Here is a 115,343-nt window from a genome sequence, read left to right on the forward strand (position 1 = left end):
ACCATGGATCAGATGATCGCCGACGCCTGGCGCTGGCATCAGGTGGGCCATTTCGACAAGTGACCCCGTGAGCTGCGGCCCGGCAAACCCCGCCGGGCCGCAGGCACCCTTTGCCACAGACAGTGCCTGTGCCTGTGGATAGACCCGAGGACCCGCAGGCGATAACAAGCGGTCAGGATTCCGCGTCGGGGTCCTTTGCGGGGGATGACATGCCGACACAGGTTCAGCACAGATCTGCCGGATGGCTGGTGCCGCGCGTGTACGGACATTTCGGCGAATGGCTGCAGGGGCGATTGGGCCCAGAGGGTCCGGTCGTTCTGGTTACACTCGCCTGCACGGCCTTTCAGGCCGAGGCGTCGTTTGAACCGGCACACACCCTGCATCTGCGGCAATCACAGCCAGAGATCGTGACACCCGATCAGCTGCGGCTGTTGCTGCGCGGCGCAGCTTTGCCCGAAAGCGGCCTGTTCTGGTTGTCCGGCACGGTGCCACCCGGTGCCGGGGCGGGCGCGTCAACCGCAGCGCTGGTGGCGCTGGCCCGTGCGGCGGGATGTCCCCCAGAGCGGCTGGCCGCGGCTTGCCTTTCGGCAGAGGGGGCGTGCGATCCGCTGATGCTGGGACACCCCGATGGCGTGCTCTGGGCGTCGCGCGCGGCGCAGGTGATGGCGCAGTTGCAGGTGCCGCCGCGCTGCGAGGTGATCGGCGCCTGTCTGGGCGGGCCGGTGCGCACCGATGCCACGGACCATGATTTCCCCGATATTTCCGACCTTGTGCTGCGCTGGCGGGCGGCGCTGAGGGCTGGCGACCTGCCAGAGCTCGCAGCACTGGCCGCAGTATCGGCGCAGCGCACAACCCGCCATCGCGGGCCAGTGCAGGACCCGTCGGCCCGGATCGCCCACGAGATCGGCGCGCTTGGCTATGCCCGTGCCCATACCGGATCGGCGCGCGCCTTTCTCTTTGCCCCCGGCACCGCACCGCAGGGAGCCGAGGCCGCGCTGCTGCGCGCGGGCCTGCACAGCCCCTTGCGGTTTTGCACCGGAGGGGCGCGATGATCTTTGCCGCATCGCTGCTTCTGGGGCTGTTGATCGAGGCGGCGCTGGCCTGGCCTGCACCCCTGTTCCGCCGGATCGGCCATCCGGTGACCTGGATCGGGCGGCTGATCTCTGCCCTCGAAAGGGGGCTCAATCGCCCGGGGGACGGGGTTCTGGTGCAGAACCTGCGCGGCGCGCTGGCGGTGGGTCTGGTGCTGGGTGCGGTGGTTGTGCCGGCCTTGATGATCGCGGCGCTGCTGCCCGGTGGCTGGGTCGGGGTCGTTCTGGGCGGCGTGCTTGCCTGGCCGCTTGTCGCCGCCCGCTCGCTTTATGATCATGTGGCGGCGGTGGCCCGGCCCTTGTCAGAGGGGCGGACAAACGACGCACGGCATGCCGTGTCGATGATCGTCGGGCGTGACCCGGCACGGCTGGACGAGGGTGGCATCGCCCGCGCAGCGCTGGAAAGCCTGGCGGAAAATGCGTCGGACGGGGTGGTGGCGCCGGTGTTCTGGGGGCTGCTGCTGGGCCTGCCGGGGCTGGCCGCCTACAAGGCGATCAACACGCTGGATTCGATGATCGGGCACCGCTCGCCGCGCCATGAAAGCTTTGGCATGGTCGCAGCACGGCTGGACGATCTGGTCAACCTGCTGCCCGCCCGGCTGAGCGGGCTGCTGTTCGCGCTGGTGTCGGGGCGGCTGCGCCTGTCACTGGTCACCCTGTGGCGGGATGCGGGCCACCACCGCTCGCCCAATGCCGGCTGGCCGGAGGCGGCGATGGCCGGCGCGCTTGGCATCCGCCTGTCCGGCCCGCGCATCTATGGCGATCACGTGGCTGAGGAGCCCTGGCTGAACGGCGGCGCGCGTGATCCGGTGGCGCGCGATCTGCAGCGCGGTCTGGCGCTTTACCGGCGGGCGATGATCCTGACGGGCTGCGCCGTCGCGCTCTGCACGCTGATATAGAGCGTTTCGGATTTAACCCAAAACACTCTGGCGCTGCACCATCCTGCAACGACGGCGCAGCACAGGCTTGATCCGCCCCGTCGGCAGGCGTAGATCGCGGGCATGTTCACTGTTGCCGCCCTCTATCATTTCACCCGTCTTGCGGATCCCGCCGCGCATCAGGCGCCGCTGCGCGCGGCCTGCCTGTCCAATCGCGTGACCGGCACCCTGCTGCTGGCCCCCGAGGGGATCAATGGCACGATTGCCGGGCCCGAGGCCGGGATCACCGCCGTTCTGGACATCCTGCGCGCCCTGCCCGGCTGCGCCGAGCTTGGCTGGAAACTGTCTACGGCCACCACACGCCCCTTTGCCCGCATGAAGGTGCGGCTGAAGAAGGAAATCGTGACCCTGGGCCAGCCGGATGTTGACCCCTTGTCCGGCACCGGCCATTACGTCGCCCCTGCGGACTGGAACGCGCTGATCACCGCGCCCGATGTGGCGGTGATCGACACCCGCAACGATTATGAGGTGGCGATCGGCAGCTTTGACGGCGCGGTCGATCCACAGACCGCCAGCTTTCGCGACTTTCCTGCCTGGTGGGAGGCGAACAAACACCGTTTTCACAACAAGCGGATCGCGATGTTCTGCACCGGCGGCATCCGCTGCGAGAAATCCACCAACTACCTGCTGGGTCAGGGGGTCGAAGATGTCTACCACCTCAAGGGCGGCATCCTGAAATACCTCGAAGAGGTGCCAGAGGCCGAAAGCACCTGGCAGGGCGACTGTTTTGTCTTTGATGGCCGCGTTTCTGTGGGCCACGGGCTGCGCGAAGGCCCACATGAACTGTGCCATGCCTGCCGCCGCCCGATCCTGCCCGCCGACCACGCCCGCCCGGAGTTCGAGGAAGGCGTCGCCTGCCACCTCTGCGCGAATGCAACAAGTGCCGAGGACAAGGCCCGCTTTCGCGAACGCCAGAAACAGATCACCCTGTCAAAGGCGCGTGGCGAACGCCACCTGCATCAGGACCTCCCTGAAGAGCCCTAAAGCGTCCCGTCTTACACATGCCTCGCGTGTGCGCTGCCCGTCACCTGCGCCTCAAACGCGAAAAGCGATGCCTGTGTTAGGCGGGATGCTAAGGGTTTCATCTGCCCCCAAATATCCCGGGGGGAGTCCGCAAGGACGGGGGGCAGCGCCCCCCTGCCACACCTCAGACAGACACCGCGCGCATCCTCTGGCCACGCTGGCCGCGCAGCAGGATCACCACCATGACGGCAATGTTGAGCCCATTCCAGGCGATGCCGTTCAGAAACGCCCATTGGTAGCTGCCGGTCACGTCATAGATCCAGCCCGACATCCAGCCCCCCAGCGCCATGCCGAGGATCGTCATCATGAGCACGAATCCGACCCGCGCCCCGGCTTCACGCGCGGGCAGGTATTCCCGCACGATCAGCGCATAGCTCGGCACGATCCCGCCCTGGCTCAGCCCGAAGACGAGGCTGACGAGATAGAGCGACACCATGCCTCCCGCCGGCAGATAGAGGAACAGCGCAAGGCATTGCAGGGTCGAGCCGATCAGCAAGGTGCGCACGCCGCCCAGCCGGTCGGCAAGGACCCCTGACAGAAGCCGCGACACCACCCCACCCAGCAGCATGAGCGACAACATTTCCGCCCCCACCGCCGCGCCGAACCCCATGTCGACGCAGAGCGCCACGATATGCACCTGCGGCATGGCCATGGCCACGCAGCAGCCGATGCCGGCCAGCCCCAACATCCATTGCAGCTGACGCGGGCTGAACCCGGTTGCGACGGCCCGCGCCGATGATTTCGCCTCGGCCTGGGCTGTCGCCTCGACCGGCAGGCGGCGGCGCAGCAGCTGTGCCAGCGGCAGGACCAGCAGCACCGTCAGCACCGCGAGAAGGGCATAGATCCAGCGCCAGCCCGCATCCGCGGCGATCCAGCCCAGCAGCACCGGCCAGATCGCGCCCGACAGGTAATTGCCAGAGGCCGCGATGGCCACGGCAATGCCGCGCCGGGTTTCGAACCACTGGGAAATATCTGCAATCAGCGGGCCAAAGCACGAGGCCGTGCCAAAGCCGATAAAGACCTGCACGAGGCTGAGCACCACAATATTCGGGCTGAGCGCCGCCACGCCATAGCTGAGCGCGATCAGCACCGCAGAGCCGGACAGCGCCGTGGTCATGCCCCAGCGGTCCACCGCGCGGCCAATCACCAAGTTGCCCAAGGCAAAGCCGATCATCGTCGTGGTATAGGGCATCGACGCCTCGGCCCGGCCCGCGCCGAATTCTGCGCCGACCTCGGGCATGATCAGGATGATCGCCCACATGCCGACATTGCCCATCACGGCAATCAGCAGGGTGATGCCCAGCCGGGTCCAGGAATAGCGGCTGTCAAAGGGCGATGTGTCGGGGTGGGTGTGCATTTGCGTCATGGGCCGCACCCTACGGCGGTTTTCGCGCAGCGGTATAGCCAGAAAGCTTTCCCGACAGGGCCAGTTTCAGCAGCCCACGCCTTACACGCAGCGCAGGCTCTACGACCGGTTTCGCGCGGAACGCCCAGAGAGGCAGCATCAAACTGTCCGGATCATGCCGGGATCGCGACACTCCCTTTCATGCCCGCGCACTCGGTCCTATAGTTTCAGGATGACACATCTTTCCCACACCCCCCTCACCCTTGATGACATCCGCGCTGCCTCCGAAGTGCTGCGCGGTGTCGCTGATGCCACGCCGCTTGTACCCTCGCCTTATCTTGAGGCGCAGTTTGGGCATCCCTTCTGGCTCAAGCTGGAAAACATGCAGCCCATTGGCGCGTTCAAGCTGCGCGGTGCGCTGAACGCCGTGGCGAACCTGCCCGAGGGTACGGCCGGCGTCACCTGCTGTTCCACCGGCAATCACGGGCGCGGTGTCGCCTATGCGGCGGCAGAGCGCGGCATCCGCGCCGTGGTCTGCATGTCCGAACTCGTGCCGCAGGCCAAGGTGGATGGCATCCGCGCGCTGGGGGCAGAGGTGCGCATCATTGGCCGCTCGCAGGATGATGCGCAGGCGGAAAGTCACCGGCTGGTGGAAGAGGAGGGATTGGCCGAAATCTCGCCCTTTGACGACCCATTTGTGATTGCCGGTCAGGGCACCATCGGGCTTGAGATGCTTGAGGCGCGCCCCGAGATCGAGACGCTGCTGGTGCCGCTGTCGGGCGGTGGGCTCGCGGCCGGGGTCGCGCTGGCCGCCAAAGCGCTGAAGCCGTCGATCCGCGTGATCGGCATCAGCATGGACCGGGGGGCTGCGATGTATGAATCGCTGCGCGCCGGGCATCCGGTCGAGGTCGAGGAATATGCCAGCCTTGCGGATTCCCTTGGCGGGGGCATCGGGATGCAGAACCGGTTCAGCTATTCCATGTGCCGGGATCTGCTGGATGATGTGGTGCTGGTGAGCGAGGCAGAGATCTATCGCGCCATGCAGACGCTGTATTATGAGGATCGCATGGTGGCCGAGGGTGGATGTGTTGTCGGCATCGCCGCGCTGCAGGCCGGCAAGCTGACACTGACCGGGCCGACGGCGACCATCATCACCGGGCGCAATCTGGACATGTCCGTGTTCACCCGCATCGTGTCGGGGCAGGATGTGACGCTGGGAGATATAACCGTGAAGGGGATGCCCTATGGCGCATGATATCCGTATCCTGACCGAGGCCGAGCTGCGCGCCATGGTGCCGCTGGACACCGGCCTTGTTGATGTGGTCGAGGCGGCCTTTGTCGCGCTGGCCGGGGGGCAGGTCATCATGCCGCCGATCCTGTCGATGGATCTGGCGGCGGTGCATGGGGAGGTCGATGTAAAGACCGCCTATATCCCGGGGCTGGACAGTTTCGCGCTGAAGGTCAGCACCGGGTTCTTTGACAACGCGGCAAAGGGACTGCCCAGTCTGGGCGGGCTGATGACGGTGTTTTCCGCCACCACCGGGCAGGTGCAGGCGGTGCTGCTGGACAACGGCTTTCTGACCGACATGCGCACAGCGGCGGCGGGGGCTGTGGCCGCGCGGCATCTGGCACCGGCCGAGGTGACAACCGCAGGCGTGATCGGCACCGGGCTGCAGGCGCGTCTGCAGATGCGCGCGGCGCATCTGGTGCGCCCGTTCGACCGCGTGCTGGTCTGGGGCCGGGACACCGAAAAGGCTGCGGCCTGCGCGGCTGATCTGGCCGAGGCTTTGGGGATCGAGGCCGAGGTGGTGCGCGACCCTGCCGTTCTGGTGCAGCGCGCGCAGCTGGTGGTTACGACGACCCCGGCACGGGCGCCGGTTTTGCAGGCCGAATGGCTGCATCCGGGGCTGCATGTGACGGCGATGGGGTCGGACGCGCCGGGGAAAGGCGAACTTGCGCCCGAGGCGCTGCTGCGGGCCGATCTTTATGTGGCGGACCGGCTGTCACAGGTCGAACGACTGGGCGAGCTGCGCGCCGCGATCGAGGCGGGGATCTGGACGCGGGGCACGCCGCCGGAACTGGGCGCGGTGATCACCGGCGCACATCCCGGCCGGCAATCGCCCGATGACATCACCATCGCCGATCTGACCGGCACTGGCGCGCAGGATACGGCGATTGCCACCCATGTGCTGGGCCTGCCATGCTGAAGCTGGATGCGCGCGACATGAAAATCCTGCGCGTGCTGGGGCAGCGCGGCCGCATCACCAAGGCCGAGCTTGCCGAACAGGTGGGCCTGTCGCCCACGCCCTGCTGGGAGCGGCTGAAAAAGCTGGAAACGGCGGGCATCATCGAAGGCTATGGCGCGCGACTGTCTCTGAAGGCGTTTGGCCCGCATGTGGTGGTCTTTGTCGCCGCGGAGCTTGAGGGCCACAAGGCCGAGCATTTTCAGGCCTTTGAGCGCGCCGTGATGCTGCATGACGAGGTCACCTGGTGCTGGGCGCTGGGGGGCGGGTTCGATTATCTGCTTCAGGTGGTGACAAAGGATATCGACGCCTATCAGCGGCTGATCGATGCGCTGCTTGAGGCGCGGATCGGGTTGGCGCGCTACTACACCTATATCGTGACCAAGCCGGTGAAATCTTCGGTCGGGCTGCCTTTGGGCCTGTTGCTTGAGAACTGAGGTGTTGCGCCTGCGGCACGGGCGGATTTTGCGTATTTGACAAAGAGAAGAAGCGGAGAACGAGTCTGGCGAAGGTTTGGTCTGGGTTCCGCGGAACAGGCAGAGGAATCCTCTGCCCGAGGCGGTGACTTTGGTCTCTTTCACTGGTGAGGCTCGGGTAGGTTAAGGGCAATCCAGTCAGAGGAGTATGGCCCGTGACCGTCCATCAGACGCTTCCCAAATCGCCCTTGAGCCAGGTGTCCGACCCCCGCCTCGTGCGCAGTTTTTCCTATATTGGCGGCAAGTGGTGCAATGCCGAGGACGGGGCGGCCTTTGCCGTGACCAACCCGGCGGATGGCCAATGGCTGGGCGAAGTGGCGAGCCTGTCCGGGGCGGAATCGCGCCGTGCGGTGGATGTGGCGCAGGCGGCCTTTGCCAGCTGGTCCGCGACCCTGCCGCAAGACCGCGCGCGGCTGCTGCGCCGCTGGTACGAGCTGATGATCGAACATCGCAAGGATCTGGCGCGGATCATGGTGCTGGAACAGGGCAAACCGATTTCCGAAGCCCGGGGCGAGATTAATTATGCCGCCGATTTCGTGGAATTCTATGCCGAAGAGACGCGCCGCCCGAACATCGAAGGCGTCACATCACATCTGCCGGATGCCGAGGTCGAGCTTTGGCGCGAGCCGGTCGGTGTGGCCGCGCTGATCACGCCGTGGAACTTTCCCGCCGCGATGCTGACGCGCAAGGCGGCGGCGGCGCTGGCCGCGGGATGCACAGTTGTGTCCCATCCGTCGGCAGAGACGCCGTTTTCCGCGCTGGCGCTGGCCGAATTGGCCGAACGCGCCGGTTTTCCCGCAGGTGTGTTCAACGTGGTGACCGGCAAGGCGCCGGTGATCGTCGAGCCCTGGACCAAGGATGCCCGGGTGCGGGTGCTGTCCTTCACCGGATCGACCGAGGTGGGCCGGCTGCTCTACCGGCAATGCGCCGATACCGTGAAGACGCTGATCATGGAGCTGGGTGGCCATGCGCCGGTGCTGGTGTTCCAGGACACCGATCTGGAGCAGGCGGTCGAGGAGACGATCAAGGCGAAATTCGCAACCTCGGGTCAGGATTGTCTGGGCGCGAACCGGATCTTTGTTGAACGCCCGATCTATGATGCCTTTATCGAGAAGTTCACGGCGGCGACGCAGAAGATGACGCTGGGCATCGGTATGGATGACCCGGACATGGGCCCGCTGATGAACGAAAAGGCCGTGGCCAAGCAGGAAGAGCATGTGGCCGATGCGCTGGCCAAAGGCGCGCGGCTGGTCTGCGGTGGCAAGCGGCACAAATTGGGACCGTTGTTTTATGAGCCGACGGTGCTGGCCGATGTGCCCGCTGATGCGCTGATCCTGCGGGAAGAGACGTTCGGCCCCGTCGCGGCGATTGTGCCGTTCGACACCGAGGACGAGGTGATCGCACGGGCCAATGACACAGAATACGGGCTTGTCGCCTATGTGCACACCGTCGATCCGCGCCGGATCTACCGGCTGGCCAAGGCGCTGCAGTTCGGCATGGTCGCGGTGAACCGTACCAAGGTGACCGGTGCGCCGATCCCCTTTGGCGGGATGAAGCAATCCGGGCTGGGCCGCGAAGGGGCGCGCCAAGGCCTCGAGGCGTTCACCGAGATCAAATACGTCTGCCGCGACTGGGCCTGATGTCACTGGGCCTGATGCAACAGCGCAGCGGGCGCCGAGAATTTTCGTACAAAAATTCTGGGTCGGGCGCTGCGGGATATTTCAAGAAAAGGAAAAGACGATGCTGAAGAATGACATGCTGGAACAGTGGGACCGCGAAAGCTTTTTCCACCCCTCGACCCACCTCGCGGAATTTGCGCGCGGGAATGTGGCGCAGCGGATCATCACCGGCGGCACCAACTGCCACATCGAAGACCGCGACGGCAACCGCATGCTCGACGCCTTTGCCGGCCTTTATTGCGTGAACGTCGGTTATGGCCGTCAGGACATTGCCGAAGCGATTGCCGCGCAGGCGAAAGAGCTGGCCTATTACCATTCCTACGTCGGGCACGGCACCGAGGCCTCCATCACGCTCGCCAAGATGATCATGGACCGCGCGCCCGCACATATGTCCAAGGTCTATTTCGGCATGTCCGGGTCGGATGCGAACGAGACCAACATCAAGCTGGTCTGGTATTACAACAACATCCTCGGCCGTCCCGAGAAGAAAAAGATCATCTCGCGCTGGCGCGGCTATCATGGTTCGGGTCTGATGACCGGGTCCCTGACCGGCCTGCACCTGTTTCACAACAAGTTCGACCTGCCGCTGAACCAAGTGCTGCACACCGAGGCGCCGTACTATTTCCGTCGTCCCGACCTTGCCATGTCCGAGGCGGATTTTGTGGCGCATTGTGTGTCCGAGCTGGAAAAGATGATCGAGGAAGAGGGTGCCGACACCATCGCCGCCTTCATCGGTGAGCCGGTTCTGGGCACCGGGGGCATCGTGCCGCCGCCCGCAGGCTACTGGGACGCCATCCAGAAGGTTCTGGAAAAGCACGACATCCTGCTGATCGCGGATGAGGTCGTGACCGGCTTTGGCCGTCTGGGCACCATGTTCGGGTCCGAGCATTATGGCCTGAAGCCCGACCTGATCACCATCGCCAAGGGTCTGACCAGCGCCTATGCGCCCCTGTCCGGGTCGATCGTGAGCGAGAAGATGTGGAAAGTGCTTGAGCGCGGCACCGATGAGAATGGCGCCATCGGCCACGGCTGGACCTATTCGGCGCACCCGATCGGCGCGGCGGCGGGCGTTGCCAACCTCAAGCTGATAGACGAGCTGAACCTGGTTCAGAACGCCGGTGAAGTTGGCGCCTACCTCAACAAGGTCATGACCGAGGCTGTGGGGTCACACGCCAATGTCGGCGATGTGCGCGGCGAGGGCATGCTCTGCGCGGTGGAATTTGTGAAAGACCGCGACAGCCGCACGTTCTTTGACGCCGGTGACAAAGTCGGCCCGCAGCTGGCGGCGGCGCTGCTGGAGCAGAACGTGATCGCACGCGCCATGCCGCAGGGCGATATCCTTGGCTTTGCACCGCCCTTCTGCCTGACCCATGAAGAGGCGGACGAGGTGGCCGGCAAGACCGCCATCGCGGTGAAGAAGGTTCTGGGCTGACCCTTTCAGGGTTTGATCCATGCGAAAATGACAGCGCGCCGGGTCCCGGCGCGCTGTTTTTCTGTCCACAGGCCGGGGAAAGGCGAAAGGCCGCGCCGCCCTAGCGGTGCAGGGTTTCCCAGAGGATCTGGACCAGCTGATGGGTTTCCAGCGTCACCGGGTTTGCCTTCATCGAGGACGACGCGCGCGCCTCGGTTGCGATGTCGGTGAGGTCGGCATCGGGGGGCAGCAGGTCAGACAGCGGCGGCAGTCCTTGGGCATCAACCCAGTCTTCGAACCGACGAAAGGCGCTGTCGGGCGCCCCGCCGAGGGCATCGGCCAGCCACCGGCGCACCTCTTGATAGCGGGCAATTTTCAGCCCCTGATCGGGCAGCACCCGTTCGTTCATCCGCAGGACCGGCGCCAGAAGCCGCCCACAGATCGCGCCATGCGCCGTGCCATAGCGCCCGCCGATCACCCCGGCAAAGCCATGCACCGCGCCCAGCCCGGCATTGGCCAAGGCGATGCCGCCGGTCAGGCTGGTATAGGCCAGATCATCGCGGGCATTTGCATCCTCGCCCTGCATCAGATGGGCCAGCGCGTTCAGCCCGCGCGGGATGGCATCGCGGCACAGGGTATCTGTAAATTGGGTGGCACGGGCAGAAAGATAGGGTTCGATCACCTGCGTGATCGCATCAAGGCCCGAGGCCAGCGTGACGCCGCGCGGGCAGTGGTCTGTCAGGGCGGGGTCGACCAGCGCGAGGCTTGCCAGCATGCGATCATCGCGCAGGCTGACCTTGCGCTGATGGGACGGCACGCCGATCACCGCATTTTTTGTTGCCTCTGACCCGGTTCCCGCCGTGGTCGGACAGGCGATGAAGGGCAGCGGGGGAGCGTCCAGCGGCAGGCCCTGGCCCACGATTTCCAGATACGCCATCGGATCGCGGGGCGCCGGGATCAGCGCGGCAAGCGCCTTGCCAAGGTCGATGACAGCGCCGCCGCCCATGGCGAGCACGCAGTTGGGTTGCACCGCGCGGGCGGTGGTCAGCGCGGTTTCAAGCTGGGGGATATCAGGTTCGCCCGCCCCAAAGAGCGTCGTGACCGTGCAGCCAAGCGCCTGAAGTTGCGTGACGGTTGTGTCGACAAAAGCCACGGACCGGCCCCGGACCAGCAGCACGCGGCTGCCGTGGCGCGCCACCTCTTTGGGCAGGCTCGCGGCCGCCCCCCGGCCAAATACGATCCGGGGAGCTTGGAGGGAAAACGGCTTCATTGTTGGAGCTTCCGGTGGTTCACGCCTCTGCGGGCTGCCGGTGCATCTGGTTCAGCAGCTCGACCTCTTCGCGTGAACCGAGGATCGTGGCGGTACGCTGATGCGGTTCGGTCGGCACCAGATCGAGGATGCGTTCCGTCCCGGTCGAGCCCATGCCGCCGGCGGCTTCCATGATCTTGGCCATTGGCGCGACTTCGTATAAAAGGCGCAGACGGCCACCCGCCGCGCGGTTCTTGTCATCCAGCGGATAAAGGAAGACACCGCCGCGCATCAGCACGCGATGCACCTCGGCCACCATGGAGGCGACCCAGCGCATGTTAAAATCCTTGCCGCGCGGACCATCGGCACCAGCCACGCAATCTGCAACATAGTCGCGGATCGGCTGATCCCAGAACCGCTGGCGGGCGCTGTTGATGGCAAATTCGTTTGTGGTTTCGGGAATGGTCATGCTGGGCTGCGTCAGACGGAAAATGCCCGTGCCCTGATGCAGTGTGAAGCCCTGCACGCCCTTGCCTGCGGCCAGAACCATCATCGTGGCCGGACCATAGAGCGCATAGCCCGCAACCAGCTGATCATCGCCCTTGCGCAGCACGTTCTTGTCGCCATCCGCCTCGACCTGCATGATCGAGAAGATCGTGCCGACCGACAGGTTGGTGTCGAGGTTCGACGAGCCGTCCAGCGGATCGAAGAACAGCATGTAGTCGCCTTTTTTCGGCTCTTTCAGCCAGACGACCTCTTCGATCTCTTCCGAGACCAGCGCGGCCAGACGGGGGCTGTTGGCGCAGGTGGACACAAAGATGTCGTTGGCGATGATATCCAGCGGCTTCTGATCCTCGCCCTGCACATTGGTGCTGCCCGCGACGCCAAGGTTGCCCTTGAGCGGACCATTGCGCACCTCGTAGGCGGTGGCGCGGCAGGCGGATGCGATGTCTTCGAGCAGGAAGATCAGGTCGGAATCATGGCCGGCATCGGTCAGATGGCGGCGCAGGGTGATGGCGGTCATGGCGGGCCTTTCAAATCACAGTCTCAAAAAGTCATCGCGGCGGATACCGCGCGTTTCCAGGCATCATACTTCGTCGCGCGGTCCGCGTCCGACATGCCGGGATCAAAGCTGCGATCAAGCCGCCACATGTCCGCGAAACCCGCCATGTCCGGGTACACGCCGGCGCGCTGCCCGGCAAGCCACGCCACGCCCATTGCCGTGGTTTCCAGCACCTGTGGTCGATCTACAGGCGCTCCGATGATATCCGACAGGAACTGCATGGCATAATCGCTGGCTGACATGCCGCCATCGACGCGCAGGGTCTGGTTGCCACCCTCGGGTGCCCAGTCGGCATGCATCGCCTCCAGCAAATCGCGGGTCTGGTAGCCGACGGATTCCAGCGCGGCCTTGGCAAATTCGTTGGGCCCGGAATTGCGCGTCATTCCAAAGATCGCGCCACGGCATTCGGCGTTCCAGTAGGGCGCGCCAAGGCCGGTGAAGGCGGGAACCAGCACGACATTCTGTTTCTCATCCGCCCCTTCGGCCAGCGGCTGGGTTTCCTTGGCGTCGCGGATGATTTTCAGCCCGTCGCGCAGCCATTGCACCACGGCGCCGGCGATAAAGATCGATCCCTCAAGCGCATAGGTCGGCTTGCCATCCAGCTGATAGGCGATGGTGGTCAGCAGGCGGTTCTTGGATTTCACCGGCGTGTCACCGGTGTTGAGCAGGGCAAAGCAGCCGGTGCCATAGGTGGATTTCAGCATACCGGGCTGGAAACAGGCCTGACCCAGTGTCGCCGCCTGCTGATCGCCGGCCACGCCCAGAATGGGGATTTCACGCCCGAACAGATCGGGGCGGACCATGCCGAAATCGGCAGCGCAATCCTTGACCTCGGGCAGCATCTGGATCGGGATGTCGAACAGATCGCAGATGGTCTGCGACCAGCGGCCTTTGCGGATATCATACAGCAGGGTGCGCGCGGCGTTGGTGGCGTCGGTCACATGCTGCGCGCCGCCGGTCAGCTTCCAGATCAGGAAGCTGTCCACCGTGCCAAACAGCAGCTTGCCATCCTTGGCCATCTGCCGCGCACCGTCCACATGGTCGAGGATCCATTTGAGTTTCGTGCCCGAGAAATAGGGATCAAGCAGCAGGCCGGTGCGGTCGGTGAACATCTCTTCATGGCCCGCATCGCGCAATTCGGCGCAGGTGTCCGAGGTGCGGCGGTCCTGCCAGACAATCGCGCGGTGGATCGCCTGACCGGTGTCCTTGTCCCAGACCACTGTGGTTTCACGCTGGTTTGTGATGCCGATGGCGACAATTTCAGTCGCGGAGATGCCCGCGCGTTCGATCACCTGCCGGCAGGTGCCCGCAACGGTAGACCACAGGTCAGACACCTCGTGTTCGACCCAGCCCGAGGCTGGATAATACTGTTCGAATTCTTCCTGGGCGACGGCGGTGACCTTCATCGCCTCGTCAAACAGGATCGCCCGGCTGGATGTGGTGCCCTGATCGATGGCTAGGATATAGCGCATGGCCGCTCCTCCCCCTTTTGATTGGTCTATTCTGGACGAAACGGGGCCGGTTGGTCATCTGACCCGCTTGGTTCAAAATATCTCTTGGTGCGAGATAAGCATAAAAAAGCCGGAGCCCCAAGCGGGGCTCCGGCGATGGTTTCTTACTTCCACGACGCGATCAGCTCGTCATAGCTGACGGTCTGGGGTTCTTCGCGTTCGTTTTCAAGCTTGGGCTTGGGGGCGCCGGGCTGTTCGAGCCAGTATTCGGCGGTTTCCTCGTCGTTCAGCTTGGGGCCGATGTCGCCCTGGATGCCGGCACGTTCAAGACGCGACATCACCGATTCCATGTCCGCACAAAGCTTGTCGAGCGCTTCCTGCGAGGTCTTGGCGCCGGACATGGCGTCGCCGATGTTCTGCCACCAGAGCTGAGCCAGCTTGGGGTAGTCGGGCACGTTTGTCCCGGTCGGCGACCACTGGGTGCGGGCCGGCGAGCGGTAGAATTCCACCAGACCGCCAAGTTTCGGCGCGCGTTCGGTGAAGCTTTCGTGCTGGATGGTCGATTCACGGATGAAGGTCAGACCTTCATGCGCCTTTTTCACATCCACGGTCTTGGAGGTCACGAACTGGGCATAGAGCCAGGCCGCCTTGGCACGATCCACGGGAGTCGATTTCATCAGCGTCCAGGATCCCACGTCCTGATAGCCGACTTTCATGCCCTCTTCCCAATACGCGCCGTGCGGCGACGGGGCGAGGCGCCATTTCGGCGTGCCGTCCTCGTTCATCACCGGCAGCGACGGATCCACGAGGGACGCCACAAAGGTGGTGTAGAGGAACATCTGCTGGGCAACACTGCCCTGCCCCGGAACCGGACCGGCCTCGGAGAAGGTCATGCCCATGGCGGCGGGCGGCGAGTAGTTCTGCAGCCAGTTGATGGCCTTATCGACCGCATAGACGGCGGCGGGCGCGTTCGTGGCACCGCCACGGGTCATGCAGGCGCCGACAGGCTGGGATTGATCGTTGACGCGGATGCCCCATTCGTCGACGGGCAGGCCGTTCGGCTCACCCTTGTCGCCCATACCAGCCATGGACATCCACGCATCGGTGTACCGCCAGCCAAGGCTGGGGTCCTTTTTGCCGTAGTCCATGTTGCCATAGACTTCGCCGGTGACATCCATGTGCGACAGATCGCGGCCGGTGAAGAATTCGGCGATATCCTCATACGCGGACCAGTTGACCGGAACGCCCAGATCGTAGCCATATTTCTCTTTGAAATCGGCCTTGTTCTTGTCGTCGTTGAACCAGTCATACCGGAACCAGTACAGGTTCGCGAACTGCTGGTCGGGCAGCTGGTAGAGATCGCCATCCGGTGCGGTGGTGAACTGCGTGCCGATAAAGTCGGGCAGGTCGAGACCGGGGTTGGTCACGTCCGCGCCTTCGTTCGCCATCCAGTCGGTCAGGCTGCGTGCCTGCTGGTAGCGCCAGTGGGTGCCGATCAGGTCGGAATCGTTGACATAGGCGTCATAGATGTTTTCGCCCGACTGCATCTGTGTCTGCAGTTTTTCGACAACGTCACCTTCGCCGATCAGGTCATGGGTCAGGTTGATGCCCGTGATCTTGCTGAACGCCTCGGCCAGGACCTTGGATTCATATTCATGGGTTGTGATCGTTTCCGACACCACCTTGATGTCCATGCCGGCAAAGGGGGCAGCGGCGTCGATGAACCACTGCATTTCGGCTTCTTGCTCTGCGCGGGTCAGCGAGGACACGTCGCCGATTTCGCTGTCCAGAAACGCCTTGGCGGCGTCCATGTCAGCGAAGGCAGGGCCAGCCAGACAGGCAAGCGCCGCGGCCACCGCGGTTGTGGATCTCAGATTAAGGTTCATGTGGTTCCTCCCGTATTGAACCGTTTCTTGTGGTCTCCGAGGTCTCCAAATTCCCCGGAGGCGCCGTTGATCTAGACGAAGCGGAACACCGCAACGGCATAGATCAGGCAGACGATCAGCGCATAAGGTTGGCTTGCGCCGACGATCCCGAGCCAGGCCAGATTGATAAAGGCCGAGCCAAGAAGAGTGATAAAGAGGCGGTCGCCCCGTGTCGTTTCGATCCTGAGAATGCCCGTGCGGGGCGTTTCAGGGAATTTCACCGCGAGGATCGAGAAGGTGATCAGCAGCAGGGCGATCACTCCGAAAAAGGCCGCCGTGGGCCAGGTCCATGCCATCCATGCCATGTTCAGGTCCTCCCGCGCGGTTCAAACCGCACATATTCCTGAGGATTCACTGGATAATCCGTAGGGCAAACGTTTTCGAAAGGTTCTTTCCTGATGGAGGCATAGAAGGCCTTACCAAGTACCTGATGATCCGTGTCTGACATCTCAGCCCATGCCTGTGGGCAGAAAAGATCTTCGAGAACAAAGGCCTTTCCGGTTCCGATGCGCCAGATGCTATCTTCTATGTGTTTACGATACTTGGACAGTAATATGTCTTGGCGGTCGGTCATCATACCCTCCCCAGGGCAAAGCCCTTGGCGATGTAGTTGCGGACAAAATAGATCACGAGCGCGCCGGGCACGATGGTCAGCACACCGGCAGCCGCCAGAACACCCCAGTCGAGGCCCGAGGCCGAGACCGTGCGGGTCATCGTCGCGGCAATCGGTTTCGCATTCACCGAGGTCAGGGTGCGCGACAGCAGCAGTTCAACCCAGGAGAACATGAAGCAGAAGAACGCCGCAACGCCGATGCCTGAGGCGATCAGGGGCAGGAAGATCTTGATGAAGAAGCGCGGAAAGGAATAGCCGTCGATATACGCCGTCTCGTCAATTTCCTTGGGCACGCCGCGCATGAAGCCTTCGAGAATCCAGACCGCCAGCGGCACGTTGAACAGACAATGCGCCAAGGCGACGGCGATATGCGTGTCGAACAGACCGACCGAGGAGTAGAGCTGAAAGAACGGCAGCGCAAAGACGGCCGGCGGCGCCATACGGTTGGTCAGCAGCCAGAAGAACAGGTGCTTGTCCCCCATAAAGCTGTAACGGCTGAACGCATAGGCGGCAGGCAGGGCGACCGAAAGCGAGATGACCATGTTCATAACAACATAGATCAGCGAGTTTACATAGCCCATATACCAGCTCTCATCCGTGAGGATGGTGATGTAATTGGCGAAGGTCAGATCGTGCGGATAAAGCGAGAAGGTGCCAAGGATCTCTGTATTCGTCTTCAGGCTCATGTTCACCAGCCAGTAGATCGGCAGGAGCAGGAACAGCAGGTAGAGGCCCATGACGATGGCCGATCCCTTGACCTTGGCCCGCTTCTTGGTGCCTTGGGCGGTCAGGTTGCCGGGAAGTGTGGTTGTTGTGGCGTCGGTCATCTTACACTCCGTCCCGCTTTTCAAGGTTGACCATGACTGTGTAGAACACCCACGAAATCAACAGGATCACAAGGAAATACATCAGGCTGAAGGCGGCTGCAGGACCAAGGTCGAACTGTCCAAGCGCCATTTTCACAAGGTCGATGGACAGGAAGGTCGTGGCATTGCCGGGGCCACCGCCGGTCACGACGAAGGGTTCGGTGTAGATCATGAAGCTGTCCATGAACCGCAGCAGGATCGCGATCATCAACACGCCTGTGATCTTTGGCAGTTCGATGTAGCGGAACACGGCCCAGCGGCTGGCCTGATCGATCTTGGCCGCCTGATAATAGGCATCAGGGATCGACTGCAGACCGGCATAGGCCAGAAGCGCCACAAGCGACGTCCAGTGCCAGACATCCATCACGATCAGCGTGGTCCAGGCGGCTATGAAACCCTGCGTGTAGTTGTAGTCGATGCCCATCGCATCAAGAGTATAGCCCAGCAGGCCGATGTCGACCCGGCCAAAGATCTGCCAGATGGTGCCGACCACGTTCCACGGAATCAGCAGCGGCAGGGACATGAGGACCAGACAGAACGACGCCCAGAAGCCTTTCTTGGGCATGTTGAGCGCGACGAAGATGCCCAGCGGCACCTCGATCGCAAGGATGATCGCCGAAAACACCATCTGACGGCCAAGCGCGTTCCACATCCGGTCGGAATGCAGAAGCTCATCGAACCATTCAAGGCCGGCCCAGAAGAACTGATTGTTGCCAAAGGTGTCCTGAACCGAATAGTTGACCACGGTCATCAGCGGGATCACGGCGGAAAAGGCGACGAGGACCAGAACAGGCAGGACCAGGAACCAGGCCTTTTGATTGACGGTCTTTTCCATTACGCGGCCTCCCCCTTGGCGTTTTGCACACCGGACGGGCTGACCAGCCAGTCATCGGCATAGACGTTGACGTGATCCGCATCAAAGGTGACGTGGGTCATGTCGGCGCCGATATTGTCGCCTTCGTTGGCAATGATATTGATCTCATGCGTACCATAAGTCGCGCGGACGATCTTGTGACGGCCCACATCCTCGACCCGTCGCACCTTGACCGGCAGGCCATGGGTCGCGGAGAGGCTGCAGTATTCGGGACGCACGCCGATTTCGACCTTGCCCTGCGGGCTGGTGTAGCCCGACCCGAGCGGGATTTCGTGCCCGTCCACCACGGCGGATGTCCCGCTCACCGAGGCGGGCAGGACGTTCATGCCCGGAGAGCCGATGAAATAGCCGACAAAGGTATGCGCGGGCTTTTCGAAAAGCTCTTCGGGCGTGCCGATCTGCACGACGCGGCCGTCGTACATGACGACCACCTTGTCGGCAAAGGTCAGCGCCTCTGTCTGGTCGTGGGTCACATAGATCATGGTGTGACCAAAATCATGGTGCAGCTTTTTCAGCTGCGTGCGCAGCTCCCACTTCATATGCGGGTCGATCACGGTCAGCGGTTCGTCAAACAGCAGCGCGTTCACGTCTTCGCGCACCATGCCGCGCCCAAGCGAAATCTTTTGCTTGGCATCTGCGGTCAGGCCGCGCGCCTTTCGGTCGAGCATGTTTTCCATGTCGATCATCTTGCCGATCTTCTGCACGCGTTCGGCGATGATCTTGGCATCGACGCCCCGGTTGCGCAGCGGAAAGGCCAGATTGTCGCGCACGGTCATCGTGTCGTAGACCACCGGAAACTGGAACACCTGCGCGATGTTGCGTTCGGCGGTCGGGGATTGAGTCACATCCTTGCCATCAAACAGGATACGGCCCTGCGACGGGTGCAGCAGCCCCGAGATGATGTTGAGCAAGGTGGATTTGCCGCAGCCAGAAGAGCCGAGCAGCGCATAGGCTTCACCATCCGCCCAGTCGTAATTCAGCTCTTTCAGCGCGAAATCCTCCATGGATTTCGGGTTGGGGAAATAGGAATGGGCGAGGTTGTCGAGTGTGATCTTGGCCATGTCTCTCTCCCTCAGGCGGCTTGCGCATAGGCGGCAGGCACCACCAGGGCGCCGGACTTGTCAAAGATATAGACGTGGCTGGGGTCGAGCCAGACCTTCATATCCTCGCCTATGTTCAACTTGTGAATGCCGTGGATCAATCCGACCCAGCGTTCGCCCTGGTGATTCAGGTGTACAAAGGTTTCCGACCCGGTCAGTTCGGTCACCACCAGTTTCGCCGTGAACGACACGGCTGACGCGGTGTGCTGCAGAATCTCAAGATGGTTGGGGCGGAACCCGGCGGTGTAGGTGCCATCTGCCAGCGCGGCCAGACTGCCGGTGGCGGGGGCAGAATTGCCATCGCCAAATGTAAGCGTCTGACTGCTTTTGCGGATCTGCACAAAGTTCATCGGCGGGTCGCTGAACACGCGGGCCGTGGTGGCATCGATGGGCTGGCGATAGACCGTCGGCGTCGGGCCGAACTGGGTCACGCGGCCCTCCCACAGGCAGGCGGTGTTGCCGCCCAGAAGAAGCGCCTCTTCGGGTTCTGTGGTGGCGTAGACAAAGATGCTGCCGGCCTCTTCGAAAATCTTGGGGATTTCGATCCGCAGCTCTTCACGCAGTTTGTAATCGAGGTTGGCAAGCGGTTCATCCAGCAGGACGAGCCCGGCATCCTTGACCAACGCGCGCGCCAGGGCACAGCGCTGCTGCTGACCGCCGGACAGCTCCAGCGGTTTGCGCTGCAGCATCGGGGTCAGTTTCATCAGATCAGCGGATTTGCGGACGGCGGCATCAATTTCATCGGACGACTTGCCCAGCAGCCGCATGGGCGAGGCGATGTTGTCGTAGACGGTCATTGAGGGGTAATTGATGAACTGCTGATAAACCATGGCGACGCGGCGATCCTGCACACGCATGCCAGTCACATCTTCGCCGTTCCAGTGAATCGTGCCGGTGTTGGGCACATCCAGCCCCGCCATCAGCCGCATCAACGACGTCTTGCCCGACGACGTCGGCCCGAGCAGCACGTTCATCGTGCCCTTTTCCAATGTCAGATCGGTCTTGTGGATATGGGTTTGTCCACCCACGACCTTAGAGACACCTTGCAATGCAAGCGTCATGTCATCCTCCTCCCTCTGTCCCGGTTACTGCGCGGCGTGCGCCGAACCTTCAGCCCGGGTATCTTTCATAAAGCGATCAAGTGTCGCAATTTCTTCTGTCGTCATGCGCAGGCCCAGCTTGGAGCGCCGCCAAACCACATCCTCGGCCGTGCGGGCATATTCTGTGCCCATCAGCCAGCGAACTTCAGCCTCTGTCAACGTGCCACCGAAGGTCTGGCCCAGATCTTCGGATGACTTCGCGTCGCCCAGGATATCAAACGCCTCGGTTCCATAGGCCCGGATCATCCGCTGTGCCCAGCTTTCGGTCAGGAACGGGTAGTGTCCGGCCAGCTTCTGCTGCAGATCCATCGCGCCCCTCACAGGGAAATCCCCGCCCGGCAGCGTGACGCCTGCGGTCCACTTATCCGGCAGATCTTTGAAATAGGGCTTCATCTTGTCCAGCGCACCTTCGGCAAGGCGACGATAGGTCGTGATCTTGCCGCCAAAGATGTTCAGCACCGGTGCGCCGCCAGTGTCATCCACCTTCAGCGTATAGTCCCGCGTCGCCGCCGTGGCGCTGCTGGCCCCGTCATCGTACAGGGGACGCACGCCGGAATAGGTCCAGACGATGTCATCGGTGGTGACCGGCGTCTTGAAGTATTTTGAGGCGAAGTTGCACAGATAGGTCTGTTCGTCCGGGGTGCAGGTGGGTTTGACCGCAGGATCGTGATGTTCGGAATCTGTGGTGCCGATCAGGGTAAAGTCCTGCTCGTACGGAATGGCAAAGATGATGCGGCCATCTTCGCCCTGAAAGAAGTAGCATTTGTCGTGATCGTAAAGCTTTTTCGTCACGATGTGACTGCCCTTGACCAGCCGCACGCCTTCCTTGGAATTGCTGCGGATCTTGGTGCGGATGATGTCACCGACCCAAGGCCCGCCGGCATTCACCAGCATTTTGGCCTGAACGGTTTGCTGCGCACCGGTGTCGCCATCTTCCAGCGTGATGGCCCAATGCTGATCCACACGCTCCGCCGACATCACCTTGGTCCGGGTCATGATCTTTGCGCCGCGCGCCTCTGCATCGCGGGCATTCAGCACCACAAGGCGGGCATCCTGCACCCAGCAATCGGAATATTCATAGGCCTGCACAAACTTGTCGTTCAGCGGCGCGCCCTCGGGCCCCCGTGTCAGATCGACCGTCTTGGTACCGGGCAGGATCTTGCGACCGCCCAGATTGTCATACATGAACAGACCCAAACGGATCAGCCAGGCGGGGCGGCGCCCCTTCATCCAAGGCATGACGGTGTTAAGCAGTTTCGAGGTCGGCGTTTCATTCTCGAACCGCATGTCCTTGTGATAGGGCAGCACGAAACGCATGGGCCAGCTGATATGCGGCATGGCGCGCAGCAGGGTTTCCCGTTCGATCAGGGATTCGCGCACCAGATGAAATTCGAAATACTCGAGGTAGCGAAGGCCACCGTGAAACAGCTTGGTCGAGGCCGAAGACGTGGCCGAGGCCAGATCGTTCATCTCGGCCAATGCGACCGAAAGGCCGCGACCGACAGCGTCCCGTGCGATGCCGCAGCCATTGATGCCGCCGCCGATGATGAAGAGATCAAACGTCTCGTTCTGGTGCGTCGCCTCGGACATAGGCCCCTCCCCGGGCGTTGTTCGCTTGCAGCATATAATGACAGCGTTTGATCACGAATGAAAGCCCTGTGTGTTCGTTTTTTTTCGTTTATGATCGCGCGCTGTAACCTTATGAAAAATTGGTCAATCTTTCTGCTCTTCACGCGGAAATGCGGAAAACAGGCCACCTTCGGACCAAGAAGATGCGCGAGAATGTACGTTTTTATGCGATACTGTTTTAGAGACGAAACCAAACGCGCGTGTTTCAAAGACGGTTCCCAGCAGGGGTCAAACATGCCAGTGGAGAAAAAACATCGAACGGAGACCACACAAACCCATGTCGCAGACGTTCCGGCACCCTGAAATCCTGGAGATCGCCCGGCGCGAAGGGCGAGTCACCGTCGAGCGGCTGGCGGATTACTTCAGCGTGACCCAGCAGACAATCCGCCGCGACCTGACCGACCTTTCGGATTCAGGCCAGCTTGAGCGGGTCCATGGCGGCGCCGTCCTGCCGTCGGGGACATCGAACATAGAATACGAGGACCGGCGCGCCCTGAACGAGGATGCGAAGGTTGCCATCGCCCGCGCCTGCGCGGCGCAGATCCCGCCGGATTCCTCGGTCTTTCTGAACATCGGCACCAGTACAGAAGCGGTCGCGCGCGAACTGCTGCGCCACAAGAACCTGCTGGTCGTGACCAACAACATGAACGTCGCCAATATCCTTGTCGCAAACCCGGATTGTCAGATCGTGGTGGCCGGCGGGTCCCTGCGCCGGTCCGACGGGGGGTTGGTGGGGAACATGACCATGCAGATCATCCGGCAGTTCAAGGTCGATGTGGCCGTGGTTGGCTGTTCGGCGCTGGATGCGGATGGCGATCTGCTCGATTTCGATTTTCAGGAAGTCGTGGTCAGCCGGACGATCATCGAACAAGCCCGCAGCGCGTTTCTGGTAGCCGATGCGTCAAAGTTTCAGCGCACAGCGCCGGCCCGCATTGCGTCGATGTCGGAAGTCGACACCTTCTTTACCGACGCAGCACCGCCCCCCGCGCTGGTCGAAAAATGCGCCGACTGGGATACCGAAATCGTGCTGTGCCCCGTCTGACCCCTTGGAGGCCTGCCTGCCCCCTTGGAGGACTGCACCCTGCAGTATGTGGCTTCTCTTCACTTTCACAGTGTCGCGAAAAACGCATTCGACCGAAGGCAGAGGCAGCTTTTTCGTTTTCGATCAGACGCAACGCACCCTAGAAATAGCTGCGCACGAGGCTGCTGGCGATCAGGGACCATCCATCAGCGATGACAAAGAAGGCCAACTTGAACGGCAGCGACACGATGGCCGGCGGCACCATCATCATCCCCATGGACATCAGGACGGCGGCTACCACCAGATCAATGATCAGGAAGGGCAGAAAGATCAGAAATCCGACCTGAAAAGCGCGCGCAATCTCTGACAGCATGAAGCTGGGCACCAGAACGGACAGATTTGCCTGAGGGTCGAGGCGTGTGCCTCGTGCATCGGGGCGCAAATCCGCCATGGCCGCAAAGGTGTCGGGGTCGGTGCGCGCCGCCATGAAGACGCGAAACGGCTCCAGCCCCCGCTTCAGAGCCTCTTGCACGTCGATCTGTTCGTTCAGCAGCGGTTCGATCCCGTTGTCATAAGCGGTGAGGAACACCGGCTCCATCACGAAATAGGTCAGAAACAGCGCAAGGCTGACGATCAGCATGTTGGGCGGCGATTGCTGCAGCCCTATCGCCTGCCGCAGGATCGCAAGAACGGTCACCACAAACGGGAAACAGGTGACCATCATCGCGATGCCCGGCGCAAGGCTGAGCAAAGTGATCAGAGCGATCAGTTGCAAGCTGGTGGCCGTCACAGACCCCTCGCCCCCCATGTCGATCGAAACTTGCTGCGCCATAACAGGATGCGCCGACAGGATCAGCGCAACCGTCAAAACGCTCAGAAGACGGTGCCACATGCTCAGGCCGGCGCCTGGAAATCGGCCACTTCGGTCACCCGCACCGCAAGCATGCTCTGGCCTTCGCTTTCGATCACTTCGAGCGCGCCGATCGCGATCAACTGATCCCCCACGTAGAGTTCAACCGGATCGTCGATCCGTCGGTCCAGCGTCAGTACCGAGCCTTCCTCAAGCTTGAGAAGATCGCGCACCAGAGGCCGGGCGCGGCCGACTGACACCGTGATCTCGATCGGGACAGAGGTGAAGGGCATCGCCCCGTCGCTGCGCCCGGATGTTTCTCGGGTTGCGTTATCCATTTACCACCTTCTTTCGGTTTTCATGCACAAATCCCTGCAATGCGGCGCCGACATTTGTCAGAACCTCGGACAGATCGATCTGTTGTTCCGTTTCGCCAAATCGGATATCGGCCTGCCCTACCTCAATGGTGCTGTCCCCTGTCACCTGCAGCGGAAACCCGAAATCCTGATCGAGCATGCCGGAAACCGCCTCGACATTTTCCGGCGCCACGAGGATTTCGACATCCAGCGCGCCGATTGCGCGGCTCTGGGCCTGCAGCAATTCAAGGATATGCACGCCCAGCGCCTCGTGGGCGATCTTCGGCAGCACGCTCTGCACGATATCCTCAAGCAGCGGCGTCATGGCATTGAGCACCTGAGAATATGCCTCATTATAGGTGAAAGACAGATCCTGAAGGCTCTGGGCGAAGTCGCTGGAAATACGGGTGCGGTCCTCTGACTGCGCCTTGATCGCGTCATCCCAGCCTGCGCGATGTCCCTCTTCAAAGGCGGCCACCTTGAAGTGTTCGACCTCTTCGTCGCTCAGGCTGTTCTGCGATGCGGCCATGACGGGGGTGCCGTCAAAGTCTTCGAGGAAATCACGCAAACGCATCATTTGGCCTCTTCAGGTTCGTCGAGCCAGCTTCGCAGAATCTCGACGGTTTCATCGCGGCGTTCTTCGATCAAGTTCCGAAGCCGCTGGACTGGGTCCTCCGACACCGAACCGAAATCGCCCATGTCCATCCCCATCCCCATGTCGCTGAAGTCATTGTTGGTGGACAGGGCAGGCAAGTTGCCGAAGTCATCGTCGGGATCGATCTCTCCCGTCAAAAAGTCACTGGAATTGTCGTTTCCGATGGCAAGGGCCTCGTTGCGCCCAAGCGCCGGTGCCGCACCACTCCGACCGGACAGGATCGGACGGACAACAAACAACCCGAGAATCAGGGCAACAAGCGCCAGTATGCCGATCTGGATCAGCGACAAGGGATCAAGGTTCGCGGTCAGCCAGTCAGGTGCCATAGCCTCGCTTCCCAGGCCTTCGGGCCGTTCGAAGGCAAGGGAGCGGATCGTGATCTCATCGCCACGCGCTTCGTCAAAGCCAACGGCAGAGGCCACAAGATCGCGCAGCGCGGTCAGTTCCGCCTCAGGCAGTGGCACAAAGGCAAGCGCGCCCGTCGCATCGGGGGCAAAGCTGCCGTTGACCAGAACGGCCACCGTCAACCGTTTGATTGCCCCCGGGGCACGCGTGATTTCACGCGTGGTTTCAGAGACTTCATAGTTTACCCGTTCGCGGGTTTCACTGTTCTGACTGCTCGAATCGCTGCCATTCTGGCCAGCGCCTGTGGGCAGGTTCGATGCTACGGTGACATTGCCGCCACCGGAATCTTTTGTCTGGTTCGACCGCTCTTCGGTATCCGAGCTGATCACCACCCGGGTTTGCGGATCAAAACTGCGTTCAACAATCGATTCCGTCTGTGTATCGGTGTTGACGCTGACCTCGACAACCGCATTGCCGTTCCCGACACGCGCCTCGACCAGACGTTGCACACGGTCGCGCAGCTGATCGGCCTTGTCGTCAGCGGCGCGCCCCGGAGTGGTTTCATCATCCGCAGCGATAAGCCCGCCTTTTCCGTCAATCACGGTGACATTTTCAGCCACCAGACCCGCCACGGCCGAAGCGACCAGATGCTTCAAGGCCCGCGCCTGAAGAGGCGACAGGATATTGCCCGTGGTGGTCACCGAGATCGACGCCGAAGGGGTGACATCCCGCTGGAACGGATTCGCCGAGCTGTTGGCAATGTGGACACGCGCCTGGGTGATCTGAGGGTTGGACACGATGGTCCGCGCCAGCTCGCCTTCCTTTGCGCGCCAGTAGGCGGCGTCGAACATCTGCGATGTGGTGCCGAACCCCGACAGCTTGTCGAGCAGTTCGTAGCCTTGATTGTTGTTGGCCGGCAGGCCCTCGCTGGCCAGGGTCATGCGCAGGGCGTCCCGTTCATTGCTGGGCACAAAGATCGCCCCGCCGCGCACATCGTAGACCACGCCGCGCTGCTCAAGCGCACTCACAACCTCGCCTGCGGCGCTGGCTTCGAGGCCGGAATAGAGCAGGACCATGTTCGGCGTCGCAGCCATGCGCGACATTGCGAGTACGGCTGCGAACATGGCCAGGGTTGCCCCAATAACCATAATCCGACGCCCCGCACTGAGTGCGTTCCAGACTGTCAGGATCTGTTGCAATGCCTACCTCCGGTCAGATGAATTCTTCTTCTGTTCGAGAGGCATCATTGGCGCATCAGACTTAACAATCAGTTAGTCCCTGCCAGTCTATAACGGAGTCGACGACAGAAAGGGTTTAGAATGACTGACGCCGCCGTGCCTGAAGAAAAGAAAGAAAAGAAACCGTCCAAACTGCCCCTGATCATCGGCGTCGTGCTGGCGGTTCTGGGCGGAGGTGGCGGATTCTTCGCAGTCTCTTCTGGGCTGTTGTTCGGCGGCGGCGATCATGGCGAAACCACACATGCGGAGGAAGATCCCATCGTGCCGTCCGGTCCGCTGCCGGACATTTCTTTCGTGTCGCTGCCGCAGGTCGTCGTGTCACTGGCCCCCGGTTCGCAAAGCAAAAACCTTATCTTCCGGGCGGATCTCGAGGTTCCGAAAGACAAGGTCGCGGATGTCCAGCTGATCGTTCCGCGAATGGTGGATGTTCTCAACAGCTACCTGCGGGCGCTGGAGCCAAAAGACCTCGAACAACCTGCCTCCCTGGCCAGACTGCGCGCCCAGATGCTGCGCCGCATACAGCTTGTTGCCGGAGAAGACCGTGTGCGTGACCTGTTGGTCATGGAATTTGTACTGAACTGAAAGGGGACAAGAATGGAGCTTGTCGCAGATATCTTGCTGGTTTCCGGGGCGCTTGGGGCGGGGTTCTACTGCTTTGTCCTGGCGCGCCGGCTGACCCGTTTCAACGATCTGGAATCCGGGGTCGGCGGCGCCGTTGCGGTGCTCTCTGCCCAGGTGGACGATCTGACGCGGACACTGGCCGCCGCACAGAAAAGCGCGGGGGTCTCCTCGTCTTCGCTGACCGAACTGACCGAACGGGCAGAGGATGTGGCCAAACGGCTTGAGCTGATGGTGGCGTCGATGCACGATCTGCCGCCCCAGCACCCCATACCGGAGCCGACACCACCGTCACAGGAACCGGTTTTTTCGCGCCGCATGATGCAGTCAGGATCTTCAAGATGAGCGCGAAGGGACAGCCGAAAAAAGCCCGCAAGCCCAGACGGCGCATGCGCGGTTCGCTCGCGGTGATCGGCGGATTGCTGATCTCTTCGGCGCTGGTGCGAATCGGCAGCGATGCCAGCCAGGCCTTCGCACGGGAAACCGCCCCCCCGACGGAGCAGGCAGCCGGGGAGGCGGCTGCCTGCACTTCGGAGGCTGATATCGCGCCGATCCTTGCGGCTCTCAACGAACGCGAGGACGGCCTCAAGAAACGCGAATCTGATATCCGCAAGCGGATGCAGGCGCTTTCGGTGGCTGAAACCGAAATCGATCGCAAAATGTCCGCTCTGGTCGCAGCCGAGGAAAAGTTGCGCGGCACGATCGCACTTGCCGACACGGCGGCCGAGGACGATCTGACCAAACTCACCGACGTCTATGCAACGATGAAACCCAAGCAGGCCGCTGCCCTGTTCGAGGAGATGGATCCGGAATTCTCAGCCGGTTTTCTGGGCCGGATGCGGCCCGACGCCGCGGCGGCCATCATGGCCGGCCTCAGCCCCACGGCGGCCTACACGATCTCGGTCATTCTGGCCGGACGAAATGCCGAAGTGCCCAAGCAGTAGGCCCGAATGCCGCCTTCTGACGATCCGCTGGCCGGAGCGTGACGGGCGACGAGGGTAGGACGTGCGCACCGCGGGCGCTTATGACAAGGCGCCTGCACATCGGCTATGTCCGCGCGTCAGGTTGACTTTGCCGGGCAAGGCGATAGGCAGAGCCAAGGCCGGATGCCCGGCATTTGGAGGCGGAGGCCCTGACAAAGAGCCACTGGATATCAGATCTGAAGTGGTTGCGCGCCTGCCAGCAGACACGCAGCCAGCGCACGCGCGCGGCCTTGCTTGACGCAGCGGAAACGCTTTTTTCCGAACACGGCGTGGACGCGGCCTCGGTCGCCGAGATTGCATCGCTTGCGGGGTGTTCGGTCGGATCAGTCTACCATCACTTTCGCGACAAGACGGCCCTGCTGCATGCGATCATGGATCGGCTGGCGTCAGAGAGCCAGAGCGCGATTGCGATGGCCATCTCTGCGGATCGCTGGAAGGGCGCCCCGATCTGCGCCATCCTTCAGGGCTATCTGGAATTCTCGCTGGAGGTTGCGCACACCCGGCCCGGGCTGCGGGTCATGGACATGCCTGAGGTCCGGCAGGCGGGATTCATCGCGGACCGCATCATAGCGGTCAAGCAAGAGATGCAGGATGGATTTTACCGGCTCCTTCACGACCGGCGCGACGAAATCGGGCATTCCAACCCGGATCTGGCCATTCGGCTGGTGCTGGACCTGCTTGTCGGCATGCTTAAGAACCGCGCAAATGCCTTTCCTTACCCCCTGCAGTTGGCCGACACGCCCGACGATATCTTTGTAACAGAGGTGGTCCGGGCCGCCTCTGCCTATCTGCAGCTCAAAAAAAATGTGCAGCGCCCTTCCCCCGGGCCGGACGGTATCTAGGTTTTCTGCTATTATGCCTTTTGACGGCTATAAACCACTTGCAGAAACTGAACCCGAGTTCGGATTCAGTATTTACAGAGACTGGAAGATCCCGCACTACGCCTCACTGCCCAGGGCAGCGGCGTTGCGTCGGCTGAACACGGACAACCAGAACAAGGGATAGGGTGATGACGACATTCACGATCAACGGCAAGGACGTCACCGTCGATGTCGAAGCGGACACACCACTTTTGTGGGTGGTGCGGGACGAACTGCGCCTGACGGGCAGCAAGTTCGGCTGCGGCGTCGCGCAGTGTGGCGCCTGCACGATGATGGTCGACGGCATGCCGCGCCGGACCTGTGTCACACCGGTCGGCACCGTCGACGGATCCAGCATCGAGACGATCGAGGGCCTTGAAGGCCCCGAGGTCGCGGCGATCACCGCCGCCTGGGAAGGCTTGGATGTACCGCAATGCGGCTGGTGCCAGTCGGGCCAGATCGTCAGCGCAACCGCGCTGTTGCGTGAAATTCCCAAACCGACCGATGATGATATCGACGCGGCGATGGCCGGCAATGTCTGCCGCTGCGCCACTTATGTGCGGATCCGTCAGGCCATCCATGACGCCGCCGATTCGATGGAGGGCTGAGCCATGACTTTACAGAACCGCAGACAATTTCTGGCCACCGGCGCCGGCCTCGTGATCGGCTTTGCCCTGCCGATGAAGGGGCGGGCGCAATCGGGTGCCGCCGCTGTCATGACCAAGGACGGTGTCGGCGCAGCCACCTTTGCGCCCAATGCCTTTGTGCGGATCGCGCCGGACAACACCGTGACGGTGATGATCAAGCATATCGAATTCGGTCAGGGACCCTTTACCGGCCTTGCCACCCTTGTCGCCGAAGAGCTGGATGCCAGCTGGGACCAGATGCGCGCCGAATCCGCGCCGGCCAATGATGACCTTTACAAGAACCTGTTCTTTGGTCTGCAGGGCACGGGCGGGTCCACGGCGATGGCCAATTCCTACACCCAGATGCGTCAGGCCGGTGCTGCCGCCCGCGCGATGCTGGTCGCGGCAGCGGCCGAGACCTGGGGAGTGCCGGCCGCCGAGATCACCGTCGCTGATGGTGTAATTTTACACGGCGACAGCGGACAGTCGGCCTCCTTTGGCGAAATGGCCGAAGCTGCTGCACAACAGCAGGTTCCGGTTGAACCTGCCCTGAAGAACCCCAGCGAGTTCAAGCTGATCGGGACGGATCGACCCAAACTCGACACCGCTGCAAAGTCCAACGGCACGGCCATTTTCACCATGGATGTGTACCGCGACGGCATGCAGACCGTGGTGGTCAAGCATCCTGATGTGATCGGGGCCACTGTCATCTCCTTTGATGATACGGAGGCGCTGAAGGTCAAAGGGGTCGAGGCCGTCCGCCAGATCCCGCAGGGCATCGCGGTCTATGCAACCTCCACCGGGGCCGCGCTCAAGGGGCGTAGCCTGCTGACGGTGGAATGGGACATGTCCAAGGCCGAAACGCGGTCCAGCGATCAGATCTATGCCGAATTTTCCAAGGCGGCCACGCGCGACGGCGGTATCGTCGTTGAGGAGACGGGCGATTCCGGCACCGCGATCAAGGGCGCCGAGACACTGCACGAGGCAGAGTTCCACTTTCCCTATCTGGCCCATGCGCCGATGGAGCCGCTGGACGCGGTGCTGGAGCTGAAGGACGGCAAGGTCGAGATGTGGATGGGGGCGCAATTCCCCGGTATCGACAGAGGGGCCGTCGCCAAGACGCTGGATGTCAGCGGCGAGGATGTCACGCTGAACGTCATGCTGGCCGGCGGCAGCTTTGGCCGACGCGCACAGACCATTCCGCAGATCGGGCTTGAGATTGCAGCCATCGCCAAGGCGGCGGGCGGCGACGGGGCTTGGAAACTTGTCTGGACCCGGGAGGATGACCTGACCGGCGGATTCTATCGCCCGCTGACCGTGCACAAGCTGCGCGCCGGTCTGGACGGTGATGGCAACATCGTCGGCTGGGAAAATACCGTCGCCAACCAGTCCATCATGCTCGACACCTTTATGGATCAGGGAAATTCCGGCGGCAAGGATCCGACCTCTTACGAGGGGTCGACCAATATGCCGTATGATCTGCCCGCGAAACGGGTGAACTGGGTGCGCATGCAAAACCCGATGTCCGTGCTCTGGTGGCGCTCGGTCGGGCACACCCATACTGCCTATGCGACAGAGGTTTTCCTGGATGAACTGCTGGAAAAGGCCAGGAAGGACCCCGTTCAGGGCCGGCTGGATCTGCTGAGTTCAGAGGCCGGGCGGCACCGCGCCGTTCTGGAACGGGTGGCTGAAATGGCCGGCTGGGATGGCGAAAAGGTCAAGGGTGACCGCGCCTATGGTGTGGCGGTGGTCGAAAGCTTCAACACCTATGTGGCGCAGATTGCCGAGGTGTCCAATGTCGATGGTCTGCCCCGGGTGCACAAGGTATGGGTTGCGGTAGATTGCGGCGTTGCGGTCAATCCAAACGTGATCCGCGCGCAGGTCGAAGGGGCCATAGGCTATGGCCTGGGCACGGCGCTGTTCAATGAACTCACCTTGCTGGACGGGGGCGAGGTGGCGCAAAAGAACTTTGACACCTATCGCATGCTGCGCATCCACGAGATGCCCGAGGTCGAGGTTGCGATCCTCAAGAGCCTGGCCGACCCCACCGGCATCGGAGAGCCGGGAACCCCCCCGATTGCCCCCGCGGTCGCCAATGCTTGGCGCGCGCTGACCGGACAGGCCGTGCGCCGTCTTCCCTTTACTGCTGCAGGTGCCTGAATGAAACGCCTTATCCTTGCCCTAGGCCTGACCCTGACCGGTCCGGCGCTGGCCGACACCGTGAACGGCCTGAAGACCGTTGATGAATTTTCAGCAATCGAAAGCGAGTCCGAAAGATCCGTCGCAGTCTTTCAGGAGATGATGAAAGTCATCGAAAGCCCGCGCTGCCTGAACTGCCACCCCCGAGGGGATTCGCCGCTTCAGGGGGATGACATGCATGTGCACATGCCCCCCGTCCAGCGTGGCGCCGCAGACTTTGGCGCGCCGGGGATGTATTGCACCACCTGCCACGGTTCCCAGAACGTCGCCTTTGCCACCGGGGCTGGGTCGATCCCCGGGCATACGCCCTGGCAGCTGGCTCCGATCGAGATGGCCTGGGTCGGCAAGACCGCGCCGGAAATCTGTGACCAGCTCAAGGATCCCGCGCGCAACGGCGATCGATCCTTGGCGGAAATTCACGAACATATGGCCGAAGATGGTCTGGTCGGCTGGGGCTGGGAGCCCGGAAAGGGGCGCACCCCCGCCCCGGGCAATCAACAGGTGCTGGGCGAGCTGGTTCAGGCCTGGATCGACACCGGCGCCATGTGCCCGGAAAGCTAAACCTTTAGAAAGGTTGAAAGACAGGCCCGGAACGCAGGTTCCGGGCCTGTCTTTTTGTGGGATGGATTGCCGGGCCGGTGCCGCCACCGGCAGCCTCTGCCAACGCATTGTGCAGCCGCGCCATCAAAACCGGACACAAGGTGCGAAATCGTTTGACACGCCACACGGATGAACCAATCCTTCAATGGTTCACCCCGATCAGATGCGGGGACTGGAACCGTGACCGCAACAAGGATGCCCAAAAACGTGCCGCTTTATCTGCGCAAAGCCGAAAATGCCTCAGAGGTGCTGGCACAGGTCCGTCATCTGATCGAGGCAGGCGGACTCCCAGCGGATGGCAAGCTGCCGACGGAACGGGATTTGTCGGTACAGCTGAACGTCGGGCGCCGCGGGCTGCGCCGGGCGCTGGACGCGCTTGAGGCCGAAGGACTGATCTGGCGGCGGCAGGGCAAGGGCACGTTCATCGGTCAGCCGCCGGATCCAACGGGCAAGCTTGCCGCCTCGATCAGTGCAGAGGTGGATCCGCTGAGTGTGATGGAGGCGCGTCTTTGCATCGAACCGGAACTGGCCGCCCTCTGCGCGCTGCGGGCCAAATCCGAGGATGTCGCGCGGCTGCGCGTGCTGGTGGAGCGGATCGATCAGACCTCGGATGCCGAATCCGCCGAGCTTTGGGATGGATCTCTGCACCGGCTGATCGCGCGGATTGCGGGCAATCCGATCCTGCTGACGGCCTTTTCCCTGCTGGACGAGGTGCGTTCGTCGCAGAACTGGCAGGATGAGCGGGACCGCGCACGCTCGCCTGCACAGCGCCAGCTTTATACCCGGCAGCATCAGTCCATTGTCACGGCCATTGCAGATCAGGATGCAGACGCCGCGCGCGCGCACATGCGCGACCATCTGAGCCATCTGTCCCGCAGCCTGCAGGTTCTGCGCGAAAAGGATGCGTCATGAAATCCGACACCCCCCTTCTGGACGTGCGCGACCTGTCGATCCGGGTCGCCGGAGTCAAGCCCCTGCTGGTTGACGGCATTTCCTTTGCCCTCGACCCCGGCCAGACCCTGTGCATTGTCGGAGAAAGCGGGTGCGGCAAAAGCCTGACCTCGCTTGCCCTGATGGGGTTGCTGCAGACGCCGCCGCTGTCCATTACAGGCGGTACGGCGCGCTTTGCCGGGCGGGACCTGTTGACCATGACCCGTCAAGAGCTGGGCCATGTGCGTGGCGACCGCATGGCAATGATCTTTCAGGAACCGATGTCCTCGCTCAACCCCGCGCTGAAGATCGGAGAGCAGATCGCCGAAGCGGTGCGCCGTCACAAGGGCGTCGGGCGTGACGCCGCCCGTGCCCGCGCGCTGCAAATGCTGGAACGGGTGCGCATCCCGGCTGCGGCCAGACGGCTGGACGCCTACCCGCACGAGCTTTCGGGGGGAATGCGTCAGCGGGTGATGATCGCCATGGCGCTGGCCAATGATCCCGAACTGCTGATCGCAGATGAACCGACAACGGCGCTGGATGTGACGATTCAGGCTCAGATCCTCGACCTCATGCGCGAATTGCAGGCCGAAACCGGGGCCGCGATGATCCTGATCACTCATGATCTGGGGGTGGTGGCAGAAATGGCCGATCAGGTCGCGGTGATGTATGCCGGCAGGATCGTGGAAAAGGGCCCGGTGGCACAGATCTTTGATGACCCGCAGCACCCCTATACCATCGGCCTTATGTCTTCGATGCCGTCACTTGGGGCGCGGGCGGACCGGCTGGTGACCATCCCCGGCGTGGTGCCGCAGGCGGCGGATATGCCTGCAGGCTGTCGTTTTGCCAGCCGATGCCCGTTCCGCAGCGGGATCTGCGACACCGTTCCGCCGCTGAGCAGCGTCGGCAACGGGCATGACGTCGCCTGCTTTCACGCGCCCCTGGAACAGGCCCCCAGACCAAAGGCGGTGAGCGCATGAGCCAGGATGTGATCCTGAAGGCCGAGGGGCTGCGGCGCGAATTCGTGACACAAAAGCCGCTGTTCGGCAAACCAACCGTGGTGCGCGCCGTCGATGGCGTGACCCTGTCAATCCTGCAGGGCGAAACCTTTGCCATCGTCGGCGAAAGCGGCTGTGGCAAATCCACCCTTGCACGTCTGCTGGTCCGGCTGATCGAGCCGACCGCAGGGTCGGTCTGGTACGAAGGGGACGACATTGCGAGGCTGGACCCGAGAGCCCTGCGCGATCTGCGCAAGGATCTGCAATTCATCTTTCAGGACCCGCTTTCCTCGCTCAACCCACAGATGACCGTGGGCGCGCTGATCGAAGAACCGCTGATCACCCATGGCATCGGCGACAAGGTGCAGCGCCGCGCAAGGGTGGCGGATCTGCTGAGCCGCGTCGGCTTGATCCCCACCCATGCGGACCGCTACCCGCATGAATTTTCCGGCGGCCAGCGACAGCGCATCGGCATCGCGCGGGCGCTTGCGACCGGGCCAAGGCTGATCATCGGTGATGAACCGGTCAGCGCGCTGGATGTGTCCATTCAGGCGCAGGTGGTCAATATCCTCGAAGACCTGAAAGAGGCTTTCGGCCTGACCCTTGTGGTGATCGCCCATGATCTGGCCGTGATCCGCCACATGGCCGACCGCGTCGCGGTGATGTATCTGGGCGAGATTGTCGAACTTGCCCGGGCAGAGGATCTGTTCACCGCCCCACAGCATCCCTACACAGCGACGCTGCTGGCCGCGATCCCCATCGCGCGGGTTGGCTCGCGCAGGGAGAGTGCGCGGGTCGGCCCGCGCCAGGAACGCGCGCAGTTGGATGGGGATTTGCCCAACCCCACAGCACCGCCGCCCGGATGCCGGTTTCACACCCGTTGCCCGCATGCGCAGGCCAGATGCAGCACAGAACGTCCCGCGCTGCGCGATCTGGGTGGTCGGCAGGTGGCCTGCCATTTCGCCGAGACGCTGGAGCTGACCGGATTGGACGGAGCCGACGCGGCCCGCAGCCCCGCGACCACCGCCCGCTTTGCGCTCTATCGTGCGGCGCGGGCGCAAGAGGACGGGACAGCCGTCGCAGACAAGACAGACAGCACAACAGAGGAGACACGGACATGACCATCAAGAAGACACTTGGCCTTGCCCTGGCGCTGGGGATCAGCGCGACGGCGCTGCACGCCGCAGACCTGCGCATCGGCCTGCAGGAAGACCCGGATATTCTGGACCCAGATCAGTCGCGCACCTTTGTGGGGCGGATCGTCTATGCTTCGCTCTGCGACAAGCTGGTCGATATCACCCCCGATCTTGAGATCATCCCGCAGCTGGCCAGCGGCTGGAGTTGGTCGGACGACGGGCTGGAACTGACCATGACCCTGCGCGACGACGTCACCTTTCACGACGGCACGCCTTTCAATGCCGAAGCGGTCGTCGCCAATATCGACCGCAGCAAGAACATGGACGAAAGCCGCCGCAAATCTGAACTGACCTCAATCACCGGAACCGAGGCGGTTGACGACATGACCGTCAAATTCACCCTCGACGCCCCCGATGCAACGCTGCTGGCGCAGCTGGCCGACCGGGCCGGCATGATGGTGTCCCCCACCGCCGCCAGCGAGGCCGGCGTTGATTTTGGGCTGAACCCCGTCTGTTCCGGCCCATTCCAGTTTGTCGAGCGGGTGCAGCAGGACCGCATCGTTCTGTCCAAATTCGCTGATTACTGGAACGCCGATGCGTTCAACTTTGACAGCGTCATCTTCCTGCCGATCCCCGACACCACCGTGCGTCTGGCGAACCTGCGCTCGGGGGATCTCGACATGCTGGAACGGCTGGCGGCGACTGATGTGGCCTCGGTTAAGGAAGATGGATCGCTCCTGATGGAACAGGCGGTGTCGCTGGGCTATCAGGGCATCACCGTGAACGTCGCCAATGGTGACCGCGCCGCCACCCCGATCGGTGAAAATGCTGCCGTGCGCCGCGCGCTGTCACTGGCCATTGATCGCAACGTGATCAATCAGGTCGTGTTCGAAGGCGCGTTTGCCGCCGGCAACCAGCCCTTCCCGCCGACCTCGCCCTGGTACAACAAGGACTTCCCGGTGCCCGCGCGGGATGTCGACGCCGCCAAGGAACTGCTGGCAGAGGCCGGTTATCCCGATGGTGTATCGGTCGAAATTCAGGTGCCCAATAACCCGGTGCAGATGCAGCTGATGCAGGTCGTTCAGGCCATGGCATCCGAGGCCGGGATCACCGTCACCCTGCAGGCCAAGGAATTTGCCACCATGCTGTCAGATCAGACGGCCGGCGCCTTTACCGCAAGTCAGGTCGGCTGGTCGGGCCGGGTCGATCCAGATGGCAACATCCACCAGTTCATGACGACCGATGCGGGGCTGAACGACTCGCATTACTCCAACCCAGAAGTCGATGAGCTGCTGAACGCCGCGCGTGTGTCCAATGACACGGCCACCCGCAAGGAAAACTACAACGCGGCCCTTGCGATCCTGCAGGAGGATATGCCGATCGTCTATCTCTACCATCAGGCGTGGATCTGGGCGCTGGATGACAAGATCGACGGCTTTGTCCCCTACCCCGACGGGATGATCCGGCTCGAAGGTGTGTCCTTCAGCGAGTAACTCGCGACACCATGGCCCGGCGGCAGGATCGCCGGGCCTGACCCTTATTTCGGAGCCTGCCCAATGCTGGCCTTTCTCGGACGCCGCATCCTCATCGCCATTCCGACCATCCTGCTGATCTCTGTCTTTGTCTTCGGGATGCAGAAGATGCTGCCGGGCGATCCGGTCCTTGCCATGGCGGGGGAAGAGCGTGATCCGCAGGTTATCGAATTCCTGCGCGAGAAATACCGGCTGAACGATCCCATCCCGGTGCAGTATTTCACCTGGGTCGGCAATGCCCTGCAGGGCGATCTGGGCATTTCCCTGCGCACCCAGCAACCGGTGACCGAGCTGATCGCGGAAAAGCTGCCCGTGACGGTGCAGCTGGCGGTGATGGCGCTGATCATCGCGCTGGTGATCGGCATTCCGGCGGGCGTGCTGTCGGCCTACAAGAAAGGCACATGGGTGGACTGGCTTGCCAATCTGATCGCCCTGTCGGGCCTGTCGATCCCGAACTTCTGGCTGGGGATCATGCTGATCCTGCTGGTCTCGGTCAATCTGGGCTGGCTGCCAGCCTCGGGCTATCGCCCGCTGACGGATGATCCACTGCAATCCATCCTGACCATGCTGATGCCGGCCTTTGTGCTGGGCACCGGGCTGGCCGCGACGCTGATGCGGCACACACGTTCGGCCATGCTGGGCGTGCTGCGGTCGGATTATGTGCGCACCGCGCGGGCCAAGGGGCTGTCGGAACAGGTGGTTCTGGTGAAACACGCCCTGCGCAACGCGCTGGTGCCCATTGTCACCGTCACCACCCTGCTGTTCGGAGAGCTGCTGGCCGGCGCCGTGCTGACCGAGCAGATCTTTACCATCCCCGGCTTTGGCAAGCTGATCGTCGATGCCGTGTTCAACCGCGACTATGCCGTGGTGCAGGGGATCGTGCTGTGCACCGGAATCGCCTTCATCGCGATGAACATCCTAGCCGATGCCGCCTACCGTGTCCTGAACCCAAGGATGAACGAAAAATGACCGCGCTGTCCGATCCCTCTGCGACTCTGGCCCCCCGCGCGCCCAGCCGTTTCTGGCGCAAGATGCGTGCCAGCAAATCTGCCATCCTTGGCGCAATCCTTGTGGCATTCTTTGTTCTGGTCGCGCTTGCAGCCCCCATCCTGCCATTGCCCGGCCCGACGGAAACCGACTGGGGCGCGGTGCGCAAGGCGCCTTCGGCCGCGCATCTGTTCGGGACAGATGAAATCGGGCGTGATGTGCTGTCACGCATGGTCTGGGGCGCGCAGGCGTCGCTGATGGCCGGCGTTGTATCCGTGCTGATCGCCGTCGCGCTTGGGGTGCCTTTGGGCATGGTTTCAGGCTATCTGCGCGGCTGGAGTGATGCAGTGATCTCGCGCTTTACCGAGGCGTTGCTGGCTGCGCCCTTCCTGATCCTTGCCATCGCGCTTGCCGCCTTTCTGGGCCCAAGCCTGTCGAATGCGATGATCGCCATCGGCCTGTCGGCGATGCCGCTGTTCATCCGCCTTGCCCGCGCCCAGACGATGAGCGTGATGACAGAAGATTACGTCGAAAGCGCCCGCGCCATCGGTCTGGGGCATGTTGCGCTGATCCGCAAATATATCCTGCCCAACATCTTTCCGCCGATCCTTGTGCAGGCGACGCTGACCATCGCCACCGCCATCATCGCCGAGGCATCGCTGTCCTTCCTTGGCCTTGGGCAGCAGCCTCCGGCGCCCTCCTGGGGGTCGATGCTGAACGTGGCGAAGAATTTCCTGGAACAGGCTCCCTGGATGGCCATGTGGCCGGGCATCGCGATCTTCCTTGTGGTGCTTGGGTTCAACTTGCTGGGCGACGGGCTGCGCGACGCGCTTGACCCAAAGGATCTGTGACGCTGTCATGACCTTTACCACCCGGCCCGAGATCACCGGCACCTTTGGTGTTGCCACCTCCACCCACTGAATCGCCTCGGCTGTGGGCATGTCGATGCTGGAACGTGGTGGCAACGCCTTTGATGCCGCCTGCACCATGGGATTTGTGCTGCAGGTGGTCGAACCGCATCTGAACGGCCCCTTGGGCGATCTGGTGGCGCTGATACACCCAACGGGGGAACCCGCACCAACCGTCCTGTGCGGGCAGGGTACCGCCCCGGCCGGCGCCACGATTGACCATTACCGCAGCACAGGTCTGACATTGATCCCCGGATCGGGTCTGCTGGCCACGGTCATTCCCGGCGCCTTTGATGCTTGGCTGCTAATGCTGCGCGATCACGGCACGCTGCCGCTGCGCGTGGTGCTGGAACCGGCGATCCACTACGCACGCCACGGCCATCCAATGCTGGCCCGCACTGCCCGGACGATCGCCGATCTGGCCGAATTTTTTCATAGCGAATGGCCCAGTTCTTATGCGACATGGCTGCCCGGGGGGCAGGCGCCCGAACCGGATGCCCTTTTACGCAATCCCGCTCTGGCCGACACCTGGGAAAAACTGCTGACCGAGGCAGAATGTGAAACCGGTCGCGTGGCCCAGATAAACGCCGCCCGGCGCGCCGTCTCTCAGGGCTTCATCGCCGGGAGTATCGACCGATATCTGCGTGACGCCTGCGTGATGGATGCGACGGGCCAGCGCCGCAAGGGCGTGCTGAGCGGCGAGGATATGGCCGGCTGGCAGGCGCGGTATGAACCCGCCCTGTCCACCGGGCATGATGGCTGGACGGTGTGGAAGGCCGGGCCTTGGACGCAGGGGCCCATGCTGTTGCAATCTCTTGATATTCTGTCCGGCACCGGGATCGCCGCGATGGACTCGACCAGCGCCGATTTTGTGCACACCGTAACAGAAACCCTCAAGCTCGGCTTTGCCGACCGAGAGGCCTATTATGGCGATCCGGATTTCAGCCAGATCCCGCTGCAGGTGCTGCTGTCAGACCCTTACGCCAGGACCCGCAGCGCGCTGATTGAACCGACTGCCTCTCTGGACCAGCGCCCCGGCGCAATTGCCGGATACGAGGCCTGGGCCACTGCTGCCGTGACACGTGCAAAGGGCAGCTCAAAGGCGATGGCGCGCCCAGAACACCCCAGTGAAAAGCGCGGGGATACGGTGCATCTGGACGTGATCGACCAGTGGGGCAACATGGTGTCGGCCACGCCGTCGGGGGGGTGGCTCATGTCCTCGCCCATCGTACCCGGTCTGGGAATGGCGCTGAATTCGCGTGCCCAGATGTTCTGGCTGTCGCCCGGCCTTCCCGGGTCGCTGATGCCTGGCGCACGGCCCCGCACGACCCTGACGCCGTCGATGGCGCGCGATCCTGACGGCACGCAGCTTGCCTTTGGCACGCCGGGGGGCGATCAGCAGGATCAATGGCAGCTGATCTTCCTCCTGCGTCTGATTCATGGCGGGATGACCCTGCAACAGGCGATGGATGCGCCGATGTTCCACACCGCCCATGCCACGGCCTCCTTCTATCCGCGTCCAGCTGAGCCCGGACATCTGATCGTCGAACCCAGCTTTTCAGAGGCTGTGATCACAGATCTGCAGGCGCGGGGTCACAGGCTGGAACGGGCCGAACCCTGGAGCCTGGGTCGGCTGACCGCTGCCAGTCGCAGCGCCACGGGCTTGCTGCGGGCGGCAGCAACCCCACGTCAGATGCAGGCCTATGCCATCGGCCGCTGAAACTCAGGAGACGTCGAAATGACCTATTCCATCGTCGCGAAGGACCCCGAAACCGGTCAGTATGGGGTGATCGTCGCCAGCCGTTTCTTTGCCACGGGCGCGCTTGTCCCGCATCTGCGTGGCGGAAAATGCGCTGTCGCCACACAGGCCTTTGTCAGCCCGATCTGGGGCATGGAGGCCGCCAACAGGCTGGCGCTGGGGGAAACGGCACGGGATGTGGTGCGCGATCTGGTGGCCCGCGACGCGGGTGAGGCGATCCGCCAGATCCACATGATCGACATGGACGGACGCAGCGCCGTGCATACCGGCGAAAGCTGTACCGACTGGTGCGGCCATCAATGCGCCCCGGGCGTCTCTGTGGCAGGCAACATGCTGACCGGCGAAGCGGTCGTTGCAGACACGCTGGCCGCCTATCTTGCACATATGCATCTACCCTTTGGCCCCCGGCTGATCACCGCGATGGAGGCCGGAGCGCGGGCCGGAGGGGACAAGCGCGGTACGCAATCAGCGGCGCTGGTGATCCACCGGACCGAGGATTATCCATGGCTGGACCTGCGCGCAGATGACCATCCCGACCCGCTGGCTGAACTGTGGCGGCTCTACGACGTCGCCCACGAACGGTTCATCCATGTGGCCGAGGCCCTGCCAACGCACGCCAATTTCTCCGGTACCACGGATCGAACCGCGATCGACACCGCGATCCGGCGGGCAGATGCCGAACGCGCGACCTCCGGTCAGCCCAGCAGATCCTTTGCGCGCGACGCTAAGGCATAGAAACCGCTGAAATCTGCGCAGCCCGATCTCTGTACGCGCCCCTGCGCTCACATCCCCGCGGGCGCTGCTATGCCCCTCCCTGTCGGCCCTTTCGGCAACGCGAGCTCCCAGCATCACGGCAGAAAGTCCCCCAAGGGATAGGCCGGAAAGTCCTCCTCAAGCCGCCTCTCTGTCTGCTCGATGCGCCTTTTACGTTGCCCGAAACGGGCCTCAGCAGCCAGATCGCTTGTCACCTGATGCCGGGCAAAGGCGGTCTGCGCATCCTCCAGACTGTCCGCCTTGCGCACCTGCAGCACGGCCAGTTCCTGGTTCAGATGCATGCGCCTCTGTGCGAGCCAGCCCTGCCAAAGACTGTCCGCGCCAAGCATGCGGCGGGCATGAGCGCCCTCCTCCTGACGCAGGGTCTGGTACCGCAGGTTCTCGATTTCCTCGAGTTCGCGTCGCAGGGTCGTTTCCTGCGCAAGGATGCCGCGATGTTTGGCAATGGCGCGATCTTCGAGCAGGGCAGTAATTTCGCGCATCTCGTCAAACTCCGTGCTCATCTGCGCCCCCTCTCTCTGGCCAGCTCACGCATGGCATCAGAGAAACGGATGGCCGCAGCGACCGGGCGATAATGCTCGTGTTCGATCGACCGCCCAATTTCCACTGTGGCATAAAGGGCACGCGCTGTGGGCGGATCGCTGTGGACAGGCACGCCAGCCACCTGTGCCGCCTCGCGGATCCGTGCAGCGACATGATCCACACCCTTGGCCACGCAGACCGGCACCTCGCCCGGGGCACGGCTCCATTTCAGCGCGACGGCATAATGGGTCGGGTTGACGATGATCACATCCGCCGTCGGCACATCCTTCATCATCTGGTTCATGGCGATTTCCTGCGCCCGGGCACGGCGCTGTTGCTTCATCGCCGGATCCCCTTCGGATTCCTTGTATTCGTCGCGCAATTCCTTGTGAGACATGCGGTTCTTGCGAAGGTGTTCCTGTTGCTGCCAGAAAAAGTCGAGTCCCCCGATGCTTGCCGCCACCACCACCACAATCATCATCATCTTGATCGCAAGCGCCACAAGGATCATCACCACATTTTCAGGCGCGCCTTGCAGGCTGCCGGTGATCGATTCCATCTCTGCCGACAAGAACAGGGCCAGAACGGCAGAATAGACGGTGAGCTTGATAAAGCTCTTGGTGAATTCGAACAGGCCCTGACGCCCGAACTTGTTTTTCGCATTCTCGACAGGTGACAGCCGGGACCATTTGAAGGCGAGCTTTTCCGGTGCAATGGCAATGCCCTTTTGCGCAACCAGCACGCCCAGGACCAGAATCCCCGGACCAACCAGCCAGATCGACATCGGCACGAGGCTGCGGCCGATCAGCCCGCCGACTGTTGGGGTGCTGCCGTCCTCGAAATAACTTGCGATCAGCTGATGCGGATGATCCACGAGGGGAAGCAGCACCTCAGCAAACGCAAAGAGTGAATCGTGGCCCTGCGCGATCGAGATCAGCAGAATTCCGAGATATGCGGTCGCCGTCAGCAGATCAGGAGAGCGGGCAATCTCGCCCTTTTTGCGGGCATCATCCAGCTTGCGCTGTGATGCCTCGTGTGACTTGTCGCTGTCATCGTCATCCCCGGCCATCAGAGCATTCCGAAGGGGTTAAGCAGATAGGCATCCATCGCATGGTTCCAGACGCGCAGCAGAATGGGCGCGATGGTGAACAGCAGCGCAATGGCCCCCAACGTGATCACCGGCGCCCCGACAAAGGCAACCATCAGCTGCGGCATCGCCTTGTTGATGACCCCAAGGGTCAGATTATACAGCACCGACATGATGACAAAAGGCCCGGCCAGCGTGAAGGCCAGCCGGAACGCCTGATTGACATGTAAACGCCCCCAATCCGCCAGAACGGCGGCATCGGGAAAGCTGCCCATGGGCAGGGCATCATAGGACAAGATGAACAAGGCCGCCGCCTTGACATGCAGGCCGGTCATCATGAGCAGCGCCAGCGCCGCAACCGTCAGCACCTGACCGATGGCCGGCATGGGATCCATCGCAGAGTTGCCCGTGAGCTGCGACAGCGAGGTGGACTGTGCCGCAATGGCGCCTGCGGTTTGCAGCGCCAGCACGATCAGCCGCATTCCGATACCCAGCGCAAGGCCTGCGATGGTTTCGGTCATGAGGATCAGGATCAGTGCGCCCAGGCTTGGTGCCGGCGCGCTGACCGAGGCATAGACCGCCGGGGCCACAACAACAGCCATGGCCAAAGAAAGGACCAGACGGACCCGCATGGGGACAGATCTTTCGCCAAAGGCCGGCATCACCGCCATGGCGGCACCGACGCGCACAAAGACCACAAACACCAGCCAGAACGCCTGATGCGAGGTCTGGATCAGCGCCATCATGCAGCGACGACTCCCACAAGCGACGGGCGCGCTTCGATCCCGATCTCCTCGAAAGACAGTACCGGGTTACTGATGCCCTTGGCCGCCATGATCGTGCGCAGGAAACGCCGCCGCCGTCCGGATGTGACAAGCGCGGGGAACACACCCCGGGTCCCCGCTTCGCTGACGTGCTTCGCGATGCCTTTGGTCAGCGTCTCGAACGAGTCGGGAGGCAGGGCAATGTCGATCCCGCCACGCTCGCCTTCGATCTGATAATGGGTGAAAAGCTCTTCCCACTCGGGCGCCAGCTGGATCAGTGGAATGGTCCCGTCGTTGCGCCGCATTCCGGCAACCAGCTGAAAACCAAGCCGCTGGCGCACGTGTTCACAAATGGCCTCGGGCCGTGCCTGCTGACCACGGGTCTCTGCAATCGCTTCCAGGATCAGCGGCAGATTCCGGATCGACACCTGTTCGTCCAGAAGCAGACGCAGCACCGAATGCAGCACGTCGATCTGGACCTTGTCCGGGATCAGCTCGTCGATCAGCCTCCGGTTCGCCTCTGCGCGCGCGGGGTTGGAAAGCGAAACCATCTCGTCAAGAATGCGGCGCAGGGCACGCAGGCTCAGCAAACGCCCGAAATTGCGCTTGATCACCTCAAGAAGATGCGTGGCCAAAACCTCTGTCGGGGTGACGATGGTGACACCGGTCAGCGCCGCGCGTTCCTGATCCTCCTGTTTGATCCAGCGGGCGGGGGCGCCATAGACCGGCTCGTTCACATCGCGCCCCTCGGGCAGGCGCGTCCGGTCATCGGGCACCAGGGCCAGCACCAGATCCGGATGCAGTGACCCGCGCGCCAGTTCGACCCCCTGAATGCGCACGACATAGGTGCCCGTCGGCAGGGCAGCATCATCGGTCAGTCGGATTTCCGGCATGATGACACCAAAGGTCGAGGCGATATGTGTGCGCATGTTGGAAATGCGCACATCAAGGCCCGTGCCCGGATCCAGCACCATGTTCACCAGGTCCGGCGCAAATTCGAGATGGATGTCGTCCAGATCAAGCACATCGCCAATCGGCTTTGGCTGCGCTGGCCCACGGACATCCTCCTCCATCGGAACCTCCAGTTCCCGCGTGGCCTTGCGCTTCATATGAACAGCAGCCCAGCCCAGAACCCCAGCCCCCGCAATGAAGGGAATAAACGGAAGCCCCGGGACCAGGGCGAACAGCGCCATAAGCACCGCAACGGTGGCCAAGGCGGCCGGATAACGGCCCAGCTGCGCCACCAACGCAAGATCTGTCGCACCGGTGGTGCCGCCCCGGGCCAGCAGAAGCGCCGAAGCAATCGAAATGATCACGGCCGGAATCTGTGTCACCAGCCCGTCACCGACGGTCAGAATGGCATAGGTTTCAAAGGCGCTGCCGACCGCCATACCGTGCACGAACACCCCCATGATGATTCCCATCACGAGGTTCAGCAGGGTGATCAGAAGGCCGGCCACCGCATCACCCTTGACGAATTTCGAGGCGCCGTCGAGCGAGCCGAAAAAGGTCGTCTCCTGCAGTTCCCGTTCGCGACGGGCCTTGGCCTCGGCATGATCGATGGCCCCGGCGCTCATGTCGCTGTCAATGGCCAGCTGCTTGCCCGGCATTCCGTCCAAGGCAAAGCGCGCGCCGACTTCGGCCATTCGGGCGGCACCTTTGGTGATAACCGTAAAGTTGACGATCATCAGGACGCCAAAGACGACGAGACCCATGAACACGCTGCCATTCATCACGAAATTGGCGAATCCCTGGATGACATTGCCAGCCGCATGGGTGCCTTCATGTCCCTGCCCGATGATCAGCTTGGTCGAACTGACGTTCAATGACAGACGCAACATCAGGGACGCCAGCAGGATGGTCGGAAAGGCCGAGAAATCCAGCGGGCGCTCGATGAACAGCGTGACCGTAAAGATCAGGATCGCAAGCGCAAAAGACGCGGCCAGCCCCACGTCCAGTATCCAGGACGGAACGGGCAGAATCATCATGACGATGACCGCCATCAAGGCTACCGCAAGCAGCACAGTTGGACGAAACAGTGTCTCTTTCAGGTCAAACTTCATGTGCAGGCTCTTGTCCTGTCAAAGAGCGCAGAGGCTGCACATGGTTGCGCGACAACAAAACTCGCGGACGTTTGCGACAGCTCCGGAAAAAAACGATTTTGTGGCAAAGGCGTCAGCGGATCAGTGACCTGAGACATTCTGTTCTTCCCTTGCGTTCTGCATCTGGGACAGTTTTAGGCGAATCTGGTTTATTTTTGGTGTGTCACGCTGCGGCGCTAGCCGTCAGGTGTGATCTGCGTCGACTCAAGCAGGGCACGAAGCGTTTCACGCGCCGCTTCACTGTCCCCGACCAGAGCCTTTGATCCGCCAATGCTTGCGGCTCTGGCGGCATCGGGCAGTATCGGGTCAGATCGCAGAACTCGCGCCGCATCAGAAAGCGGCCCTTGCGCCGGATCTGCCGCAGTCGTCCAATCACTGGCGACCCAGGCCGGATCGACCGGTGCGCCGGGCTGAGCAAATTCGTCATAGGCTTGTTGAGCAAAGTCGGAATCACCCATCATGGCGCGTGCTTCGGCCCGCAATTCGAGGATGTCCTGTCCCTGCAGGCCGATCAGCGCAATTTCCGCATCGTCAGGGCGTGTTTGGGCAAGCAAGATACGAGCGCTCAAGACGCGCGCCTCGCGGTCTGAGCGGTCAGGCGCAACCTTTGCCAAAAATTGAGATGCGGCGTCCGGAAGACCTAGGGCCAGCATCCGCTCTGCCGCCGCAAGGAGTGTTGGGCGGGCCAACCCAAGCGGATGCTCGGGGGCTGGAGAAAGGGCAATCCGCATGAAAGTAAGATCCTCGGAATTTCGAATCATCGCATTTGCGGCCTCAGTGCGGGTTTCTGCGTCGATCTGGGGATCCCCGGAACTCTGGCTATTCAACTCACCGAATGCCTCTTCAAAATTGCCCTTTCCAATCATGCCCCTCACATTTGCACGCCAAAGGGTTGGACCGTCCTCGGTGCCACGCATCTCAACCGAATATGCCGATGCCAGTTCAGATATATCCTTGTCTGCCTTTTTTCCGCTTTCGGCGTTCAACTCCATAAGAGCTTCGACCGCCTGCGCCGAGGATTCACCAGAACTGTTGCGGGCCACCTCGGCCAGCCGCGAAGAGGCCGCCCCAAGATTGCCTTCACCTATATCGAGTCTGGCCTTGGCAAGCTCGATCGCGGGGCTTGGCTCTGGCTGCGCGCGGTTGATCCGTTTCATCAGATCCTGCGCCGCTGCGTTTTCGCCCGATACCAGAAGCTGGCTCACAAGACGGTTTGCAAGATATCCTTTAAGGTTATCAGGCAGCTCGTCAAAACCACGCAGAATGGCCCTTGTATTGATTTCATGATCCGACTTTGCCCCCTGAAGGTCGAGCAATGACCAGAGGGCAGCAGCGCCATCGCAATGTGTCTGACCGGAAAAAGTGCCCGCAGGATCAGGCTGGTCTTCTAGAAGATTGGCCAGGCCTTCCAGTGTTTTTGCCTTAGGGGTGTCCGCCAGCAACAGATGGGCCTTCGCTTCGGGTCCCATGCCGAAATGAAGGTAGAACTCTGCCAATCGCAAGGCCGCCGCTTCATCGATACGGTCAAGTTCGTCAACAAGACCCCGCCGCAAATCACTCAGCTGTGCATCGAAGTCCGCATCTTCCGCCCAGTCGGCCAGTGTCAGGTCGGCATCAGCAATGCAGCGATCGCCGCTCAGCAGAATGCGGCCATCCTCCAGCAAGGATTGGACTGGTGTCTCTTGTCGGGTCTGCTGATCCGCAGGCACAGACAGCTGGTCTCCCTGACCTTCAGAGTTTCCCGTCCTCGTTTCCATGCCGGGCTGCTTCGTGCTTGCCGATATCTCCAGCAACCCGCTGGTCACGGCACGTGCCAGCTGTTCTGTTATGCCACGCTCAAGCTCGAGAATGGCGGCCTCATTCGGTTCCGCTGGCCTATCGCCTGTGATCTGCGGCACCTCAGATTTACGCACGGCGCCCTCTGCAAGTTTGTCCAGCGGCAACGCGCCAAACGTTTTGATCGCTGGGGCGACAGGCTCAATCAGCAACTGGTCGCGCCCCAGCATGCTCTGCGCCGTGTTGCGTTGAGTGGGAAGGTTTCTGATCGGCCTGTTAGGATCAAGCTTTGCGATATCTACCACGAGCATGGTCCCGTTGAGAACAAATGCATCCACGCTACACTCGCATGACAATTTCAGACCAAGAGTTCCAGAGTTTGCGATTCCGGCCACTTCTGCAAGACGATCGGTGTTTATACGGGAAAACACCCCCGATGTATCAAAGGAATACTGTTTTTCAGGAAACCTGATGATCTGATCATACGAACCCTCCCCGGGCTCCAGATTCCAACGGGTTCCTCTGTCGATATCAATCACCAGACGGGTAAATTCACCGTGCTCGCCAGAGCGCACCTGAAGTGTCTGGGCCACAGCGGATCCGCCCCAGAGACACATCAAGAACATGGTGAGGAATCGTATCATGCAGCATCCTGCTTGACAGACTTCAAAGCTTCCTCAAGCTCCACAAAGCTTGGACGGCAATGCGCCGGGGTGTTCTGGCGACCAACCTCGATGCAGATATTCGTGGAGTGATTGTAAAGATTCGCCACCAGAACCTCACGGATCAGCTGATGGAAGTGACTGTCCTCCTCCACCACCGACTTGACCTTGGATGCGAAGGGACCAACCAGACCATATGCAAGGAACACCCCCAGAAAAGTCCCGACCAGAGCCCCCCCGATCAGCTTGCCCAAAACCTCGGGAGGCTGGTCGATTGATGCCATGGTCTTGATAACACCCAGAACCGCGGCGACGATGCCGAGTGCGGGCAGACCATCGGCGAGTGTCTGGAGTGCATGGCTGGGCGCCAGCGCGTGATGCAAAGACGCCTCCATCCGCTTTTCCAGAACTTCTTCGACCTGATGGGGGTCATCGTAATTCATGGAAACCGAGCGGAGCGTATCGCAGATCAGTTCGACCGATTCCCGGTCAGCCTGAATCTTGGGGTATTTGCTGAAGATCGAGGATTCGCCAGGCGATTCCACATGCTCTTCGACCGCCACAGGACTGCTGCGTGCAAGACGCACCAGTTCGAACAGCAGACACAGCAGGTCCCGATAGTCCCCGGCTTTCCACTTTGGCCCCTTGAAGACCTTTCCCATATCTTTGAAGGTGTGTTTGACGACCCCTATGTCATTCCCGATCATAAACGTGCCGACGCCAGCACCGCCGATAATCATCATTTCGAAGGGCAGGGATTTCAGGATGATGGCCATCTTGCCACCCGCCAGAAGGTAACCCCCGAAAACCATTACAAAAATGACGACGATGCCAATTATTCCAAGCATGTCAAAGCTCCGTTGTCTGACACCGCAACGATGTCATGCGAAAGTTAAGATTATCTCTGTGCGGATCTTTATGGATCTATTGAGCGCGCGCCTTGGTCACCCGGACCTTACATCACAATGAATTCGGCATGCAGCGCGCCGGCTGCCTTGATGCTCTTGAGTATGTCGATCATGTCGCGTGGCGAAACGCCTAGCGCGTTCAAACCTGCAATCACCTCGGAGAGGGTCGTTCCGCCCGGGATTTCGGCCAATCCGATTCCGGGTTCTTCAGTGATCCCGGTTTGCGTTCGTGGCACGACAACAGTTTCACCCTGGGCAAAGGGATTCGGTTGAACCGCGATTGGTGCTTCCTGAATTCTGAGCGTCAGGTTCCCCTGAGACACGGCCACACGCGAAATACGAACGTCCTCTCCCATCACAATGGTCCCAGAGCGCTGATCCACCACCACGCGGGCCCGGCGTTCGGGCTCGACCGGCAGGTTTTCGATGGCGACGACTGCATGGGCGGGCGAACTGGCCCCCGATCTGGTGAGGTCAACGCTCACCGTACCAGAGTCCAGCATCACAGCCGAGGCGCGTCCGAACTGGCGGTTGATCGCGGTTTCGATCCGCGCCGCCGTCGTAAAGTCAGGTTCCCGCAAAGCGAGACGCAGGGACGACAGCTCCGTAAAGTCGAACTCGACTTCACGCTCGATGCGCGCACCGGCAGGAATGACGCCGGATGTCGGCACCCCCTGCACCACCGTTGCAGCTTGCCCTGTCGCCTCAACGCCACCTGCAATGATTGTGCCCTGGGCAACGGCATAGATCTGACCATCGGCTGCGTTGAGCGGCGTCATGATCAGCGTACCACCCAACAGGCTTTTGGCGTCCCCGATGGCAGAAACCGTCACGTCGATCTGCCCGCCCGTGCGGCCAAAAGGTGGCAGACGACCAGTCACAAAGACCGCCGCGACATTCTTCGGGCGGAACTGTTCGCCGGTAACGTTTACACCCAGCCGTTCGAGGATGTTTGACATGATTTCCTCGGTGAAGGGGGCATTGCGCAGACCATCGCCGGTCCCGTTCAAACCCACGACAAGGCCATACCCCACCAGATCGTTGGATCGGACCCCGTCGAATTCCACCAGATCCTTGATCCGGACGTTCTGGGCCGTCAAAGGCCCACCATAGGCCAGAAGCCCAAGCACAACCGCAACGACGAGGCGCGGGCCTGCCATCATCGCATGAACTCCACAAAGGACATTCTCGCCGCCCGTGCTGTTACGGAATACAACGCCTCTAGCTGCACCTGCGCGTCCTGAAGCTTGACCGCTGTCTCGAACTGATCCGTACCAACCAGCTTGAGCCTTGCTAATTCCGTGGCCGTTTTCTCCGAAGAATTGCGCGTCTCTGTCTCTTCGATCCGGGCCTGAAGGTTTCCGATGCCCGCCCGAAGATCGGTGAGCGATGTCTGTGCATTCACCATCTGCGCCCCGGCCGACAAGAGCATTTCCTTCGTGAGATCCTGCGGAAACCCAAGAGCGGAATCACTGCTGAGCGCCGCGAGCGAGAGTGCCTTGAGCATGTCCCGGAAGACCGTGTTATCCGCACGGATATCAAGTTTGGCAGAATCCGTGGCGCTGAGACGCGTGTTGTCGACGCTTGTCGTCGATCCGGTATAGGCGGTGGTTTCAAAGCCGCCGCCGGGGGTATCGAACCAGGCATCCAACTTCGCCTCGATCCCGCTGAGCGTGGTTTCACCAGCCAGCTCGACACGCAGGGCCGCAAGTATCGTATCAGAATCGGTGATGGCGGTCCTGTCGGTGGCGACCCCACCAAAGACTGTCCGGCCCGCGGCCGTGGCATTCAAATTCCTCAGCGTCGCCCCAAGCGCGGTTTCCGCATCCCTCCCCATCGCGGCGCGCAGCGTTTCGGAAACAATGAGTTCAGCGTTCATCAGTCGCGGCGACAATTCTTCGATGCGTTCCTGCACCTGGCCCAAAGAGTTCTGCATCACATCTGAAACATAACTCGCCTCGGCGGTGGCGACCCTGTAACCCTCCAAAGCCAAGAGCGAGCGATCCAGCGTGGCCAGAACGGTCAGATCGCCCCCCAGATGCGCGGCCTTGTCATTTACGATACCCGTTGAGAGTTCGACCCCAAGAAGACCTATCTGTTCGCGCAACTTCGTCTGGTGGTGCCGCATGAGAAAGGACTGCGCCATATCGCCGATGGTTTGCATCTTATTCTCCTTAGATATTCAGGATGGATTGAAGCATCTGATCGACGGTTGTCATGACCTTTGCATTGGCCTGATAACTTTGTTCGAGCAGCATCAGAAACTGAAGTTCCTGATCCGAATCTACGCCTTCAGCCAGCTCAAGTTCGCTCAGGGCAACATTCTGGGCCTGCGCATAACTGAGCTGACTGTCCGAACGGACACGGAACGCTCCGACACCAGAAGCCCATTCCGACACAAGCCCCGACACACTGCGCGCCGTGGGGGCAAGGTTCGCGGAAGTCGGCAGTTTGGCGGTGTTCAGGGTTTGGTAGATTGTGTTGAGCAGGCTGGCATCCCCGACCTCTCCGGTTGTGGCCGCGTAAAGTCCGTCGCGCAGACGCCAGGTTTCACCACCATTGACCGAAACAGCCGGGTTCAAATTGATCCGTCCGGAAATTCCGATCTCATCCGCGGCGGTAAAGGGAAAGCCCTCATCAAGGTAAATGCCCTTGGCTCCCACCGCGATGGTACTGTCAGCCCCGCCTGCCCCAAGCCGCTCGATCACATCGCGCGCGATGCCGTCAAGCTGCGCCTGAAAGGCCACGGCCTCCTGATCCCGGATCTGAAACTGTGCCCCCAGCGTTCCACCGGACAGCGGGCCTTTTTCTGATGTGTCCAAAGCCTTGCCATCGATCTTTAGGCCGGACAGCAAACCGCTGGCCTGTGTCATGTGCGGCATGATGATTGTGGTGCTCGAATACTCAATCTTAACCGCAGGGCCGTCCACCAAAGCCTGCCCGGCCATCGTGAACAGTGCAATTTGCCCATCATCACGCTGAATGCTGCGTACCGGCACCGCTTTGGCAACAACATCAATCGCTTTCTGGCGCTCATCCATCAGAGACGAGGCATCTCGCCCCAGAAGCTCGGCCTTCTTGATGCGAATATTGAGCGTCTCGATTTGCGCCAGGTTTTGGTTCAGGGACTCCACTTGAAAGCCAATCGCCCGGTCCGCATCCTGGCGCGCGGTCTGAATCCCCTCCGAGAGGCTGTTGAAGGTCTTGGCCAAATCGTCCGCCGCCCGCGAAACCGTATCCAGACGCTGCGTAGAAGAAGGATTGCTTGCTGCTGTGATCAGCGCATTTTCAAGCGCTGACATGCGTCCGCTCAGCGATCCGCTCTCTGTCGTGCCTCCGACCATCAGCTCCATGCGCTTGGCAAAGCTCTGCAACTCCTGCCCCCGTCCCGTTTCCGCATCGGACAAGCGGCGATCAGAAAGGATCACCGGATTCACGAAGCGGGTGATCCCGTCAATCTGAACGCCGCCCATGGCCGAGGAGGATGTCTCCAGCGCGCGCCGCGCATACCCCGGGGTCAGGGCGTTGGAGATATTCGACGACACAATGCTGGCGGAGCGCGCATTTGCGGTAAGACCGCTGAGCGCGTTGGACAGAGCTCCTGAAAGGGACATTGCGGTTTCCTTTGCTAAGACGGGGTCAATCTATGGCCTGGCGAGGACGGATCAGCGTTTGATATTCGTGGTTTCCTGCAGCATTTCATCGACCGTCTGGATGATCTTTGCATTGGAGGAATAAGCGCGCTGCGTCTGGATCAGATCGGTCAGTTCCTTGGCCACGTCAGTTGTGGATTCCTCGCGCGCATTGGACACGATATCACCTGTCGGACCATCGGCCGCATCCCAGAGATAGTAGCTGCCGCTGTCCGGGGTGGGCAGGTAAACTTGTCTGTTCATCGCAAGCATACCGTTCGGATTCGGCAGATCGACCAGCGGTATCTGGAAGATTACGCGTGAAATGCCGGTATCAAAGGTCGCCCTTACGATTCCCCTTTCGTCAACACTGACCGATGTCATGCTGCCCACAGGTGAGCCGTCCTTGGACACGTTGAGCGGCGCAAAGGTGTAGCCCAGCTGGGATAACCCCCCCTCTTCCGGCAGCCCGACCTGTCCGATATAGATCTCAATGGGACCACTGTCCGTGGTGAGGATGACGGTACCGGTTGTCGTGTTATAAGTCCCACCCGTGGTGGTGGTCACCGTAGCCAGCCCCCCGCCGGAAGTGCGTGAATCATCAAAGGTCAGACCATATTGGCCGATGATCGCCCCACCCAGAGAGGAATCCGTCAGTACCATCGTCCAGGCGTTCGACGCACCGGTCGCAGGAATGGTCGGCGTATAGGTTATGGTGATTTTCTCAGACACACCCAGGTTGCTGTAATATTCGACCGAGTGTTCTCTCGGGTCGCCCGAAGAGGTCGATGTCGTCTCTCCCGCGGGCAGGTTGACGCCAAGCGACATTGTCGTCGTCGGCTCACCCATGATCTGGTTCGCGGCAATCTTCACCGGCTCCAGACCGACGCTGGTATCTCTGGGAAAGCTCGTGATGTTACCGTCCTTATCCGCAGGCGCGCCCATCAACACCAGACCCGAATCCGTCACGAGGTATCCTTCGGCATTGGTGCTGAAGGATCCCGTCGTGGTCAGCATCATCTGAGGACTGCCATTTCCGGCTTTGACCTCGGTCAAGTTGGTCACCGGCAGAAAGCCGCGTCCACGTATCGCAAGATCGGTCGCATTGCTGGTGCCGGTCAGCGATCCACCCTGATCAATAAGACGTTTGGAACTGACACTCACACCGCCAGCGGTGTATTTCCCTTTGCCGGACGACAAGACCATAGAACTGAAATCCGATTCCATCCGCTTGTACCCATATGTCTTTGAGTTCGCGATATTGTCGGAGATTGTCGCAAGTTTGCTGGCATTGGTTGCCAGCCCCGCCACGCCCGCATTCAGGGAAGAGGAGATCGTCATGGACACGCCTTTCTGCTGTATCAAGGTCTTTCGAGGCCTTTGATACGCGCCCCGGCTTAACGGGGCGCTAACAGATAAAATCCAAACCATTCCGACGGCGACCGCCCGTCACAGGCGGCGCAGAAAGATGACCTCGATCCGGCTGTTGCGAAAATTCATCAGGTTTTCGCTGATAGGCTCACGATCCGCATGGGCCGTGATGCGGTCGAACCGGCTGTCAGGCATGCCTTCTTCCTTCAGAAGGTCGCGCAGCATGGCGGCGCGTTCCGTTGACTCCTGCCAGGACAAATTTTGGGCCACCACAATTGGCGGAGTGCGCACATGGCCTTCGATGGCCAGCCGGTTCGACACCAGCCCCGAGACCCGCATGATCACACCAGAGAGCTGGCGCAACAGCTCCGTCGGCGCGCCGTCGGGATCGAACAGGCGGGCGTCCTCGGTTTCGAACAGCTCCACCACAAGACCCTCGTCGGTCACGCGGGTTTCTATATGCTGGAGCAACGCATCGGCAACGGTGCTTTCGCCCCCCCGCGACGCCAGCAATTTTTCGACTTCCTCGAACAGTGCGTCCTCGGCGGTTTTCTCGCTGGCCGTCTCGGTCTTACCGTCCAGCCCGCGCGACTTGTCGGACTCGGTCGGATTAAGGCTCGTCGCACCAGTACCGTCCTTGGTCAACGTATTTTCCGATAACACAGAATCCCCCCCGAAAGCGCCATCGCTGCCGCTCGACATGCGACTGATCGCGATTGTCGGAGAAAAATAATCCGCCAGACCGGCTTTCTGTTTTTCGGTCGTTGCGCTCAGCAGCCACATCAAAAGGAAAAAGGCCATCATCGCAGTCACGAAGTCTGCATAGGCAACTTTCCAGGCACCACCATGATGCCCGCCGCCGCCAACGATCTTTTTTCTCTTGATGATGACCGGTGCGACATTGCTGTCAGCAGCCATTTCCATCACCCTCAATACTCACCCGGGGCAAGAGATAGCAGCGGCGGTCTTAAAGCTGGTTTAACATCTAAAAATGTCGGGTTAATCGCTGGCGCGCATCCCGCGACGCCGGACCCCGCGCGGTCTTTGATGCATCGTGACACCTTTCAGGATGGTGGCCCACATCAGCTTGAAATCCTTGCAGACCGTGCTTTGCCGCGCATAGATCCGATCCAGGCGGGCCTTGCGCGGAATGCAGCGGCGGCAATAAACCGCTTCGGTATCCTCTGCTGTCGCGCAGTCCGCCAGCAGGATCTCTTCATGTCTGTGAAACGCGACGCTGGCCAGACCGGTGATCCCGGGCCGCGATTTCAGCACATCTGTGTAGATCTCGGGATATTTGCGGACATATCGCGGCAGCGGCGGGCGCGGCCCGACAAAGCTTATCTCGCCCCGCAGGATGTTCCAAAGCTGCGGCAGTTCGTCCAGACGATAGCGCCGCAACACCCGCCCGGTCGCCGTGACGCGCGACGCCTTGTGCCCGCCCGACACACCCGCATCCTTGCCCACAACAGTCATGGTGCGGAATTTCCACAGCAGAAAGGCCCGCGTCGGTGTGCTCATCCGCTTTGATTTGTACAGGATCGGCCGCCCGTCCCGCAACAGGATCACCAGCGCCACGGCGATCATCAGCGGCGCCAGAACCACACTCAGCCCGATCGCGCTCAGCAGGTCAAAGAGCTTTTTCTGAGGGGTCATTGGACCCCTTTGTAACGCATCCAGTCCGAGACGAGATGCTCTGGCCGGGCCGTCTCGGGCTGCAGCGGACAAAGCGTCGTCAGCCGTGTTGTATCAAGCGCAACGCGGCGCACCGCCCCGGCAGGCGCATGGCACCAGATCACGCGCCTGCCTGCAGCACGGGCAATCGCCTCCATCGCGGTTGGCAGGGGGGCTGCCAGGTTCAGCCGCGCGGGCAGATCGCTGGTCGGCACGGTTGCCAGCCGGGCAAGGACATGCGCCAGATCAGAGGGCGCGATATAGCTGCGCTCGGGGCCGGCCCCGTCGTCAAACCGGTCAAGATGCACATCCCCTGACCGCATCATCGCACCGAACAGGCTGTCGGCACCGGCCACATTGCCGATCCGCAGCCACACCGCCCTTGGGCCCTGCGGGTGGCGGGCCATGTCGTCGGCCAGGGCCAGCTCCATCTCCAGCTTCGCGACGCCATAGGCCGAAGGCGGACGGGGCGTCATATCCTCACTCAGCGGTTCGGGCCCCGGCGCATAAACGGCAGCGCTGGAACAGTGCAGCACTCGGTCGGCCCCGGTGGCGCGCGCGATCTCTGCGGCGCTCAGGGCCAGCGCGCTGTTCGCGGCCAGGTCCCCCCCCGGCCCCGGACAGACCCCCCAAAGCGCCAGCACCACATCCACATGCGGCAGGCCGTCCAGCGGCGCCCCCGGCGACCAGATCACCTGTCCCTCCAGCCCGCTGTCGCGCCGCACAACCGGCACAACCGTCAGACCCTCACCAGCGGCCTCCCAGACAGCACGCACCAGCCTGCCGACCTTGCCGCTCGCCCCCAGAACAAGAACCCTTGCGCCATGCTGTTTCTGCAACACTGTTCCGGGCCCTTTCCATCGTAGTTAATGAAATATTTACGTATCGGGACCATCAGCCAAGAATGAGATCGGCAAGGTTCTCAACGTCCTGGGGGGAAGATACGTGCGGAAATCTATACGTTTCGTTAAGATCTTCGCAGCGCTTCTGTTTGTTTCGGCCTGCAGCCTGCCACGCGGTGCAGCGCTGCAATCAGAGGTGCTGGCGCAATCGGGCGCAAAGAATCCGACCTTCCAGGTCGTTGCCGTGACCCGCGCAAACATGCCCGGCCTTTCTGGCTGGCCGATGACCGGGCAGGATTATGACCCCCATTGGCTCGGCACGTCCACCGGCGCGAACTCTTCGGTGATAGAATCGGGCGATCTGCTTGACGTGACAATCTGGGACAGCCAGGAAAATTCGCTGATCACCAATCCCCAGGAAAAGGTGACCCGGCTGATCGGGGTCGAGGTTGATCCTGACGGCGCGATTTTCCTGCCCTATGTGAACGAGGTTTTTGTGCGCGGCATGACGCCCCCCTCTGCCCGCGCTCATGTCCAGTCGCAGCTGGTCACCATCGTTCCTTCGGTGCAGGTCCAGCTCAGCCTGAAACCCGGGCTGGCAAATTCCGTTGATCTGGTCAGCGGCGTCGCGCGGCCAAACACCTATCCGCTGCCATCGCGCAACTACAAGATCCTGTCACTCCTCGCGACGGGTGGCGGCATTGCCCCGACCCTGCGCAACCCCGTGGTCAAACTGATGCGTGGGGACGCGACCTATCAGATTTCCGCCAGGGACCTCTATGCCTCCGGAAGCCGCAACACGACCCTGCGCGCCCGCGACACTGTTCTGGTGGAAGAGGACCAGCGCAGCTTCACCGCTCTGGGCGCCTCGGGGACCGAAAATATGATCTATTTCCCCAAGGAAAAGATCACCGCGCTAGAGGCGATGTCGCTGATGGGCGGGATTCAGGACACGCGCGCCGACCCCAAGGGCGTGATGGTTCTGCGGGAATATTCCGCCCGTCAGCTGCGCATGGACAAAACCGGCCCGGGAAGGCAGCAAGTAATCTTTACCTTTGATCTGACCTCTGCAGACGGGCTCTTTGCCGCGCGCAAATTCCAGATCCATCCTCAGGACACCGTGCTTGCCACGGAATCCCCGCTGACCAAAACCCAGACCGTGTTCAGCCTGATCGGCAGCGTCTTCGGCCTGACCCGTCAGGCGCAGGCGTTCTCGGTCAACTGACGCCGCGCCCTCGTCAGACGACTGACGCGAAACGCCCTGAAACGCAAAAGGCGCACCCACCGGGTGCGCCTTTTCATCCGTTCAGACCGCCGCAACGGTCAGATCACATCGCCGGACCGACCGACACGAGATAGGCATAAACATCTTCCATGCCCTTGCGCAGCTTGAACGCCATCTTCGAACGCGCCGAAGTGTCGCCCAGCTTTTCATCAAGAAACGCCGTCGGGTCCTGCACATAGGCCACAAAGGACTCCTCGTCCCATACCATGCCCGTCTCGCCCAGCGCCTTGATGCCATCGCCATAACGGAAATCTGCGATGCTCGCGACCGGTCGACCGATCACGCCGTAAAGGTTCGGGCCGATCTTGCCGCCCCGCACCACATCCGTGCCATCATCTGCCGTGATCGAATGGCAGGCCTTGCACTGGTTGAAAATCTTTGCTCCCGCCTCGGCATCCCCGCTGCCGGTGTGGCTGGCCGCAAAGGCCGAACTGGCCATCGTGGCCAGAAAAAAAGTCGCTGTAAGTTTGAGCTTCATGGTGAGTCTCCCTTCAACACCTGAGACTTAATTACGTAGCGTGCGCCCTTCCAAGTCAACTGTGTCGACCGAAAGAGCGCTATATTTATCAGGCCACCGCATGCGCCAGCGCGCAGCGTTTCCACAGCGTCGACAGCGCCTGCACGAGGTGTTCGATGTCCGCATCGCTGTGCAGCGGACCGGGGGTAAAGCGCAGCCGCTCTGTCCCCTTCGGCACCGTCGGATAGTTGATCGGCTGCACATAAATCCCGAAATCCCGCATCAGAATATCGGCCAGCTGACGGCATTTCACCGGATCCTTGATCATCACCGGAATGATGTGGCTGTCATTGTGCAAATGCGGAATGCCGAGGTGATCGAGACGCTTGCGCAGCTTCGCCACCTGCGCGCGTTGACGCATGCGTTCGATCTGGCTTTCCTTGAGATGCGCGATGCTGACCCGCGCAGCGGCAGCAACCGCAGGCGGCAGAGCAGTCGTAAAGATGAAGCCACTGGAAAAAGACCGGATGAAATCGCACAGCGCATCCGACCCCGACACATAGCCGCCAACAACGCCATAGGCCTTGCCCAAAGTGCCTTCGATCAGCGTGATCCGGTCGGCTAGCCCCTCCTGCTCGGAAATCCCGCCACCGCGCGGACCATAAAGGCCAACGGCATGAACCTCGTCCAGATAGGTCATCGCACCGTGCTTTTCGGCCACCTCAACGATTTCCTGCATCGGGCAGATATCGCCATCCATCGAATAAACCGATTCAAACGCCACGATCTTGGTCTTGTTCGCAGGCAGGGCCGACAGCTTGCGGTCCAGATCCTCTGGGTCATTGTGGCGCCAGATCACCTTCTCGGCGCGGGAATGGCGGATGCCTTCGATCATGCTGGCATGGTTCAGCTCGTCCGACAGGATCACCGCATCCGGCAGTCGGCTGCCCAGCGTGCTCAGCGTCGCCCAGTTGGACACATAACCGGACGTGAACAGCAGCGCGTCCTGCTTGCCATGCAGATCAGCAATCTCACGCTCCAGCAGCAAATGCTGGTGATTGGTACCCGAGATATTCCGCGTTCCTCCGGCACCGCAACCGCAGCTGTCTACCGCATCCTTCATCGCCTGGATGACCTTCGGGTGCTGGCCCATGCCCAGATAGTCATTGGAACACCACACGGTGACTTCCTCGGGGCCATTCTCGTCATGGCTGCGCGCACGCGGAAACTGCCCGCTCTTACGCTCCAGTTCGGCAAACACGCGATAGTTGCCTTCCTGCTTGAGCGCATCAAGCTGCGCATTGAAAAGTTTGTCAAAGCCCATGGGCGTCCTCCGATCTTCTGTCTTGTGGTAATTTTTGTTTGGGCGCGGGCAACATCCAGCGCCAGAGCTTCTCGTCCGGCAGGGGCAGGACCATGAACCAGTGCTCCAGCAGAGCAAGGGCGGTAAAGGCGGCAAGCAGGGCAAACCCGATCACATCCGCCGTGGTGGTGGCGGAGTAGATCCGCTCCAGCCAGCAGGCGACCGCAAAGGAAAGCGCCGTGATCGACATTGGAAACAGCCAGTTGAGCCGCGCATTGCGAAAATGGCTCGGCAGATGCGACAGGGCCGAGGGCAGGAATTCGGTGTTGATCTTGGGCACGCCCAGAAACAGGTTCAGCTTGGCCGAAATCCGGGCAAAGAACAGCACCGCAAAGGTCCAGAAGGCAAAGATGTTGTGGCTTTCCCGGCCAAAGAACCACAGCCCGATCAGCGCCGCCACCAGCACCATCTCGTGATAGGCAATGGTGCCCCAAGCGCGGATGAACCGCTCCCATTCCGGCACGTGGTCGGGGCAGACGCGCCGGTTCGGCCCGGTCACCGTGCCCGTCAGGAACGCCATCTCGATCCAGCCCCAGATCGCCAGCGCTGACAGAAAGCTGATATAGATCGTGTTGACGCCGTGCACCATCTCGCCACCGTCGGTCACGATCAGGGGCGCGCTTTCATAAAGGATACCGACCACCCCGGCGGCCAGCATCGGCAGGGCAAAGACAGTCGCCATATGCCCCGCCCGCGCCCCCCGACGGTCGGCATAACGCACCGCCATCAGGATAGCACCGGTGGAAAACCACCAGATGAAAAGTGCGAACAAAGCGGCGATCCAGGGATCATTCAGCACGGTCCTGTCCTTCTTCTCTTTCCAAATACGCCGGGGGGCCTGCCGTGTCGCGCCATTGATTCAGGAAACAATGGCCACGGGGGCTGGCCCCCACCTTGTTTATCTCAGTATGCAGGCTCCAGACGCGGGCTGTCCGGCACGCGATGCTTCAGCGCCGGGATGGCATAGAGCGATGCAAAACACAGCGCCGCCTTGGCGGATCCCGCCAGCGTCTTGACCTTGCCGCCCAGACCACCCTGCGCTTTGCCCTCGGCGATCTGCAGATTGGCGCGCTGAAGACGCTCCAGTGTCGGCTGCCAGCGCGGGTGTTCGATATCCAGCGTGATCGGAAAGATCTGCTGGGTCAGCTTGGACGTCTTGGTATAGACCTCATGCGCATACCAGTCGGGATCGACGCCCAGTGCTGCATGAAACAGCGGGCGCTGATGGTCACGCACATACATCGTGGCATAGACCGCCGTCAGGAAGAACTTGATCCAGTAGACATTCTTGCCGCTGGTCAGCTTGGGGTCGGTCTTCATCAGCAGGGCGAAGGCCTCGCCATGGCTGAACTCATCGTTGCACCATTCCTGAAACCACTTGAAGATCGGGTGGAACCGATGCTCGGGGTGCTGTTCCAGATGCCGAAAGATCGTGATGTAGCGGGCATAGCCGATCTTTTCCGACAGATAAGTGGCGTAATAGATGAACTTGGGCCGGAAATAGGTGTATTTCTTCTTCTGCGTCAGAAAGCCCAGGTTCACCGCCACCCCCGCCTCGCGCAGGGCATCGTTGATGAAACCGGCATGACGCGCCTCGTCCCGCGCCATCAGCTGGAACAGCTGGGTGATGTCCTTGTTGTTCCCACGCCGCTTCATTTCCTTATACAGCACACAGCCCGAGAATTCGGCGGTGCAAGAACTGACGAGGAAGTCGATGAACTCCTTGCGCAGACCCGGCTCCATTCCGTCCCAGTCCACATGATCCCAGTCTTCGTTCTTCTTGAAATGGCCCTTGTTCGGGTCTGAGACCATCTGCGCGATCAGCTTGTCCCAGTCCTTGCGCACCGGGGTCACATCGATCGCATCCATCTCGTCGAAATCGGTGGTGTAGAACCGTGGCGTCAGCAGCGTGTTCTGCATGGCGAGCGCGGTGGCATCATCGCTGTCGAATTTTGACTGCGCCTCCTGCACGGCCAGGCTTTCCTCGGCATTGGTGATATCCGCGGTATGTTTGACTTGCACGTCCGTCTCACCAGAGGTGCGCGGGGTCTGCACGTTCGTCGCACCAGAGGTGCGCGGGGTCTGCACGTTCATAGCTTCACCTCCTCAGAGAACGAAAATTCGCACAGCTCCATGACTTCAAAGTCCCCCGTCAGACGGGTCCAGAGCCGTTCCAGTTTCGAGGCACGGTAAATCGTCGCCTCCCGGTCCTCGATCACGATCTCACCGAAGGGAGCCATGATCTCGGGTCCGTGGACCTTGACCTCGTCCCCGGGGTGAATGACCGCACCGTTGTTGAAACGAACGTGTGCGTGCAGGCTTTCGAACTTGTGGCTGATCTCGACGGTGCAGGGCGCCCTCTCGATATCCTTTGTCAGTAGTCCCATGGTTCCGGTTCCCTTTGCTTTACTTCAGCAGACTGGCGAAGACGGCTGAATTATCCGCGCCAAACCCCATCAGGTCAGCGCCCCATCCGGTGCTGGGATCAAAGATCGCCAGACGCCCGTTTTCGGCACGCACCACGCGCACCGGTCCGTCCAGGGCCACGCGGGCCTTGGTGCGTTCGCGGTCCAGCACACGGGAAATCCCCGCGACAAAACCACCTTTTTCAGCTGAGAATTGTTTGATCAGCGTCCCGTTGGCATCCACCACACGGGCCGATCCGTCCATCTTGCCATGCAGGAACATCATCCGCTCGACAGCGATGGGGGATTGCGGCGGTGCCGACACGACCGGCCGGCCGATCCAGACGTTGATGCACACCATCATCAGGCACAGCCCGACAAGGCTGAACATCATCCGCACCAGCACCACCGGAACAAGATCCTTTTCCGGGGCATGGATGCGGGGGCGTATTTGGGCAGTTGTCATAAAGCTCCTCCTCCTATTCTGCGGCCAGGGCGGCCATTTGTGGCGCGCGGCGTTCCACCCGGGGCGTCGTCACCCGTGCCTGTGCGGCCTCGGCGATCATCTCGGCGATCTTTGCGGCCTCGGGAATGCAGCGCAGCGCGGGCTGGGTGCGCTTCATGTACCAGGGGCGTACATGCGGCCAGCACACCAGATAGCTCAGCTGGGTCTTGCCCAGCAGCGACAGCGCGATTGTGCCGTTGCCATTCTTGCGCAGCGCCAGGTCGGCCGACCCCAATTCGGTATAGGGCAGGTTCAGCGTCACGGTCAGCGCCGCCCCGATCCGCATGGCCACGCGGCGGTTGGTGACGGTATAGACAGTCGCGCGGGCCTGAACGACGCCGACGATCACCAGCATGGCGATCACGACACCACCCATGATGACAAAGGGGAATGCCGCGCCAAAGGCCTGACCAAACGGCATCAGGTCAATCACCGACACGAACCGCCACAGGGCCAGAACGCCGAAATAGCCGGCCACCCATTTAAGGCTGAGGGATTCCTTGCTCAGCGCCCACCAGTCCGGGCGCCCCTGCCACAGGATCTTTTCGCCCACAGGCGGAGTTTCCGGCAGACCGAGCACGGGTTCAGAGGCGAAATCGTCATGTGACATGGGGATACCTTCCTTTCTGGTCTCTGCGGATCAGATCTGCGGCTCAAGACGGTCGGCGCTGGCATAAAGGTAACCGCCGCCGTAGTAGCCACTGATCTTGTCTTCTTCGAGCTTGGTGACCTGAGACGGTGCCGCGATGGTCGGCACAGCGGCGAAATGTTCGCCAAAGATCGACTTGATCGACACCTGGTTCTTCCAGATCCGCACCATGGGCATCGGCACCAGCCGCGTGCCTGTCCCGAACCCTGCATCCAGCGTGATCTCAAGATAACGCACCATCTGTTCCGGCTCGTCGATCCACAGATCGCTGATCATGCCGACAATCTTGCCATCCCCGGCCACCACCGGAAGGCCGCGCGGATCGCGCCCGGCAGAGACGTGGAAATGTTCGGTCGCCGACATCGGGATGATCTTGGGGTGACCCTTGCCATCCAGCTCGGGCTCGTCCCGGCGCGTCGCCCAGGATGCCGGGCCGACGCCATCCACCATGGGATTGCCGGTGGGATCATAAGGGAACCCGCCGCTGTCATGGGTCCGCGCCAGCGCCAGATCGGTGCGGTCAGGCTGCTGGCCCGATGGCACGGTCAGCGTCCCACGGCCGTGCGGCAGCTTGAACGTCTTGTCCGCAGGCAGCGGGAACACCCCGCCGGCATCAGCCTGCGTGCCATCCTCGTCCATCAGCGGATAGCCTTCGCGCATGTTCTCGCGCTGCAGCCAGACCACGAGGGCGGCGAAAAAGATGAAGAATAGCCAGAGGGAAATGCTGGCAAGGTCGACATTCCCAAAAATATAACCATCGGCCATAAGATGTGTCCTCCTCAGGGGTGCGTGTCAGGTTGGGAAATCGGCAAGGCCCAGCCCTGTCGGTTTCTGCTGTGGTTGATAGGTACGGCGGCTGCGGCTCACGAGCGGGCCAAGCAGGGCAAGCGTGACGAACATCAGCGCGATCTCGCCGTGATAGACGACCGAATAGCCGGTCGCGGGGTTGTTCATGCCGGCGCCCCAGGCCCCGGTCACGACGATCTGGTTCACGCCGTCGCGCACACCGCCGCCGATCAGGGTCGAAACACCCGCCGCCGTCGCCTGCGCCGCGCCCCAGGCGCCCAGCGCCAGACCGCGCCCGGCCAGCCCCTCGACCGGCATCGTCATCGCGGCCGTCAGGGTCGAGACGGCAAAGTAACCGCCACCAAACCCGATCAGGCTCGCCCCGATGAAAAAGATCGTCGGCGAATTCATAGGTGCTGCAAAGATCACCGTGGAAAAGGCCACAACCCCGGCCAGCAGCCCGGTCGCCGCCATGCGATAGGTGTTCGCCCCGCGCAGCAGCATCCGCCCCGCCAGCGCAAAGCCGATCAGCGCGCCCAGCGACCAGGTCGCGGTCAGCAGCGTCGTCGCCGATACAGACAGGCCCAGGATCTCGCCGCCATAAGGCTCCAGCAGCACGTCCTGCATATTGAACGCCATGGTGCCGACAAAGACCACCGCCAGCAGCCGGCCCGCCGTGCCCCCGGCGGTCAGATCCCGCCAGGCATCGCCAAAGCTGGGCGACGGCGCCTCGCGCTCTTCCTTGGTCATCGGGCGCACGCGCTCCTGCTTCCACAGGGCAACAACGTTCAGCACCACGGTCACAACGGCGGTGCCCTGCACCACCTTGATCAGCAGCAGCGGCGAAAAATCACGCAGCACCCAGCCGATGATGATCGACGAAACCCCCATCCCGATCAGGTACATGACATAGAGCAGCGCCACGACACGCGGCCGCGTCTCATCCGTCGCCCGGTCCGCCGCGAGGGCAAGGCCCGCCGTCTGCGTCATATGCATGCCGAACCCGGTCATGATAAAGGCAAGCCCTGCCAGCACTTCGCCCGCAAAGGGCACGTCATGGGTCACATCCCCGCCCAGCACCAGCAGGCAGGACGGCATGATGGCAAGCCCGCCAAACTGCCACAGCGTGCCGAACCACAGGTACGGAATCCGCTTCCAGCCCAGCGCAGACCGGTAGTTGTCCGACTTGAACCCCAGCAACGCGCGGAACGGCGCGATCAGCACCGGCAGCGCCACCATGACCGCAACCAGCAGGGCCGACACCGAAAGCTCAACAATCATCACGCGGTTCAGCGTGCCAAGCAGCATCACCCCGGCCATGCCGACCGACACCTGAAACAGCGACAGCCGCAGCAACTGGTTCAGCGGCAGACCCTCGCTTGCCGCATCGGCAAAGGGCAAAAGCCGGATGGTCAGCGACCGAAGGGATGAGGCCCGGAAGATCATTTCGTGAACTCCAACGCTTGCGAGATATAGAAACCCGAGGTGATCCGCCCCAGATCGCGCAACGCGCCGGTCGCGCGCACCGTCTGGGCCAGCGTGGCCGGGGCATGGGGGATCATGATGGGCGAACGGTCGGACCGCGGAAACATCTTGCCCGCGTACCACATGGTCATCAGCAGCGGCGTGCGCGGCGCGACGGTGAAAATCACGCTGCCACTGGTGCGCGCACTCAGCGCCGCCAGCGCCGCATGAATATCCGCGCCCGTGTAATAGATCAGGCTGTCCATCGCGACGACATGGTCAAAGTCACCCAGATGCGCCGACAGCATATCGCCACTGGCAAAAGTAACCCGGCCCTGCAGATCCGCCGGCAGCCGATTGCGCGCAATCTCAACCAGCGACGGCGAGATATCAACCGCCGTCACCAGCGCCCCACGCGCCGCCAGCTCTGCCGTCATCTGCCCCGCGCCACAGCCCGCATCCAGAACGCGCACCCCGTCGAGGTCACGCGGCAGTGCGCCCAGCATCCGCGCCCGCATCCGGTCGCGTCCCTGACGCACCGTCTCACGGATCCGGCTCACCGGCGCGTCCGAGGTCAGGCGCTCCCAGGTGCGGGTCGCGGTGCGGTCGAAATAATCCTCGACCCGGGCTCTGGTGGCGTCGTAGGTCATCAATCGAACCCCAACAGCTCAAAGATCTCACGATCCGGCAAGGATTCCGGCGCCAGCCCTTCGGTGCCCGCGAACAAAAGCTGCGCCAGGCGGATGTATTCGGCGCGGGCAATGACGATATCTTCCTCGTCCGGCATCTCGAACAGAGTCTTCTTCTTCAAACGGCTCCGGCGGATCGCGTCGATATCGGGCATATGCGCGATGCGGTTAAAACCGACGACGTCGCAATACCGGTCAACCTCGTTGGTCTCTTTCGAACGGTTGGCGATGCAGCCTGCCAGACGCACATTGTAGTTCTTGGACTTTGCCTGAACCGCCTGAATGATGCGGTTCATGGCATAGATGCTGTCAAAATCATTCGCCGTCACGATGACCGCACGATCGGCATGCTGCAGCGGGGCCGCAAAGCCGCCACACACCACATCCCCCAGCACGTCAAAGATCACCACATCGGTGTCTTCCAGCATGTGGTGCTGCTTGAGCAGCTTGACCGTCTGCCCCACCACATAACCGCCACAGCCCGTACCGGCCGGCGGCCCGCCCGCTTCGACACATTTCACACCGTTGAACCCGGTGGTCACAAAATCCTCGGGGCGCAGCTCTTCTGCATGGAAATCCACATCCTTCAGGATGTCGATCACCGTGGGCTGCAACTGCCCGGTCAGGGTGAAGGTGCTGTCATGCTTGGGGTCACAGCCGATCTGCAAGACCCGCTTGCCCAGCATGGAAAACGCCGCCGACAGGTTGCTTGATGTGGTGGATTTGCCAATCCCGCCCTTGCCATAGATCGCAAAAACCTGCGCGCCCTCGATGCGCAGATCGTCGTCCTGATGCACCTGAACAGACCCGTCGCCGTCCTGCCCCCTCAGCACCGGCGGCGCCGACATCCGCCGCGCCTCAAGCCCGGCCGCCTCACGCATGTTCGCCATCGCGGCCGGCGGTTGTCTGGTATCCAATGGGCTCATGAGAAACTCCTTTCGGCAAAGGCACAAAGCCCCTGCTTCTTCTCTTTCCAAATACGCGCCTGTCCGACGCCACGGATGTCGCAAACGCTGCTCATTCTGCCGCCACCCCTTCCATCCGGTCTTCCAGCGCATCCGCCGCATCCCGCAGCGCCGCCAGCGTCGCCGCATCGGGCGTCCAGTAGGCGCGCTCGTGTGCTTCCAGCAGACGGTTCGCCATGCGGCTCGACGCAGTCGGGTTCAGCTCGGCCAGACGCGCCCGCATCTCGGGGTCCAGCACAAAGGTTTCGGAAATCCGCTGATAGACCCAGGGGTCCACCTGCCCCGTCGTCGCCGACCAGCCCATGGTGTTGGTCACCTGCGCCTCGATCTGGCGCACGCCCTCGCTGCCGTGCTTCAGCAGACCCTCAAACCACTTCGGGTTCAGCGACCGCGACCGGGTTTCCAGCGCGACCTGATCCTTCAGCGTGCGCACCTTGCCGGCCCCCCGCGTCTGATCCGAGATATAGACAGCCGCCTCGACACCCCCCCGGGCACGTTTCACCGCCCGGGCAATGCCGCCCAGCGTGTCGAAATAATGGTCCACCGTGGTGACGCCCAGCTCGACCGATTCAAGGTTCTGATAGGCCAGATCGACATCCTTCAGCACCTTCTGCAGCAGCTTGGGATTGGCGCTCGCCTTGCCGTTCACACCATAGGCAAAGCTTTTGCGCGCCTCATAGGCATCGGCCAGCTCGTCCTCTTCCCCAAAGGCAGACGAATCCACCAGCAGGTTGACGTTGGACCCATAGGCGCCCTCGGCATTGGAAAACACCCGCAACGCGGCGGTCTCCATATCGACCCCCATGCTCTCGGCATAGGCCAGCGCATGGGCGCGGACAAAGTTCATCTCGACCGGCTCATCGGCCATCGCCGCCTTCAGCGCGGCCTCGGCCAGCATCCGGGTCTGCAGCGGCAGCAGATCGCGGAAAATCCCCGACAGCGTCATGATCACATCGATCCGGGGCCGGCCCAGTTCGGCCAAGGGCACCAGATCCGCGCCGGAAATCCGCCCGAAACTGTCAAACCGCGGCTTGGCCCCCATCAGCGCCAGCGCCTGCGCCAGCGGCGCACCGTCGGATTTGATGTTGTCCGACCCCCACAGCACCAGCGCCACGGTGCGCGGCACAGAGTGATGGGTTTCCAGCAACAGCTGCGCCTGTTTCGCACCATCGCGGCAGGCAAATTCTGTCGGCATCCGGAACGGGTCAAACGCATGGATGTTGCGCCCCGTCGGAAGCACGTCGGTCGACCGGATCAGGTCCCCCCCGGGCACTGGTTCGATATACCGACCCGACAGGGCACGCATCAGCGCCGGGATCTCGGTCTGCTGTTGCAGCAGCCCGTCCACCCGTGCGCGTGTCTCGTCATCAAGGCCTTCGATCAGCGCCAGGTAGTCGGCGCGCTGCGCATCCGAAAACCCGCGACCCATCACATGCAGGCCATCGGGGATCAGCGCATTTTCGGTCTCCAGCAGCTTGAGCCAAAGGGCATCCGGCCCGATCCCGCGCATATCCACCGCCTCGGCCTGCTCGGCGATCAGTGCCTGCAGCTCGTCGCGCATGGCATCCGCAGGGTCCATCCGGCGCCAGCGGGTCAGGCTGTCCTTCAGATCCTGTAGGCCCTTGTACAGACCCGATTGCGCCAGCGGCGGCGTGATATGCGTGACCGTGACAGCGCCAGACCGGCGCTTGGCCAGCGACGCCTCTGACGGGTTGTTCGACGCATAGAGGTAGACATTCGGCATCTCGCCGATCAGCCGGTCCGGCCAGTCGCGCGCACCCAGACCGGCCTGCTTGCCCGGCATGAATTCCAGCGCGCCATGCATGCCGAAATGCAGGATCACATCGGCCTCAAGCGTGTTCTTCAGCCACAGGTAAAAGGCGGTAAAGGCATGGGTCGGGGCAAAGCCGCGTTCGAACAGCAGGCGCATCGGGTCACCCTCGTACCCGAACGTCGGCTGCACCCCGACAAAGACATTGCCGAAATGCTTGCCCAGCACGAACACACCGCGCCCGTCCGACTGGATCTTGCCCGGCGCCGGCCCCCAGACCGCCTCGATCACCTTGAGCGGCGGCGTGGTGCGCACGATGGTATCCGCGCTCACATGGGCCGCGACATTCGCCTCTTGCCCATACTGCGCCGCATTACCCTCAAGCACGGCCGAGCGCAGCTGATCCACCGTCTCAGGCGGCTCGATCTGGTAGCCTTCGGCCTTCATCGCATGCAGCGTGTTGAACAACGATTCAAACACCGACAGATAGGCCGCCGTGCCCACAGCGCCGGCATTGGGCGGAAAGCCGAACAGCACGATGCCGACTTTCTTTTCGGCATTCGTCTTCTGACGCAGCTTTGCCAGCCGCACGACCTTTTCCGCCAGGCTGTCGATCCGCTCGGAACAGGGCGCCATGGCCTTGCTCGCCGACTGGCTCTGACACATGTACTGGCACCCCTGACAGCCATCGGGGCCGTGCCGGCCGCCAAACACCGTGGGGTTGGTCGCGCCGTCCAGTTCCGGCAGCGCGATCAGCATCGTTGTCTCGATCGGGCCCAGCCCCTGCGGACTGTCGGCCCACTGGCCCAGCGTCTGAAATTCCAGCGGGTGTGCGGCGATATAGGGAATATCCAGCGCCTTCAGCACCTTGATCGCGGCGGCATTGTCGTTATAGGCCGGCCCGCCCACAAGGCTGAAGCCGGTCAGCGACACCATGGCGTCGATCCGGCTGCCCTCTTTGGTCAGGAAATACGCCTCAATGGCCGGCCGGCCGTCCAGCCCGCCGGAAAACCCCGGGATGACCCGCAACCCGCGCGCCTCGAACTTGCGGATCACCGCATCATAATGCGCCGTATCTGACGACAGCACATAGGACCGCATCATCAGCAACCCGACAGTGCCCACAGGGTCCTTTGGCGTCGGCAGATCCGCCAGAGTGGTGGTGATCCGCTCTGGCAGATCGGGGTGATACAGACCCACATCCGGGTATTCCACCGGGGCCGCCCCAACCGCGCCCAGCCATTCGGGCCGGCTTGCGTATTTGCCCAGCAGGTAACGAACCATCGCCTCGATATTGTCGTCCGACCCGCCCAGCCAGTATTGCATGACCAGAAACCAGCTGCGCAGATCCTGCGCCTTGCCGGGAATCAGCTTCAGCATCTTTGGCAGACGGCGCAGCTGCGCCATTTTCTTCGCGCCACTCTCGGTCGAGGGTTTGGATGACCCGCGCAGCCGCTTCATCAGCGCCATCATGCCCGAGGCGGGCTTGGACATATCAAGACCACCCAGCTTGGTCAGCTTGACCAGCTCGGCATCGGCAATCACGCAGATCATGCCGTCAACCCGGTCCCGCGCCGCGCGCAGATCCGGCAGGATCGGGCGCACATGCTCTTCAAGGAACAGCAGATTGACCACAATCATATCGGCCGTCGCAATCGCCGCCCGGGCCTGCTCCAAGGTCTCGGGGTTCTCGCCCCATTCGGCGGCGGCATGCACGCTGACCATCAGCCCCGGAAAATCCCGGCTCAGCCGTTCCGAGGCCCGCGCCACCGGACCGGCCGCATGGGAATCAAGCGTGAGGATCACGATGGAATAGGCGCTGTCCGCGCGGGTTATGGTGAAATCATCGCGCATAATGGGCCTTTGCCTCATAAAGCGTATCAACACTGATCTCGGCCACACCACGTTCAGTGGCGTAATGTTCAGTGTTGCGCCGCGCCTTGCCCCGCACAAAGAACGGGATCTTCTTCAGTTCCTTCTCGGCAGCGGGCAGCCAGACAATCTCGAACGCCCCCCGCTTCTCTTCTTCAAAAATACGCCCTTCAGCGACCTCGGCCTCCGCACTGACCTCGGGCGGGCGCGCCACAGCCTTGCCGCCATGGTGGCTGGCGCCGGCCGCGTCGTGGAATTCGAAATCATCGCGGAACATGTGCAGCAGATGCTCTTCCAGCCCCATGACCAGCGGATGCACCCAGGTGTCGAAAATCACATTCGCGCCTTCGATGCCCATCTGCGGCGAATAGCGCGCCGGGAAATCCTGCACATGCACGGGGGCGGAAATCACCGCACAGGGGATGCCCAGCCGCTTGCCGATGTGGCGCTCCATCTGGGTGCCCAGGATCAGCTCGGGCGCCAGCGCCTCGATGGTGCGCTCGACCTCAAGGTAGTCGTCGCTGATCAGGGCCTCGACACCGAAATCCTTGGCCACGGCGCGCAGCATGCGGGCCTGTTCGCGGTTGTAGCAGCCCATGCCGATGACGTCGAAACCCATCTCGTCGCGCGCAATCCGCGCACAGGCGGCCACATGGGTGCCGTCGCCAAACAGGAACACCCGCTTGCCGGTCAGATAGGTGCTGTCCACCGAGGCCGAATACCACGGCATCCGCAGGCGGCTTTCGTCCAGAACAGGCGCGATACCGGCCAGTTTTGACACTTCGGCGATGAAATCCCGGGTCGCCCCGATGCCGATGGGCACGATTTTGGTGAAGGGCAGACCCAGTTCCCGCTCCATCCAGCGGCAAGCGGATTCCCCGGTTTCGGGATACATCAGCACATTGAAATGCGCCGCGCCCAGACGTTTGATATCCGACGGTGACGCGGTCATCGGCGCGGTCACATTGACCTCGATCCCCATCTCCATCAGCAACCCGGTCAGTTCGGTGATGTCATCGCGGTGGCGAAACCCAAGCGCGGTCGGCCCGATCAGGTTGCAGCTGACGCGGGCGGTCTTCTCCACCGGGCGCGCCAGATGGCGGCAGATCTGAAAGAAGGTCTCATCCGCGCCAAAGTTTTCCTTGCGCTGGTAGCTTGGCAAATCCAGCGGGATCATCGGGATCGGCAGGCCCAGCGTTTCGGACATGCCGCCGGGATCGTCCTGGATCAACTCGGCAGTGCAGGAGGCGCCAATGATCATCGCCTCGGGCTTGAAACGCTCGTAGGCGTCCAGACAGGCCGTCTTGAACAGATGCGCCGTGTCGGAGCCCAGATCGCGGGCCTGAAAGGTGGTATAGGTGACGGGCGGGCGATGGTTGCGCCGCTCGATCATGGTGAACAGCAGGTCGGCATAGGTGTCGCCCTGCGGCGCGTGCAGCACGTAATGCAGCCCGGTCATCCCGGTCGCGACGCGCATGGCACCGACATGGGGCGGGCCTTCGTATGTCCAAACCGTCAGTTTCATGTCAGCGCCGCAGTGGGGGCCAGCCCCCACACCCCCGGGATATTTGTGGGCAGATGAAACATCATTCGGCGGCCTCCAGTTTCAGGAGGTTCCGGCGGCGGAGCGGGCGCGAGAAGAGGCCCGCCAGATCGCCGGCCTGTTCGTAGAAATGCACCGGGGTAAACACCAGCTCGATCGACCACTTGGTGGTCAGACCCTCGGCTTCCAGCGGATTGGCAAGGCCGAGGCCGCAGATGCTCAGATCCGGACGCGCGGCGCGGCAGCGGTCCAGCTGCTTGTCCACATCCTGACCTTCGGCAATCACCGGACCCTGAGCCAGCAGGTCGAGATCCGGCGCCATCACCGCGCGGTGCAGGAAGGGCACGCCAACCTCGATCGCCGTCATGCCGCATTCGCGGGTCAGGAAACGGGCCAGCGGGATTTCGAGCTGGCTGTCGGGGAAAAAGAACACCGATTTGCCATTCAGGCTTTGCGAGGCCTGCGCCACGGCCTTGCGGGCGCGGGCGCGGGGTGCTTCGGTGACTGTGTCGAACAGCTCTTGCGAGACGCCGAATTCTGACGCCACGGCGCGCAGCCAGGCGGTGGTGCCTTCTTCGCCAAACGGGAAAGGCGCCGCGATATGGCGCGCCCCCCGGCGTTCCAGCGCCGCATGGGTGTCGGTCAGAAACGGCTGCGTCAGGGCAAAAACGGTGTTTTCGCCGATGCCGTAGCTGTCATTCACACTGGCGGCGGGCAGCACGCGGATCGGGCCGACGCCCATCGCCTCAAGCAGGCCCACGGCCTGTTGTTCCACCACATCGGGCAGCGCGCCGACCAGCAGCAATTCGCGCGCCGCGCTTTGCGGCAACACCGGCACCATCGAGGCGAGGCAGGCATCTTCGCCCTGGGTAAAGGTCGTCTCGATCCCGGAGCCGGAATAGTTCAGAACCCGCACGCGCGGCGCAAATTTCTCGGTCATGCGCGCGGCGGCGCGGGACAGATCCAGCTTGATCACCTCGGACGGGCAAGAGCCCACAAGGAACAGCTGGCGGATGTCGGAACGGCGCTCAAGCAGCTGGCCCACCACGCGGTCGAGTTCGTCCTGGGCATCGGCAAGGCCGGCCAGATCGGTTTCCTCAAGGATCGCCGTGGCGAACCGCGGCTCGGCAAAGATCATGACGCCGGCGGCGGACTGCAGCAGATGGGCGCAGGTGCGCGAGCCAACCACCAGAAAGAACGCATCCTGCATCTTGCGGTGCAGCCAGATAATCCCGGTCAGACCGCAGAACACCTCGTGCTGGCCGCGCTGTTTGAGAACAGGCGTGTCGGAGCAACCACGGCTTGGGGGTGGGGCAAAGCGGTCGGTCATGCTGCGGCCTCCTGCTGAAGCCGGGCCTGACGCAGTTTCCACAGGAACTGACCCGCGTTGATCACGTAGGTGATATAGGCCGCAAGGGCGAGCACCATGAGTCCGTCGGGCCCCATCGCCCCGGTCATCAGCGCCCAGACATAGGCGGTGTGCAGCGCGATCACGACAAAGGAAAACACGTCTTCCCAGAAGAAGGCCGGGGCAAACAGATACTGCCCGAACACCACCTTTTCCCAGATCGCGCCAGTCACCATGATCAGCATCAGGAAGGCTGTCTTGACCAGGATCGAGATCGTGGCCGCATCATATCCGTTGCCGGTCACGAGATAGCGCAGAACCAGCGCGAGAGAGACCAGAAAGGCCACGAACTGCAGCGGCGCCAGAACCCCCTGGATCAGCGTCCAGACCGACGAATCCCGGCGCTGGCGCTGTTCGGGAGTGTAGAGAAACACCGGTTTTCCGGGAGGGAGGGAAGACTGAGTCATGGTTGATTCCGTGGCTAGTGTAAGGTCAGCCTAACTCCGGGTTGGCAAAAGTGTCAATTAAAACTTACACAATTTGCGCAGACCATCTGTCCAACCCCGAATTCCGCATTTTACCTGAAAAACAGGGAATTTCCAAGATTTCAGAAAGAAAACGCCCCCGAGGCCATGCCCCCAGACACCAGTATATCGCAAAGTGTCAATTATCTTTGACAATTTGTGCGTGCGGAACCACACTCTGTCTCACTTGTTGTTTTGACAAGCTTGCCGTCCGGGTCGGTTTGACAGATGCGGTTCTGGTTTGCGGAGATACTGCCATGACGCACGACCAACTCACCCATGACCGCGCGATCGAGGAAACGGGCAGGCCCGACATTGCCTGCCTCGCCTCAACCGTCATCTCTGTCATCAACGACAAATCGGACGAGGGCAGCCAGACCATTCGGCCCAGCATGCTGCGCAAGATGGTCAGTGACTGCCTGTCGAAAACCGGCCATGACGCTGAACTGCTGCTGTCGAACCTGCGGGACAACCGGCTGGTGCCCGAACAGCTGATCGACATCTACATCCCCGAAGCGGCCCGCACCCTTGGCCTCATGTGGGCAGAGGACGAAATCACATTTGCGCAGGTCACCATCGCGACTGCGCGGCTTCAGGGGTTGCTGACGCTTCTGGCGATCCCGTGGTTCACGCGTATTTCCGACCCCGAAGACCAGATTTCGATTCTTGTCAGCCTGCAGGTTGATGACACTCATACGCTGGGGCCGCATGTCGCGATTGCCCAGTTGCGCCGTCTGGGGGCCTCTGTGCGTGTGTTGTTCGGCGCAGATAGCCAAACAGTTGTGCAGATGCTCAGCGAAGACACATATGATCTGTTAATGTTTTCGTGTTCCGATACCGGTGCACTTGCAACTATCGCTACAATGGTTAGACAGATCAGGTATTTAACCCCTGACTGCCCCCCTGTGGCGCTAGGTGGATTGGTCCTTGACCTTACGGACCGCGTCAAGGAAAGAACGGGTGCAGATCTGGTGACCTCTGATGTCAGGGTCGCCTACAAACTCTGCGAAAAGAAAAGGCCGAAGTTAAAGACCGTGGCGAAATGATGAATTCCACCAGATCCAGCTTCTGGAGCAATGGCTCCATACCTCTGATCGAGCCAGAGCTACTGTCGAGCATCATTGGTGTGGCGTCAGATATCGCACTGGTCGTTTCGGGCAATGGCGTCATCCTCTCGGTTCTGCTGAACCGCAACGAGACGTCCTTTGGCAATCTCGCGCATTGGGAAGGCCGGTCGATCCGGGAATTCCTGACCATCGACAGCATCCCGAAATTCGACGCGATCCAGAGCGATTACAAGAACGGCAAGGCCCCGACGAAATCGGTTGAACTCAATCACACCGATAACGCCGTGTGGGAATTCCCGGTCCGCTACAGCTTTCATCCCTTTGGCGCCGAACAATCCCTGCTGATGCTGGGCCGCGACCTGCGCCCCATCGCCGAAACCCAGCAGCAGCTGGTTCAGGCGCAGATGTCGCTGGAACAGGGCTACGAATCACGCCGCGAATTTGACGCCCGTTATCGCCTCTTGCTGCGCACGGTGCATGATGCGGTGGTCTTCGTTTCCGTGACCGACGGTCGGGTCAAGGATGCCAACGAACCCGCCGCCGCCCTGCTGGGCACCACCCGGGACGAACTGGTCGGCGCCTCCTTCGCTCAGGAATTCCGCGACAAGCGTCGCGAGGAATTCATCGACGGTCTGGTCAACACGTCCTTCTCCGATGCCGCAGCCGGGGTTGAGGTGCAGACGCGCCGCAGCCGCAAGAAGGTTGTGGTGACACCTTCGGTCTTTCGCGCAGGCGGCGAACGCGTGCTGATCTGCCGCCTGACCACCTCGGGCGATGTCTCCGCCAAACATGACGAACTCAGCGTCAATCTGAACATGCTGTTCGACAAGGGGGCTGATGCGGTTCTGTTCACCAGCATCACCGGTGTCATTCACGCCTGCAACGACAGCTTCCTCGACCTCATAGATGCCGCGCATCTGGTCGATATCAAGGGCCGCAACCTGTCGGAATTTCTCGGCCGCGGACAGATCGACATGTCGGTGCTGATCGAAAACGCCCGGCGCTCCGGTCAGATGCGCCTTTATTCCACCAAGCTGATGAATGATTACGGATCGAAAACCGCGATCGAGATGTCGGCCACCTATCTCGACGACCGCAACGAACCCGAACTTGGCTTTGTCATCCGCGACGCCACCCGGGTCGATGCCATGCGCAAAGCCCCGTTACAGGGCGCCGAGGAATCGAGCCGCAACGTGATGGAGCTGGTCGGCTCTGCCACGCTCAAGGAAATCGTGACGGAAACCACCGATGTCGTCGAAAAGATGTGCATCGAAACCGCCGTCAGCCTGACGCGCAACAACCGCGTCGCCGCCGCCGAAATGCTGGGCCTGTCGCGCCAGAGCCTTTACGTCAAGCTGCGCAAATACGGCCTGCTCAGCAAAGAGACGGATGGCGACGCCTAGGCGTTGCGGGTTTGACTCAGGACAAAGCCCATCTGATCGCGCACTCGATCAAAGGAGGAGAGCGTACATCCGGATAGGGTTTGAACCGAGACGCACACACCCCTCTGACCCATCCCCGCCGACATTCTAAATCTGACATCGTTAATCTTGCGGCGACTCAAAATGTCGTGTTTAGTTTACACATGAGTGTCAGCACAAATTTACACCCCCGCCAATACCCCGAGCCTGCAGCCATGCTGCGGCTGATCAAACCTGTCACATGGTTCCCGCCGATGTGGGCCTATGTCTGCGGGTTGATCGCTTCGGGGCAACCGATGTTGTCCAACTGGCCGATGGTCATTCTGGGCATATTGCTCGCCGGCCCGATCGTCTGCGGGATGAGCCAGGCCGCCAACGACTGGTGCGACCGCCACGTGGACGCGATCAACGAACCCGACCGCCCGATCCCCTCGGGGCGCATTCCGGGCCGCTGGGGTCTGTGGATCGCACTGGCCATGTCGGTGCTGTCGCTGGCCGTCGGCTCTCTGCTCGGCACATGGGGCTTCATCGCCACCGTGGTCGGCGTGCTTGCCGCATGGGCCTATTCCGCCGAACCCGTCCGGCTCAAGAAATCCGGCTGGTGGGGCCCGGGCCTTGTGGGTCTGTCCTATGAAACACTGCCCTGGTTCACCGGTGCTGCCGTGTTGTCCCAGACCCTGCCAGCCACCCCCGTGATCCTCATCGCCCTGCTTTATGGCATCGGCGCCCATGGCATCATGACCCTCAATGATTTCAAGGCGCTGGAGGGTGATCGCCAGATGGGGGTCAACTCCCTCCCCGTCACCCTCGGCCCGGAAAAGGCGGCCAAGGTCGCCTGCATCGTGATGATCATTCCGCAGATCTTCGTGATCATCGCACTGGCCAAATGGCACCACCCCGCCCATGCCTCCGCCGTCATGGCGCTGACCCTTGGCCAGCTCTGGGCCATGTCCGTCATGCTGCGCGACCCCAAGGCCAAGGCCCCCTGGTACAACGGCACCGGCGTTCTGATGTATGTCAGCGGCATGATGGTGTCCGCCTTCGCCCTGCGCACGATAGAGGTGCTGCAATGACCCTCAGCTGGTTCTCGATCCTGCGGCTTGGCCTTGTCCAGATGGCCCTCGGGGCGATTGTGGTGCTCACCACCGCCACGATGAACCGCGTCATGGTCGTGGAGCTGGCCCTGCCCGCGATCCTGCCTGGCCTGCTCGTCTCGCTCTATTACGGCATGCAGTTCCTGCGCCCGCGCTTTGGCCATGACGCCGACACCGGCGGCCGCCGCACCCAATGGATCATCGGCGGCGTTGCTGTCCTTGGCCTCGGCGCGCTTGGGGCCTCGCTTTCGGTCGGCCTCATGGCCCAGTCCACCACCCTCGGCATTGCCGTGGCCATCCCGGCCTTTGTCCTCATCGGCCTTGGCATCGGCGCGGGCGGCACAAACCTGCTTGCCCTGCTCGCGTCACGCGTGGGCGAGGGCCGACAGGCCGCCGCCGGCAGCGCCGTCTGGATCATGATGATCTTTGGCCTTGCCGCAACCGGCATCACCGCCGGAATTCTGCTTGATCCCTACAGCCCCACCCGGCTGGTCGTCGTCACCGCCGGCGTCTGCGCCATTGCCCTGATCCTAGCCGTGATCGGCACATGGGGACAGGAACGCACACCAGCCCGCGCCCGCCCGAAACCCAACCGCGACGCCAGCTTTGCACAGGTCGCCCGCGAACTTTGGGCCGATGCGCGCGTGCGCCGCTTCACCATCTTCGTCTTCGCCTCCATGCTCGCCTACAACCTGCAGGACCTGATCCTGGAACCCTTCGCCGGCCACGTCTTTGGCATGACCGTCGGGCAAAGCACGCAGCTGGGCGGCATGCACCATGCCGGCGCGCTGATGGGTATGCTCGCCGTCCTCCTCTCGGGCACCCTGCTCGCGCGCTGGGTCACCGTGCCGATTCGCGTCTGGATCACCGGCGGCTGCCTGCTCTCGGGCGCCTCCCTGCTCGCCATGGCCTGGGGCGGGATGCACGCCCCCACATGGCCGCTGGCCCTCAATGTCTTCACCCTCGGCTTTGCCAACGGCTGCTTTGCCGTCGCCGCCATCGGCGCGATGATGACACTCGCGCGCGAAGGCGACGATGCCCGCGAAGGCATCCGCATGGGCATCTTCGGCGCGGCTCAGGCCATCGCCTTTGGCCTCGGCTCCTTCCTCGGCACCGCCGCCACCGACATCATGCGCAGCCTCACCGCCTCGGACCCGCTGGCCTATGGCAGCGTCTTCGCCGCCGAAGGCGCGGTATTCCTGATCGCCGCCACCCTCGCCCTGAACCTGACCACAGACACCACGGCAGCGCCAAAATCTGCCCTCGTACCGGGAGAATGACCATGTTTGACGTTGTCGTCGTGGGCGGAGGCCCCTCTGGCGCCACTGCCGCCGAAGATCTGGCCCGCTCGGGCCACGCTGTTGCCCTGCTCGACCGTGACGGGCGCATCAAACCCTGCGGCGGCGCGATCCCGCCCCGCCTGATGCAGGATTTCGCCATCACCGACGATCAGCTGGTGGCCAAGGTCACCACAGCACGCATGATTTCCCCCAGCGGGCGCAGGGTCGATATCCCGATCGAAAACGGCTTTGTCGGCATGGTCGACCGCAAGTATTTTGACCCCTTCCTGCGCAACCGCGCCGAAGAGGCCGGCGCGCACCGCTTCACCGGCACCTATCTGCGCATCGAACGCGAGGGCAAAAAGCGATTCGTGATCTACCGCGACAAGGACAGCGGCGAGGAACGCAAACTCCAGACCCGCCTGATCATCGGCGCTGACGGGGCACGCTCCAAGGTCGCGCGCCAGCAGGTCCCCGGCGGCAACCGCATCCCCTACGTTCTGGCCTATCACGAGATCATCGAGGCGCCCGAGGCCACAGACACCTATGATCCGATGCGCTGCGACGTGGTCTATGACGGCGCCATCTCACCCGATTTCTACGGCTGGGTCTTTCCCCATGGCAGCACCACCAGCGTCGGCATGGGCACAATCCTGCCAGAGGTGAACCTGAAAGAGGCAACAAAAGCGCTCCGCCTCGCCTCGGGCCTCGCCGACTGCAAGACGCTGCGCCGCGAAGGCGCGCCAATCCCGCTGAAACCGCTGCGCTTCTGGGACAATGCCAATGACGTGGTGCTGGCCGGCGATGCGGCCGGCGTCGTCGCGCCGTCTTCGGGCGAAGGCATCTATTACGCCATGGTCGGCGGGCGCGTCGCCGCCACTGCCGCTGCCGCCACGCTGGTTTCGGGGCGCATCACCGACCTCGCCCTCGCCCGCCGCCTGTTCATGAAAGAGCACAAGCAGGTGTTCAAGGTTCTCGGCGCCATGCAGAACGCCTATTATCGCTCTGACAGCCGCCGCGAACGGTTTGTGTCGCTTTGCCACGATATCGACGTTCAAAAGCTGACGTTCGAGGCCTATATGAACAAGAAGCTGGTCGCGGCGCGCCCCATGGCGCATCTCAAGATCGGGATCAAGAACCTCAGCCACCTCACCGGCCTTGTGCGGGAGACCTATGTATGACGATCCAAATTCCCGCCTGGGTGAACGGCACGCTGGTGCCGGTGGACAAGCTTGAGGCCCATGTCAAAGGCCTGCGCCACAAGGCCGTCTCGGTCTTTGTCACCCACGGGAACACGGTTCTGATCCAGCGCCGGGCGATGGGGAAATACCACACGCCGGGGCTCTGGGCCAACACCTGCTGCACCCATCCCGAATGGGACGAATCGAGCCTGGACTGCGCCAACCGCCGGCTGGCGCAGGAACTGGGCATCACTGGCCTGTCACCCGATTACCGCGACCGCGTGGAATACCGCGCCGATGTGGGCAGCGGGCTGATCGAACACGAGGTGGTGGACATCTTCCTCGCCGAAGCGCCCGCCAACCTCCGCCTCGACCCGGACCCTGCCGAAGTGATGGAAACCCGCTGGCTCAGCTATGACGCGCTCCTCCGCGACGTGACGGCAAACCCCGCCCGCTTCACCCCCTGGCTGCGGATCTACCTCGACACCTACGCCAGCCGCATCTTCTCGCCCGAGATGCTCGCCCATTCCTGACCCCTGAAAACGGCTTTTGCAGCATCACCGCCCAACCCAAAGGGCTGCGGCGGTTTCTGGAGTCGTAAGGGCGTATTTAGGAAAGAGAAGAAGCAGGGGACGGTCCTGCCCCCCTTCTCTCACACGCATTTCAAACCCGCGTTAAACAAAGGCCAACCACAGACGCGGGTCCAGAAACGTACTCCACCGTTTCATCTGCCCAAAAATATCCCGGGGGAGTCTCCGGTTCACCGGAGACGGGGGCAGAGCCCCCATCCAACCCTACGGAAAAGACCAGACCCTTCAGACAGAGCGCAGCGGCACAACGCGGCTCTCGCGCCCCAACGCCTCTTGCACCACGCGCGCGATGTCGAGCCGCGTCAGCCCCGCATCGCTGTACATCTCATCCGGCGTGCCCTGATCGATGAACCGATCCGGCAGGGTCAGCGTGCGCACCCGCAGACCCCGGTCCAGCAACCCACGCGCCGCCATTTCCTGCAGCACCTGCGCACCAAACCCGCCGCGCGCGCCTTGTTCGACCGTGATCAGCGCCTGATGATGCCGCGCCAGCTGAGTGATCAGTTCCATATCCAGCGGCTTGGCAAAGCGCGCATCGGCGATGGTGACCGAAATCCCCTCCGCCTCCAGCAGCGCGGCGGCGGCCTGACATTCGCCCAGATGCGTGCCCAGCGACAGCAGCGCCACGTCAGTCCCCTCCTGCAGCACCCGGCCACGACCGATCTGCAGAACCTCACCCCGTTCGGGCAGCTGCACCCCCGTGCCATTGCCGCGCGGATAGCGGAACGCGATGGGGCCGGCGTCATGCGACGCGGCCGTCGCCACCATGTGCATCAGCTCGGCCTCATCCGCCGCAGCCATCACCGTGAATCCCGGCAGGTTGCTGAGATAGGCCAGGTCAAAGGACCCCGCATGGGTCGCGCCATCGGCCCCCACAAGGCCGGCCCGGTCGATGGCAAAGCGCACCGGCAGACCCTGCAGGGCCACATCATGCACCACCTGATCATAGCCGCGCTGCAGGAAGGTGGAATAGATCGCACAGAACGGCTTCAGCCCGCTTGCCGCCATGCCGGCGGCAAAGGTCACCCCATGCTGTTCGGCAATGCCCACATCGAACACCCGCCCCGGAAAGCGTTTCGCCATGATGTCGAGGCCCGTGCCCCCCGGCATGGCCGCCGTCACCGCCACGATATCGGGATCTCGGGCCGCCTCATCGCTCAGCGCCTGCCCGAAGACCGCCGTATAGGACGGTGCGCCGGGTTTGGATTTCGCCTGCGCGCCGCTCGCCACGTTGAATTTCGACACACCGTGGTATTTGTCCGCGCTCGCCTCGGCGGGGGCATAGCCCTTCCCCTTGACCGTGCAGCAATGGATCAGCACCGGCCCCGTGGCCCGCGCCCGCGCCGCCCGCAGCACCGGCAGCAGCTGGTCCATGTCATGCCCGTTGATCGGGCCGATGTAGTCGAATCCCAGCTCTTCGAACAGCGTACCGGACCCCTGCAAGGCCCCCGTCACCATCTGGCGCGCGCGTTTGGCGCTGTCGCGCATGGGTGCCGGCAGGGCCGCTTCGAACCCTTCGGCCAGGCTTTTGATCTTGGCCAGCGGTTCGTTGGCATAAAGGCGCGACAGGTAGGACGACATCGCCCCCACCGGCGGCGCGATGCTCATCTCATTGTCGTTGAGGATGACGAACAGCCGCCGCCCCTCGGCCCCGGCATTGTTCATCGCCTCATAGGCCATGCCGGCACTGATCGCGCCATCCCCGATCACGGCAATCGCATCGCCCGTGGGCCGGCCCATGTCACGCCCGACGGCAAAGCCAAGCGCAGCGGAAATCGAGGTCGAGGAATGCGCCGCCCCAAACGGGTCGAACTGCGATTCAGACCGTTTCGTGAACCCCGACAGCCCGCCCTTTTGGCGCAGGCTGCGCATGCGGTCGCGCCGGCCGGTCAGGATCTTGTGCGGATAGCTCTGATGGCTCACATCCCAGATCAGCTTGTCCATCGGCGTGTTGAACACCGCATGGATCGCCACGGTCAGCTCGACCACCCCCAGAGACGACCCCAGATGCCCGCCGGTCTCGGACACCACCTCGATCAATTCCTGTCGCAGCTCGCCGGCAAGGCGCGACAGATCCGGATCGCTCATCGCGCGCAGATCGGCAGGGCCGGCGACGCGGTCAAGGGTGGGGGTATTGCTCATCTGAGGCATCCTTTCAGAGAAAGAAATGGCGCCACGCTGCAATCGGATTGCCGACAGGAACGTGACGCCAGGATCCTGTAGCCAACAGGATGGGAACCGGGGTGTCTGGACCCCCCGACATCCGACCCGCTGGAAAACCGCGGGCCAGATCTGGCAGGGGCCGGGGCAGGAACAGCCGCCCCGGCCCATCATTCAATCGTAGACCGGCGCACCCGTTGCGGCGAGTTCGGGATAGTTTCCGATCACATTCGTGCCCTGCAGCGGCTGCTGATAGCCCTTGTGGCAGGTCTTGCAGGCGGCCTTGGGCGCGTCCTGGTAGACCGGTCCGAGACGTTCGGGCGGATAGACTTCGGTCAGGGGCACGAGATATTCGTTGTTCAACTCCTGCACCATCGAGATGCCCAGCAGTTCGGTCGCCCATTGCGGCGTCACCTGACCGGGGTCGTAGAAGGCCCGGGAGTTGTGACAGAACACGCAGTTCACCCCCAGCGAATTGCTGATGTAGTTCATGAGCGAGAAGGTCCGTTCCGCATTCTGCCAGGTCGGCACATCCGGATCCGAGGGATATTCATCCGCATGCGCGTCAAGATTGTGCACCTTGATCGATTCCGTCTTGAGCAGATAGGTCTCAAGCGCATCTGACGGCAAAGAAGTATACTGGGACTGCACTGTCACGCGGTTCTGCACAGCCGACCAGCCTTCGGTCGCCTTGGTGACCGGGGCAATGCGGAACCAGATGTCCGACGGCACGTTTTCACCCCGATGGCAGGTGAAGCAGGTCACACCAACCTCTTTGTTGACGTTGACGTGCCCATCCCAGTTCTCGTTGATGTTCTGCGTCATCTGGATCATCCGGCGCGCAACGACCTTGGTATAAAGGTCATCCGCCCCGTATTCCTCCAGCGCCACGTCGCCGTGGCAATAGGCGCAGCCCTGTTCGGGGGCGACCCACTGGGTCATGGCCCCCATCACACGGTTAAAGTTGTCTTCGGTGAGATCGCCCAGAACCTGGACGTTCTTATAGATATCCTTGGCCAGATTTTCACCGCCCTCGGGGATATAGGGCTCATCGAAATACATCGCTTCGATGGACGGGTCCGGTTTTGCCAGGTCCGATTTGAATTCGGTCCGCGACATGCCCGTGCCGGCCGGCCCGGTCTGGATCGAGGCTGTGGCATAGGGCTGCCCCAGACTTATCAGCGCCACCACCACGATCACCGCAGATCCGACCGCGCCGACCAGGATGGCCGGACCGTAGATATTGGCCGGTCGCTCCGAATTCCATTTGAAGAACCAGTTCGGTAGCATGATCAGTTACCCCCCTGTCCGATAAAGCCTTCATAGGTGCCGTATTCGCCGTATCCGTAGGATCCGTCATACATCGGCGCGAAATGGTGTTCCTGTGCCCAGATGAACCAGTTGTCGACGACAGTGCCGGTCAAAAGGATGCCGATACCACCGGTGATCGGGGTGAGAACGGCGAACCACCAGGCCCAGCGGTGAATGCCCTCCATCGTGGCGTTGAACCCCATGGTCCAGCGCCAGAACAGGGCCGCCCGTTCCGAAGCCGTGCCACGGTCAGCGATCTGCTCCAGTTCGCGGTCGCCGCCGTAGCGGGTCACAGCCAGAATGGTCGCGCCATGCATGGCGAACAGCAGGACCGAACCATAAAGAAAGACGATCGAAAGGCAGTGGAACGGGTTGTAGTAAAGGTTGCCGTATCGGATCGAAAATGCCGTGGTCCAGTCAAGGTGCGGGAAGATGCCATAGGGCACCATCTCGGACCAGCTGCCCATCAGGATGGGACGGAACAGGCCCAGCACAAGGAACAGCCAGATCGCGGAGCCAAAGGCCCAGGCCACGTGCTTGCCCATCTTTTGCTCCTGCGCCAGCATGTAGCTGCGCAGCCACCAGCTGCAGACCGCAACAAGCAGGAAGAAGCTTGAGATGATGTACCAGCCGCCATCCTGCAGCGGCGGAATTTTCAGACCGTATTGCGGGCTTGGTGGTTCCAGGGCCAGCCAGAACCCCTGCCGCAGCAGCTCCGGGATCGACCAGTTGACCTGCGCCAGCATGTTGATCCCGATGATGTTCAGCCACAGGCACCCGCAACCCAGCGACACCATGCCGGCCCAGCCCAGATAGATCGGGCCCAGCTGCGCGTTGCCGATCCAGCCTGCAAGGTTGGAAAACCCCGGCGTGCCGATCCGCTCTCCGCTCAGGGTGCCCTGTTCATCCAGGCCCACCTCAGGGGCGCCACGCACCTGCACCTGCGTAAAGATGTTTTGGTATTCAATCATGGCCATGTCTTACATCCCCACCACGTTAGAGCCCCAGATCGGCATATCGAGCCACCAGTTCCACCATTCCGGCCAGCCCTTGGTCCAGACCGGGCCAGAGATGATGATGCAGACCGCCGAAAAGAACACGGCGTTGATCGCCAGCAGAAATCCAAGACGGTGAATGCCCAGCGTGCCGATGGAATAGCCGATGAAGTCGCGAAAGAAGGTGTCCTCATGATCCGGCGTCTTCATGTCTTCGCCCTTTTCAGGGTTCGCCGCCGACAGGACCAGACCACCATGCAACGCGAGGGCAAAGGTGGTGGTAAAGAACAGTGTCACCGCCAGCATATGCGCCGGGTTGTAATGGAAGTGCAGATAGGCATAGCCGGTGTTGCTGACCCAATCGAGGTGGCTGAAGATGCCATAGGGAAACCCATGCCCCCAGGCCCCCATTAGCAGCGGGCGAAAGATCACCAGCGTCATGTAGGCAAGGATCGCAAAGGCAAAGGCAAAGGGCACGTGATACCCCATCCCCAGCTTGCGGCAGATCTCGACCTCACGAAGGGCCCAGCTGATGAAGGACCCCGTCGCGCAGAAGGTGATGATCTGCCAAAGCCCGCCTTCCATCAGCGGCGCAGCACCCAGACCATAGCTCAGGTCAGGCGGTGGAATATTGATAAGCCAGGGGTTGAATGTGCCCTGATGGGCCGCACCCCAGAATATGAGCATGGTGCCCAGAAGGGCAAAAAAGGCAGTCGTGACCCCGAAGAAGCCCACGTAAAATGGCCCCACCCAGAAGTCGAACAGATCGCCGCCGATCAGCGTCCCTCCGCGGACGCGATACTTTTTCTCGAAGCTGAGCAAAGCCATCTTCATGATCTCCGCGTTTTGCGGCGCGTTCCCCCCGGGGACGTATGCCGTCATTTCCAAAGCTGTTTGGTGTTCTACTGCGGGCAACCGAACCGATGCCTCAGGCTGCCCGCAGAGATGTCGTGATGTGCCGCGTGCCCCCCGCAGGGGGCCGCGCGTTTACATGCCCGCTTGTGCGGCGGTCTCGAACCAGTTGACGCCGTTGGACAGCACAACCAGGTGAATCATCACCGCCAGCAGGAAGAGAAAGACGCCCTGTGCCACGAACACGCGGCGGGGGTCGAAGATGAGCCAGATTTTGTAAAACTTTGCCATTTTCTATGTCCCCTTCAGAACCACGGACGCCAGATGAAGGTTGCGAGGTGCGCAACCACTGCAACCGCCGAGAACAGCCAAAGGCCGCTCATGTAGACGGAATGCAGTTCCTGTGCCTGCTCGTCGGTAAGACCTGTGAACGACAGGTCGGTATTATCAGCCATGAACTTTCCTCCGGAATGTTAGTGCTGACGCCGCAATCCCTGCGGCAGGGTCCTCGGGGGCGTGCCCCCCTTGGCCTGTCCACCCCTCCCAGGGCGGTCAGTCTCGTGATCCCGGCCTTTTCAGGCCGAGAAAATCAGGGGTGTGATCCGGTCCGCTTCGGCCCAGGCACGCGCCAGCGGCCCATGCAGGTTCAGCGTCTGTCTCTGGAACACATCCAGCAGCCATCCAGCGGTTGCGAACGGGATCGCCACCAGAAAGATGATTGCGAAATAGAAATGGAACTCGGCGCCACGCTTTGTGTGGTGCGACCGCATGCGCGGCCCGTTTGTGGTAAAGTCCGTCATGTTGTCATTCCTCCTGTTGAAGTCGAAAGCGCCTGAACAGTCTCTAACACGACCCGTTCTGCTCCCTGCTTGAGCGCTGCAGCCTCAGCCGCATCGCGCAAATTCTTGGCCGCCGAGATCCGCGTCAGCACCGGGTGCTGTGCGACGATCCGGTCAAGTTCGGCCTGTGCATCGCCGTCCCACGGGAAATCCCGGCGCAGCGGTGTCAGTGTGGCATCGGCACGGTCCATGTCCGTGCCCAGCGGCAGGATGTGGAACAGCGCATCGAACAAGCTGTTGCAGACCTCCTGCAAAACATAGGTGGCACCGCCATACCCCATCATCGGCGTCCCGGTGTGGCGGCGTATCGCAGCCCCCGGAAAGCTCGCCGGAATGAACGTCGGCTGTGGCCCGTGCCCGGCCTTCATCTCGGCCAGATACATTTTCTCGTTGATCGACCCCATCACGATCAGTGGACGCTTGGCATGCATCATGCTGCGCACTTCTTCGTTGTTGGTCTTCTTGCCGGCCACGCGGGCCACGGCAAAGGCGCAGGGCAGGCCCAGATCGCCCTCAAGGTAATTGCGGATGCCACGCGCATAGGTCTCGTTCGCGACAATGGCGAAACTCGCCGTGGCAAAGAAATCCTGCGTCACCGACCGCCACAGATCCCAGACCGGCTTCAGCGTGGAATGCTTTTCCCGCTCGATGAACGGCTCGGGGTCCAGCCCCGTCAGCTCGCCCAGCTTGCGCAGGAACTTGGTGGTTGAATCCACCCCGATCGGCGCCTGAAGGTAGGGCTTGCCCAGCACCTCACACAGGCCCCGGCCAAATTCGCGGTACATGGTGATGTTCACATCGGCATTCACCAGATTGCGCATCTCGGCCAGATGCGCGCCCAGCGGCATCACCATGTTGACCTCGGCCCCGATGCCTTCGACCATACGGCGGATCTCGTGCAGATCGCTTGGCATGTTGAACGTGCCGTACATCGGCCCCAGAATATTGACCCGCGGCGCGGCGCCCTCTTCGCGTTTCTTCTCGGGCGGCATACGACCCTTGGTCATGCCGAATTCGGTAAAGATCCAGGTCATCGCCCGGTCGGCGCATTCCCACTGATCTTCATCAATCGTGCGCGGCAGGAACCGCTGGATGTTGGTCCCCTGCGGCGTCACGCCCCCGCCGATCATCTCGGCAATCGAGCCTGTGACAACCACCGCCGGCAGCGCAGGGTCGAGAACCTTCCACGCCCGCTTCATCGACTCTTCGGTGCCCGCCCCCATCTCGCCCTCACCCAGTCCGGTGACGACAATCGGCAGCTCATGCGGCGGCAGCGCGTCGGTGTAATGCAGCACCGATGTCACCGGCAGGTTCTCGCAACCCACAGGGCCGTCGATCACCACCTGCAATCCCTTGACGGCGCAAAAGGCATAGATCGCGCCCCAATAGCCGCCGGCCCGGTCATGATCCTGGATCAGCATGGCGCACCGCCGGTCTGGCCGTCAGCCATACGCAAACCATACGGGTTCCATACGCATTCCATAGGGCGATTCGGAGTCATATCATCTGCTCCGCCTTGGCCGCGCGCGCCTGCTTGTCGAGCTTCTTCTGATGCGCCGCGCGAAAGTCAGGCCGCAGGTTTGGCGACCCTTCCCAGATGCCCGCAGTCTCCCCCTCGCCCACGCCGGCAAAGAAGGATTTCATTGTTTCCATGCGCTCTTTTCCGGCGATGGCGGCATTGATCACCTCAGCCAAAGACCCCGCGCCGGCCGGCCCCATCAGCGGACGGGCCGAAATCAGATTGGTGTAATAGAGCGCCGGAATGGCCATCTGTTTCGCCTTCTGCACGACCGGAGTCGTCCCGATGGCCAGGTCCGGCCGGACCGCCTCCATCGCCGCACAATCGTCTTCCAGCGAGGCGCGGAATTTCACCTTGATCCCCTTGGCCGACAGCCAGGCGGCATCGTCCTCGGACCACTTGGATTTCGCGCAGGCGGTCCCGACATAGCGCAGATCGGCGCCACTCTCGACCAGCAGCCGCGCCACCAAAAGTTCCGAACCCTCATAACCACTTAGCGTGATCGTGCCGTTGATCTGACTGCCCGCAAGCGCGCCCTTGATCGCCGGCAAAAACGCATTCTGCGCCGCCGCCACATGGTCTTTTGGCAACCCGAACGCCTCGCCGATATTGGCCAGCCACGCCGCCGTTCCGTCATATCCGACCGGAGCAGAGCCCACGATGGGCCGGCCCGCCGCCTCGAATTCCCGCACCGCTGCAGTGTAGAACGGATGGATCGCCGCCACCGCTCCACAGTCCAGCGCGGCATAAAGTTCACGCCATTCCCGGCACGGTACAACCGGCCCCGCCGCGAGACCCATGGGCGCCAGCATCGCGCCAATCATCATCGGATCCGCCGGAAACATCTCACCCAGCAGGCTGACCGTCGGACGGTCGGATTTGCCCTGCGCCGGCCGCGCCACCGGGCCGGCCTCGGCCTCTTTGCGGGCGTAATTCAGCATCGCGCCGGCCAGCACATCCTTGGCCTCGGCATGGGTCGGAATGCCAAATCCCGGCACATCGATCCCCACAATCCGCACGCCGTTGATCTCGTCCGGCAGCAGCCGCAGCGGCACCCCCGATGCGGTCGGAACACACAGATTTGTCACGACAATTGCGTCAAACCGGTCGGGATCGGCCATCTCATGCACGGATTCCCGGATGTCCTCGAACAGCTTGCCCGTAACCAAGGATTCCGAGTTGAAGGGCACATAGCCCACCGACCGCCGCGCCCCGTAGAAATGCGACACAAAGGTCAGGCCATAGACGCAGCAGGCCGAGCCGGACAAAACCGTCGCCACCCGCTTCATCCGCAGCCCCACACGCAACGACCCAAAGGCGGGGCACATCGACTGCGGCTTGTCATGCGGACCTTGCGGATAATCTGCGGCGAACTTGTCCAGCATCTCGGAATTGCCAGCCATGCGGGCGGCTTTTTCCATCTCGGATCCCGAATGGCATCCCAGACCGTCCGCAGGCATCCCGACCGATGGAACCTCGCCCTCGCGCGGGTGGCCCATAGTCACATCAGCCGTTGCGGCGGTGTCATATGTCACTTCATCGCTCATGGCTGTGTGCTCGGCTTGTGATCATCATTCGCAGGGATCTTCAGGATGTCCTGAAGCAGCCGCTCAATCTGTTCGGGGCGGGCCTCTTGCAGGGCTTGGCGCGTCTCGCCATGCGCCGGTTCGGGCTTGCGATCACGCGTCATCATAAACCACCTCCAGAGAGGCTTGAGGCATGGCATTCTTGCCGCGCATGTCCTCGGCTGTGGCCGGAACCAGCTGGTAATCGCCGCCCGTATCCTTGGCATCGAACAGCCCCAGAAGTCCGTCCTGATCCAGCGGCGCGGGCTTGACCGGCGGGGCAATGCCCACAGCCTCGGCCAGTTCGGCAAACAGCGGACCCCATTGCGACTTCATAGTCCCAACAATCTGATAATTCGCGGATTTCTTGCGCAGGTCATCGTCCTGCGGGATCGCCGCCAGCACCGGGATCTTGACCGCCTTGGCAAAGGCCTGCGCCTCGCCCGAATGGTCATCCTTGTTGATGACAAGGCCGGCAACACCGACATTGCCGCCCAGCTTGCGGAAATACTCCACTGCCGAACAGACGTTATTGGCCACGTACAGCGACTGAAGATCGTTCGACGCGACCAGGATCACCTTCTGCGCCATGTCCCGCGCGATGGGCAGACCAAAGCCGCCACAGACCACGTCGCCCAGAAAGTCGAGCAGCACATAGTCGAAATCCCAGTCATGGAACCCCAGTTTTTCCAGCAGCTCAAAGCCATGGATGATCCCGCGTCCGCCACAACCACGGCCAACCTCAGGCCCGCCCAGCTCCATCGCGAACACGCCGCCGCGCTTGAAACAGACATCCCCGATCTTGACCTCTTCGCCGGCCAGCTTCTTGCGGGTCGAGGTTTCGATGATCGTCGGGCACGCCTTGCCGCCAAACAGCAGCGAGGTCGTGTCGGATTTCGGGTCACAGCCGATCAGCAGCACGCGCTTGCCCTGCTCGGCCATCATGTGGCTGAGGTTGGCGAGCGTGAAGGATTTGCCAATGCCGCCCTTGCCGTAGATCGCAATGATCTGCGTCTTTTTGGTGGCTTCGGTCGGAAGGATATCTGCGAGGTCTTCATTCGCCTCGTCACGCAACCGCTGGTCGAAGTCTTTCAGATTCGGCACGTCGTGCCCAACGGCGCGCGAAGTCACTTCGTCTTTCATGCTGCGTCCTTCCAGTTCAAAATCATTTTCAGGCAGGCCGCATCCTCGAACGCCGTGCGATAAGCATCGGGCGCATTCGCGGCTGCGGATTGATGGGTGATAAGTCCGTCGAGGCTCAGCGCACCGTTCTCGACCAGCGCGCGTGTGGCGGCGAGGTCAGCATGCGTCCACTCGGCGGCGACGCGAAACCGCGCCTCTTTCATAAAGGCCGGCGGGAACGAAAACTGCAGCGGCTGGGTGTAAAAGCCGGCCAGCACAATCTCTCCGCCTTTGGCGATCCGGGTGATCAGATCGTTCAGCAGCGCGCCGTTTCCGGACGCGTCGTAAATGCTTTGGTAATCGCGGCGCGTATCCTTGTCAGGATGGATCACCTCGTACCCCACCGCGCCGGCTTGACGGCTTTCATCGATTTCCCAGACCGTCGGCGCCGGTGCGCCGGCGGCAACGGTCAGCCGCGCCAGCAGCCGGCCCAGAACGCCGTGACCGACAATCAGATCGGGAACCGCCTTGTTCAGGCCGGCCATCGCATGACGCGCCGTCGCGGCCAGCGCCAACAATGCCCCCTGCGCGCCGTGGCCCGCATCGATTCGCGTCACGCGATCCTTGTGGGTCACAACCCGCAGCGCCGCGCCGCCGAACAGGCCAAACGCCCCTTCGTAGCAATTCGCCCCCGGTACAAAGACGTGGTCGCCGGGCTTGTAGCCGGTGTTTGCGCCGGCCTCGACCACCTCTCCGGCGGCCTCATAGCCGGGCACCAGCGGATAACCCATGCCGGGAAACGGCGGCATCTGACCCGACCAGAACAGCTTTTCCGTCCCTGTCGAAATGCCGGAATGCAAAATATCGACGACCAGATCGTTGGCCCCAGGATCGGTCAGGGTCAGCATATCAAGCCCAAGATCCTGTGGACCTTTAAGAAGGATGGCCTGTGTCTGCATGATGTGTCCCTCCCCTGTGTCTGACTGCCAGGAACCGAATCTTTCAAGATCCGTGCGGTGGCATGTCACACTGTCAGTTTAGACTTACACATCGTTGTGTCAACATAAATGGACACAGCCTTTGTGAGTCACTCAGAGAATTTGCGCGCGGTGACAACCTGAGTGACGTAGGGACGTGCCGCGCGGTGGACCCGCGTATCCCCAAAACCGGCTTCCCGGCACAGTTCTGAAATGCGCGACGCCGACCGGACCGTTCCGGTGCGCATTGCCAGTGTATAAAAGGCAAAATAGACGTCGCCAGAAGCACTTGGAGTGGTTCCGCCAGACATCGGTTCAGAGATTATCAGCCGGCCTGTGGGGGGCAAAATCGTGTGAACCTTGGCCAAAAGTGCCGCCACTGTCTCATCGGAATGATCATAAAGGACACGCACCAGAGAAATCGCATCCGCCCCCGCCGGCAGCGGGTCATCCCGGAAGGATCCTGCATGAGTGTCAACTTTAGTTGACACATTTTGCGACCCGAATCGCGCTCTCGCCCCCGCCACCACATGCGGTAGATCAAACAGGCTGACCCTCATGTCGGGATAGGCGTGACACACAGCCTCGACAAAGGCGCCGAAGCCGCCGCCGACATCCAGAAGGTGGCGCGTACCCCTTAGCGAAATCGCGGCAAGTGTGTCTTGCGCAACCAATCCCTGCGATTGTGCCATGAGGTCGGAATAGGTGGCGGTGACATCGGGATCCACGGCCCCGCGTGCGCCAAAGACATAGGGCCAGAAATCGGCCAGCTCGGTCTGCACCTCGCCGCGCAACAGCGCAACCGGGTCTTTCAGATCGCGATACAGGATATCATGATGACGAATCATCTGCTCAAGCCCCGGCACCCCCAACAGCGCCGCGCCCAGTCGCGCCGCGCCAAAGCGGCCGTCCTTGTGGCGATGCAGCAGCCCCATCGCAGCACCTGCCTGCAACAACCGGATCATGCGGTCTGGCGGAATGCCCGTACCCTGCGCCAGTTGCACAACCGTGCGCGGCCCCTCCATCACCTGATGTGGAATGCGCAAATCCACCAGCGCATACAGCACCTGCGACCGCACAAACCCCTGCACCATATCGAAAAGCTGATCGCCATCGCGCCGAGCGAACCGTCGTGTCAGCGGGAACGCCGCCGCCCAGCGTTGAAAACCCGGGCGCGCCACCAGCCGTGCCAGCCCTGTGCGCCAGTCCGACCCGCGCCGCGATTCGGGCACGGGTGGCTCATCCGCAGCAATGACCACCGATCACGCCTGCGCTTGGACGGGCGCAAAAACCGGCATGATCTGTTCCGCTTGCATCCGTACCATCTGCGCCAGACGCGCCTCACCCGGGCAGGACGGGATCGACGCAATGGCCCCGGCCAGAATATCCTTGAGCCGCTGCATCGCCCCATCGACCCCCAGCGCGGTTACCGCATTTGGGCGACCGTGAAGATCATCCTGCCCCGCCGGTTTGCCCAGGGTCTGCGCATCACACAGGGCGTCGCGCAGATCGTCGGCGACCTGAAACGCCTCTCCAATCCGGGCACCCAGCTCAAACCACGGCTCAGACTCCTGCCCCGCTGCGATAGCGCCCATCTGCGTTGCCGCAATGAACAGCGCCCCGGTTTTGGACCGGTGATAGGCGGACAGGTCAATCTCGGTTTCGCTTTCCCAACCCTGCCCGGCGCAGATTCCGCCGGGCATACCGGTCTTCTGCGCCAGCGACAGCACCAGCTGAATGCCCCTGTCGGGTGCCACATGCGCAGCGCGGGCCAGCACCTCGAATGCCAGAACTATCAGCGAATCGCCGGCCAGAACGGCCAGCGGCTGGGAATAGGCCCGATGCACAGACGGCTTGCCCCGCCGCATGTCGGCATTGTCAAAGCAAGGCAGATCGTCATGGACAAGGCTCGCACAATGGATCAGCTCCAGCGCCGCCGCCGCCGCATCGGTCAGCTGCGGGCGATCATCGCCGCAAGCCATGGCCACAGACATCAGAATTGTCGGCCTGATCCGCGCCCCGCCGGGGGTTGTTGCATAAGTCAGGGCCCCGGAAAGCTGCGCAGGAGCAATCCCCCCCTGCCCGATTAAAACGGCATTTCGCACGGCGGCATCAATTCGCGCGCTCAGGGACATGAGCAGACTCCTGTTTTTGGCGTGTGTCAAAAATTACTGACACCAATGTGTAAATCATACTGGACAGTCACATGTCCCGAGTCAACAATCCGGTTATGAGCGTGCTGAAAAATACAAAGTCAGACTGCCAGATCGGCCCGGTCCTTGTGATCGGTGCCGGGATTGGCGGACTCTGCGCTGCGCTCAGACTGGCTAATGCGGGTATTGACGTCACAATAATTGAACGTCACGGCGAACCGGGCGGCAAGATGCGGCAGGTGAATGGGGTTGATGCCGGCCCAACAGTGCTGACCATGCGTGACGTTTTCGATACGCTTTTCAGCGATATCGGTGAAAAGACAGAGGATCACGTGACCCTGATCCTGCAGGACATCCTTGCACGGCACTGGTGGCCCGGCACCGGCCCGCTGGATCTATACGCCAATCCCGAACGCAGCGCCGAGGCGATTGGACAGTTGTCAGGCCGACAATCGGCGCAAGAGTTCCGGGTTTTTTCAGCACGCGCCCAGAGGCTTTTCAACGGGTTTCAGGACCCTGTGATGAACACGCCTGTCCTACGACTTGGTGCGCTGGCATATCATGTACTGCGCGACCCGGGGCTGATCCGCGCCATGGCACCACTCTCGTCCCTCTCCGGCTTGCTGGATCGATCCTTCAGCGATCCCCGTCTGCGCCAGCTTTTCGGCCGATACGCCACCTATGTCGGCGGGTCGCCCTATCACTCACCCGCCCTGCTCGCGCTGATCTGGCAGGCAGAGGCGGCAGGCGTCTGGTGCGTCAAGGGTGGGATGCACGCCCTGGCCCGCGCCATCGCGCGGCTGATCGAACGCCGCGGCGGCACGTTGCGTTATAACAGTCATGTCACGCGGATCGAGACAGACAGCGACGGTGTGACCGGGGCGGTGCTGTCGGACGGTAGCACCCTGCCCGCCCGCCAGATCGTCTTTAACGGCGATCCCCGTGCGCTCTCCCTTGGCCTTTTAGGGCCGCAGGTCACATCTGTCGCGCCGCGAACAACACAAACGCCGCGCAGCCTGTCCGCCAATGTCTGGAGCTTTTCCTCTCCCCTCACCGGGCCGGAACTGGTGCATCACAACGTATTCTTCTGCGCCGACCCGCGTGCTGAATTCAACGATATCGCACAGGGACGCATCCCAACCGATCCGACGCTTTATATCTGTGCCGAGGATCGTGGTCAGGGCGTCACGCCACCGAAACAGGAACGGTTCGAGATCATCATGAACGCGCCACCGCTGAGCCAGCGCAAGGCACATCCAGAGGATTACGCCATATGTCACAGTCAGACCTTCAACAGCCTGTCCCGTTTCGGCCTGACCTTCGCACAATCGCCGGGACCAGAGGCGCTGACGACCCCCGAGGGGTTCGAGATACTGTTTCCCGGGACAGCCGGATCCCTTTACGGGCAGAGCCCGCACGGGATGACGGCGGCACTGAACCGGCCGGTGGCCGTGACCCACGTGCCGGGGCTGGTGCTGGCGGGGGGCGGTGTGCACCCGGGCGCGGGGGTGCCGATGGCGGCGCTTTCCGGCAGGCACGCGGCAGAGGCGATATTGAGGGGCCGAACTTCAACCTTGCCGTCCCGCCAAACGGCTACGCGTGGTGGTATATCGACGGCATAAGCGCCGATGGGACCCGCGCCGTTTCCGTCATCGCCTTCATCGGATCGGTGTTTTCGCCCTGGTACCGCTGGTCCGGGCGGCGCGATCCGGAAAATCATGTGTGCATGAATGTCGCAACCTATGGCCCCGGCGGACGCTTCACCATGACCGACAGAGGCCGCAGCGCCCTGCGTCAAAGCAAAGACAGTTTGCAGATTGGCCCATCGTCGATGCGCTGGGACGGCAACACCTTGGTGATCCAAATCAACGAGCTATCGGCGCCACCCCTCATTTCGCGCTTACGGGGGGAAATCCGCCTGTCCCCGCGCGCGGTGACAGATCGCGAACTGGCCCTGACCCCGGATGGCGCGCATATCTGGCGCCCCTTCTCACCGGTCTCAGACATATCCGTCGTGCTCGAAGCAAAGGGTTGGCAGTGGGATGGGCATGGTTATTTCGATGCAAATTTCGGCACGCGCGCATTGGAAGAGGATTTTGCCGTCTGGACCTGGGGACGGTACCCGTCACACGGCGGCAGCACATGCTTTTACGACGCGCAGCGGCTGGACGGATCCGAACTTGCCGCCGGCTTTCATTTCACTGCCGAGGGTAGAGCAGACGCTATTGCCCTGCCACCGAAACGCCCTTTGTCCCGCTCGCTTTGGGCGGTAAAGCGCGAAACACGTGGAGATCCGCTATCGCAGCCAAGGCAGGTGATGAACATGCTGGATGCGCCGTTCTATTCCCGCTCGATGGTCAGGACCGTTCTGGATGGCCAGCCTTGTGTGGGTGTCCACGAGGCGCTTGATCTAAAACGATTCCGCTCGCCCCTTATCAAGCCGATGCTTGCGATTCGGGTGCCGCGCCGGGCCGGCTGGGTTTTCTGATTGGAACGCCGGAGCTGGCGCCAGCCCCCGAAGCCCCGGATATTTTTGGGCAGATCAAGGCAAGTCCGGAGTTTTTAAATCACCCTTCCGAAGGAAGGCGTTTCACGATCGAGTCCATTCGGTTTCGCAGATCAGGCCTTTTCAGGATTTCGTTGCCACACAGATGCATTCAGAGCACCGGCAATAGTGACCCAAACCAGATAGGGCACGAATAAGGCCGCAGCGATGAAATCCACTTGGTATAGTGCAAGCAAGGTCACCGCGACCGACGCCCACAGTGCAGACAGCACGATCATCCCGAGCTTGATCTTCTTGAGGCCGAAAAACACCGGTGTCCACAATCCGTTCAAAGCGATCTGAAGCGACCAGAGCGCCAGTGCGATGCTGTTGTCTGGCGCCATTGCGGCCCTGGTACCCGCTGTCGCCATGCAGACATAAAGCATCGTCCAGACAACCGGAAAGGCCCAGTCGGGCGGCGTCCATGACGGCTTTGAAAGATCACGATACCATTGGCCGGGGGCAAAAAGGCCACCCGTGGAACCGGCTGAAAAACACGCGGCAAGGAATATGACAAACAGAGCCCAAAACATGCCCTTAAGTAGAGCGCGCCGATCCCCCTTGCAAGGCCTTACGCCTTTCATGATCCGTGGCTGTCAACTGTGTCAGTGTGCTGAACAACCCGTCCTTCCGGCTCCAGACAGTCTTGCGTTCCGCAGCGGCCGACACAAGGAAGGCAACCTCGTCCAACGGACGGGCATAAAGCACGGCAGAGCGGGGCATCACGAGTGTGGTAGCCGCGCGGGTTGCCGATAGCATCAGCCAGCCGATCTTTTGCGCCTTGGAGGTGCGTGCCCGGGTTGAGATCGAATCATAGCCGACCTGCTGCACCTCGCGCCCGATGCCCGCATAGATATGGCGGGCGGCGTAAATGCCGGGCCGGCAGCTTGCGGGCAGGGCGGCGATGCCAGCCTCTGAGCGGTTGTAGAGCCTCGTTGCCTCGCTCACCAGCTGGCGGGTCATGTGGCGGATCGGTTTGGTGGCTTTGGGTGAGTCGAGGAAGTGTTCCGAGTCTATCCCGGCCTCGGCAAGCCAGTCTGTGGGCAGGTAGAGTCGCCGTTCCAGCGCATCTTCGCCCACATCGCGGGCAATATTCGTCAGCTGCATCGCCACGCCCAGATCGCAGGCACGGGCCAGCGCATCGGGATCACGCACCCGCATCAGCACACACATCATCGCCCCCACAGCCGAAGCAACCCGCGCGGAATATTCAAACAATTCGGACAGGGTGGCATAGCGCCGGCCCGTCGCATCCCAGGCAAGTCCCTCAAGCAGGGCCTCGGGCAGGGCGCGGGGCATCTCGAATTCCTCGACCACAGCGGTAAAGGCACGGTCGGGCGCCGCATTGCGGGGCCGGCCCTGATAGACGCGCTCAAGCCTGTCCTGCAGCGACAGCACGGCGGCGGCCTTGTGCACTTGCAGATCCACCGCATCATCCGCAAGTCGGCAAAACGCATAGAGCGCCAGCGCCGGGTTGCGGACACGCCCGGGCAACAGCCGGGACGCGGCGTGAAAGGATAAGGAGCCATGACGGATCGCGTCGGTACAGGCCTGCATATCGCCGGGATGGATGCTCATGTTTTCACCACTTCAGGATCTGGAACCAGTTGGCTGAGGACCTCTGCCGAGGCGATGACACCCGGCAGGCCAGCCCCGGGATGGGTGCCGGCACCGGTGAGGTAGAGGCCTGCGACCTCCTCAGATACGTTATGCGGGCGGAACCAGGCCGATTGCAGGATGCGCGGTTCAATCGAAAACCCCGTGCCAAAGGGCGAGAGATACCGGTCGCGAAAGGTTTCGGGTGTGAAAACTTCTGACGGGCCGATGTGCGCGGCAAAGCCGGGCAGGAGCTGTTCATCAAGGATCTTGGTCATCTTGGCGAGGTAGGCGTCCTTTTCAGCCGACCAGTCGACCGGGGTCTTGTGGCCCAGATGCGGCACCGGGCTGAGCACGTAAAAGGTATCATCCCCCTCGGGCGCGACGCCGGGGTCGGTCACGCTGGGCCGGTGAACATACAGCGACATGTCATCGGACAGCTTGCCGTTCAGAAAGATGTCGTTGATCAGACCCTTGTAACGCGGTCCGTTCAGGATGGTGTGGTGGCCCACATCCTTCCATTTGTGCGCAGTGCCCTTGGTCCCGAAATACCAGACAAAGAGGCCCATAGACCAGCGCGCCTTGTGCAGTTTCTTACGGGTCCAGCGGTGCCGGTCATGATTGCGCATCAGGGTTTCATAGGTGAAACCGGCGTCAGCATTGGACACCACTATATCGGCAGTCACGATCTCGCCGGATTTCAGGCGTACCCCATGAGCGCGATTCCCCTTGATCAGGATCTCGTCAACTTCGGTCTCCATCCGCATCAGGCCACCCTGATCCTCGATCACACCGGCCATTGCCTGGGCAATCGCGGCGACACCACCTTGGGCGTAATGCACGCCAAAGTTCTTTTCGAGGTGGCTGACGAGGATATACATTGACGTCACGTTGAACGGATCCCCGCCGATGAACAGCGGATGAAAGGACAGCGCCATGCGCAACCGTTCATCTTTGACCCGCCGCGCGGCATGGGCATAAACAGAGCGGTCGGCGCGCAGACGGATGAATTTTGGCAGGGTGGTGATCAGGTCGCGCAGACGGTGCATGGAGCGACGGCCCAGATCCTCGAACCCGAACCAGTAACGTTTTTCGCTATCATCGAGGAATTTTTCGTATCCCGCCAGATCACCCGGGGACAGGCGCGACACCTCTGACTTCATCGCCTCTATACTTTGGCGGGCGGAAAAGGTCGATCCGTCGGGCCAGCGAATCTCGTAAAAGGGATCGAGCGCAGTAACTTCGACCTCCTTGTGAAAATCGCGACCACAGGCGGCCCAAAGTTCCTTGAACACCTGTGGGACCGTCACGATGGTCGGCCCCAGATCAAACCGGTGTCCGTCGCGCCAAAGGCAGGACCCGCGCCCACCGGGCACATCCAGCCTGTCGATTACCGTGACCCGGTAGCCCCGCGCGCCCAGTCGCATGGCCGAGGCAAGACCGCCAAGGCCGGCGCCGATGACCACCGCATGCGGGGCCTTGGACATCTTTGATGCGACCGAAAAGGATGTGTCGATTTTTGTCATCATACCTCAACGCTACATGTGTCAACTTAATCTGACAATCTTTTCTCATCACGTCTAGTCTGGCGTGGTTCTTTCTTTTCATTACAGTGAATACATGTCAGACTAAATTGACACTTTGATGGTGAACAATGCAGATCGTCAGCCTCAGCTTCTTTCGCTTTGCCTCGCCTCTGGCGCGGTTCTGGGCGCTTGGGATGATGGGGGTGGCACGTCTGTCGATGCCGCGAATCGCAGGGATCGGGTTCTGGAAACTCTGCGGGTCCGGCACGGGCGAGGGGTTTACCCCGCTGCCCAACACCGCCGTCTATGCCATCCTCGCCACCTGGCCCGACCTTGGCACCGCACAGCGCCAGACCGGCACAGCCTCCCTGTTCCGACGCTACCGCAGCCGCGCCTGCGAATCCTGGACTCTGTTTCTCAGCCCGATTTCTGCGCGGGGGGAATGGTCAGGTGCCAGCCCCTTTGTACCGCAAAAGGACGACTCGACCGGCCCCATCGCCGCCCTGACACGCGCCACAATCAAACCGCGCCGTGCCTTGCGCTTTTGGGCGCGGGTGCCCGACATTTCTCAGGTCATCGGCGCTGATCCGAACGTGTTGTTCAAGATCGGTATAGGTGAACTGCCGCTGCTGCATCAGATCACCTTTTCCATCTGGCCTGATACCGAAACCATGGCCCATTTTGCCCGGCATGACGGGCCACATGCCCGCGCCATCCGGGCGGTGCGCGACGGTGCGTGGTTCCGCGAAGAACTTTATGCCCGCTTCCGCATCACAGCCGAAGCTGGCCAGTGGGACGGTGTAAGCCCCCGCATTCTGACAGACATCAAGGAGACCGCCGCATGAGACAGCCCTTTCCCTTTTCCGCGATTGTCGGTCAGGAGGCAATGAAACAGGCCATGGTGCTGACCGCGGTTGATCCCGGCATCGGCGGGGTTCTGGTGTTTGGTGACCGGGGCACCGGTAAATCCACAGCCGTGCGCGCGCTCGCCGCCCTGTTGCCGCCGATCTCGGTCTTGGCCGGCAGCTCGACCAATGCTGCCAGTGCCGAAGATCAGCCGGACTGGGCCGATCCGCTGCCCGGCGACATACACGACATTCCCACACCGGTGATCGACCTGCCGCTGGGGGCAAGCGAGGATCGCGTCGTCGGCGCGCTGGACATCGAACGCGCCCTGACACGTGGCGAAAAGGCATTCGAACCGGGGCTGCTCGCCCGCGCAAATCGCGGCTACCTTTATATAGACGAGGTCAATCTGCTGGAGGATCACATCGTCGACCTGCTGCTGGACGTCGCCCAGTCGGGCGAGAATGTGATCGAACGCGAAGGCCTGTCGATTCGCCACGACGCGCGGTTTGTCCTTGTCGGCTCTGGCAACCCGGAAGAGGGCGAGCTGCGCCCGCAGCTGCTGGACCGGTTCGGCCTGTCAGTCGAGGTGCGTTCGCCCACAGACATCCCCGAACGGGTCGAGGTTATCCGCCGCCGCGCCGCCTTTGACACCAATCCGCAGGCCTTTCTGGACAAATGGAACCCCGAGGACGCCAAAATCCGCGATCAGATTCTGACCGCACGGGCCGCTTTGCCCAAGGTCGCAACATCGGACAAGACCCTGCACGACTGCGCCGAGCTCTGCGTTGCCCTCGGCTCGGACGGGCTGCGAGGAGAGCTGACATTGCTGCGCACCGCCCGCGCGCTGGCCGCCTATCAGGGCGACGCCGAGGTGACACGCACCCACATGCGCGCCGTCGCGCCGATGGCGTTGTCCCACCGTCTGCGCCGCGATCCGCTGGACGAGGCCGGGTCAAGCACCCGCGTCATGCGCGCCGTCGAAGATGTCTTTGCATGAAGCATGACGCGACAGAAGCCTGGGTGACCGGGCAGCTGGCCGTTCATTTGCTGGCCGTTGATCCCGGCGGGCTGGGCGGCTTGCACCTGCGCGCCCGGGCCGGCCCGGTGCGGACGGCATTTCTGGACGCACTGCCCGTGGGTTTGAAAACGGCCCGCAAGATCGGCGCAAATGTGCAGGACACGCAGCTGTTCGGCGGGATCGACATCAGCGCGACCCTGGCCGCCGGGCAGGTTGTCCGCTCGCACGGATTGCTCTCGGAACCTGTACCGCTGATGCTGACCATGGCCGAACGCTGCCCCCCGGGCCTTGCCGCGCGGCTGGCGCAGGCGATGGATGCCGGTCGGCAGCAGGCGCTGATCCTGATGGACGAAGGCTGTGACGAGGATGAGACCGCCCCCGCAACTCTGACCGAACGGCTGGCGTTTCACGTGAATCTCGACGGGCTGCGACCGGTCGATCTGGCCGAAATGGCGTTGGCACCGGACGAGATCAGCGCGGCTCAGGCGTGTCTGCCCGGTGTCACGGTTTCGGATGACATGCTGGCCCTGATGGTCGTGACTGCCGCACGGTTCGGCATCGACTCGCTGCGCGCACCGCTGCTAGCCCTTGCAGCGGCCCGGGCGCATGCCGCGCTGTCAGGGCGCCCCGAGGTTGAAGAAGACGACGCGCAGATCGCCGCGCAGCTGGTGTTTGCCCACCGCGCGACCCTGCTGCCACAGGAAGAAGAGGACGCAGCGCAAGAGCCAGACGAAGACACCTCTGCGGATCCCGAGGACAGCTCCAAGGATCAGCAGACCGAGGAACCGGACGTCGAGTCCGAGGAGGGCGGGCAGAACATTCCCCAGGACATGCTGATCGAGGCGGTCAAGGCATTTCTTCCGCCCGAAATTCTGTCCGCTCTGTCGCAAAAGAGCAAAGGCGGTGGCAAAGGTTCGGGCGGGGCCGGCCAGCGGCGCAAGGGAAACCGGCGCGGGCGGCCCTTGCCCTCGCGCCCCGGCAAGCTTGACGGTTCATCCCGGATCGACATCGTTGCCACCCTGCGCGCCGCCGCGCCCTGGCAGATGCTGCGCCGTGCCCAGACGCCAGACCGGGCCGGCCTGCTGATCCGCCCCTCGGACATCCATGTCAGGCGGTATCAAGAGATGTCGGACCGCCTGATCATTTTTGCCGTCGATGCCTCCGGCTCGTCTGCCATGGCGCGCCTGTCCGAAGCGAAGGGCGCGATCGAGCTGATGCTGGCCGAAGCCTATGCCCGCCGCGATCATGTGGCTTTGATCGCCTTTCGCGGTGAGCAGGCAGATCTGATCCTGCCGCCGACACGATCTCTGGTGCAAACCAAACGCCGCCTGTCGGGCCTGCCCGGCGGCGGCGGCACACCTTTGGCGGCCGGCCTTCAGGCCAGCGCCGAACTGGCACGGCGGGTCATGGGGCAGGGGCTGTCGCCGGCTCTGGCGCTCCTGACCGACGGGCGCGCAAATGTGCCCTTGCCCGGCCGCACCGGACGCGCGGCGGCAACAGAGGATGCCGAAATCATGGCAGGACTCGTGCGTCGGCTGAACATTCCCGCGGCGGTGGTCGATACCTCGGTGCGGCCCCGTCCGGAACTGAGCAAGCTCGCCGGCCTCATGGGTGCGCGCTATGTGCCGCTGCCCCGGGCCGATGCACAGGGGCTCAGCCGTGCCATCGGCGCGGCCATCGCGGACTGACATCATGGATTTCACCCGCGATCTGGCAGGCTGGCCGCACAGCGCATGTTCCACGCTGATCCGGGTGCGTCCGCATGACTGGCACGTGCAACAAATGGGGCAGGGGCCGACGCTGCTGTTGCTGCACGGAACCGGTGGCTCGACCCACAGCTGGCGCGATCTGATGCCGCTGCTGGCGGACAGTTACCATGTGGTTGCCGTTGATCTGCCTGGACATGGCTTCACGCGGCTCGGCTCGCGGCACCGGTCCGCGCTGAACACCATGGCGCAGGATCTGGCGTCGCTGTGCACGGATCAGGGCTGGCACCCGGTCTGCATCATCGGGCATTCCGCCGGCGGGGCTGTGGCGCTGCGGCTCAGCAACCTGCTGGAACACAAACCCAAAGTCGTGGGGATCAACCCGGCGCTGCAACCGTTTCAGGGGCTGGCCGGCGCATTCTTTCCCGTGGCCGCGCGCGTTCTTGCCATTGCACCGATGCTGGTGGATATCGCCCTGCGCAGCATGGCCGCACCCGGGCGGGTCGCCACACTTTTGGCCAGCACGGGATCGCGCATAGATGGAGAGGGGCTTGCGCTATATTCAAAGCTGTTCAGAAATCGCCCACATGTGGACGGGGCGCTGCTGATGATGGCGCAATGGAAACTGGACGGATTGCTGGCGGATCTGCCTCAAATGGAAGTCGAGTGCCTGTTCCTCACCGGCAGCAAAGACCGCACCGTCCCGCCAGTTTCAGCGGTCGAGACGGCGGCGCGGATGCCACACGCGTCAGTCGAAAGCTTTGACGGGCTGGGCCATCTGATGCACGAAGAAGCGCCTGATCGGGTTGCGGCGCGCATCCGCCAATGGCTGGCGTGAAAACCGATTTACCGCGTACGACGCAGGTATATGTAGTAGGCGCCAGCACCGCCGTGGCGAATATGCGCCTCCGTCACCTGCAAAATCGCCTGAGCGACAGGGGCCATGCGCAGCCACATCGGCACCTGCTGTTTCAGTACACCACGGCGATGCGGCATGGGCGCATAGGGGTCTTCGCGCTGACCCTTGCCAGTAATCACCAGAACCAGCCGAGCGCCCCTTGATTGCTGCGTCAGAATGAACCGCGTCAGGGTGGGATGAGCCTGGTCAAGAGTCATCCCGTGAAGATCGATGCGCGCCTCTGGCATCAGCTTGCCACGCTTGAGCCGTGTATGCGACTTCTTGTCCATCTGAACCGCATCGCCATTCAGACGTTGCGCAGTGGTTCGGGGCAGGGTTGCGTCCTTGGTTTGAGACTTGGATTTCTGACCAAGGGTGAACGGTGCCAAAGCTTCAACAGCCTTTGGCGTCAGCACTGGGTCCGGATCGCGGGTGACCGGCGTCGGCCCTATGGGCGCAAAGTGATCTCTGCGCCCCAGCTTTTCCGTGCTGCGAGCCACCTCTCGCCAAAGCTCGAGCTCTTCGGGGCGCACACGGCGCCGGCTCATGGGTGAAATTCCGGAAACACTCGCTTTGAAAACGCCCGGATCATTCGCCCGTGGCGACGAGCTGCCAATTGGGGTCGTCACTGCCCATGGTGCGCGCGAAGGTCCAGATGTCCTTTTGCTTCTTGGTCTGCTTGGCGCTCCCCTCGATGATCTCACCCGATGCGTCGCGCACGAGCGACGTAAGTTCGCCAACATAACGCACTGTCAACTCGGCGAGGCCAGTCTGCGCGTCTAACGTGGCGTCCTGCAGCGCCATTTCACGAATGCCAATAAATTCGGATTCAATCTTGAGCCCTTGCGACACGCGCGATGCAACGACCTCTGCAAAGGAGTCATAGACATCCTGATCAAGAAACGGCTTGATTTCCGCCAATTCTCCACGCTCAAACCCCATCAGGATCATCTCGTAAGCACCGCGAGCGCCACCAAGGAAATCGCCGACGCCAAAACTTGGCTCAGCCCGTTTCATCCTGGCAAGCGCATCGGCAGCGGGGCTGCCCTCGGGGACATGATCGATGATGTCGCGGTCTGGACCACCTTCGATCACTTCAAAATCGGGGCGCGACTTGCTTTTGACCTCTGGCGCAGGGGCGGTGGGCTTCTCAAAGCCTTCCCGGGTACCTAACACACCACGCAGGCGCAAAATAAGGAAAACGGCCACTCCGGCAAGAACCAGAAGCTGGATAATCGGTGAGTTCATCGAGACCTCGCGGTGGAGCATGCATTTAAAAGGTTCAGTTAAGTCCTTATGTAGGTGCTGCGAGTGGTTTAGTCCACCGCACGACATGATAAGGAGACCGGACTGATGTGGCTATTTGTGGCTTTTCTCGCAATCCCGATCATAGAAATTGCATTGTTCATCCAAGTGGGTGGGCTGATCGGCCTCTGGCCGACCCTCGCGATTGTGGTGCTGACCGCTGTTTTGGGCACCTGGCTGGTGCGTTCCCAAGGGGCGCAGGCACTGAACAACGTCCGCCGGTCATTTTCCGACCTGCGTGACCCAACCGAACCTTTGGCCCATGGTGCCATGATCCTTGTTGCCGGCGTTTTACTGCTGACACCCGGATTTTTCACGGATGCAATGGGCTTTGCGCTTTTGGCCCCCCCGGTTCGGTCTGCGGTGATCAACTACCTACGCAAACACGTCAAGGTTCAGCGCTTCGAGATGGGTGGGGGACCCGGACCGCAACGGCGCCCGGGTCCCGGTGATGTGATCGACGGGGACTACGAAGATGTCACATCGCCCGATGACGTCCTGCCACCAAAGCAGCCAACACATTCTGGGTCAGGCTGGACAAAGCACTGATTTAGCGCGGAGGAAGGCTTCGTCTGACCATTGAGGGACGCCCACCATGCTGATAAGCACTGTGCAAAATTGACCTCAAGGGAGAAGACGATGGCCGATGAACCGATAGCAAACGGTGCAGCAGCAGCTGCGCCGCAGATCAAGATGAATGTGCTAGCACAATTCATACGCGATATGTCGTTCGAGAACATTCTGGCACAAAAGGGGACAGGCGGCGAAATGGTCCCAGACGTGCAGGTTCAGGTGAATCTGGACGCGCGCAAACGCTCGGCCAAAAACCAGTACGAAGTGGTGATGAAGCTCAAGGTTGATGCCAAAGCCAAGGAAAGCCGCAACCAGCTTTTTCTGATGGAATTGGACTATGCTGGCGTCTTCAATATCGAAAACGTGCCCGAAGACCAGATTCACCCGTTCCTGCTGATTGAATGTCCGCGCATGTTGTTTCCATTTGTACGCCGCATCGTTTCCGATGTGACACGCGACGGGGGCTTCCCGGCACTGAATCTGGAAACGATCGATTTTGTCTCTCTTTACCGGAACGAAATTGCGCGCCGTCAGGCAGAACAGGCACAGGCTCCCGTCGGAAACGCCTGAGTCGTCAGCCCTTTGACCATAGGGCATTGCCCCCAAGATTTGTGACAAAGGCGGCATGTGCCGCCTTTTCCGACTCTGTCAAACGATCAGGCAAAGGTTCGGGACGGGGATATGGACGCCAGTTCGACGCCTGAGTTTGAGTGGCGCGCGTTTCGGGCCGTGCCTCAGACAAGCCAAAATCCGGCTGCTTGCCCCCGACGAGTTCCAGATAGACCTCTGCCAGAATTTCAGAGTCGAGAAGGGCACCATGAAGCGTGCGCGAGGAATTGTCGATGTTGAACCGACGGCAGAGCGCGTCCAGAGAGGCCGGCGAGCCGGGAAATCTTTTTTTCGCTATGGCCAAGGTGTCGATGGCCTGTTCCCACGGCAGTTGGCGCTTGTTAAGCCAGCGCAGTTCGGCATTCAGAAACTTCATATCAAATGCGGCGTTGTGAATGACCATCTTTGAATTCCCGACAAAATCGAGAAAGGCATCCGCAATCTGCGCGAACTTAGGTTTGTCGCGCAGGAAATCATCGCCCAGCCCATGCACCTTAAAGGCCTCATTCGGCATCATGCGTTCGGGATTGATGTACTCATGATAGGTGTTGCCGGTCGGCATATGGTGCATCAGCTCTACCGCGCCGATTTCAACGATCCTATCGCCGGATTCCGGATCAAATCCAGTGGTTTCAGTGTCGAGAACAATCTCACGCATCGCTTAGCCGCCTTTCGATATCTATCAGCACATCCTGCACAGCTGTACGTGCATGCTCAAGTGTGTCAGTTTCGATGACATAGTCTGACCGCGTCAGTTTTTCAGCAATCGGCATCTGCCGTAAAAGGATCTGTTTGAACTGATCCAAGCTCATCGTGTTACGCTCAAGCACCCGTTGTTGCTGTATTTCACGTGAAACATTCACACAAGCCACGGCATCCATCCCAGCCTCCGCGCCAGTTTCAAAAAGGAGAGGGATGTCAAACACGCAAATTTCCGTTGGGTGCGATTCGACAAAGCCCTGTCGGTCCTGCTGCACGAGGGGGTGTACGATCTCTTCGATTTTCTTGAAAGCTCCGGGGTCCAGGCTCAGGATCGCGCGCAAACTGGAGCGGTCTACACCCTGATCAGTCACTGCTTCGGGATAAAGCATGCGCATCGGTGCTATAGCTGGCCCATTTGTACTGTAAAGCCGATGCACGGCGGCGTCTGCATCCCACACAGCGCAACCCCTCTCGGCAAACATCTTGGCGGTCGTAGATTTTCCCATACCGATGGATCCGGTCAGGCCCAGCTTGAACCTCATTCCAGAACGGCGGCACGCGTAGAGACATCGACTTCGGGACGTTGACCGAACCAGCGTTCGAACCCAGGCACCGCCTGATGCAGCAACATACCAAGCCCGTCCACACAAATGCAGCCCTGTTCAGAAGCAACACGCAAAAGGCGAGTCTGAAGCGGAGTGTAAACAATATCTGTGACAAGAGTACCCGCACGCAAACCATCTAGCGGCACGCGCATCTCAGGTTTCCCTGTCATGCCAAGCGAGGTGCTATTCACCACAGTCACTGCGTCATCAAGCACATTGCCGGCTTGAACCCATTCGATCACCTGCACACGCTGGCCAAAATCCTCGTGCAGTTTGTCAGCACGGTTCCGCGTGCGATTGGTCAGCCGGATTTCAGGCACGCCGCTGTCCAACAGACTGGCAACCACTGCACGAGCCGCACCGCCGGCCCCCATAACCACGGCCGGGCCGGCAGTGGGATCCCAATCCGGTGCATTCTGACGCAGATTCTCTATAAAGCCGTAACCGTCTGTATTATCTGCATGAATTTTGCCGTCCTTGCGAAATATCAACGTATTGGCGGCGCCAATCAACGCAGCACGGTCCGTCACCAGATCTGCAAATTCCATGACCCTTTCCTTGTAGGGGATGGTAACATTTACCCCGACAAAGCCTAGTTTTGGCAGCATCCGCAGCGCGTTTTCGAGATCGTCATGCGCGATTTCCATCGGCACATAATGGCCCTTCAAACCATATTTGCGCAGCCAGTGCCCATGCAGACGGGGAGATTTAGAATGATGAATAGGCGCACCAATGACGCCGGCCAAGGGAATCCGGTCCTCGCTCATGAGGGGAGGGCTCCTTTTAAAGTCAGGTGGTTTAAAAGTTCCAGCAAGGGCAGGCCCAGGATTGTGAAGTGATCACCCTCGATACGGTTGAAAAGGCGCACGCCTTCCTCCTCCAACTTATACCCACCCACCGAGTGGCGGATGTTGTCCCAGTTACGATTGAGGTAATCCTCAAGATAAGAATCCGAGATGTCACGCATATGCAGACGGGCTATGCCAATATGGCGCCAGAGCGGGTTGCCATCCTCATAAAGAACTGCAGCAGATAACAGCATGTGTTTTGTGCCGCGCAACCGTTTTAGCTGCGCGCGGGCCTCTGACAGGTCCGCCGGCTTGCCAAGAATATCATTTTCAATGTTCAACACCTGATCACAGCCCAGAACCAGCGCACCAGGATTGCGGTCACTGACCTTGCGCGCCTTCATCTCGGCGAGCGTATCTGCCACATCTCTAGGTGATGCCCGTTCGAATGCCAAAGAGTTACGGATCGACGAAGAGTCGATCCGCGGAACAACGATTCGATGCTGAACACCAGCGGCGCGCAGCAAATCCGCCCTTACGGACGATCCAGAAGCGAGAATGATCTCCTGCAGCATGTGGATAAACCCGTAGACAACCCTGGTGGCGATACCTGAGTCTCTTCTGCGTAAAAAGCGATGCCAATGCAAGTCAGGGTATAAGCCGGCCAGTCCACGTCAAACTGGCGAAGTTTTGCGCCTATGGATAAGAACAAGTCAGCCCCGATGAAAGATGCTGATTTTTGAACTTCTGCGCAGAGTTATACACAGGCAAAAAATCCGAGTTCTGACGAAAAAAATATTTTGTTACAGATATTTACGTGTCCAAGATATGCGCGTCGCAAGAAGTTGTACCTCATTTCGCCCACAGTTGGCTCCGATGAGGATAACTTGGGTGTAAATGACTTATCCCACGCTAAATGCAACACTACTCACACCATCATCTCTTTTATCTTAATTCTATATTAAGGAAGGCTCTGGCACATCAGTGCACTCGGGATAGTCCAGGTTGACTCTTGCGATTAGCGCGGCTATTTCACCACCTCACCTTCGTCCGAAGGTATTTTCCCGAAGACAAAGACGTGACGGACAGCGCTGCTGATCCTGTAAGGAGTTTGCATGGACATCGAAAAACTTGATCTCGCCGATCTCAAGGCAAAAAGCCCCAAGGATCTGCTTGCGATGGCCGAAGAGCTTGAAATCGAGAATGCCTCGACCATGCGTAAGGGCGAGATGATGTTCCAGATCCTACGGGAACGCGCAGATGACGGCTGGCAGATCTTTGGCAATGGTGTGCTTGAGGTTCTGCAGGATGGCTTTGGGTTTCTGCGTTCTCCCGAGGCGAATTATCTCCCGGGCCCGGACGATATCTATGTCTCACCCGAGATGACGCGAAAGTTCTCATTGCGGACTGGTGACACCATTGAAGGTGAAATTCGCGCACCTGAAAATGAAGAGCGCTATTTTGCGCTGACCGATGTCGACCGGATCAACTTTGAGGACCCCGAAAAGGCGCGTCACAAGATTGCCTTTGACAACCTGACGCCGCTCTATCCCGATGAGCGCCTGAAGATGGAGATTGAGGATCCGACGATCAAAGATCGCTCTGCTCGGATCATTGACTTGGTGGCGCCAATCGGTAAGGGACAGCGCGGCCTGATTGTGGCGCCGCCGCGGACAGGTAAAACCGTCCTCTTGCAGAATATCGCAGCGAGTATCGAGCGGAACCACCCCGATGTTTATTTGATCGTTCTGCTGATCGATGAGCGGCCCGAAGAAGTGACAGACATGCAGCGTTCGGTTAAAGGCGAGGTCGTCTCCTCAACTTTTGACGAGCCGGCAACGCGTCACGTCGCTGTCTCAGAGATGGTCATTGAAAAGGCCAAGCGCCTTGTCGAACACAAACGAGATGTTGTGATCCTTCTGGATTCGATCACAAGACTTGGTAGGGCGTTCAACACGGTTGTGCCATCTTCGGGTAAAGTTCTGACTGGTGGCGTGGATGCGAACGCGCTGCAGCGGCCCAAGCGGTTTTTTGGCGCGGCACGGAACATTGAGGAGGGCGGATCGCTAACGATCATAGCCACAGCTTTGATTGATACCGGTTCCCGGATGGACGAAGTGATTTTCGAGGAATTCAAAGGCACCGGCAACTCTGAACTTGTTCTGGATCGCAAAGTTGCAGACAAGCGCGTGTTCCCCGCAATGGATATTCTCAAGTCGGGAACCCGCAAGGAAGAGTTGCTTGTCGACAAGGGCGATCTTCAGAAAACCTTTGTGCTGCGTCGGATCCTGAATCCGATGGGGACGACCGACGCGATCGAATTCCTTCTGTCGAAACTCAAGCAAACCAAAACGAATTCGGAATTCTTTGATTCAATGAACACCTGACCTGAAGGGGTAGGGGGCATGGACACGATTTACGCCCTTGCCACGGCACAGGGGAAATCTGGCGTTGCTGTAGTGCGTGTGTCAGGTCCACTTGCATGGCAGTCTGGTATCGCGCTGGCTGGTGTGTTGCCCGAACCACGGCGCGCCGGCCTGCGCCGGCTTGTTGATGCGGATGGTGGATACCTGGACGAAGCACTTGTGCTCTGTTTTGAGGAAAAGCACAGTTTTACCGGCGAGGCAGTGGTCGAATTCCAGCTACATGGAAGCATTGCAGTGGTTCGTTCCGTTTTGACCGCACTGAAGGTTCAAGCCGGCTTGAGGCCGGCGGAACCGGGGGAATTCACACGTCGTGCACTTGAGAATGGCAGGCTTGACCTTACTCAGGTGGAAGGCTTGGCAGATCTAATTGACTCTGAAACTGAATCTCAGCGTCGGCAGGCATTGAGGGTACTGTCTGGAGATCTGGGCCGGCGGGTGTCTGATTGGCGCCGCGACTTGATCAGGGCGGCCTCTTTGCTGGAGGCAGTCCTAGATTTCGCCGATGAAGACGTGCCTGTTGATGTGACTCCGGAAGTTCTTGAGCTTATTACCAATGTGCGTGCGGCACTTGAACTGGAACTGTCAGGCTTTGCCGGCGCAGAGAGGATACGCACTGGATTTGAAGTCGCCATTGTTGGCGCACCCAATGTTGGAAAATCCACTTTGCTTAATGCTCTGGCCGGCCGTGAGGCAGCGATTACCTCTGACGTTGCCGGCACCACGCGGGATGTCATCGAGGTTCGGATGGATATTGGCGGTCTGGCCGTTACGCTTTTGGATACTGCTGGGATACGGGAGACGCATGACCGTGTTGAGGCAATTGGAGTTTCCCGTGCCAGAGATCGCGCTGCAGCTGCTGACCTACGCGTATTTTTGGTGGAAGAGGGTTCAGAGCTTGATATGTCGCCCGAGGCGGATGACCTGATTCTTGAATCCAAGGGAGATTTACGGAATGATGGGAAGGGGATTTCCGGCGAAACTGGACAGGGGCTTGATGCCCTAATCTCCGATATTCAGGAGAGGCTTTCGAATAAAGCCGGGAGGGCAAGCTTGGTAACGCGGGAAAGACACAGGCAAGCTCTTGAAGAGGGCATTTTTTCGCTCAACGTCGCGCTGCCCGTGGTGGCGGAGGGCCCGGACAGGTATGATATCGCAGCTGAGGAAATTCGTGTTGCGATTCGTAGATTGAGCATGCTGATCGGGCATGTGGACGTTGAAAACCTTTTGGATGAGATTTTTTCGAGCTTTTGCCTAGGTAAGTGAGGAGTGTTTCACGTGAAACATCTGGACTTTGATGTGGTGGTTATTGGCGGTGGTCACGCCGGCTGTGAGGCTGCGCATGCTTCCGCCCGCATAGGCGCGCGCACTGCATTGGTAACGCTCAAAACGTCCGGTATCGGCGTTATGTCTTGCAACCCAGCAATTGGTGGCCTTGGAAAGGGACACCTCGTGCGCGAAATCGATGCGTTGGATGGCGTTATGGGGCGGGTTGCAGATAAGGCCGGCATCCAGTTTCGACTGCTAAATCGGAAAAAAGGCCCGGCAGTTCAGGGACCACGCGCCCAAGCCGACCGGAAAATCTATCGTACAGAAATGCTTGCGGAGACGGTTTCCTCCCCAAATCTTGACATTTTAGAGGGCGAAGTCGTCGATCTGATACTCGATGGAGATCGTGTCTGTGGCGTGTTGATGGAGGAAGGTCAGCGTCTTTTTGCTGGCTCTGTTGTTCTTACCACCGGAACGTTTCTTCGCGGTGTCATTCACATTGGCGACGTTTCGCGCCCTGGGGGCAGGATGGGCGATAAGCCCTCTGTTCGGCTGGCAGAGCGAATTGAGAGTTTTGAGCTTCGATTGGGGCGGCTGAAAACGGGCACGCCACCAAGGATTGATGGGCGAACGATTGACTGGGAGAATTTGCAATCTCAACCCGGGGATGATGATCCAGTTGTTTTCTCGTTTATGAATACGAAACCGTTTGCGCGGCAGATCTCGTGTGGCATCACTCACACAAATGAAGCCACGCACGAAATCATCCGGAATAATCTTTCAAAATCCGCGATGTATGGTGGACACATCGAAGGGGTAGGCCCGCGATATTGCCCATCCATCGAAGATAAGGTTGTGCGGTTTGCGGATAAACCCTCTCATCAGGTATTTCTTGAGCCTGAGGGTCTTGACGACACGACGGTATATCCAAATGGAATCTCGACATCTTTGCCCGCGGATGTGCAAGAAGCCTATGTCAGATCTATGGATGGTTTGAGCGAAGCTAAGATAGTTCAACCTGGTTACGCCATCGAATATGACTATGTAGATCCAAGGTCCCTTGACCTTCGCCTGAGTGTCAAAGGGTTGTCGGGTTTCTTTTTAGCGGGTCAGATCAATGGCACCACCGGCTATGAAGAAGCTGCGGCGCAGGGACTTGTTGCTGGCCTGAATGCGGCGCGTCATGCGATCGGGGAAGAGCCTGTTCTGTTCAGTCGCTCCGACAGCTATATCGGGGTGATGATCGATGACCTTACCTCGCGCGGTGTCACCGAGCCATATCGGATGTTCACCTCGCGCGCAGAGTTTCGGCTTTCGTTACGTGCAGACAACGCAGACCAGCGGTTAACCTCGAAGGGTATAGAAGTTGGTTGTGTTGGTGAAATGCGCCGTCATGCGTTCGAGAACAAGATGGAGCGGCTTGCCTCCGGACGGGCTTTGCTCGAATCTAAAAGTTATACGGGCAGTCAAATCAAGGGCATGGGACTGACCGTGAGCCAAGATGGTGTGCGTAGAACTGGGTTCCAGTTGCTGTCCTTTCCTGACATGTCGTTCTTGAAGCTTGAAACTATGGATCCGGACTTGGCTGAAATCCAGAGTGATGTTCAGTCTCAGCTCGAAAAAGATGCGCTTTACGCCAATTATATTGATAGGCAACAGCGAGACGTTGACGCATTGAAAAAAGATGAAGCGTTGCAGATACCGGGTGGTTTTGACTTCCTGCGCATCGAGGGTCTGTCTAACGAATTGAAAACAAAGCTTAATGCATCTCGGCCGGCAAACATCGCACAAGCAGGCAGAGTAGAGGGTATGACACCGGCAGCGCTGACGCTCATACTTGCAAAGCTACGTCAGGCGCAAAGGGTCAAGTCAGCATGAGGTCATCTGATGCTGCGGACGTACTGAAAAATGTTTCACGTGAAACAGGCGAGGCGCTGCAACATTTCGTAGCAATGCTGGAAAAATGGAATCCGAAGATAAATCTTGTGGCACGCAGTACACTCCAAGATGTGTGGAACCGCCACGTTCTGGATTCTCTCCAACTTTACGAGCTTTCGCCAAACCCGGCCGAACATTGGGTGGATATTGGTAGCGGGGGCGGATTTCCGGGGATCATCATAGCCATTCTGGCAGCAGAGCGAAATCCAGGGCAACAGGTAACGCTTGTAGAGAGTGACCAGCGGAAATCAACGTTTCTTCGTCAGGTGTTGCGAGAGACGGGAACATCCGCCAAGGTCCTCTCGGAGCGTATAGAAGCTGTGCCACCACTTCAGGCAAGGACGTTAAGTGCTCGTGCGCTTTCGGATCTAGGGTCTTTGTGCAGCTATGCACATAAACATCTTTCAGAAGGTGGAACAGCGCTATTTCCTAAAGGTGCACAGTGGAAAA

At 61.3% G+C, this 115,343-nt stretch carries 110 protein-coding genes (1 of these 110 running past the window's edge); 43 read left to right on the plus strand and 67 right to left on the minus strand.

Annotated features, from left to right (window positions below; translation table 11 throughout):
- Window positions 1–209 precede the first annotated feature (209 nt).
- From P775_RS05480 to trhO, 3 genes are all read left to right on the plus strand, one after another.
- A complete protein-coding gene (locus P775_RS05480; protein ID WP_180287339.1) occupies window positions 210–1,052 on the plus strand; it encodes a hypothetical protein in 843 nt (280 codons plus the stop codon).
- Window positions 1,049–1,990: an adenosylcobinamide-phosphate synthase CbiB gene (gene cbiB, locus P775_RS05485; protein ID WP_099910038.1), complete on the plus strand. Its 942-nt coding sequence runs from the start codon at window positions 1,049–1,051 to the stop codon at window positions 1,988–1,990. Before P775_RS05480 ends, cbiB begins: the two co-directional genes overlap by 4 nt.
- A 102-nt stretch (window positions 1,991–2,092) precedes the next feature.
- The gene (gene trhO / locus P775_RS05490) at window positions 2,093–3,013 is read left to right on the plus strand and encodes an oxygen-dependent tRNA uridine(34) hydroxylase TrhO (protein ID WP_099910040.1); all 921 of its coding nucleotides are present in this window, start codon (window positions 2,093–2,095) and stop codon (window positions 3,011–3,013) included.
- A 163-nt stretch (window positions 3,014–3,176) separates the two neighbouring features.
- Here the strand turns inward: trhO and P775_RS05495 are convergent, their stop codons facing one another.
- Window positions 3,177–4,418, minus strand: a complete 1,242-nt coding sequence (locus P775_RS05495) for an MFS transporter (RefSeq protein WP_245875583.1) — start codon at window positions 4,416–4,418, stop codon at window positions 3,177–3,179.
- A 211-nt stretch (window positions 4,419–4,629) separates the two neighbouring features.
- On the opposite strand from P775_RS05495, the gene eutB reads away from it, so the two are divergent.
- From eutB to P775_RS05520, 5 genes are all read left to right on the plus strand, one after another.
- Complete coding sequence (gene eutB, locus P775_RS05500; protein ID WP_099910041.1) at window positions 4,630–5,652, plus strand: hydroxyectoine utilization dehydratase EutB; 1,023 nt, start codon at window positions 4,630–4,632, stop codon at window positions 5,650–5,652.
- Window positions 5,642–6,604, plus strand: coding sequence for a cyclodeaminase (locus tag P775_RS05505; protein ID WP_099910042.1), 963 nt, complete (start codon window positions 5,642–5,644; stop codon window positions 6,602–6,604). Before eutB ends, P775_RS05505 begins: the two co-directional genes overlap by 11 nt.
- Window positions 6,601–7,077 carry an Lrp/AsnC family transcriptional regulator gene (locus P775_RS05510; RefSeq protein ID WP_099910143.1) on the plus strand — a complete coding sequence of 159 codons (477 nt, stop codon included), beginning with the start codon at window positions 6,601–6,603 and terminating at the stop codon, window positions 7,075–7,077. Before P775_RS05505 ends, P775_RS05510 begins: the two co-directional genes overlap by 4 nt.
- Window positions 7,078–7,271: 194 nt before the next feature.
- Window positions 7,272–8,756, plus strand: coding sequence for an NAD-dependent succinate-semialdehyde dehydrogenase (locus P775_RS05515; RefSeq protein ID WP_099910043.1), 1,485 nt, complete (start codon window positions 7,272–7,274; stop codon window positions 8,754–8,756).
- 100 nt (window positions 8,757–8,856) lie between these two features.
- Window positions 8,857–10,227, plus strand: coding sequence for an aspartate aminotransferase family protein (locus P775_RS05520; RefSeq protein WP_099910044.1), 1,371 nt, complete (start codon window positions 8,857–8,859; stop codon window positions 10,225–10,227).
- A 100-nt stretch (window positions 10,228–10,327) separates the two neighbouring features.
- Here the strand turns inward: P775_RS05520 and P775_RS05525 are convergent, their stop codons facing one another.
- The 11 genes from P775_RS05525 to glpD form a co-directional block, all read right to left on the minus strand.
- On the minus strand, window positions 10,328–11,476 hold the full coding sequence (locus tag P775_RS05525) for an iron-containing alcohol dehydrogenase (protein ID WP_099910045.1): 1,149 nt from the start codon (window positions 11,474–11,476) through the stop codon (window positions 10,328–10,330).
- A gap of 19 nt (window positions 11,477–11,495) precedes the next feature.
- Window positions 11,496–12,479, minus strand: coding sequence for a class 1 fructose-bisphosphatase (locus P775_RS05530; protein WP_099910046.1), 984 nt, complete (start codon window positions 12,477–12,479; stop codon window positions 11,496–11,498).
- 23 nt (window positions 12,480–12,502) lie between these two features.
- A complete protein-coding gene (glpK, locus tag P775_RS05535) occupies window positions 12,503–13,990 on the minus strand; it encodes a glycerol kinase GlpK (protein ID WP_099910047.1) in 1,488 nt (495 codons plus the stop codon).
- Window positions 13,991–14,133: 143 nt separating this feature from the next.
- On the minus strand, window positions 14,134–15,855 hold the full coding sequence (locus tag P775_RS05540) for an ABC transporter substrate-binding protein (RefSeq protein WP_099910048.1): 1,722 nt from the start codon (window positions 15,853–15,855) through the stop codon (window positions 14,134–14,136).
- A gap of 71 nt (window positions 15,856–15,926) precedes the next feature.
- Window positions 15,927–16,199, minus strand: a complete 273-nt coding sequence (locus tag P775_RS05545; protein WP_099910049.1) for a DUF2160 domain-containing protein — start codon at window positions 16,197–16,199, stop codon at window positions 15,927–15,929.
- A 2-nt stretch (window positions 16,200–16,201) separates the two neighbouring features.
- The gene (locus tag P775_RS05550) at window positions 16,202–16,468 is read right to left on the minus strand and encodes a DUF1413 domain-containing protein (RefSeq protein ID WP_180287340.1); all 267 of its coding nucleotides are present in this window, start codon (window positions 16,466–16,468) and stop codon (window positions 16,202–16,204) included.
- Complete coding sequence (locus tag P775_RS05555; protein WP_180287341.1) at window positions 16,468–17,334, minus strand: carbohydrate ABC transporter permease; 867 nt, start codon at window positions 17,332–17,334, stop codon at window positions 16,468–16,470. The genes P775_RS05550 and P775_RS05555 overlap by 1 nt, the downstream gene beginning before the upstream one ends.
- A gap of 1 nt (window position 17,335) precedes the next feature.
- Window positions 17,336–18,208, minus strand: coding sequence for a carbohydrate ABC transporter permease (locus P775_RS05560; RefSeq protein ID WP_099910051.1), 873 nt, complete (start codon window positions 18,206–18,208; stop codon window positions 17,336–17,338).
- Complete coding sequence (locus tag P775_RS05565) at window positions 18,208–19,308, minus strand: ABC transporter ATP-binding protein (protein WP_099910052.1); 1,101 nt, start codon at window positions 19,306–19,308, stop codon at window positions 18,208–18,210. The genes P775_RS05560 and P775_RS05565 overlap by 1 nt, the downstream gene beginning before the upstream one ends.
- A gap of 11 nt (window positions 19,309–19,319) precedes the next feature.
- Window positions 19,320–20,408, minus strand: coding sequence for an ABC transporter ATP-binding protein (locus P775_RS05570; RefSeq protein WP_099910053.1), 1,089 nt, complete (start codon window positions 20,406–20,408; stop codon window positions 19,320–19,322).
- A 24-nt stretch (window positions 20,409–20,432) separates the two neighbouring features.
- The gene (gene glpD / locus P775_RS05575; RefSeq protein ID WP_099910054.1) at window positions 20,433–22,037 is read right to left on the minus strand and encodes a glycerol-3-phosphate dehydrogenase; all 1,605 of its coding nucleotides are present in this window, start codon (window positions 22,035–22,037) and stop codon (window positions 20,433–20,435) included.
- Between the two features lie 316 nt (window positions 22,038–22,353).
- Here glpD and P775_RS05580 point away from each other — a divergent pair, with 316 nt between their 5' ends.
- Window positions 22,354–23,118, plus strand: coding sequence for a DeoR/GlpR family DNA-binding transcription regulator (locus P775_RS05580; protein WP_099910055.1), 765 nt, complete (start codon window positions 22,354–22,356; stop codon window positions 23,116–23,118).
- Window positions 23,119–23,257: 139 nt separating this feature from the next.
- Here the strand turns inward: P775_RS05580 and fliP are convergent, their stop codons facing one another.
- The 4 genes from fliP to fliF are packed head-to-tail and all read right to left on the minus strand — an operon-like array spanning window position 23,258 to window position 26,502.
- On the minus strand, window positions 23,258–23,989 hold the full coding sequence (gene fliP / locus P775_RS05585) for a flagellar type III secretion system pore protein FliP (protein ID WP_099910056.1): 732 nt from the start codon (window positions 23,987–23,989) through the stop codon (window positions 23,258–23,260).
- 2 nt (window positions 23,990–23,991) lie between these two features.
- The gene (locus P775_RS05590) at window positions 23,992–24,285 is read right to left on the minus strand and encodes a FliM/FliN family flagellar motor switch protein (protein WP_099910057.1); all 294 of its coding nucleotides are present in this window, start codon (window positions 24,283–24,285) and stop codon (window positions 23,992–23,994) included.
- The gene (locus P775_RS05595) at window positions 24,278–24,880 is read right to left on the minus strand and encodes a FliH/SctL family protein (protein ID WP_099910058.1); all 603 of its coding nucleotides are present in this window, start codon (window positions 24,878–24,880) and stop codon (window positions 24,278–24,280) included. Before P775_RS05595 ends, P775_RS05590 begins: the two co-directional genes overlap by 8 nt.
- Window positions 24,877–26,502: a flagellar basal-body MS-ring/collar protein FliF gene (fliF, locus tag P775_RS05600; RefSeq protein WP_099910059.1), complete on the minus strand. Its 1,626-nt coding sequence runs from the start codon at window positions 26,500–26,502 to the stop codon at window positions 24,877–24,879. The genes P775_RS05595 and fliF overlap by 4 nt, the downstream gene beginning before the upstream one ends.
- A 120-nt stretch (window positions 26,503–26,622) precedes the next feature.
- Between fliF and P775_RS05605 the strand changes: the two genes are divergently transcribed.
- The 15 genes from P775_RS05605 to P775_RS05675 all read left to right on the plus strand — a co-directional run bounded on the left by P775_RS05605 (window position 26,623) and on the right by P775_RS05675 (window position 41,412).
- Window positions 26,623–27,123, plus strand: a complete 501-nt coding sequence (locus tag P775_RS05605) for a flagellar basal body-associated FliL family protein (RefSeq protein WP_099910060.1) — start codon at window positions 26,623–26,625, stop codon at window positions 27,121–27,123.
- A 12-nt stretch (window positions 27,124–27,135) separates the two neighbouring features.
- Window positions 27,136–27,504, plus strand: coding sequence for a hypothetical protein (locus tag P775_RS05610; protein ID WP_099910061.1), 369 nt, complete (start codon window positions 27,136–27,138; stop codon window positions 27,502–27,504).
- Window positions 27,501–28,103, plus strand: coding sequence for a MotE family protein (locus tag P775_RS05615; RefSeq protein WP_099910062.1), 603 nt, complete (start codon window positions 27,501–27,503; stop codon window positions 28,101–28,103). The genes P775_RS05610 and P775_RS05615 overlap by 4 nt, the downstream gene beginning before the upstream one ends.
- A gap of 173 nt (window positions 28,104–28,276) precedes the next feature.
- Complete coding sequence (locus P775_RS05620) at window positions 28,277–28,984, plus strand: TetR/AcrR family transcriptional regulator (protein ID WP_099910063.1); 708 nt, start codon at window positions 28,277–28,279, stop codon at window positions 28,982–28,984.
- Window positions 28,985–29,151: 167 nt separating this feature from the next.
- On the plus strand, window positions 29,152–29,610 hold the full coding sequence (locus P775_RS05625; protein ID WP_099910064.1) for a (2Fe-2S)-binding protein: 459 nt from the start codon (window positions 29,152–29,154) through the stop codon (window positions 29,608–29,610).
- Window positions 29,611–29,613: 3 nt separating this feature from the next.
- Window positions 29,614–31,788, plus strand: coding sequence for a xanthine dehydrogenase family protein molybdopterin-binding subunit (locus tag P775_RS05630; protein ID WP_099910065.1), 2,175 nt, complete (start codon window positions 29,614–29,616; stop codon window positions 31,786–31,788).
- Window positions 31,789–32,388 carry an Isoquinoline 1-oxidoreductase subunit gene (locus P775_RS05635; protein ID WP_099910066.1) on the plus strand — a complete coding sequence of 200 codons (600 nt, stop codon included), beginning with the start codon at window positions 31,789–31,791 and terminating at the stop codon, window positions 32,386–32,388.
- Window positions 32,389–32,607: 219 nt separating this feature from the next.
- Entirely contained in the window at window positions 32,608–33,339 is a 732-nt protein-coding gene (locus tag P775_RS05640; RefSeq protein WP_180287342.1) for a FadR/GntR family transcriptional regulator, read from the plus strand.
- Window positions 33,336–34,337 carry an ABC transporter ATP-binding protein gene (locus P775_RS05645; protein WP_099910068.1) on the plus strand — a complete coding sequence of 334 codons (1,002 nt, stop codon included), beginning with the start codon at window positions 33,336–33,338 and terminating at the stop codon, window positions 34,335–34,337. Before P775_RS05640 ends, P775_RS05645 begins: the two co-directional genes overlap by 4 nt.
- The gene (locus P775_RS05650) at window positions 34,334–35,476 is read left to right on the plus strand and encodes an ABC transporter ATP-binding protein (protein WP_099910069.1); all 1,143 of its coding nucleotides are present in this window, start codon (window positions 34,334–34,336) and stop codon (window positions 35,474–35,476) included. Before P775_RS05645 ends, P775_RS05650 begins: the two co-directional genes overlap by 4 nt.
- Window positions 35,473–36,984 (plus strand): ABC transporter substrate-binding protein, encoded by a 1,512-nt coding sequence (locus tag P775_RS05655; RefSeq protein ID WP_099910070.1) that lies wholly within the window; start codon window positions 35,473–35,475, stop codon window positions 36,982–36,984. Before P775_RS05650 ends, P775_RS05655 begins: the two co-directional genes overlap by 4 nt.
- A 63-nt stretch (window positions 36,985–37,047) precedes the next feature.
- Complete coding sequence (locus tag P775_RS05660; protein ID WP_099910071.1) at window positions 37,048–37,992, plus strand: ABC transporter permease; 945 nt, start codon at window positions 37,048–37,050, stop codon at window positions 37,990–37,992.
- Window positions 37,989–38,861 (plus strand): ABC transporter permease, encoded by an 873-nt coding sequence (locus P775_RS05665; protein ID WP_099910072.1) that lies wholly within the window; start codon window positions 37,989–37,991, stop codon window positions 38,859–38,861. Before P775_RS05660 ends, P775_RS05665 begins: the two co-directional genes overlap by 4 nt.
- A gap of 88 nt (window positions 38,862–38,949) precedes the next feature.
- Window positions 38,950–40,638: a gamma-glutamyltransferase family protein gene (locus P775_RS05670; protein ID WP_342749638.1), complete on the plus strand. Its 1,689-nt coding sequence runs from the start codon at window positions 38,950–38,952 to the stop codon at window positions 40,636–40,638.
- 18 nt (window positions 40,639–40,656) lie between these two features.
- Entirely contained in the window at window positions 40,657–41,412 is a 756-nt protein-coding gene (locus P775_RS05675; protein ID WP_099910073.1) for a DUF1028 domain-containing protein, read from the plus strand.
- Window positions 41,413–41,525: 113 nt separating this feature from the next.
- Here P775_RS05675 and P775_RS05680 read toward each other — a convergent pair whose 3' ends face one another.
- The 13 genes from P775_RS05680 to P775_RS05740 form a co-directional block, all read right to left on the minus strand.
- Window positions 41,526–41,954 (minus strand): hypothetical protein, encoded by a 429-nt coding sequence (locus P775_RS05680; protein WP_099910074.1) that lies wholly within the window; start codon window positions 41,952–41,954, stop codon window positions 41,526–41,528.
- Entirely contained in the window at window positions 41,951–43,042 is a 1,092-nt protein-coding gene (locus P775_RS05685; protein WP_099910075.1) for an EscU/YscU/HrcU family type III secretion system export apparatus switch protein, read from the minus strand. Before P775_RS05685 ends, P775_RS05680 begins: the two co-directional genes overlap by 4 nt.
- Complete coding sequence (locus tag P775_RS05690; protein WP_099910076.1) at window positions 43,042–43,806, minus strand: flagellar biosynthetic protein FliR; 765 nt, start codon at window positions 43,804–43,806, stop codon at window positions 43,042–43,044. Before P775_RS05690 ends, P775_RS05685 begins: the two co-directional genes overlap by 1 nt.
- Window positions 43,803–45,887, minus strand: coding sequence for a flagellar biosynthesis protein FlhA (gene flhA, locus P775_RS05695; RefSeq protein WP_099910077.1), 2,085 nt, complete (start codon window positions 45,885–45,887; stop codon window positions 43,803–43,805). The genes P775_RS05690 and flhA overlap by 4 nt, the downstream gene beginning before the upstream one ends.
- 215 nt (window positions 45,888–46,102) lie before the next feature.
- The gene (locus P775_RS05700; protein WP_143520828.1) at window positions 46,103–47,932 is read right to left on the minus strand and encodes a hypothetical protein; all 1,830 of its coding nucleotides are present in this window, start codon (window positions 47,930–47,932) and stop codon (window positions 46,103–46,105) included.
- Window positions 47,933–48,342: 410 nt separating this feature from the next.
- Window positions 48,343–49,212 carry a flagellar motor stator protein MotA gene (motA, locus tag P775_RS05705; protein WP_099910079.1) on the minus strand — a complete coding sequence of 290 codons (870 nt, stop codon included), beginning with the start codon at window positions 49,210–49,212 and terminating at the stop codon, window positions 48,343–48,345.
- A gap of 107 nt (window positions 49,213–49,319) precedes the next feature.
- Window positions 49,320–50,435 (minus strand): flagellar basal body P-ring protein FlgI, encoded by a 1,116-nt coding sequence (locus P775_RS05710; RefSeq protein ID WP_245875584.1) that lies wholly within the window; start codon window positions 50,433–50,435, stop codon window positions 49,320–49,322.
- Complete coding sequence (locus P775_RS05715) at window positions 50,432–51,436, minus strand: flagellin (protein WP_099910080.1); 1,005 nt, start codon at window positions 51,434–51,436, stop codon at window positions 50,432–50,434. The genes P775_RS05710 and P775_RS05715 overlap by 4 nt, the downstream gene beginning before the upstream one ends.
- Window positions 51,437–51,446: 10 nt before the next feature.
- Window positions 51,447–52,886, minus strand: a complete 1,440-nt coding sequence (flgK, locus tag P775_RS05720) for a flagellar hook-associated protein FlgK (protein ID WP_099910081.1) — start codon at window positions 52,884–52,886, stop codon at window positions 51,447–51,449.
- A gap of 51 nt (window positions 52,887–52,937) precedes the next feature.
- Window positions 52,938–54,245, minus strand: a complete 1,308-nt coding sequence (locus P775_RS05725; protein WP_180287344.1) for a flagellar hook protein FlgE — start codon at window positions 54,243–54,245, stop codon at window positions 52,938–52,940.
- A 108-nt stretch (window positions 54,246–54,353) separates the two neighbouring features.
- Window positions 54,354–55,193 (minus strand): flagellar motor protein MotB, encoded by an 840-nt coding sequence (locus tag P775_RS05730; RefSeq protein ID WP_099910083.1) that lies wholly within the window; start codon window positions 55,191–55,193, stop codon window positions 54,354–54,356.
- A gap of 81 nt (window positions 55,194–55,274) precedes the next feature.
- Window positions 55,275–55,931, minus strand: coding sequence for a sugar transferase (locus tag P775_RS05735; RefSeq protein WP_099910084.1), 657 nt, complete (start codon window positions 55,929–55,931; stop codon window positions 55,275–55,277).
- Window positions 55,928–56,791 carry an NAD-dependent epimerase/dehydratase family protein gene (locus tag P775_RS05740; RefSeq protein WP_099910085.1) on the minus strand — a complete coding sequence of 288 codons (864 nt, stop codon included), beginning with the start codon at window positions 56,789–56,791 and terminating at the stop codon, window positions 55,928–55,930. Before P775_RS05740 ends, P775_RS05735 begins: the two co-directional genes overlap by 4 nt.
- A gap of 103 nt (window positions 56,792–56,894) precedes the next feature.
- On the opposite strand from P775_RS05740, the gene P775_RS05745 reads away from it, so the two are divergent.
- Entirely contained in the window at window positions 56,895–58,016 is a 1,122-nt protein-coding gene (locus P775_RS05745) for a polysaccharide biosynthesis/export family protein (RefSeq protein ID WP_245875585.1), read from the plus strand.
- A 103-nt stretch (window positions 58,017–58,119) separates the two neighbouring features.
- Here P775_RS05745 and P775_RS05750 read toward each other — a convergent pair whose 3' ends face one another.
- From P775_RS05750 to bchF, 15 genes are all read right to left on the minus strand, one after another.
- On the minus strand, window positions 58,120–58,554 hold the full coding sequence (locus P775_RS05750; protein WP_218967633.1) for a c-type cytochrome: 435 nt from the start codon (window positions 58,552–58,554) through the stop codon (window positions 58,120–58,122).
- A gap of 88 nt (window positions 58,555–58,642) precedes the next feature.
- A complete protein-coding gene (gene hemA / locus P775_RS05755) occupies window positions 58,643–59,857 on the minus strand; it encodes a 5-aminolevulinate synthase (RefSeq protein WP_099910086.1) in 1,215 nt (404 codons plus the stop codon).
- Entirely contained in the window at window positions 59,847–60,695 is an 849-nt protein-coding gene (gene puhE, locus P775_RS05760) for a putative photosynthetic complex assembly protein PuhE (RefSeq protein WP_180287345.1), read from the minus strand. Before puhE ends, hemA begins: the two co-directional genes overlap by 11 nt.
- 104 nt (window positions 60,696–60,799) lie before the next feature.
- Window positions 60,800–61,990, minus strand: coding sequence for a magnesium-protoporphyrin IX monomethyl ester (oxidative) cyclase (gene acsF / locus P775_RS05765; RefSeq protein ID WP_099910087.1), 1,191 nt, complete (start codon window positions 61,988–61,990; stop codon window positions 60,800–60,802).
- Entirely contained in the window at window positions 61,987–62,283 is a 297-nt protein-coding gene (locus P775_RS05770) for a hypothetical protein (protein WP_099910088.1), read from the minus strand. Before P775_RS05770 ends, acsF begins: the two co-directional genes overlap by 4 nt.
- A 19-nt stretch (window positions 62,284–62,302) precedes the next feature.
- Window positions 62,303–62,767, minus strand: a complete 465-nt coding sequence (gene puhC / locus P775_RS05775) for a photosynthetic complex assembly protein PuhC (protein WP_099910089.1) — start codon at window positions 62,765–62,767, stop codon at window positions 62,303–62,305.
- Between the two features lie 13 nt (window positions 62,768–62,780).
- Window positions 62,781–63,416 (minus strand): photosynthetic complex putative assembly protein PuhB, encoded by a 636-nt coding sequence (gene puhB, locus P775_RS05780; protein ID WP_099910090.1) that lies wholly within the window; start codon window positions 63,414–63,416, stop codon window positions 62,781–62,783.
- A 30-nt stretch (window positions 63,417–63,446) separates the two neighbouring features.
- Entirely contained in the window at window positions 63,447–64,220 is a 774-nt protein-coding gene (puhA, locus tag P775_RS05785; protein WP_099910091.1) for a photosynthetic reaction center subunit H, read from the minus strand.
- 27 nt (window positions 64,221–64,247) lie between these two features.
- Window positions 64,248–65,687 carry a PucC family protein gene (locus tag P775_RS05790; protein WP_099910092.1) on the minus strand — a complete coding sequence of 480 codons (1,440 nt, stop codon included), beginning with the start codon at window positions 65,685–65,687 and terminating at the stop codon, window positions 64,248–64,250.
- Window positions 65,684–66,355 (minus strand): magnesium protoporphyrin IX methyltransferase, encoded by a 672-nt coding sequence (gene bchM / locus P775_RS05795; RefSeq protein ID WP_099910093.1) that lies wholly within the window; start codon window positions 66,353–66,355, stop codon window positions 65,684–65,686. The genes P775_RS05790 and bchM overlap by 4 nt, the downstream gene beginning before the upstream one ends.
- Window positions 66,355–67,242, minus strand: coding sequence for a ferredoxin:protochlorophyllide reductase (ATP-dependent) iron-sulfur ATP-binding protein (bchL, locus tag P775_RS05800; protein WP_099910149.1), 888 nt, complete (start codon window positions 67,240–67,242; stop codon window positions 66,355–66,357). The genes bchM and bchL overlap by 1 nt, the downstream gene beginning before the upstream one ends.
- 169 nt (window positions 67,243–67,411) lie before the next feature.
- Window positions 67,412–70,984: a magnesium chelatase subunit H gene (locus P775_RS05805; protein ID WP_099910094.1), complete on the minus strand. Its 3,573-nt coding sequence runs from the start codon at window positions 70,982–70,984 to the stop codon at window positions 67,412–67,414.
- Window positions 70,974–72,527 carry a ferredoxin:protochlorophyllide reductase (ATP-dependent) subunit B gene (bchB, locus tag P775_RS05810; RefSeq protein ID WP_099910095.1) on the minus strand — a complete coding sequence of 518 codons (1,554 nt, stop codon included), beginning with the start codon at window positions 72,525–72,527 and terminating at the stop codon, window positions 70,974–70,976. The genes P775_RS05805 and bchB overlap by 11 nt, the downstream gene beginning before the upstream one ends.
- A 61-nt stretch (window positions 72,528–72,588) precedes the next feature.
- Window positions 72,589–73,875, minus strand: coding sequence for a ferredoxin:protochlorophyllide reductase (ATP-dependent) subunit N (locus P775_RS05815; protein WP_099910096.1), 1,287 nt, complete (start codon window positions 73,873–73,875; stop codon window positions 72,589–72,591).
- On the minus strand, window positions 73,872–74,360 hold the full coding sequence (bchF, locus tag P775_RS05820; RefSeq protein ID WP_099910097.1) for a 2-vinyl bacteriochlorophyllide hydratase: 489 nt from the start codon (window positions 74,358–74,360) through the stop codon (window positions 73,872–73,874). The genes P775_RS05815 and bchF overlap by 4 nt, the downstream gene beginning before the upstream one ends.
- A gap of 314 nt (window positions 74,361–74,674) precedes the next feature.
- Between bchF and P775_RS05825 the strand changes: the two genes are divergently transcribed.
- The 6 genes from P775_RS05825 to idi all read left to right on the plus strand — a co-directional run bounded on the left by P775_RS05825 (window position 74,675) and on the right by idi (window position 80,993).
- Entirely contained in the window at window positions 74,675–75,463 is a 789-nt protein-coding gene (locus P775_RS05825; protein WP_099910098.1) for a cobalamin B12-binding domain-containing protein, read from the plus strand.
- Window positions 75,460–76,887 carry a transcriptional regulator PpsR gene (gene ppsR / locus P775_RS05830; protein ID WP_245875586.1) on the plus strand — a complete coding sequence of 476 codons (1,428 nt, stop codon included), beginning with the start codon at window positions 75,460–75,462 and terminating at the stop codon, window positions 76,885–76,887. Before P775_RS05825 ends, ppsR begins: the two co-directional genes overlap by 4 nt.
- Window positions 76,888–77,069: 182 nt before the next feature.
- Window positions 77,070–77,978 (plus strand): chlorophyll synthase ChlG, encoded by a 909-nt coding sequence (gene chlG, locus P775_RS05835; protein ID WP_099910099.1) that lies wholly within the window; start codon window positions 77,070–77,072, stop codon window positions 77,976–77,978.
- Window positions 77,975–79,279 (plus strand): BCD family MFS transporter, encoded by a 1,305-nt coding sequence (locus tag P775_RS05840; protein ID WP_099910100.1) that lies wholly within the window; start codon window positions 77,975–77,977, stop codon window positions 79,277–79,279. The genes chlG and P775_RS05840 overlap by 4 nt, the downstream gene beginning before the upstream one ends.
- A gap of 2 nt (window positions 79,280–79,281) precedes the next feature.
- The gene (locus tag P775_RS05845) at window positions 79,282–80,460 is read left to right on the plus strand and encodes a geranylgeranyl diphosphate reductase (protein WP_099910101.1); all 1,179 of its coding nucleotides are present in this window, start codon (window positions 79,282–79,284) and stop codon (window positions 80,458–80,460) included.
- Entirely contained in the window at window positions 80,457–80,993 is a 537-nt protein-coding gene (gene idi, locus P775_RS05850) for an isopentenyl-diphosphate Delta-isomerase (protein WP_099910102.1), read from the plus strand. Before P775_RS05845 ends, idi begins: the two co-directional genes overlap by 4 nt.
- 282 nt (window positions 80,994–81,275) lie before the next feature.
- Here idi and dxs read toward each other — a convergent pair whose 3' ends face one another.
- The 14 genes from dxs to P775_RS05915 all read right to left on the minus strand — a co-directional run bounded on the left by dxs (window position 81,276) and on the right by P775_RS05915 (window position 94,525).
- Window positions 81,276–83,192 carry a 1-deoxy-D-xylulose-5-phosphate synthase gene (gene dxs / locus P775_RS05855; protein WP_425439885.1) on the minus strand — a complete coding sequence of 639 codons (1,917 nt, stop codon included), beginning with the start codon at window positions 83,190–83,192 and terminating at the stop codon, window positions 81,276–81,278.
- A gap of 192 nt (window positions 83,193–83,384) precedes the next feature.
- The gene (gene pufC, locus P775_RS05860) at window positions 83,385–84,500 is read right to left on the minus strand and encodes a photosynthetic reaction center cytochrome PufC (RefSeq protein ID WP_099910103.1); all 1,116 of its coding nucleotides are present in this window, start codon (window positions 84,498–84,500) and stop codon (window positions 83,385–83,387) included.
- 2 nt (window positions 84,501–84,502) lie between these two features.
- Window positions 84,503–85,492, minus strand: coding sequence for a photosynthetic reaction center subunit M (pufM, locus tag P775_RS05865; protein ID WP_180287346.1), 990 nt, complete (start codon window positions 85,490–85,492; stop codon window positions 84,503–84,505).
- Window positions 85,493–85,501: 9 nt separating this feature from the next.
- On the minus strand, window positions 85,502–86,344 hold the full coding sequence (pufL, locus tag P775_RS05870; protein ID WP_099910152.1) for a photosynthetic reaction center subunit L: 843 nt from the start codon (window positions 86,342–86,344) through the stop codon (window positions 85,502–85,504).
- Between the two features lie 159 nt (window positions 86,345–86,503).
- The gene (gene pufA, locus P775_RS05875) at window positions 86,504–86,659 is read right to left on the minus strand and encodes a light-harvesting antenna LH1, alpha subunit (protein WP_099910105.1); all 156 of its coding nucleotides are present in this window, start codon (window positions 86,657–86,659) and stop codon (window positions 86,504–86,506) included.
- A 14-nt stretch (window positions 86,660–86,673) separates the two neighbouring features.
- Window positions 86,674–86,823: a light-harvesting antenna LH1, beta subunit gene (gene pufB, locus P775_RS05880; protein WP_072778079.1), complete on the minus strand. Its 150-nt coding sequence runs from the start codon at window positions 86,821–86,823 to the stop codon at window positions 86,674–86,676.
- 120 nt (window positions 86,824–86,943) lie between these two features.
- Window positions 86,944–87,168: a cytochrome PufQ gene (gene pufQ / locus P775_RS05885; RefSeq protein WP_099910106.1), complete on the minus strand. Its 225-nt coding sequence runs from the start codon at window positions 87,166–87,168 to the stop codon at window positions 86,944–86,946.
- Window positions 87,165–88,628, minus strand: a complete 1,464-nt coding sequence (gene bchZ, locus P775_RS05890) for a chlorophyllide a reductase subunit Z (RefSeq protein ID WP_099910107.1) — start codon at window positions 88,626–88,628, stop codon at window positions 87,165–87,167. Before bchZ ends, pufQ begins: the two co-directional genes overlap by 4 nt.
- Before the next feature lie 76 nt (window positions 88,629–88,704).
- Window positions 88,705–90,273: a chlorophyllide a reductase subunit Y gene (bchY, locus tag P775_RS05895; protein ID WP_099910108.1), complete on the minus strand. Its 1,569-nt coding sequence runs from the start codon at window positions 90,271–90,273 to the stop codon at window positions 88,705–88,707.
- Window positions 90,270–90,419 (minus strand): hypothetical protein, encoded by a 150-nt coding sequence (locus P775_RS27945; RefSeq protein WP_180287338.1) that lies wholly within the window; start codon window positions 90,417–90,419, stop codon window positions 90,270–90,272. The genes bchY and P775_RS27945 overlap by 4 nt, the downstream gene beginning before the upstream one ends.
- Window positions 90,406–91,434, minus strand: coding sequence for a chlorophyllide a reductase iron protein subunit X (locus P775_RS05900; protein WP_099910109.1), 1,029 nt, complete (start codon window positions 91,432–91,434; stop codon window positions 90,406–90,408). The genes P775_RS27945 and P775_RS05900 overlap by 14 nt, the downstream gene beginning before the upstream one ends.
- Entirely contained in the window at window positions 91,431–92,372 is a 942-nt protein-coding gene (gene bchC / locus P775_RS05905; protein WP_099910110.1) for a chlorophyll synthesis pathway protein BchC, read from the minus strand. Before bchC ends, P775_RS05900 begins: the two co-directional genes overlap by 4 nt.
- A gap of 128 nt (window positions 92,373–92,500) precedes the next feature.
- Window positions 92,501–93,622, minus strand: a complete 1,122-nt coding sequence (locus tag P775_RS05910) for a methyltransferase (RefSeq protein WP_099910111.1) — start codon at window positions 93,620–93,622, stop codon at window positions 92,501–92,503.
- Window positions 93,623–93,652: 30 nt separating this feature from the next.
- Window positions 93,653–94,525, minus strand: a complete 873-nt coding sequence (locus P775_RS05915) for a polyprenyl synthetase family protein (protein ID WP_099910112.1) — start codon at window positions 94,523–94,525, stop codon at window positions 93,653–93,655.
- Between the two features lie 95 nt (window positions 94,526–94,620).
- On the opposite strand from P775_RS05915, the gene crtD reads away from it, so the two are divergent.
- Together crtD and crtC are read left to right on the plus strand one after the other, a co-directional pair.
- On the plus strand, window positions 94,621–96,165 hold the full coding sequence (gene crtD, locus P775_RS05920) for a 1-hydroxycarotenoid 3,4-desaturase CrtD (protein ID WP_099910113.1): 1,545 nt from the start codon (window positions 94,621–94,623) through the stop codon (window positions 96,163–96,165).
- Window positions 96,162–97,031, plus strand: coding sequence for a carotenoid 1,2-hydratase (gene crtC, locus P775_RS05925; protein WP_099910153.1), 870 nt, complete (start codon window positions 96,162–96,164; stop codon window positions 97,029–97,031). Before crtD ends, crtC begins: the two co-directional genes overlap by 4 nt.
- Window positions 97,032–97,162: 131 nt before the next feature.
- Here the strand turns inward: crtC and tspO are convergent, their stop codons facing one another.
- From tspO to P775_RS05940, 3 genes are read right to left on the minus strand one after another with little or no spacing between them, the layout of a single operon-like run.
- Entirely contained in the window at window positions 97,163–97,621 is a 459-nt protein-coding gene (gene tspO / locus P775_RS05930; protein WP_099910114.1) for a tryptophan-rich sensory protein TspO, read from the minus strand.
- 4 nt (window positions 97,622–97,625) lie between these two features.
- Window positions 97,626–98,666 (minus strand): 15-cis-phytoene synthase, encoded by a 1,041-nt coding sequence (gene crtB / locus P775_RS05935; RefSeq protein ID WP_099910115.1) that lies wholly within the window; start codon window positions 98,664–98,666, stop codon window positions 97,626–97,628.
- Window positions 98,663–100,213, minus strand: a complete 1,551-nt coding sequence (locus P775_RS05940; RefSeq protein ID WP_099910116.1) for a phytoene desaturase — start codon at window positions 100,211–100,213, stop codon at window positions 98,663–98,665. Before P775_RS05940 ends, crtB begins: the two co-directional genes overlap by 4 nt.
- 125 nt (window positions 100,214–100,338) lie before the next feature.
- Here P775_RS05940 and crtA point away from each other — a divergent pair, with 125 nt between their 5' ends.
- From crtA to bchO, 4 genes are read left to right on the plus strand one after another with little or no spacing between them, the layout of a single operon-like run.
- A complete protein-coding gene (gene crtA, locus P775_RS05945) occupies window positions 100,339–101,055 on the plus strand; it encodes a spheroidene monooxygenase (RefSeq protein WP_099910117.1) in 717 nt (238 codons plus the stop codon).
- The gene (gene bchI, locus P775_RS05950) at window positions 101,052–102,056 is read left to right on the plus strand and encodes a magnesium chelatase ATPase subunit I (RefSeq protein WP_099910118.1); all 1,005 of its coding nucleotides are present in this window, start codon (window positions 101,052–101,054) and stop codon (window positions 102,054–102,056) included. The genes crtA and bchI overlap by 4 nt, the downstream gene beginning before the upstream one ends.
- Window positions 102,053–103,765, plus strand: coding sequence for a magnesium chelatase subunit D (locus tag P775_RS05955; RefSeq protein ID WP_099910119.1), 1,713 nt, complete (start codon window positions 102,053–102,055; stop codon window positions 103,763–103,765). The genes bchI and P775_RS05955 overlap by 4 nt, the downstream gene beginning before the upstream one ends.
- A 4-nt stretch (window positions 103,766–103,769) precedes the next feature.
- The gene (gene bchO / locus P775_RS05960; protein ID WP_099910154.1) at window positions 103,770–104,621 is read left to right on the plus strand and encodes an alpha/beta fold hydrolase BchO; all 852 of its coding nucleotides are present in this window, start codon (window positions 103,770–103,772) and stop codon (window positions 104,619–104,621) included.
- Between the two features lie 8 nt (window positions 104,622–104,629).
- Here bchO and P775_RS05965 read toward each other — a convergent pair whose 3' ends face one another.
- Together P775_RS05965 and P775_RS05970 are read right to left on the minus strand one after the other, a co-directional pair.
- Entirely contained in the window at window positions 104,630–105,229 is a 600-nt protein-coding gene (locus P775_RS05965; protein ID WP_099910120.1) for a Smr/MutS family protein, read from the minus strand.
- 40 nt (window positions 105,230–105,269) lie between these two features.
- On the minus strand, window positions 105,270–105,929 hold the full coding sequence (locus tag P775_RS05970) for a Tim44/TimA family putative adaptor protein (protein ID WP_099910155.1): 660 nt from the start codon (window positions 105,927–105,929) through the stop codon (window positions 105,270–105,272).
- Between the two features lie 105 nt (window positions 105,930–106,034).
- On the opposite strand from P775_RS05970, the gene P775_RS05975 reads away from it, so the two are divergent.
- Window positions 106,035–106,535 carry an FxsA family protein gene (locus tag P775_RS05975; protein ID WP_099910121.1) on the plus strand — a complete coding sequence of 167 codons (501 nt, stop codon included), beginning with the start codon at window positions 106,035–106,037 and terminating at the stop codon, window positions 106,533–106,535.
- 90 nt (window positions 106,536–106,625) lie between these two features.
- Window positions 106,626–107,129: a protein-export chaperone SecB gene (gene secB / locus P775_RS05980; protein WP_099910122.1), complete on the plus strand. Its 504-nt coding sequence runs from the start codon at window positions 106,626–106,628 to the stop codon at window positions 107,127–107,129.
- 4 nt (window positions 107,130–107,133) lie between these two features.
- Here secB and dnaQ read toward each other — a convergent pair whose 3' ends face one another.
- Genes dnaQ through P775_RS06000 form a run of 4 tightly spaced genes read right to left on the minus strand, consistent with a single transcriptional unit; the run spans window position 107,134 to window position 109,838 of the window.
- Window positions 107,134–107,826 carry a DNA polymerase III subunit epsilon gene (dnaQ, locus tag P775_RS05985; RefSeq protein ID WP_099910123.1) on the minus strand — a complete coding sequence of 231 codons (693 nt, stop codon included), beginning with the start codon at window positions 107,824–107,826 and terminating at the stop codon, window positions 107,134–107,136.
- Window positions 107,819–108,412 (minus strand): dephospho-CoA kinase, encoded by a 594-nt coding sequence (gene coaE / locus P775_RS05990; protein ID WP_099910124.1) that lies wholly within the window; start codon window positions 108,410–108,412, stop codon window positions 107,819–107,821. The genes dnaQ and coaE overlap by 8 nt, the downstream gene beginning before the upstream one ends.
- Complete coding sequence (locus P775_RS05995) at window positions 108,409–109,242, minus strand: shikimate dehydrogenase (RefSeq protein WP_099910125.1); 834 nt, start codon at window positions 109,240–109,242, stop codon at window positions 108,409–108,411. Before P775_RS05995 ends, coaE begins: the two co-directional genes overlap by 4 nt.
- On the minus strand, window positions 109,239–109,838 hold the full coding sequence (locus P775_RS06000; protein WP_099910126.1) for a Maf family protein: 600 nt from the start codon (window positions 109,836–109,838) through the stop codon (window positions 109,239–109,241). Before P775_RS06000 ends, P775_RS05995 begins: the two co-directional genes overlap by 4 nt.
- Window positions 109,839–110,378: 540 nt before the next feature.
- Here P775_RS06000 and rho point away from each other — a divergent pair.
- The 4 genes in view from rho to rsmG are tightly spaced (at most 18 nt apart) and all read left to right on the plus strand, a layout consistent with a single transcriptional unit that may run on beyond the window.
- Window positions 110,379–111,650, plus strand: coding sequence for a transcription termination factor Rho (gene rho / locus P775_RS06005; protein ID WP_099910127.1), 1,272 nt, complete (start codon window positions 110,379–110,381; stop codon window positions 111,648–111,650).
- An 18-nt stretch (window positions 111,651–111,668) separates the two neighbouring features.
- Window positions 111,669–112,952, plus strand: a complete 1,284-nt coding sequence (gene mnmE, locus P775_RS06010; RefSeq protein ID WP_099910128.1) for a tRNA uridine-5-carboxymethylaminomethyl(34) synthesis GTPase MnmE — start codon at window positions 111,669–111,671, stop codon at window positions 112,950–112,952.
- Window positions 112,953–112,964: 12 nt separating this feature from the next.
- The gene (mnmG, locus tag P775_RS06015) at window positions 112,965–114,833 is read left to right on the plus strand and encodes a tRNA uridine-5-carboxymethylaminomethyl(34) synthesis enzyme MnmG (RefSeq protein WP_099910129.1); all 1,869 of its coding nucleotides are present in this window, start codon (window positions 112,965–112,967) and stop codon (window positions 114,831–114,833) included.
- Window positions 114,830–115,343 carry the 5' portion of a 16S rRNA (guanine(527)-N(7))-methyltransferase RsmG gene (rsmG, locus tag P775_RS06020; RefSeq protein WP_099910130.1) on the plus strand. The gene runs 110 nt beyond the window's last position, so the window shows 514 of its 624 coding nt (coding positions 1–514); its start codon is at window positions 114,830–114,832; the stop codon falls past the right edge of the window. Before mnmG ends, rsmG begins: the two co-directional genes overlap by 4 nt.

Origin of the sequence: Puniceibacterium antarcticum (assembly GCF_002760615.1) — a bacterium.
Classification (GTDB): Bacteria; Pseudomonadota; Alphaproteobacteria; order Rhodobacterales; family Rhodobacteraceae; genus Puniceibacterium; species Puniceibacterium antarcticum.

Coding starts and splice junctions, on each gene's coding strand:
- P775_RS05770 (WP_099910088.1), bottom strand. CDS start 62,283: ATGGGACTACTGACAAAGGATATCGAGAGGGCGCCCTGCACCGTCGAG.
- P775_RS05665 (WP_099910072.1), top strand. CDS start 37,989: ATGACCGCGCTGTCCGATCCCTCTGCGACTCTGGCCCCCCGCGCGCCC.
- flhA (WP_099910077.1), bottom strand. CDS start 45,887: ATGAAGTTTGACCTGAAAGAGACACTGTTTCGTCCAACTGTGCTGCTT.
- P775_RS06000 (WP_099910126.1), bottom strand. CDS start 109,838: ATGCTGCAGGAGATCATTCTCGCTTCTGGATCGTCCGTAAGGGCGGAT.
- pufA (WP_099910105.1), bottom strand. CDS start 86,659: ATGGCAAAGTTTTACAAAATCTGGCTCATCTTCGACCCCCGCCGCGTG.
- motA (WP_099910079.1), bottom strand. CDS start 49,212: ATGCTTGGAATAATTGGCATCGTCGTCATTTTTGTAATGGTTTTCGGG.
- P775_RS05635 (WP_099910066.1), top strand. CDS start 31,789: ATGAAACGCCTTATCCTTGCCCTAGGCCTGACCCTGACCGGTCCGGCG.
- P775_RS05555 (WP_180287341.1), bottom strand. CDS start 17,334: ATGACCGACGCCACAACAACCACACTTCCCGGCAACCTGACCGCCCAA.
- P775_RS05550 (WP_180287340.1), bottom strand. CDS start 16,468: ATGACCGACCGCCAAGACATATTACTGTCCAAGTATCGTAAACACATA.
- P775_RS05540 (WP_099910048.1), bottom strand. CDS start 15,855: ATGAACCTTAATCTGAGATCCACAACCGCGGTGGCCGCGGCGCTTGCC.
- secB (WP_099910122.1), top strand. CDS start 106,626: ATGGCCGATGAACCGATAGCAAACGGTGCAGCAGCAGCTGCGCCGCAG.
- dnaQ (WP_099910123.1), bottom strand. CDS start 107,826: ATGCGTGAGATTGTTCTCGACACTGAAACCACTGGATTTGATCCGGAA.
- P775_RS05495 (WP_245875583.1), bottom strand. CDS start 4,418: ATGACGCAAATGCACACCCACCCCGACACATCGCCCTTTGACAGCCGC.
- P775_RS05565 (WP_099910052.1), bottom strand. CDS start 19,308: ATGGCCAAGATCACACTCGACAACCTCGCCCATTCCTATTTCCCCAAC.
- puhA (WP_099910091.1), bottom strand. CDS start 64,220: ATGGCCGATGGTTATATTTTTGGGAATGTCGACCTTGCCAGCATTTCC.
- P775_RS05915 (WP_099910112.1), bottom strand. CDS start 94,525: ATGTCCCTGAGCGCGCGAATTGATGCCGCCGTGCGAAATGCCGTTTTA.
- P775_RS05520 (WP_099910044.1), top strand. CDS start 8,857: ATGCTGAAGAATGACATGCTGGAACAGTGGGACCGCGAAAGCTTTTTC.
- P775_RS05670 (WP_342749638.1), top strand. CDS start 38,950: ATGTCGATGCTGGAACGTGGTGGCAACGCCTTTGATGCCGCCTGCACC.
- P775_RS05805 (WP_099910094.1), bottom strand. CDS start 70,984: ATGCGCGATGATTTCACCATAACCCGCGCGGACAGCGCCTATTCCATC.
- glpK (WP_099910047.1), bottom strand. CDS start 13,990: ATGCGCTATATCCTAGCCATCGATCAGGGCACCACATCCAGCCGGGCG.
- bchL (WP_099910149.1), bottom strand. CDS start 67,242: ATGTCGGCGCCGCCGGTGCTGAGGGGGCAGGACGGCGACGGGTCTGTT.
- P775_RS05840 (WP_099910100.1), top strand. CDS start 77,975: ATGACCCTCAGCTGGTTCTCGATCCTGCGGCTTGGCCTTGTCCAGATG.
- pufQ (WP_099910106.1), bottom strand. CDS start 87,168: ATGACGGACTTTACCACAAACGGGCCGCGCATGCGGTCGCACCACACA.
- hemA (WP_099910086.1), bottom strand. CDS start 59,857: ATGGGCTTTGACAAACTTTTCAATGCGCAGCTTGATGCGCTCAAGCAG.
- P775_RS05570 (WP_099910053.1), bottom strand. CDS start 20,408: ATGACGCTTGCATTGCAAGGTGTCTCTAAGGTCGTGGGTGGACAAACC.
- coaE (WP_099910124.1), bottom strand. CDS start 108,412: ATGAGGTTCAAGCTGGGCCTGACCGGATCCATCGGTATGGGAAAATCT.
- P775_RS05970 (WP_099910155.1), bottom strand. CDS start 105,929: ATGAACTCACCGATTATCCAGCTTCTGGTTCTTGCCGGAGTGGCCGTT.
- P775_RS05815 (WP_099910096.1), bottom strand. CDS start 73,875: ATGACCGACCGCTTTGCCCCACCCCCAAGCCGTGGTTGCTCCGACACG.
- rho (WP_099910127.1), top strand. CDS start 110,379: ATGGACATCGAAAAACTTGATCTCGCCGATCTCAAGGCAAAAAGCCCC.
- P775_RS05735 (WP_099910084.1), bottom strand. CDS start 55,931: ATGACCCCTCAGAAAAAGCTCTTTGACCTGCTGAGCGCGATCGGGCTG.
- P775_RS05825 (WP_099910098.1), top strand. CDS start 74,675: ATGACGCACGACCAACTCACCCATGACCGCGCGATCGAGGAAACGGGC.
- cbiB (WP_099910038.1), top strand. CDS start 1,049: ATGATCTTTGCCGCATCGCTGCTTCTGGGGCTGTTGATCGAGGCGGCG.
- bchY (WP_099910108.1), bottom strand. CDS start 90,273: ATGAGCGATGAAGTGACATATGACACCGCCGCAACGGCTGATGTGACT.
- P775_RS05690 (WP_099910076.1), bottom strand. CDS start 43,806: ATGATGGCGCTGATCCAGACCTCGCATCAGGCGTTCTGGCTGGTGTTT.
- P775_RS05655 (WP_099910070.1), top strand. CDS start 35,473: ATGACCATCAAGAAGACACTTGGCCTTGCCCTGGCGCTGGGGATCAGC.
- acsF (WP_099910087.1), bottom strand. CDS start 61,990: ATGAACGTGCAGACCCCGCGCACCTCTGGTGCGACGAACGTGCAGACC.
- P775_RS05675 (WP_099910073.1), top strand. CDS start 40,657: ATGACCTATTCCATCGTCGCGAAGGACCCCGAAACCGGTCAGTATGGG.
- P775_RS05530 (WP_099910046.1), bottom strand. CDS start 12,479: ATGACCGCCATCACCCTGCGCCGCCATCTGACCGATGCCGGCCATGAT.
- P775_RS05730 (WP_099910083.1), bottom strand. CDS start 55,193: ATGGCTGCTGACAGCAATGTCGCACCGGTCATCATCAAGAGAAAAAAG.
- chlG (WP_099910099.1), top strand. CDS start 77,070: ATGAGTGTCAGCACAAATTTACACCCCCGCCAATACCCCGAGCCTGCA.
- puhB (WP_099910090.1), bottom strand. CDS start 63,416: ATGTCACATGACGATTTCGCCTCTGAACCCGTGCTCGGTCTGCCGGAA.
- P775_RS05590 (WP_099910057.1), bottom strand. CDS start 24,285: ATGGATAACGCAACCCGAGAAACATCCGGGCGCAGCGACGGGGCGATG.
- P775_RS05700 (WP_143520828.1), bottom strand. CDS start 47,932: ATGCTGGGGCGCGACCAGTTGCTGATTGAGCCTGTCGCCCCAGCGATC.
- bchO (WP_099910154.1), top strand. CDS start 103,770: ATGGATTTCACCCGCGATCTGGCAGGCTGGCCGCACAGCGCATGTTCC.
- P775_RS05545 (WP_099910049.1), bottom strand. CDS start 16,199: ATGGCATGGATGGCATGGACCTGGCCCACGGCGGCCTTTTTCGGAGTG.
- P775_RS05650 (WP_099910069.1), top strand. CDS start 34,334: ATGAGCCAGGATGTGATCCTGAAGGCCGAGGGGCTGCGGCGCGAATTC.
- P775_RS05955 (WP_099910119.1), top strand. CDS start 102,053: ATGAAGCATGACGCGACAGAAGCCTGGGTGACCGGGCAGCTGGCCGTT.
- P775_RS05995 (WP_099910125.1), bottom strand. CDS start 109,242: ATGAGCGAGGACCGGATTCCCTTGGCCGGCGTCATTGGTGCGCCTATT.
- P775_RS05580 (WP_099910055.1), top strand. CDS start 22,354: ATGTCGCAGACGTTCCGGCACCCTGAAATCCTGGAGATCGCCCGGCGC.
- fliP (WP_099910056.1), bottom strand. CDS start 23,989: ATGTGGCACCGTCTTCTGAGCGTTTTGACGGTTGCGCTGATCCTGTCG.
- P775_RS05660 (WP_099910071.1), top strand. CDS start 37,048: ATGCTGGCCTTTCTCGGACGCCGCATCCTCATCGCCATTCCGACCATC.
- pufB (WP_072778079.1), bottom strand. CDS start 86,823: ATGGCTGATAATACCGACCTGTCGTTCACAGGTCTTACCGACGAGCAG.
- idi (WP_099910102.1), top strand. CDS start 80,457: ATGACGATCCAAATTCCCGCCTGGGTGAACGGCACGCTGGTGCCGGTG.
- P775_RS05595 (WP_099910058.1), bottom strand. CDS start 24,880: ATGATGCGTTTGCGTGATTTCCTCGAAGACTTTGACGGCACCCCCGTC.
- P775_RS05900 (WP_099910109.1), bottom strand. CDS start 91,434: ATGAAAGACGAAGTGACTTCGCGCGCCGTTGGGCACGACGTGCCGAAT.
- P775_RS05715 (WP_099910080.1), bottom strand. CDS start 51,436: ATGCAAACCATCGGCGATATGGCGCAGTCCTTTCTCATGCGGCACCAC.
- tspO (WP_099910114.1), bottom strand. CDS start 97,621: ATGTTTTGGGCTCTGTTTGTCATATTCCTTGCCGCGTGTTTTTCAGCC.
- pufM (WP_180287346.1), bottom strand. CDS start 85,492: ATGATTGAATACCAAAACATCTTTACGCAGGTGCAGGTGCGTGGCGCC.
- P775_RS05680 (WP_099910074.1), bottom strand. CDS start 41,954: ATGAGCACGGAGTTTGACGAGATGCGCGAAATTACTGCCCTGCTCGAA.
- P775_RS05750 (WP_218967633.1), bottom strand. CDS start 58,554: ATGAAGCTCAAACTTACAGCGACTTTTTTTCTGGCCACGATGGCCAGT.
- P775_RS05685 (WP_099910075.1), bottom strand. CDS start 43,042: ATGGCCGGGGATGACGATGACAGCGACAAGTCACACGAGGCATCACAG.
- bchZ (WP_099910107.1), bottom strand. CDS start 88,628: ATGCTGATCCAGGATCATGACCGGGCCGGCGGCTATTGGGGCGCGATC.
- bchM (WP_099910093.1), bottom strand. CDS start 66,355: ATGACCTACGACGCCACCAGAGCCCGGGTCGAGGATTATTTCGACCGC.
- P775_RS05480 (WP_180287339.1), top strand. CDS start 210: ATGCCGACACAGGTTCAGCACAGATCTGCCGGATGGCTGGTGCCGCGC.
- P775_RS05845 (WP_099910101.1), top strand. CDS start 79,282: ATGTTTGACGTTGTCGTCGTGGGCGGAGGCCCCTCTGGCGCCACTGCC.
- P775_RS05505 (WP_099910042.1), top strand. CDS start 5,642: ATGGCGCATGATATCCGTATCCTGACCGAGGCCGAGCTGCGCGCCATG.
- glpD (WP_099910054.1), bottom strand. CDS start 22,037: ATGTCCGAGGCGACGCACCAGAACGAGACGTTTGATCTCTTCATCATC.
- puhC (WP_099910089.1), bottom strand. CDS start 62,767: ATGACAACTGCCCAAATACGCCCCCGCATCCATGCCCCGGAAAAGGAT.
- P775_RS05965 (WP_099910120.1), bottom strand. CDS start 105,229: ATGAGCCGGCGCCGTGTGCGCCCCGAAGAGCTCGAGCTTTGGCGAGAG.
- P775_RS05940 (WP_099910116.1), bottom strand. CDS start 100,213: ATGATGACAAAAATCGACACATCCTTTTCGGTCGCATCAAAGATGTCC.
- bchI (WP_099910118.1), top strand. CDS start 101,052: ATGAGACAGCCCTTTCCCTTTTCCGCGATTGTCGGTCAGGAGGCAATG.
- P775_RS05710 (WP_245875584.1), bottom strand. CDS start 50,435: ATGATGGCAGGCCCGCGCCTCGTCGTTGCGGTTGTGCTTGGGCTTCTG.
- eutB (WP_099910041.1), top strand. CDS start 4,630: ATGACACATCTTTCCCACACCCCCCTCACCCTTGATGACATCCGCGCT.
- ppsR (WP_245875586.1), top strand. CDS start 75,460: ATGATGAATTCCACCAGATCCAGCTTCTGGAGCAATGGCTCCATACCT.
- P775_RS27945 (WP_180287338.1), bottom strand. CDS start 90,419: ATGATGACGCGTGATCGCAAGCCCGAACCGGCGCATGGCGAGACGCGC.
- P775_RS05630 (WP_099910065.1), top strand. CDS start 29,614: ATGACTTTACAGAACCGCAGACAATTTCTGGCCACCGGCGCCGGCCTC.
- trhO (WP_099910040.1), top strand. CDS start 2,093: ATGTTCACTGTTGCCGCCCTCTATCATTTCACCCGTCTTGCGGATCCC.
- dxs (WP_425439885.1), bottom strand. CDS start 83,192: ATGAGCAATACCCCCACCCTTGACCGCGTCGCCGGCCCTGCCGATCTG.
- P775_RS05525 (WP_099910045.1), bottom strand. CDS start 11,476: ATGAAGCCGTTTTCCCTCCAAGCTCCCCGGATCGTATTTGGCCGGGGG.
- mnmE (WP_099910128.1), top strand. CDS start 111,669: ATGGACACGATTTACGCCCTTGCCACGGCACAGGGGAAATCTGGCGTT.
- P775_RS05625 (WP_099910064.1), top strand. CDS start 29,152: ATGACGACATTCACGATCAACGGCAAGGACGTCACCGTCGATGTCGAA.
- P775_RS05790 (WP_099910092.1), bottom strand. CDS start 65,687: ATGATCTTCCGGGCCTCATCCCTTCGGTCGCTGACCATCCGGCTTTTG.
- bchF (WP_099910097.1), bottom strand. CDS start 74,360: ATGACTCAGTCTTCCCTCCCTCCCGGAAAACCGGTGTTTCTCTACACT.
- pufC (WP_099910103.1), bottom strand. CDS start 84,500: ATGCTACCGAACTGGTTCTTCAAATGGAATTCGGAGCGACCGGCCAAT.
- crtD (WP_099910113.1), top strand. CDS start 94,621: ATGAGCGTGCTGAAAAATACAAAGTCAGACTGCCAGATCGGCCCGGTC.
- flgK (WP_099910081.1), bottom strand. CDS start 52,886: ATGTCCCTTTCAGGAGCTCTGTCCAACGCGCTCAGCGGTCTTACCGCA.
- P775_RS05615 (WP_099910062.1), top strand. CDS start 27,501: ATGAGCGCGAAGGGACAGCCGAAAAAAGCCCGCAAGCCCAGACGGCGC.
- pufL (WP_099910152.1), bottom strand. CDS start 86,344: ATGGCTTTGCTCAGCTTCGAGAAAAAGTATCGCGTCCGCGGAGGGACG.
- bchB (WP_099910095.1), bottom strand. CDS start 72,527: ATGAAACTGACGGTTTGGACATACGAAGGCCCGCCCCATGTCGGTGCC.
- crtB (WP_099910115.1), bottom strand. CDS start 98,666: ATGAGCATCCATCCCGGCGATATGCAGGCCTGTACCGACGCGATCCGT.
- P775_RS05975 (WP_099910121.1), top strand. CDS start 106,035: ATGTGGCTATTTGTGGCTTTTCTCGCAATCCCGATCATAGAAATTGCA.
- P775_RS05645 (WP_099910068.1), top strand. CDS start 33,336: ATGAAATCCGACACCCCCCTTCTGGACGTGCGCGACCTGTCGATCCGG.
- P775_RS05725 (WP_180287344.1), bottom strand. CDS start 54,245: ATGACGATCTCCTCTTCCCTGAATGCGGGCGTGGCGGGGCTGGCAACC.
- P775_RS05610 (WP_099910061.1), top strand. CDS start 27,136: ATGGAGCTTGTCGCAGATATCTTGCTGGTTTCCGGGGCGCTTGGGGCG.
- bchC (WP_099910110.1), bottom strand. CDS start 92,372: ATGCAGACACAGGCCATCCTTCTTAAAGGTCCACAGGATCTTGGGCTT.
- crtA (WP_099910117.1), top strand. CDS start 100,339: ATGCAGATCGTCAGCCTCAGCTTCTTTCGCTTTGCCTCGCCTCTGGCG.
- P775_RS05560 (WP_099910051.1), bottom strand. CDS start 18,208: ATGGAAAAGACCGTCAATCAAAAGGCCTGGTTCCTGGTCCTGCCTGTT.
- P775_RS05605 (WP_099910060.1), top strand. CDS start 26,623: ATGACTGACGCCGCCGTGCCTGAAGAAAAGAAAGAAAAGAAACCGTCC.